At 60.2% G+C, this 115343-nt stretch carries 93 protein-coding genes and 2 pseudogenes (1 of these 95 running past the window's edge); 54 read left to right on the forward strand and 41 right to left on the reverse strand.

What is annotated here, in order from left to right; all coding sequences use genetic code 11:
* Nucleotides 1–351: 351 nt before the first annotated feature.
* The 3 genes from JFT63_RS05860 (at nucleotide 352) to JFT63_RS05850 (ending at nucleotide 4849) form a co-directional block, all read left to right on the forward strand.
* Nucleotides 352–1566, forward strand: a complete 1215-nt coding sequence (locus tag JFT63_RS05860; RefSeq protein WP_057702943.1) for an MFS transporter — start codon at nucleotides 352–354, stop codon at nucleotides 1564–1566.
* Nucleotides 1567–1689: 123 nt separating this feature from the next.
* Complete coding sequence (locus JFT63_RS05855) at nucleotides 1690–2541, forward strand: CAP domain-containing protein (RefSeq protein WP_057702942.1); 852 nt, start codon at nucleotides 1690–1692, stop codon at nucleotides 2539–2541.
* Between the two features lie 103 nt (nucleotides 2542–2644).
* On the forward strand, nucleotides 2645–4849 hold the full coding sequence (locus tag JFT63_RS05850) for a GAF domain-containing hybrid sensor histidine kinase/response regulator (protein ID WP_198843491.1): 2205 nt from the start codon (nucleotides 2645–2647) through the stop codon (nucleotides 4847–4849).
* A 36-nt stretch (nucleotides 4850–4885) separates the two neighbouring features.
* Here the strand turns inward: JFT63_RS05850 and JFT63_RS05845 are convergent.
* The 4 genes and pseudogenes from JFT63_RS05845 to JFT63_RS05830 all read right to left on the reverse strand — a co-directional run.
* Nucleotides 4886–5554: pseudogene (locus JFT63_RS05845) on the reverse strand (GGDEF domain-containing protein); the annotation flags it as partial.
* A 90-nt stretch (nucleotides 5555–5644) separates the two neighbouring features.
* Nucleotides 5645–7882: a 1,4-alpha-glucan branching protein GlgB gene (gene glgB / locus JFT63_RS05840; protein ID WP_057702940.1), complete on the reverse strand. Its 2238-nt coding sequence runs from the start codon at nucleotides 7880–7882 to the stop codon at nucleotides 5645–5647.
* Nucleotides 7879–11226 carry a maltose alpha-D-glucosyltransferase gene (gene treS / locus JFT63_RS05835; RefSeq protein ID WP_057702939.1) on the reverse strand — a complete coding sequence of 1116 codons (3348 nt, stop codon included), beginning with the start codon at nucleotides 11224–11226 and terminating at the stop codon, nucleotides 7879–7881. The genes glgB and treS overlap by 4 nt, the downstream gene beginning before the upstream one ends.
* 148 nt (nucleotides 11227–11374) lie before the next feature.
* On the reverse strand, nucleotides 11375–13369 hold the full coding sequence (locus tag JFT63_RS05830; RefSeq protein WP_198843492.1) for an alpha-1,4-glucan--maltose-1-phosphate maltosyltransferase: 1995 nt from the start codon (nucleotides 13367–13369) through the stop codon (nucleotides 11375–11377).
* A 204-nt stretch (nucleotides 13370–13573) separates the two neighbouring features.
* Between JFT63_RS05830 and JFT63_RS05825 the strand changes: the two genes are divergently transcribed.
* A complete protein-coding gene (locus JFT63_RS05825) occupies nucleotides 13574–13732 on the forward strand; it encodes a hypothetical protein (protein WP_167346936.1) in 159 nt (52 codons plus the stop codon).
* A gap of 187 nt (nucleotides 13733–13919) precedes the next feature.
* Nucleotides 13920–14927, forward strand: coding sequence for a M10 family metallopeptidase C-terminal domain-containing protein (locus JFT63_RS29465; protein ID WP_233102219.1), 1008 nt, complete (start codon nucleotides 13920–13922; stop codon nucleotides 14925–14927).
* Between the two features lie 19 nt (nucleotides 14928–14946).
* On the opposite strand, the gene JFT63_RS05815 is transcribed toward JFT63_RS29465, so the two are convergent.
* On the reverse strand, nucleotides 14947–15438 hold the full coding sequence (locus JFT63_RS05815) for an MgtC/SapB family protein (RefSeq protein ID WP_057702937.1): 492 nt from the start codon (nucleotides 15436–15438) through the stop codon (nucleotides 14947–14949).
* Between the two features lie 118 nt (nucleotides 15439–15556).
* Here JFT63_RS05815 and JFT63_RS05810 point away from each other — a divergent pair, with 118 nt between their 5' ends.
* The 4 genes from JFT63_RS05810 (at nucleotide 15557) to JFT63_RS05795 (ending at nucleotide 19489) form a co-directional block, all read left to right on the forward strand.
* On the forward strand, nucleotides 15557–15796 hold the full coding sequence (locus tag JFT63_RS05810; protein WP_057702936.1) for a DUF3203 family protein: 240 nt from the start codon (nucleotides 15557–15559) through the stop codon (nucleotides 15794–15796).
* Nucleotides 15797–15980: 184 nt separating this feature from the next.
* On the forward strand, nucleotides 15981–17390 hold the full coding sequence (gene ccoG / locus JFT63_RS05805) for a cytochrome c oxidase accessory protein CcoG (RefSeq protein WP_057702935.1): 1410 nt from the start codon (nucleotides 15981–15983) through the stop codon (nucleotides 17388–17390).
* A gap of 155 nt (nucleotides 17391–17545) precedes the next feature.
* Complete coding sequence (gene mapR / locus JFT63_RS05800; protein ID WP_005788562.1) at nucleotides 17546–18955, forward strand: GntR family transcriptional regulator MpaR; 1410 nt, start codon at nucleotides 17546–17548, stop codon at nucleotides 18953–18955.
* Nucleotides 18956–18973: 18 nt separating this feature from the next.
* Nucleotides 18974–19489 carry a hypothetical protein gene (locus tag JFT63_RS05795; protein ID WP_233102220.1) on the forward strand — a complete coding sequence of 172 codons (516 nt, stop codon included), beginning with the start codon at nucleotides 18974–18976 and terminating at the stop codon, nucleotides 19487–19489.
* Nucleotides 19490–19499: 10 nt separating this feature from the next.
* On the opposite strand, the gene JFT63_RS05790 is transcribed toward JFT63_RS05795, so the two are convergent.
* From JFT63_RS05790 to JFT63_RS05755, 8 genes are all read right to left on the reverse strand, one after another.
* On the reverse strand, nucleotides 19500–20246 hold the full coding sequence (locus JFT63_RS05790) for an SDR family oxidoreductase (RefSeq protein ID WP_057702934.1): 747 nt from the start codon (nucleotides 20244–20246) through the stop codon (nucleotides 19500–19502).
* Nucleotides 20247–20300: 54 nt separating this feature from the next.
* Nucleotides 20301–22397 carry a putative bifunctional diguanylate cyclase/phosphodiesterase gene (locus JFT63_RS05785; RefSeq protein ID WP_198843493.1) on the reverse strand — a complete coding sequence of 699 codons (2097 nt, stop codon included), beginning with the start codon at nucleotides 22395–22397 and terminating at the stop codon, nucleotides 20301–20303.
* 364 nt (nucleotides 22398–22761) lie between these two features.
* A complete protein-coding gene (locus JFT63_RS05780; protein ID WP_233102221.1) occupies nucleotides 22762–24303 on the reverse strand; it encodes an efflux transporter outer membrane subunit in 1542 nt (513 codons plus the stop codon).
* Entirely contained in the window at nucleotides 24300–27407 is a 3108-nt protein-coding gene (locus tag JFT63_RS05775) for an efflux RND transporter permease subunit (protein WP_198843494.1), read from the reverse strand. Before JFT63_RS05775 ends, JFT63_RS05780 begins: the two co-directional genes overlap by 4 nt.
* Nucleotides 27404–30505, reverse strand: coding sequence for an MdtB/MuxB family multidrug efflux RND transporter permease subunit (locus JFT63_RS05770; RefSeq protein ID WP_057702931.1), 3102 nt, complete (start codon nucleotides 30503–30505; stop codon nucleotides 27404–27406). Before JFT63_RS05770 ends, JFT63_RS05775 begins: the two co-directional genes overlap by 4 nt.
* Nucleotides 30502–31800 (reverse strand): MdtA/MuxA family multidrug efflux RND transporter periplasmic adaptor subunit, encoded by a 1299-nt coding sequence (locus JFT63_RS05765; protein WP_198843495.1) that lies wholly within the window; start codon nucleotides 31798–31800, stop codon nucleotides 30502–30504. Before JFT63_RS05765 ends, JFT63_RS05770 begins: the two co-directional genes overlap by 4 nt.
* 231 nt (nucleotides 31801–32031) lie before the next feature.
* Complete coding sequence (gene tpx / locus JFT63_RS05760; protein WP_057702929.1) at nucleotides 32032–32532, reverse strand: thiol peroxidase; 501 nt, start codon at nucleotides 32530–32532, stop codon at nucleotides 32032–32034.
* A 245-nt stretch (nucleotides 32533–32777) separates the two neighbouring features.
* Complete coding sequence (locus JFT63_RS05755) at nucleotides 32778–33176, reverse strand: hypothetical protein (protein WP_198707668.1); 399 nt, start codon at nucleotides 33174–33176, stop codon at nucleotides 32778–32780.
* A 239-nt stretch (nucleotides 33177–33415) separates the two neighbouring features.
* On the opposite strand from JFT63_RS05755, the gene JFT63_RS05750 reads away from it, so the two are divergent.
* The 10 genes from JFT63_RS05750 (at nucleotide 33416) to JFT63_RS05705 (ending at nucleotide 44891) form a co-directional block, all read left to right on the forward strand.
* Nucleotides 33416–34705 (forward strand): glycosyltransferase, encoded by a 1290-nt coding sequence (locus JFT63_RS05750; protein WP_198843496.1) that lies wholly within the window; start codon nucleotides 33416–33418, stop codon nucleotides 34703–34705.
* A gap of 72 nt (nucleotides 34706–34777) precedes the next feature.
* The gene (locus JFT63_RS05745; protein WP_198843497.1) at nucleotides 34778–35683 is read left to right on the forward strand and encodes a helix-turn-helix domain-containing protein; all 906 of its coding nucleotides are present in this window, start codon (nucleotides 34778–34780) and stop codon (nucleotides 35681–35683) included.
* A gap of 332 nt (nucleotides 35684–36015) precedes the next feature.
* Nucleotides 36016–36264 carry a DUF6124 family protein gene (locus tag JFT63_RS05740; RefSeq protein ID WP_057702918.1) on the forward strand — a complete coding sequence of 83 codons (249 nt, stop codon included), beginning with the start codon at nucleotides 36016–36018 and terminating at the stop codon, nucleotides 36262–36264.
* 199 nt (nucleotides 36265–36463) lie between these two features.
* Entirely contained in the window at nucleotides 36464–37786 is a 1323-nt protein-coding gene (locus JFT63_RS05735; protein ID WP_057702917.1) for an ABC transporter substrate-binding protein, read from the forward strand.
* A 176-nt stretch (nucleotides 37787–37962) separates the two neighbouring features.
* A complete protein-coding gene (locus tag JFT63_RS05730; RefSeq protein ID WP_057702916.1) occupies nucleotides 37963–38853 on the forward strand; it encodes a carbohydrate ABC transporter permease in 891 nt (296 codons plus the stop codon).
* 10 nt (nucleotides 38854–38863) lie between these two features.
* A complete protein-coding gene (locus tag JFT63_RS05725) occupies nucleotides 38864–39694 on the forward strand; it encodes a carbohydrate ABC transporter permease (RefSeq protein ID WP_005788583.1) in 831 nt (276 codons plus the stop codon).
* A gap of 22 nt (nucleotides 39695–39716) precedes the next feature.
* Nucleotides 39717–40820, forward strand: coding sequence for an ABC transporter ATP-binding protein (locus JFT63_RS05720; RefSeq protein WP_057702915.1), 1104 nt, complete (start codon nucleotides 39717–39719; stop codon nucleotides 40818–40820).
* An 18-nt stretch (nucleotides 40821–40838) separates the two neighbouring features.
* The gene (locus JFT63_RS05715; RefSeq protein ID WP_198843498.1) at nucleotides 40839–42320 is read left to right on the forward strand and encodes a mannitol dehydrogenase family protein; all 1482 of its coding nucleotides are present in this window, start codon (nucleotides 40839–40841) and stop codon (nucleotides 42318–42320) included.
* A gap of 138 nt (nucleotides 42321–42458) precedes the next feature.
* The gene (gene xylB / locus JFT63_RS05710) at nucleotides 42459–43940 is read left to right on the forward strand and encodes a xylulokinase (protein ID WP_198843499.1); all 1482 of its coding nucleotides are present in this window, start codon (nucleotides 42459–42461) and stop codon (nucleotides 43938–43940) included.
* 12 nt (nucleotides 43941–43952) lie between these two features.
* A complete protein-coding gene (locus JFT63_RS05705) occupies nucleotides 43953–44891 on the forward strand; it encodes a carbohydrate kinase family protein (protein ID WP_198843500.1) in 939 nt (312 codons plus the stop codon).
* Nucleotides 44892–45008: 117 nt separating this feature from the next.
* Here the strand turns inward: JFT63_RS05705 and JFT63_RS05700 are convergent, their stop codons facing one another.
* Entirely contained in the window at nucleotides 45009–45278 is a 270-nt protein-coding gene (locus tag JFT63_RS05700; protein ID WP_057702911.1) for a DUF1652 domain-containing protein, read from the reverse strand.
* Between the two features lie 297 nt (nucleotides 45279–45575).
* Between JFT63_RS05700 and JFT63_RS05695 the strand changes: the two genes are divergently transcribed.
* Together JFT63_RS05695 and map are read left to right on the forward strand one after the other, a co-directional pair.
* Nucleotides 45576–45776 carry a ParD-like family protein gene (locus JFT63_RS05695; protein ID WP_198843501.1) on the forward strand — a complete coding sequence of 67 codons (201 nt, stop codon included), beginning with the start codon at nucleotides 45576–45578 and terminating at the stop codon, nucleotides 45774–45776.
* A gap of 16 nt (nucleotides 45777–45792) precedes the next feature.
* The gene (gene map / locus JFT63_RS05690) at nucleotides 45793–46548 is read left to right on the forward strand and encodes a type I methionyl aminopeptidase (RefSeq protein WP_198843502.1); all 756 of its coding nucleotides are present in this window, start codon (nucleotides 45793–45795) and stop codon (nucleotides 46546–46548) included.
* A gap of 56 nt (nucleotides 46549–46604) precedes the next feature.
* Here the strand turns inward: map and sfnG are convergent, their stop codons facing one another.
* Nucleotides 46605–47729: a dimethylsulfone monooxygenase SfnG gene (gene sfnG / locus JFT63_RS05685; RefSeq protein ID WP_198843503.1), complete on the reverse strand. Its 1125-nt coding sequence runs from the start codon at nucleotides 47727–47729 to the stop codon at nucleotides 46605–46607.
* A gap of 199 nt (nucleotides 47730–47928) precedes the next feature.
* On the opposite strand from sfnG, the pseudogene JFT63_RS05680 reads away from it, so the two are divergent.
* Nucleotides 47929–48094: pseudogene (locus JFT63_RS05680) on the forward strand (monooxygenase); the annotation flags it as partial.
* 124 nt (nucleotides 48095–48218) lie between these two features.
* Here JFT63_RS05680 and JFT63_RS05675 read toward each other — a convergent pair.
* Nucleotides 48219–49004, reverse strand: a complete 786-nt coding sequence (locus JFT63_RS05675) for a sulfite exporter TauE/SafE family protein (protein ID WP_198843504.1) — start codon at nucleotides 49002–49004, stop codon at nucleotides 48219–48221.
* Between the two features lie 198 nt (nucleotides 49005–49202).
* On the opposite strand from JFT63_RS05675, the gene JFT63_RS05670 reads away from it, so the two are divergent.
* The 3 genes from JFT63_RS05670 to JFT63_RS05660 all read left to right on the forward strand — a co-directional run bounded on the left by JFT63_RS05670 (nucleotide 49203) and on the right by JFT63_RS05660 (nucleotide 50993).
* Nucleotides 49203–49724: a DUF3455 domain-containing protein gene (locus JFT63_RS05670; RefSeq protein ID WP_057702906.1), complete on the forward strand. Its 522-nt coding sequence runs from the start codon at nucleotides 49203–49205 to the stop codon at nucleotides 49722–49724.
* Between the two features lie 85 nt (nucleotides 49725–49809).
* On the forward strand, nucleotides 49810–50328 hold the full coding sequence (locus tag JFT63_RS05665) for a sigma-70 family RNA polymerase sigma factor (RefSeq protein WP_057702905.1): 519 nt from the start codon (nucleotides 49810–49812) through the stop codon (nucleotides 50326–50328).
* Entirely contained in the window at nucleotides 50325–50993 is a 669-nt protein-coding gene (locus JFT63_RS05660; protein ID WP_198843505.1) for an anti-sigma factor, read from the forward strand. The genes JFT63_RS05665 and JFT63_RS05660 overlap by 4 nt, the downstream gene beginning before the upstream one ends.
* A 1-nt stretch (nucleotide 50994) precedes the next feature.
* On the opposite strand, the gene JFT63_RS05655 is transcribed toward JFT63_RS05660, so the two are convergent.
* Nucleotides 50995–52296 carry an ATP-binding protein gene (locus JFT63_RS05655; RefSeq protein WP_198843506.1) on the reverse strand — a complete coding sequence of 434 codons (1302 nt, stop codon included), beginning with the start codon at nucleotides 52294–52296 and terminating at the stop codon, nucleotides 50995–50997.
* A 3-nt stretch (nucleotides 52297–52299) separates the two neighbouring features.
* The gene (locus tag JFT63_RS05650) at nucleotides 52300–53001 is read right to left on the reverse strand and encodes a response regulator transcription factor (RefSeq protein WP_005788610.1); all 702 of its coding nucleotides are present in this window, start codon (nucleotides 52999–53001) and stop codon (nucleotides 52300–52302) included.
* A 228-nt stretch (nucleotides 53002–53229) separates the two neighbouring features.
* Between JFT63_RS05650 and JFT63_RS05645 the strand changes: the two genes are divergently transcribed.
* From JFT63_RS05645 to JFT63_RS05620, 6 genes are all read left to right on the forward strand, one after another.
* Nucleotides 53230–54372: an efflux RND transporter periplasmic adaptor subunit gene (locus JFT63_RS05645; protein ID WP_057702902.1), complete on the forward strand. Its 1143-nt coding sequence runs from the start codon at nucleotides 53230–53232 to the stop codon at nucleotides 54370–54372.
* A 6-nt stretch (nucleotides 54373–54378) separates the two neighbouring features.
* Nucleotides 54379–57477, forward strand: coding sequence for an efflux RND transporter permease subunit (locus tag JFT63_RS05640; RefSeq protein WP_057702901.1), 3099 nt, complete (start codon nucleotides 54379–54381; stop codon nucleotides 57475–57477).
* 183 nt (nucleotides 57478–57660) lie between these two features.
* The gene (locus JFT63_RS05635; protein ID WP_198843507.1) at nucleotides 57661–58302 is read left to right on the forward strand and encodes a DUF1345 domain-containing protein; all 642 of its coding nucleotides are present in this window, start codon (nucleotides 57661–57663) and stop codon (nucleotides 58300–58302) included.
* Between the two features lie 72 nt (nucleotides 58303–58374).
* Nucleotides 58375–59214 carry an AraC family transcriptional regulator gene (locus JFT63_RS05630; RefSeq protein ID WP_198843508.1) on the forward strand — a complete coding sequence of 280 codons (840 nt, stop codon included), beginning with the start codon at nucleotides 58375–58377 and terminating at the stop codon, nucleotides 59212–59214.
* A 54-nt stretch (nucleotides 59215–59268) separates the two neighbouring features.
* Nucleotides 59269–59868 (forward strand): LysE family translocator, encoded by a 600-nt coding sequence (locus JFT63_RS05625; protein WP_057702898.1) that lies wholly within the window; start codon nucleotides 59269–59271, stop codon nucleotides 59866–59868.
* 281 nt (nucleotides 59869–60149) lie between these two features.
* Nucleotides 60150–60623: a hypothetical protein gene (locus JFT63_RS05620; RefSeq protein WP_057702897.1), complete on the forward strand. Its 474-nt coding sequence runs from the start codon at nucleotides 60150–60152 to the stop codon at nucleotides 60621–60623.
* A gap of 56 nt (nucleotides 60624–60679) precedes the next feature.
* Here JFT63_RS05620 and JFT63_RS05615 read toward each other — a convergent pair whose 3' ends face one another.
* From JFT63_RS05615 to JFT63_RS05605, 3 genes are all read right to left on the reverse strand, one after another.
* The gene (locus JFT63_RS05615) at nucleotides 60680–62947 is read right to left on the reverse strand and encodes an autotransporter outer membrane beta-barrel domain-containing protein (protein WP_057702896.1); all 2268 of its coding nucleotides are present in this window, start codon (nucleotides 62945–62947) and stop codon (nucleotides 60680–60682) included.
* 315 nt (nucleotides 62948–63262) lie between these two features.
* Nucleotides 63263–65341 (reverse strand): hypothetical protein, encoded by a 2079-nt coding sequence (locus tag JFT63_RS05610; protein ID WP_244885959.1) that lies wholly within the window; start codon nucleotides 65339–65341, stop codon nucleotides 63263–63265.
* Between the two features lie 137 nt (nucleotides 65342–65478).
* Nucleotides 65479–66744 carry a hypothetical protein gene (locus JFT63_RS05605; RefSeq protein WP_057702894.1) on the reverse strand — a complete coding sequence of 422 codons (1266 nt, stop codon included), beginning with the start codon at nucleotides 66742–66744 and terminating at the stop codon, nucleotides 65479–65481.
* A 246-nt stretch (nucleotides 66745–66990) separates the two neighbouring features.
* Between JFT63_RS05605 and JFT63_RS05600 the strand changes: the two genes are divergently transcribed.
* The 7 genes from JFT63_RS05600 to JFT63_RS05570 all read left to right on the forward strand — a co-directional run bounded on the left by JFT63_RS05600 (nucleotide 66991) and on the right by JFT63_RS05570 (nucleotide 74309).
* Nucleotides 66991–68037, forward strand: coding sequence for a LacI family DNA-binding transcriptional regulator (locus JFT63_RS05600; RefSeq protein ID WP_332875213.1), 1047 nt, complete (start codon nucleotides 66991–66993; stop codon nucleotides 68035–68037).
* A 121-nt stretch (nucleotides 68038–68158) separates the two neighbouring features.
* Nucleotides 68159–68941 (forward strand): sugar phosphate isomerase/epimerase family protein, encoded by a 783-nt coding sequence (locus tag JFT63_RS05595; protein WP_198843509.1) that lies wholly within the window; start codon nucleotides 68159–68161, stop codon nucleotides 68939–68941.
* Entirely contained in the window at nucleotides 68934–69875 is a 942-nt protein-coding gene (locus JFT63_RS05590) for a sugar kinase (RefSeq protein WP_057702892.1), read from the forward strand. The genes JFT63_RS05595 and JFT63_RS05590 overlap by 8 nt, the downstream gene beginning before the upstream one ends.
* A gap of 45 nt (nucleotides 69876–69920) precedes the next feature.
* Nucleotides 69921–71213 (forward strand): MFS transporter, encoded by a 1293-nt coding sequence (locus JFT63_RS05585; protein ID WP_057022484.1) that lies wholly within the window; start codon nucleotides 69921–69923, stop codon nucleotides 71211–71213.
* Nucleotides 71210–72187: an NAD(P)-dependent oxidoreductase gene (locus JFT63_RS05580; RefSeq protein ID WP_198843510.1), complete on the forward strand. Its 978-nt coding sequence runs from the start codon at nucleotides 71210–71212 to the stop codon at nucleotides 72185–72187. The genes JFT63_RS05585 and JFT63_RS05580 overlap by 4 nt, the downstream gene beginning before the upstream one ends.
* A 217-nt stretch (nucleotides 72188–72404) precedes the next feature.
* Nucleotides 72405–73835, forward strand: a complete 1431-nt coding sequence (locus tag JFT63_RS05575; RefSeq protein ID WP_078821492.1) for a nucleobase:cation symporter-2 family protein — start codon at nucleotides 72405–72407, stop codon at nucleotides 73833–73835.
* Between the two features lie 12 nt (nucleotides 73836–73847).
* A complete protein-coding gene (locus JFT63_RS05570) occupies nucleotides 73848–74309 on the forward strand; it encodes an LEA type 2 family protein (RefSeq protein ID WP_186561477.1) in 462 nt (153 codons plus the stop codon).
* Between the two features lie 151 nt (nucleotides 74310–74460).
* On the opposite strand, the gene JFT63_RS05565 is transcribed toward JFT63_RS05570, so the two are convergent.
* A complete protein-coding gene (locus tag JFT63_RS05565) occupies nucleotides 74461–75387 on the reverse strand; it encodes a carbon-nitrogen hydrolase family protein (protein ID WP_057702888.1) in 927 nt (308 codons plus the stop codon).
* Between the two features lie 90 nt (nucleotides 75388–75477).
* On the opposite strand from JFT63_RS05565, the gene JFT63_RS05560 reads away from it, so the two are divergent.
* Nucleotides 75478–76398 carry a LysR family transcriptional regulator gene (locus JFT63_RS05560; protein WP_198843579.1) on the forward strand — a complete coding sequence of 307 codons (921 nt, stop codon included), beginning with the start codon at nucleotides 75478–75480 and terminating at the stop codon, nucleotides 76396–76398.
* On the opposite strand, the gene JFT63_RS05555 is transcribed toward JFT63_RS05560, so the two are convergent.
* The gene (locus JFT63_RS05555; protein WP_003190904.1) at nucleotides 76370–76624 is read right to left on the reverse strand and encodes a hypothetical protein; all 255 of its coding nucleotides are present in this window, start codon (nucleotides 76622–76624) and stop codon (nucleotides 76370–76372) included. The two genes, JFT63_RS05560 and JFT63_RS05555, sit on opposite strands and share 29 nt — an antisense overlap.
* A gap of 162 nt (nucleotides 76625–76786) precedes the next feature.
* On the opposite strand from JFT63_RS05555, the gene JFT63_RS05550 reads away from it, so the two are divergent.
* Nucleotides 76787–77107: a DUF883 family protein gene (locus JFT63_RS05550; RefSeq protein ID WP_005788644.1), complete on the forward strand. Its 321-nt coding sequence runs from the start codon at nucleotides 76787–76789 to the stop codon at nucleotides 77105–77107.
* 33 nt (nucleotides 77108–77140) lie between these two features.
* On the opposite strand, the gene JFT63_RS05545 is transcribed toward JFT63_RS05550, so the two are convergent.
* On the reverse strand, nucleotides 77141–78178 hold the full coding sequence (locus tag JFT63_RS05545) for an Ldh family oxidoreductase (protein WP_198843511.1): 1038 nt from the start codon (nucleotides 78176–78178) through the stop codon (nucleotides 77141–77143).
* A 168-nt stretch (nucleotides 78179–78346) separates the two neighbouring features.
* Here JFT63_RS05545 and JFT63_RS05540 point away from each other — a divergent pair, with 168 nt between their 5' ends.
* Complete coding sequence (locus JFT63_RS05540) at nucleotides 78347–83485, forward strand: dermonecrotic toxin domain-containing protein (RefSeq protein ID WP_198843512.1); 5139 nt, start codon at nucleotides 78347–78349, stop codon at nucleotides 83483–83485.
* Between the two features lie 20 nt (nucleotides 83486–83505).
* On the opposite strand, the gene JFT63_RS05535 is transcribed toward JFT63_RS05540, so the two are convergent.
* The gene (locus JFT63_RS05535) at nucleotides 83506–83775 is read right to left on the reverse strand and encodes a PepSY domain-containing protein (RefSeq protein ID WP_057702884.1); all 270 of its coding nucleotides are present in this window, start codon (nucleotides 83773–83775) and stop codon (nucleotides 83506–83508) included.
* Nucleotides 83776–83922: 147 nt separating this feature from the next.
* On the opposite strand from JFT63_RS05535, the gene JFT63_RS05530 reads away from it, so the two are divergent.
* Nucleotides 83923–84918, forward strand: a complete 996-nt coding sequence (locus tag JFT63_RS05530) for a FecR family protein (protein WP_198843513.1) — start codon at nucleotides 83923–83925, stop codon at nucleotides 84916–84918.
* A 70-nt stretch (nucleotides 84919–84988) separates the two neighbouring features.
* On the opposite strand, the gene JFT63_RS05525 is transcribed toward JFT63_RS05530, so the two are convergent.
* Nucleotides 84989–85153 carry a hypothetical protein gene (locus JFT63_RS05525; RefSeq protein WP_198707641.1) on the reverse strand — a complete coding sequence of 55 codons (165 nt, stop codon included), beginning with the start codon at nucleotides 85151–85153 and terminating at the stop codon, nucleotides 84989–84991.
* 62 nt (nucleotides 85154–85215) lie between these two features.
* Here JFT63_RS05525 and JFT63_RS05520 point away from each other — a divergent pair, with 62 nt between their 5' ends.
* The 6 genes from JFT63_RS05520 (at nucleotide 85216) to JFT63_RS05495 (ending at nucleotide 89887) form a co-directional block, all read left to right on the forward strand.
* A complete protein-coding gene (locus tag JFT63_RS05520; RefSeq protein WP_198843514.1) occupies nucleotides 85216–85656 on the forward strand; it encodes a hypothetical protein in 441 nt (146 codons plus the stop codon).
* On the forward strand, nucleotides 85656–86204 hold the full coding sequence (locus JFT63_RS05515) for an adhesin (protein ID WP_198843515.1): 549 nt from the start codon (nucleotides 85656–85658) through the stop codon (nucleotides 86202–86204). Before JFT63_RS05520 ends, JFT63_RS05515 begins: the two co-directional genes overlap by 1 nt.
* A gap of 69 nt (nucleotides 86205–86273) precedes the next feature.
* Nucleotides 86274–87008, forward strand: coding sequence for a hypothetical protein (locus JFT63_RS05510; protein WP_057702880.1), 735 nt, complete (start codon nucleotides 86274–86276; stop codon nucleotides 87006–87008).
* Between the two features lie 60 nt (nucleotides 87009–87068).
* The gene (locus tag JFT63_RS05505; RefSeq protein ID WP_057702879.1) at nucleotides 87069–87749 is read left to right on the forward strand and encodes a C39 family peptidase; all 681 of its coding nucleotides are present in this window, start codon (nucleotides 87069–87071) and stop codon (nucleotides 87747–87749) included.
* A gap of 37 nt (nucleotides 87750–87786) precedes the next feature.
* Nucleotides 87787–88530: a hypothetical protein gene (locus JFT63_RS05500; RefSeq protein ID WP_057702878.1), complete on the forward strand. Its 744-nt coding sequence runs from the start codon at nucleotides 87787–87789 to the stop codon at nucleotides 88528–88530.
* Nucleotides 88531–88579: 49 nt separating this feature from the next.
* A complete protein-coding gene (locus JFT63_RS05495; RefSeq protein WP_198707636.1) occupies nucleotides 88580–89887 on the forward strand; it encodes an autotransporter domain-containing protein in 1308 nt (435 codons plus the stop codon).
* Nucleotides 89888–90033: 146 nt separating this feature from the next.
* Here the strand turns inward: JFT63_RS05495 and JFT63_RS05490 are convergent, their stop codons facing one another.
* Entirely contained in the window at nucleotides 90034–91356 is a 1323-nt protein-coding gene (locus tag JFT63_RS05490) for a sigma-54 dependent transcriptional regulator (protein WP_057702876.1), read from the reverse strand.
* 344 nt (nucleotides 91357–91700) lie between these two features.
* On the opposite strand from JFT63_RS05490, the gene JFT63_RS05485 reads away from it, so the two are divergent.
* Nucleotides 91701–91961 carry a hypothetical protein gene (locus tag JFT63_RS05485; protein ID WP_186561491.1) on the forward strand — a complete coding sequence of 87 codons (261 nt, stop codon included), beginning with the start codon at nucleotides 91701–91703 and terminating at the stop codon, nucleotides 91959–91961.
* A gap of 67 nt (nucleotides 91962–92028) precedes the next feature.
* Here the strand turns inward: JFT63_RS05485 and JFT63_RS05480 are convergent, their stop codons facing one another.
* Genes JFT63_RS05480 through gnd form a run of 3 tightly spaced genes read right to left on the reverse strand, consistent with a single transcriptional unit; the run spans nucleotide 92029 to nucleotide 95353 of the window.
* A complete protein-coding gene (locus tag JFT63_RS05480; protein ID WP_198843516.1) occupies nucleotides 92029–92853 on the reverse strand; it encodes an HAD family hydrolase in 825 nt (274 codons plus the stop codon).
* Entirely contained in the window at nucleotides 92850–94373 is a 1524-nt protein-coding gene (gene zwf, locus JFT63_RS05475; protein WP_057702873.1) for a glucose-6-phosphate dehydrogenase, read from the reverse strand. The genes JFT63_RS05480 and zwf overlap by 4 nt, the downstream gene beginning before the upstream one ends.
* Entirely contained in the window at nucleotides 94370–95353 is a 984-nt protein-coding gene (gene gnd / locus JFT63_RS05470) for a phosphogluconate dehydrogenase (NAD(+)-dependent, decarboxylating) (protein ID WP_057702872.1), read from the reverse strand. Before gnd ends, zwf begins: the two co-directional genes overlap by 4 nt.
* 259 nt (nucleotides 95354–95612) lie before the next feature.
* Between gnd and JFT63_RS05465 the strand changes: the two genes are divergently transcribed.
* The 4 genes from JFT63_RS05465 to JFT63_RS05450 all read left to right on the forward strand — a co-directional run bounded on the left by JFT63_RS05465 (nucleotide 95613) and on the right by JFT63_RS05450 (nucleotide 100405).
* Nucleotides 95613–95789, forward strand: a complete 177-nt coding sequence (locus JFT63_RS05465; protein ID WP_157243918.1) for a DUF6026 family protein — start codon at nucleotides 95613–95615, stop codon at nucleotides 95787–95789.
* A gap of 154 nt (nucleotides 95790–95943) precedes the next feature.
* Nucleotides 95944–97686 carry a phosphoethanolamine transferase CptA gene (locus JFT63_RS05460; protein ID WP_198843517.1) on the forward strand — a complete coding sequence of 581 codons (1743 nt, stop codon included), beginning with the start codon at nucleotides 95944–95946 and terminating at the stop codon, nucleotides 97684–97686.
* Between the two features lie 128 nt (nucleotides 97687–97814).
* A complete protein-coding gene (locus tag JFT63_RS05455) occupies nucleotides 97815–100052 on the forward strand; it encodes a TonB-dependent siderophore receptor (RefSeq protein WP_198843518.1) in 2238 nt (745 codons plus the stop codon).
* 140 nt (nucleotides 100053–100192) lie between these two features.
* Nucleotides 100193–100405: a hypothetical protein gene (locus JFT63_RS05450; RefSeq protein ID WP_057702869.1), complete on the forward strand. Its 213-nt coding sequence runs from the start codon at nucleotides 100193–100195 to the stop codon at nucleotides 100403–100405.
* A 100-nt stretch (nucleotides 100406–100505) separates the two neighbouring features.
* Here the strand turns inward: JFT63_RS05450 and JFT63_RS05445 are convergent, their stop codons facing one another.
* The 8 genes from JFT63_RS05445 to JFT63_RS05410 all read right to left on the reverse strand — a co-directional run bounded on the left by JFT63_RS05445 (nucleotide 100506) and on the right by JFT63_RS05410 (nucleotide 109142).
* Nucleotides 100506–100997, reverse strand: a complete 492-nt coding sequence (locus JFT63_RS05445) for a GNAT family N-acetyltransferase (protein ID WP_057702868.1) — start codon at nucleotides 100995–100997, stop codon at nucleotides 100506–100508.
* A 165-nt stretch (nucleotides 100998–101162) separates the two neighbouring features.
* The gene (gene zapE / locus JFT63_RS05440; protein WP_198843519.1) at nucleotides 101163–102269 is read right to left on the reverse strand and encodes a cell division protein ZapE; all 1107 of its coding nucleotides are present in this window, start codon (nucleotides 102267–102269) and stop codon (nucleotides 101163–101165) included.
* A gap of 372 nt (nucleotides 102270–102641) precedes the next feature.
* On the reverse strand, nucleotides 102642–105299 hold the full coding sequence (gene pepN / locus JFT63_RS05435) for an aminopeptidase N (RefSeq protein WP_198843520.1): 2658 nt from the start codon (nucleotides 105297–105299) through the stop codon (nucleotides 102642–102644).
* A gap of 13 nt (nucleotides 105300–105312) precedes the next feature.
* A complete protein-coding gene (locus JFT63_RS05430) occupies nucleotides 105313–106143 on the reverse strand; it encodes a DUF2797 domain-containing protein (protein WP_186561506.1) in 831 nt (276 codons plus the stop codon).
* The gene (locus JFT63_RS05425) at nucleotides 106140–106400 is read right to left on the reverse strand and encodes a YeaC family protein (RefSeq protein ID WP_003190750.1); all 261 of its coding nucleotides are present in this window, start codon (nucleotides 106398–106400) and stop codon (nucleotides 106140–106142) included. Before JFT63_RS05425 ends, JFT63_RS05430 begins: the two co-directional genes overlap by 4 nt.
* A gap of 14 nt (nucleotides 106401–106414) precedes the next feature.
* The gene (locus JFT63_RS05420; RefSeq protein ID WP_057702865.1) at nucleotides 106415–107284 is read right to left on the reverse strand and encodes a rhomboid family intramembrane serine protease; all 870 of its coding nucleotides are present in this window, start codon (nucleotides 107282–107284) and stop codon (nucleotides 106415–106417) included.
* The gene (locus JFT63_RS05415) at nucleotides 107281–108255 is read right to left on the reverse strand and encodes a metallophosphoesterase (RefSeq protein ID WP_442963704.1); all 975 of its coding nucleotides are present in this window, start codon (nucleotides 108253–108255) and stop codon (nucleotides 107281–107283) included. Before JFT63_RS05415 ends, JFT63_RS05420 begins: the two co-directional genes overlap by 4 nt.
* On the reverse strand, nucleotides 108252–109142 hold the full coding sequence (locus JFT63_RS05410) for an NAD(+) kinase (RefSeq protein ID WP_003217892.1): 891 nt from the start codon (nucleotides 109140–109142) through the stop codon (nucleotides 108252–108254). The genes JFT63_RS05415 and JFT63_RS05410 overlap by 4 nt, the downstream gene beginning before the upstream one ends.
* 145 nt (nucleotides 109143–109287) lie before the next feature.
* On the opposite strand from JFT63_RS05410, the gene JFT63_RS05405 reads away from it, so the two are divergent.
* Nucleotides 109288–110235 carry a DUF1853 family protein gene (locus JFT63_RS05405; RefSeq protein ID WP_198843522.1) on the forward strand — a complete coding sequence of 316 codons (948 nt, stop codon included), beginning with the start codon at nucleotides 109288–109290 and terminating at the stop codon, nucleotides 110233–110235.
* 113 nt (nucleotides 110236–110348) lie between these two features.
* On the opposite strand, the gene JFT63_RS05400 is transcribed toward JFT63_RS05405, so the two are convergent.
* The 3 genes in view from JFT63_RS05400 to cobN are tightly spaced (at most 53 nt apart) and all read right to left on the reverse strand, a layout consistent with a single transcriptional unit that may run on beyond the window.
* Nucleotides 110349–110951, reverse strand: a complete 603-nt coding sequence (locus JFT63_RS05400; protein ID WP_186561554.1) for a vWA domain-containing protein — start codon at nucleotides 110949–110951, stop codon at nucleotides 110349–110351.
* Nucleotides 110952–111004: 53 nt separating this feature from the next.
* Entirely contained in the window at nucleotides 111005–112003 is a 999-nt protein-coding gene (locus JFT63_RS05395) for an ATP-binding protein (RefSeq protein WP_186561510.1), read from the reverse strand.
* Nucleotides 112003–115343, reverse strand: the 3' portion of a protein-coding gene (cobN, locus tag JFT63_RS05390; RefSeq protein ID WP_198843523.1) for a cobaltochelatase subunit CobN. 421 nt of this gene lie beyond the right edge of the window; the window shows 3341 of its 3762 coding nt (coding positions 422–3762); the start codon falls outside the window, past its right edge; it ends in the stop codon at nucleotides 112003–112005. Before cobN ends, JFT63_RS05395 begins: the two co-directional genes overlap by 1 nt.

Consider the following 115343-nt stretch of genomic DNA (forward strand, 5'->3'; position numbering starts at 1 on the left):
GCCGCCACGCGCCATCCATGGCGCGGGGCGGCTAAACCGGCATCCCTGCCGGTTTACCCCCCAAATCCCTGTCGAATTCCGGCCAGCGTGGTTTAACGGGGCGCCTAAGATCAAGATCAAAAGCAGATCAAGAGCAAGAGCGGCTCGCTTCGCATCGTGGTTAGCGTCGGCAGTGGCTACAAAAGTTGTGTAAATACCTATGGCCATCGGGGCCCCCTTTCACAGGTCCAGTGGCGACAGTTCATCCACATGAGGCGTTACGTGCAGTTATAACCTGCAACCCATGCGTCTTCCGCCATGTTAGGCCACGCCGTAGATTTGTGACAGTCGCATTCAGTCAAGGAAATGCTCATGTACACCTCCACGCGCGGCAGCCTCATTGCCTTGTCGCTCTCCATGCTGTTGGCCGCGTTGGGCACCAGCATTGCCAATGTCGGCCTGCCCACCTTGGCGCAAGCCTTTGGGGCGTCCTTTCATGCGGTGCAGTGGGTGGTGCTCGCCTACCTGTTGACCATCACTGCGGTGATCGTCAGCGCCGGGCGACTGGGCGACTACCTGGGCCGCCGGCGCCTGCTGCTGGCCGGGTTGCTGCTGTTTGCGCTTGGGTGCGCAGGGTGTGCGGTCTCGCCCTCCCTGCCCTGGCTGGTCGGCGCACGCGTGCTGCAGGGCCTGGGCGCGGCGATCATGATGGCAATGACCCTGGCGATGGTCGGCGACACGGTCAACAAACAAAGCACCGGCCGGGTCATGGGGCTACTCGGCACGATGTCGGCGCTGGGCACCGCCATGGGCCCCAGCGTCGGAGGCGTACTGCTCAGCCTGTGGGGCTGGCAGGCGCTGTTCTTGATCGGTATGCCCCTGGCCGGGTTGGCCGCCGCCCTCGCCTGGCGCTATTTACCGGTGGATGCCAACCGCCGCAGCGGGTCACCCCGCGATGCGTTCTGGACGCCTTTAAGTGATGCGGGGTTGCGCGCAGGCTTGATCATGAGCGCCCTGGTGTCGGCAGTGATCATGGCCACGTTTGTGGTGGGCCCGTTCTATCTGTCCCGTGGCCTGGGCCTGGAGCCTGCCTGGATGGGCCTGGCAATGGCAGTTGGCCCGGGGGTTGCTGCGATTACCGGCCTACCGGCGGGCTACCTCACCGACCGCCTCGGCAGCCAGCGCCTGACTCGCGTGGGGCTGGGTGTGATGCTGTGCGCAGCCCTGTGGCTATCGCAGGTAACCGGCCTTGCTACCTACCTCGCTGCGCTGATTGTGTTGACGGCGGGATACAGCCTGTTCCAGGCGGCCAACAATACCGCGGTGATGAGCAATGTTCCGGCGGCACGCCGCGGCACCGTGTCGGGCCTGCTGAATCTGTCACGCAACCTGGGCCTGATTTTCGGTACCTCGGCGCTCGGTGCGGTATTCGCCAGGAGCAGCCCTGATATCACTCACGCAGCGCCCCACGCGGTCGCTGCCGGCCTGCACATCACCTTTGCCATGGCAGCAGGGATGATCCTGCTGGCCAGCGTGATTGCCTGGAACCGCGCTCGCACGCGCTACCACTCGGAGCAAAAAAACTGACAGGCTAAAATCGTACCGACGCTTGGCCAATTCAAGAACTGAAGAAAAAAGTTCGGATCAACGGGTGCATGCAAGCACCTGGATCGCGCATCATGGGCACTTTCAAGTTCAAGGGTAACGTCCATGCGCGTTCTGTCATTGATGATGGGTCTTACGACGCTGGCCGCCACTACGGTGTTCTGCGCCAGCGCGATGGCGAATGAAGAAAGTCAGTTAGTCCAACAAATCAACCAATACCGCAGCCAGGTGCAACGCTGCGGTGATCAGGGCTCCCAGGAGCTGCCACCGCTGACCAACGACACACGGCTGGTGCTGCCGGCCTCCAATGTCGGCGATTTGCAGCAGTCGCTGGCGCGGGCTGCGTACCCGATGGTCAATGTGCAGGCCATCAGCCTGTCCGGGCCCAAGGATGCCGACGCTGCCATGAAGGCGGTGCGCGAAAGCTTCTGCCGGGTCGTACTGGACCCGCAATTTGTCGACATCGGCGTCAGCAACAGCGGCCAGGATTGGCGCATCGTGCTGGCCCGCCCGCTGCTGACCAGTGGCCTGGGCGACTGGCAGACCGAAGGCAAGCAACTGCTCAACCTGGTCAACGCCGCACGCGCCGAACCCCGCCAATGCGGCACTCAGGCCTTCAGCGCGACCACACCGCTGTCGTGGAACGACACCCTGGCCAGCGCGGCCAACAGCCACACGCGCAACATGGCCAACGGCAACTTCTTCGACCACCTGGACCACGACGGTCGTACACCTGGTGACCGCGCCGAGCTGGCCGGGTATATCGCGAAGAACATCGGCGAAAACATCGCTGCCGGGCTCGACACACCGCGCAAGGTGGTGGACGGTTGGCTGGCCAGCCCTGGCCACTGCGCCAACCTGATGAACCCGCAATTTCGCGAATTGGGCGCGGCCTACGCGATGGACCCCAAGAGCGATGCGGGCATCTATTGGACAGGTGTATTCGGTGCTCAATGACTTGGATACTCGCGCTGAACTGGTTGCGGTCAGACAGGTCTGTTGCTTGGCAACCTGACGTTTCAGGCAACCGTCGAACCGCGGTAGATAAGGTGTTGACCCCATGATGAATTGGCTGCAGGGCAGCAGCGATATGGCCGAGCGGGTCCGCCAGCATGATTGGGCCAGTACGCCCCTCGGGCCGCTGGAGCAATGGCCCGATGTATTGAAGACCACCGTCGCACTGTGCTTCGCTTCCAGATTTCCCCAGGCCATCGTCTGGGGACCTGAGTTGATTACGCTCTACAACGATGCATTCAGGCCGATCCTGGGCAACAAGCCCGAGGCGTTGGGCCGCCCGTTCAGCGAGGTGTGGCAGGAGGCGTGGAGCGAAATCAGCCCCATCGCCAGCGCCGCATTCGCCGGGCATGCCACCTATATTGAAAACTTCCCGCTGGTGATCAAGCGCAATGATGCGCCTGAACAGGCGTACTTCACTTTTTGCTACAGCCCTATCCGCGCCCCCCAAGGCAACGTGGTGGGCATGCTCGATACGGTGACCGAGACCACCTCCACCGTATTCCTCGCCCGCCGTCTGGCGGTGCTGGACGCGATCGGCAGCGCCGTGACCAGTGCCACCGACGCTGAAGCCATCATGAAGTCGACCACCCAGCTGTTGGCGCATCACCTGCAAGTGTCAATTTGCGCCTACGCGGACATGGATGACGACGAAGACGGCTTCACCATCCGTGGCGACTGGGCGGCACAGGGCTCGCCCAGCATCATTGGGCATTACAGCCTGGCGGCGTTTGGCCAAGGCGCCGTGAGCTGTCTGAGCGCCGGTCAGCCCCTGGTGATTTGCAATAACCTCACTGAACTGCCCGCCGATGAAGCGGCAACCTTTCAGGCACTGGGTGTTACAGCCACCATCTGCGTGCCGCTGATCAAGGATGGGCGCCTCACGGCGTTGATGGCCGTGCATGACAAACAGCCGCGTCACTGGTCGTCTTATGATCTGGCTCTGGTCGGTGAAGTCACCGAACGTTCCTGGGCGCACATCGAACGCGTGCGCGCCGATGCCGCCGTACGCGAGGGCCTGGCGGCCTATACCGAACTTAACGCTACGCTGGAGCAGCGCGTGGAAGAACGTACCCTCGCGCTGGCCCAGGCCGAGGCCGCGCTACGCCAGTCACAGAAGCTTGAAGCCATCGGCCAGCTGACCGGCGGCGTCGCCCATGACTTCAACAACCTGCTGACCATCATTCGTTCCTCCGTGGACTTCCTGCGCCAACCGAGCCTGTCGGAAGAGCGTCGCCAGCGCTACATGAGCGCCGTCTCCGACACCGTCGAGCGGGCCAGCAAGCTCACCAGCCAATTGCTCGCCTTTGCCCGTCGCCAGCCGTTGAACCCACAGGTGTTGGATGTCAGCCAGCGGGTACGCAACATCGGCGAGATGCTTGAAAGTGTCACCGGCGCACGTATTCATGTTCAGGTGCAGTTGCCCGATCAGCCGTGCTATGCACGCATTGACCCCAGCCAGCTCGAAACCGCGTTGATCAACATAGCCCTCAACGCTCGCGACGCGATGGACGGCCAGGGCACCCTGACCCTCAAGGTCGCCGCGCAGCAGGCGCTGCCGCGCATCCGTGGGGACGCCGAGTCGCGCCTGCCTTACATCACCATCTCGCTGGCCGACACCGGTACCGGTATTGCTGCCGACACCATCGACCGTATCTTCGAACCGTTCTTCACCACCAAGGCCGTTGGCAAAGGCACCGGGCTGGGCCTGTCGCAAGTCTTCGGCTTTGCCAAACAGTCGGGCGGTAACATCGATGTGGCAAGTACCCTCGGCCAGGGCACTGTGTTCACCTTGTATCTGCCACAAGTGGAAGGCGAAGCCGCCCCGCAGCAGGACGAACAGGAGCAACTTGCACCGCCGCAGGATGCTGCCCAACGGCATGTGCTGATCGTGGAAGACAACCTGGAAGTGGGACGTTTCGCCAGCCAGATCCTCAAGGATCTGGGTTACAAGACCACCTGGGCGACCAACGCCGAACAGGCACTGGCCCTCGCCGGTGGCGACGCGCAAGCCTTCGACGCGATTTTTTCGGACGTGGTCATGCCGGGAATGACCGGCGTTGCGATGGCCAAACTGCTGCGTGAGCGGCGTAAGGACCTGCCGGTGGTACTTGTCTCGGGCTACAGCGAAGAGCTGGCGGACAGTGGTTATGAAGGGTTCGAGTTCGTCGCCAAGCCCTACTCCGCCGAACAGGTCGCCAGGGCGTTGGTAAGGGCGATGTCCAATGATCCCCCCGCCACGGCCATTTGATGGCGGCTTTGAGCCTCAGCGGTGTTGATCATCAAACCCGGCGCGCTCATCGTTTTGGGCCGCGCGGGTTGAAAGGCTGTGTGTGCGCTCCATCTGCCGAGTCAGGCGAAAGGCTTTCTCCAGCGCGTCGGACAATTTACAGGTGGCCCCAACCACAAAAGACGAAAACACCAGCACCGCCAGGGCCACACCCACTTGCATCGGCGCCGGCTGGAACAACAGCCACAGCGTACAGGGCAGCAGCACCAACGCCATTGAACTGAGGGTCATGTAGCGATAGGCCGAGTAGCAGGACACCGCACTGACTGACATCCCTACGGTAAAGAGCATGACCAGCACCTGGGACACGCGATCGTCAACCGGCATCAGTGCCAGCGCCCCGCCGCCCCAGATACCTGCCGACACCATCAGTGTGATCCAGTAACGTCGCTCCCAACGCGCTGGAGTGCGCTCGCTCTCAGGGCAGCCAAACCACTGCACAAACAGGTGCAGACGCACCAGTGACGAGCACCCCAGCAGCACCAGCCATATCAGAATGATCCGGTGATCAAAGCGATCCCAGCACAGCCAGCAAAGCATGGCGGCACCCAGGTAACTGCCGAAGATGGCCGAAAACGACTGGCGAAACAGCTGGTGCAACCGGTCGGTTCGCACCTGCTGCTCGATGACGCGATCCTGATCTTGCCCATGCCCAAGGCTATTCATGCAATGCGCCTGTGTCGAGTACGACGGCAAAGACGCCATTGTGGCACCTTGCCATTAGCGAGAACAACTGCGTCCGGCAATCCAGCGCCCCTACGCTCCCTGCGGGCGCAGAATCAGCACACCCAGCGGCGGCAGGTTCAACGACAGCGACACCGGTTGCCCATGGCGCGGCTCATCCTGGGTGAACACCTCTCCCCCATTGCCAAAGTTGGAACCGGCATAGGTGTCCGCATCGCTGTTGATCACCTCGCTCCAGCGCCCGGCGAACGGCACCCCCACCGCATAGCCTTCACGGGGCACCGGGGTGAAGTTGGCAACCACCAGCACCGGCCGGCCGTCCTTGCTCCAGCGCAGCCAGGCGTAAACACTGTTGATTGCGTCGTCGCCAATCAACCACTGGAAGCCTTGGGGCGCGTCATCCTGTTCATGCAGCGCCGGCTCTTCGCGGTACAGGCGGTTCAAATCGCCCACCAGCTTCTGCACGCCACGGTGCTCGGGATATTGCAGCAGGTACCAGTCCAGTTGCTGGTCGTGGTTCCATTCGCGCCACTGGCCGAATTCGCAGCCCATGAACAACAGCTTCTTGCCCGGATGCATCCACATGAAACTCAAATAGGCGCGCAGGTTGGCAAACTTCTGCCAGCGATCACCGGGCATCTTGTCGATCAGCGAGTGCTTGCCGTGCACCACTTCATCGTGGGAGATCGGCAAAATAAACCGCTCGGACCAGGCGTATACCAGGCCGAAGCTCAGCTCATTGTGGTGATGGGCGCGGTATACCGGGTCTTGCTGAATGTAATGCAGCGAGTCATGCATCCAGCCCATGTTCCACTTGTAGTTGAACCCCAGGCCACCTTGTTGGGTAGGCTGGCTGACTCCCGGCCACGCCGTGGACTCCTCGGCGATCACCAGCGCACCGGGCGCTTCCAGGGCGACCACGTCGTTCAAGTGCCGCAGAAAATCGATCGCCTCCAGGTTCTCGCGCCCGCCATGGCGGTTGGGCACCCACTCGCCGGCCTTGCGCGAATAATCGCGGTACAACATCGAGGCCACCGCATCCACCCGTAGCCCATCCACATGAAAATGCTTGAGCCAGTGCAGGGCCGACGCCAGCATAAAGCCGTGCACTTCCGTGCGGCCCAGGTTGTAGATCAGCGTGTCCCAATCCTGGTGAAAGCCTTCCAGCGGGTTGGCGTACTCGTACAGTGCCGTGCCGTCGAATTGCGCCAGGCCGTGGGTATCGGTGGGGAAATGCGCCGGCACCCAGTCGAGGATCACACCAATATCCGCCTGGTGACAGGCATTGACGAACCAGGCGAAGTCCTCGGGCGATCCAAAGCGCGCACTCGGGGCGAATTGTGACAAGGCCTGATAGCCCCAGGAACCACCGAAGGGGTGCTCCATGATCGGCATCAGCTCGATATGGGTGAATCCCAATTGCTGCACGTAGGGGATCAAGCGCTCGGCCAGTTCACGCCAGCCATACTGGCGGGCCACCTCGCCGACCTCGTCCAGCTCGCACTGCCAGGAGCCTACGTGCAGCTCATAGATCGACAACGGCGCCGTGGCTTTCTGCTTGTCACCCCGGGCTTGCATCCACTCATGGTCTTGCCAGTCCACCTGCAACGGTGCGGCGACCCTGGAGGCCGTGTCGGGCGGCAGTTGGGTTGCCAACGCCACCGGGTCGGCCTTGAGCGGCAGGATCCCATGGGCACCCAGTATTTCGTATTTGTAGGCGGCACCTGGCTGCAAACGCGGGATAAAAATCTCCCACACGCCGGAGGGATGACGCAGGCGCATGGGATGGCGGCGACCGTCCCAGATATTGAAATCGCCCACCACCGAAATCCGCCGCGCATTGGGTGCCCACACCGCAAAGCGCACACCCTGAACGCCATCGACGCTGGTCACCTGGGCCCCCAGGCAATTGCCCAGGTCGCGGTGATTGCCTTCGGCAAACAGGTAAAGGTCCATTTCCCCCAGCAGCAATTGACTGAAACTGTAGGGGTCTTCGGTGATCTGTTCACCGCCGGCCCACTGGATTTTCAGCAGGTACGGCTGACGCGTGCTGAACTGCCCGACAAACAAACCGGGCACCTGGGTTGCGTCAAGGCTGCCTAGAACTTCGTTGCCCTCTCGGCTGAGCACTTGAACGCTCAGCGCTTCCGGCACAAAGGCGCGAATAAACTGGCCGCCCTGCTCGTCATCGTGAGGGCCCAGGATTGAAAAGGGATCCGGGTGTTCGGCGCGCACCAGCGCTTCGACGTCCCTGGACGCCGGCAATGCAGTCAACTTGGGCTGCAGCGGTTCTTTATGTGTAAAACTCATGACGTCTCCCCACCGCGTACAGGTTTCGATATAGGTGTAAGCCCGCTCAGTAAACCGTGCAGCCCTTGCAAGGGCACCGGCAACCAGGTCGGGCGATTTTCCGCTTCGTAGGCCACTTCGTACGCGGCCTTTTCCAGGCTGAACAACGTCAGCGCTGCGTCCTGGCCGTTGGCATCCTGCCAGTCATGCGCCAGTGTAGACGTCGCCGTCTGATAAGCCTGGGTAAATGCCTGGCGGGCTTCACTCAGGTAGCGGTCCGTGACGCGCTTGCGTGCACTGTTGGCTTGCGGCGTCTGATCCACTGCTTGCACATTCAGGGCCATGGCTGCCGCATAATCAAAGGAGCGCAGCACACCGCTCACGTCTTTATAGGGGCTGTGCTTGCCGCGCCGCTCATGCAGCGGTCGCGCCGGTTCCCCTTCAAAGTCGATCAGGTAAGCATCGCCCTTGACCACCAGCACCTGCCCCAGGTGCAAGTCACCATGGACACGAATCCGCAGCCCGCCGAGCGTGGCCTTCGCCAACGCCTGGACATGCCCGGCGATGGCTTTTTTGTTTGCCAGTAACTCACTGACCAACGCCTGGTCAGCGGGGTTCAACTGGCTTTGATGAAGCTTGAGCAATTGCAGGGCTCGTTCAATCTGCGCGCCGACATCCTTGGCCCAGGCCTGAGTATCCTTGGCCGTGGTAACTTCGGGTTTGAAGTCCTTGTCATCCGTTGGCGCACCCAGCACCCCATGCATTTCCCCCAGGCGCTGGCCGAGCGCCGCAGCGAAATCCGCCAGTTCGCCCAGGGCGTTGTAGTGCTGCTCCTGTTCAGAGATGGCCTCGGCCAGCTCGTCCCGGATCGCCCGCTCCAGGTTGTTCTGGGTCCAGGTCCAGGCATCACCCTGGTTGCTCAGGTAGCCCTGGGCAATCATCAACAGGTTGTCCTGCCCCTGCCCGTCGCGGCGGCTCATAAAGCCCAGCAAAGGCGAGATATTCGGGTAACCCGCAGCGGTCAGGTAGGCGCTCATTTCCAGCTCCGGGTGTACCCCGGCGCTGACTTTGCGAATCAGCTTGAGCACCAGGCTTTCGCCCACCACCACCGAACTGTTGGACTGCTCGGCAGACAAGTAACGCACCGGCGATTCATGAGTCAGTTGCAGCCCGGCCAGGTGTTGCGTGGCCTCAAACCGCAGGTCGCCCTCACTGCAATTAAGCACGGTGCCCGCCTGCATGGCCTGGATGACTTCACGAATAAAAGGCTCAAGGCTGAAGGCATCGGTCACCAACCCGACCTGGCGGGTACGGCGCACTCGGGCCAGGGCCAATTGCTGGGGCAAGGCGCTGGTCGCTTGATCTTCGCCCAGAAAGCCCAACGGCAATTGGTAACGGCTGACCTGACCGCCGCTGCTGACCTCGATTTCGCTAAGCAATACCGGGTGCTGCGGGTCGCCAAACCTTACGCCGTAAGCGATGTGCACACTGTCGATGGCCGTGTCTTTGCCGGCAAACCAGCGACGTTTGGGCAACCAGGCCGGCAATGAGGTTTGCTCCAGGCTGGTGCGGCAAGGGTCTTCGAGTAATTCTTCCATGCGTTTTTTCAGTACCAAAGTGGTGAAGTCGGGCATGCTCTGCGCCGGTTCCACATGCCAGCTCGGCATCTGGTTTTCCGTCGCCAGCACAAACCAATAGAAACCATAGGGCGCCAGGGTCAGCAGGAAATTCAGCTGACCAATCGGTGGGAAGGCATTCCCACCGAGCATCTCCACCGGCACCATGCCGGCGAAGGCAGACAGGTCCAGCTCCGCCGCCTGAGCGCTGCGCGATACGTTGGCCACGCACAGGATGATTTCGGTGTGGCCGTCTTCCCCGGTGTATTCACGGGTGTAGGCCAGGATGCGTCGGTTGGTCGGCGAGAGCATTTTCAGGCTGCCACGGCCGAAGGCCTTGGACTGCTTGCGCACCGCGAGCATCCGCCGGGTCCAGTTGAGCAATGAATGCGGGTCCTGGGCCTGGGTCTCGACGTTGACCGATTGATACCCGTATTGCGGGTCCATGATCGGCGGCAGCACCAGACTGGCCGGGTCGGCACGGGAAAAGCCGCCGTTGCGGTCGATGGACCATTGCATCGGCGTACGCACACCGTCACGGTCGCCCAGATAGATGTTGTCACCCATGCCGATCTCGTCGCCGTAATACAGGGTCGGCGTGCCGGGCATCGACAGCAACAGGCTGTTGAGCAACTCGACACGGCGCCGATCGCGCTCCATCAGCGGCGCCAGGCGTCGACGAATACCCAGGTTGATTCGGGCACGGCGGTCTGCGGCATAGTAGTTCCACAGGTAATCACGCTCCCTGTCGGTGACCATTTCCAGGGTCAGCTCATCATGGTTACGCAGGAAAATCGCCCACTGGCAGTTGGCGGGAATCTCCGGGGTCTGGCGCAGAATATCGGTGATAGGAAAGCGATCTTCCTGGGCCAGCGCCATGTACATGCGCGGCATCAGCGGGAAGTGGAAGGCCATATGGCATTCATCGCCGTCATCGCCTTTGCGCTCACCGAAATACAGCTGCGTGTCTTCCGGCCATTGGTTGGCTTCAGCCAGCAACATACGGTCGGGGTAATGGGCATCGATTTCGGCGCGAATCTGCTTGAGGACGTCGTGGGTTTCAGCCAGGTTTTCGTTATTGGTGCCGTCGCGCTCGATCAGGTAGGGGATGGCGTCCAGGCGCAGGCCGTCGATACCCAGGTCCAGCCAATAGCGCATCACCGACAGTACCGCCTTCATGACTTGCGGGTTATCGAAGTTGAGGTCGGGCTGGTGAGAGTAGAAGCGGTGCCAGAAGTACTGGCCGGCGACCGGGTCCCAGGTCCAATTGGATTTTTCGGTATCCAGGAAAATGATGCGCGTACCGTCGTACTTCTGGTCATCGTCCGACCACACGTAAAAATCCCGCGCCGCCGAGCCTGGCTTGGCCTTGCGCGCCCGCTGGAACCAGGGGTGCTGGTCGGAGGTGTGGTTGATCACCAGTTCTGTAATTACCCGCAGCCCGCGTTTATGCGCCTCGGCGATGAAGCGTTTGGCATCGGCCATGGTCCCGTAGTCGCTGTGCACGCCACGGTATTCGGCAATATCGTAGCCGTCATCGCGGCGTGGCGAGGGGTAGAACGGCAGCAGCCAGATGGTGTTCACGCCAAGGTCGGCGATGTAGTCGAGCTTGGCGATCAGCCCGGGGAAGTCACCGATGCCGTCGTTGTTGGAATCGAAGTAGGATTTGACGTGAACCTGGTAAATCACCGCGTCCTTGTACCAGAGCGGGTCTTTGATGAAGGTGGCTGTCTTGGGTTTCTTCGCCATCGGGAACTCCTGAAAACACTAAAGTTCTGCAGACGGAATGCGCTCCAGTGTGGGAGCTGGCTTGCCTGCGATAACGGTCTGTCAGTACCTGAAATGGTGGCTGACAAATCGCTATCGCAGGCAAGCCAGCTCCCACAGGGGATCTCCATCAGCCTGGGGAATGGGTGATGCGCCAGATCCCAAAGGGCATCTGCGGCTCTAGCCGTGTCCATTGGGTCTTGCCGTACCAGGTCCAACGATGGCCGTTCATCAAGTCTTCACCCTGGGTCTGGGCGTCATCCGGCAGGCCCATCTCCCACAGCGGGAGTTCAAAATGGGCTTCCTGAGCGTTATAGGGATCGAGATTGACGGCCACCAGGATGAAGTTACTGCCATCTTCGCTGCGCTTGCCGAAATACAGGATGCTGTCGTTCCAGGCGTTGTAGAGCTTCAGGCCCAGATGGGTATGCAACGCCGGGTTTTGCCGACGAATACGGTTGAGCTGCGCAATCTCGGCAATGATGTTGCCGGGGGCGGTGAAGTCCCGTGGCCGAATCTCGTACTTCTCCGAATCCAGGTATTCCTCTTTGCCCGGCACCGGCGCGGCTTCGCACAGTTCAAAACCCGAATACATGCCCCACAGGCCCGAGCCCATGGTGGCCAACGCTGCACGAATCAGGAAGCCGGGGCGTCCGGACTGGTGCAAAAAGCCTGGGTTGATATCCGGCGTATTGACGAAGAAGTTCGGCCGGTAGCATTCGCGCCACGGCGACTGGTTCAACTGCGTCAGGTACTCGCTCAACTCGGCCTTGGTATTGCGCCAGGTGAAGTAGGTGTAGCTCTGGGAATAGCCGACCTTGCCCAGGCGCGCCATCATCGCCGGTGTAGTAAAGGCTTCCGCCAGAAAGATCACCTCAGGGTATTTGGACCTGACATCACTGATCAGCCATTGCCAGAATGGCAGCGGCTTGGTGTGCGGGTTGTCGACGCGAAAGGTCTTCACGCCCTCTTCCACCCAGCCCACCACAATGTCGCGCAGTTCTGTCCATAAGCCCGGAATCGCATCCGCCGCATAGAAGTCGACGTTGACGATGTCCTGATACTTTTTCGGCGGGTTCTCGGCGTACTTAATCGTGCCGTCGGGGCGCCAGTTGAACCAGCCAGGGTGCTGTTCAAGCCATGGGTGGTCCTGGGAGCACTGGATGGCGAAGTCCAGGGCAATTTCCAGGCCGTGGTCGGCAGCGGCCTTGACCAGGCGACGGAAATCCTCACGGCTGCCCAATTGCGGGTGAATCGCCTCATGCCCGCCCTCCGCGCTGCCGATGGCGTACGGGCTGCCCGGATCATCGGGGCCGGCGGTGAGTGAGTTGTTCTTACCCTTGCGGTGGCTGCGGCCGATTGGGTGGATCGGCGGGAAGTACAGCACGTCAAAACCCATGTCGTGGATCATCGACAAGCGCGAGTGCACGTCGTTGAATGTACCGTGGCGGGCCGGATCATCGGTGATCGAGCGGGGAAACAGCTCATACCAGCTGGCGAACTGCGCCGCCTCACGCTCTACGTCAATCGGGTAGGCGGGGCTGATGCTCAGATACGCGCGATGATCGGCCTGGGTCATCAGGTGTGCACTGTCTTCGTGCAGGAACAACGCCACCTGCTCGGTTTCCAGCAGGCCGGACAGTTCGTGGTGTAACAACATCAAACGGTCGCGCAATTCGTTGTCACTGCGCTCGGCAGCCTGCAACACCAGGCTGCGGCCTTCCTGCAATTCCAGGCTGACGGGCACCCCGGCCTCGTGTTTCTTGCGCAGTTCATAGCAGAAGCTGGCGAAGGTATCGATCCATGCCTCGATGCAGTATTCATGCGGGCCAAGATGGGCGACGGTGAACGCGCCTTCCCAGCCATTGTTACCGACATCGGTCATGACCACGCTGTGCCAGCTTTCATCCTCCAGCGCGCGCCAGCGGATCAGCACCGCCAGTTTGTCGTGCCCATCGGCGAACACTTTACTGGTGACATTGACGCGCTGACCGACAACGGCCTTAACCGCAAACTCACCATGGTCGATCACCGGCATGGTGTTTTCGATAGCAATCCTGGGTAACAACAGCGCCTGCGACAGTGGCAGTACCGAGCCTTCTGGAGCCAGTGTTTCAGCAGTCATCGAGCATCTTCCCCTTACGCCCCGTGGACGCTCTTTGCTTGATCCGAATTCAAGTACGGCGACGCTCTCCCTGAGCAGGGCCGTTTAAAGTCCGAGCCTGGGCGCGCGACAAAAGTTCAGGTGGATATGTCGCCGCCGGGCGGGGAATCAATTGCCTGAGGCAATGGTCCACCCATAGAGCCAAGCACAAAGGAGGCCACACCGATGAATATCCCAATTCCCCCTGCGCCTGAAGATCCGAATATCGACGATCCACCCTTGCCGCCTGCGGAGCCGACGCCGCCGCCCAGGCAGGAACCACCGGAAGATGAGCCACCGCCAGCGCAGGAGCCCCCTGCGACCACGCCGCCGGTCATCGTCTGAGCCACAATGATAGAGGTTCGCTCGGGAGCGGCCAGGCTGTTCATCAACTCGAGCGAGCCACAAAAACTGAACTCTCCTACAGACACTGGAAACAAGCCTGAATGCTCGCCTGAACGCAGGTTTATATATTTACCTCGCACTCAACCCATCTTCCGATGGGAAGTTCTGACCCTATCGCGAGGACACCATGTCGACCATTAACCCTCAACACGCTTTGAGCACGCCGCCATCGCCACCGCAACCCTCCATCGGCGCGCACATTCAGGGCCTGCCAACCTCACAACAGCTGGAGACGCTGCTCAAGGCTGGCCCCAACTGGTCCGCTGCGCCCAAGGCACCAGACCGTTCAGAGCAATCGCCTGACACGCGCGCCAATCAGATCTCCCCAGAACAACACACAGACGCGACCAAACGCGTGAGTGATGCTCGTACACTATTGACCCCGGAAACAATCAACGCACTGCAGAGCAATCCGGACTCTGCCCAATCTCAGGTAATCAAATCCGAACTGGAATGGATTTTTCAGCCCGAAAACAGGCGCGCAGCGTTACGTGGGCCCGACGCTAAAGCGAATCGCCAGAAACTTGAAGAGATGAACGTGCTGCTCGATGAGGGTGCCAAAAACCTGAATTCGGCCAGGCATAAAACAACAGAACAGGTGATGAATAGATTCATCTTCAAGAATATTGAGGCGCTGCTCGGGGCATTCGACAGCGACGCCTCGATCTCTGTTGGCCGTCTCGATCACTCACTCGCAGAGTTAACCAAAATCGAGCAAAACTATTCCAGAATGGATTCGACCTATAAAGCCTTAAGCAATACCTGCAATTCGCTGGCCAAAGACAAACTTGATGCATCGCAAGCCGACACAGTGTCAATGCCATCGGCCAGCGACACTCACAACGACACCTGCGCTACCTATAGCTTCAGCTCTGCCAGTGAATCCACACTCGAATCGCCTCAAGAGGTCCGCAACTTCAAATCGCAAGACAAACTGAACCTGGCCGGCATCCAGAAGCAGTTGAACACCTCACTGCGAACGGTTGAGCGCACGCCAGAATCGAGCGGGGAAATACAGATTCAATATTTGCCCAATAACAATGCCAGCGTGGTCGTCATTGCTGATGCTCCAGGCAAGCCAGCCTTTGTGTTGAAGGTGTTTGGTGAGGTGCGCCAAAGCAATATCGTGACCTGATCGAGAGGTTAGCCGGTTATCACTTTTCCACTAGCTTGACGATTCTCGGCATGATGCTGAATACCATCAGGGCCAGCAATGTACTGAGTACCGCCGTCGATTCACGCCCCATGCCTGCCGCCACCCCGATGGCGGCGGTCATCCACAGCCCGGCAGCCGTGGTCAGGCCCTTTACATGCTGGCCCTCTTCGTCTTCCTTGCCCTTGAGAATAGTGCCGGCGCCCAAAAAGCCGATGCCTGCAATCACCCCCTGAACCACCCGGCTCATGGCGTCTGCCTGGTTACCGGACATCTGCGGCACCAGCACAAACAGCGCCGCGCCCAGCGCCACCAGCATATGGGTGCGCACGCCTGCCGCCTTGCCCTTGTGTTCACGTTCAAAACCCAGAATGCCCCCCAGGATCGCAGCGATCAGCAGGCGCACCGTCACTTGGGTGAGTTGTCGGGCGTCGGCAAGGTCGGCGAATTCGGCTTGCAGGGTTTGCCACACTTGATGCCACCAGGCGTCCATGAATGCGCTCCTTTTATTATGAATAAAGAATAGACCGCACAGACCGCCAGTCAGTTGCCCGGAACCCGTGCGCATGGCGGTCGCCTAACGCTGCACAGTTCACAAAACGGAGATCGTCATGACCGTACGCATCGAAAATCATCTGTGCTACTTCACGCTCGACGACAACGGCCAGGAACAAAGCCTGCCAGCCACCCGGGTGACCATCCTTACCGATCACGACAAAGCCATGTCTTATCTGGAATTGGCGGGTGCGCGTATCTACATCACCGAAGCCGAGGCGGACGCCCTGACGGTTGAAGGCGCAACCGATGGCCGTCAGCATGTGAAGGCCGACGAACCGGGTTCAGTGATTTAATTGATCTGCGTCAGCAGCTGCGATCTATCGCTGCACCCCATTGAGTCTGGGGTGCAGCAGATTGACGCAGACTGAGATGTCCAGCCCATCTGATCCGCTTTTTATCGCCCTACCTGAGTCTGTTATGCAAACAGCCCGTCGCCCATAGTGCATTGGCCTGATGGAGGCTGATGAGCGAACGACCATGAGCGAACGAATCCCAACCGTGGAAACCTTTGAGCCCATACACCCAAAGAAGGTGAAGGCCAAATCCAGTGACAACCTGATCCATACCCGCAGCTTCACCGGCCTGTTCCGCACCTTGCGTGTCAGCGGAGCGGCGTTGCTGTTCCTGGCCTTTTTCGGCACCGTGTGGCTGAACTGGGATGGGCGCCAGGCCGTGCTGTGGGACCTGGCCGAAAGCAAGTTCCACATTTTCGGCGCGACCTTCTGGCCGCAGGACTTTATCCTGCTCTCGGCGCTGCTGATCATCTGTGCTTTCGGGCTGTTTGCGATCACGGTGTTTGCCGGCCGCGTGTGGTGCGGCTATACCTGCCCGCAAAGTTCGTTCACCTGGCTGTTCATGTGGTGTGAAAAGATCACCGAGGGCGAACGCAACCAGCGCATCAAGCTGCAGGCAGCTCCCTGGAGCCTGAACAAACTCGCGCGGCGCTCAGCCAAACATTCGCTGTGGCTGGGTATCAGCGTGCTGACCGGGCTGACCTTTGTCGGTTACTTCACGCCCATCCGCCCGCTCGCCGTCGAACTGCTGACCTGGCAAGCAGGCGGGGTGAGCCTGTTCTGGGTGCTGTTTTTTACCGGCGCTACCTACATCAATGCTGGCTGGTTACGCGAGGCGGTGTGCATGCACATGTGCCCGTATGCGCGGTTCCAGAGTGTCATGTTTGATAAAGACACCCTGACCATTTCCTACAATGCTGCGCGCGGTGAACGCCGTGGCCCGCGCAAACGTGAGGTGCAGCCAGCCGATGTCGGGCTCGGCGATTGCATTGATTGTCAGCTGTGTGTGCAGGTTTGCCCTACCGGTATCGATATCCGCGACGGCCTGCAAATGGAATGTATCGGCTGCGCGGCCTGCATCGATGCCTGCGACTCGATCATGGACAAAATGGGCTATGCCCGTGGTTTGGTGAGCTACACCAGTGAACACCAACTGCAGGGCGGCAAGACTCAGCTGCTCAGGCCACGCCTGATCGGCTACAGTGCCGTGCTGCTGGTCATGATTGCCGCGTTGGTGGTGGCCTTGATTGAACGGCCGATGGTGTCGCTGGATGTCACCAAGGACCGCGGCATGTTTCGCGAAAACAGCCAGGGTTTGATCGAGAACATCTACAGCCTCAAGGTAATCAACAAGACCCAGCAGCGCCAGGAATACCGCCTGGAACTGGTGGAGGCCGAGGGGTTCCAGTTGCAAGGCAAGACCCAGGTCAGCCTCGCGCCCGGGGAAATTGTCGATATACCGGTGTCGGTGGCGTTGCTGGCGGACACACCGGCCAGCAGTTCTCAAACTATCCGTTTTAAAGTCACTGATGTGGATGAACCCTGGGTCTATACCGCAGCTGACAGCCGATTTGTTGCCCCTTTGAATCGCTGATATAGAGATCAAATGCAGGAGCGCGCTTGCTCGCGAAAAACTCACAGGCACCGCGTGCATTCAGGAAACACGCGTTATCGTTGACGTGTTTCGCGAGCAAGCTCGCTCCTACAGTTTTGCCCTGCGTACACATTCAAAAAGCTAATTAGGCCGCCATGAAACGCTACGAAAAATTTGCCGATGACATCGCAGAACTGATCCGCTCCGGCGTCCTTGGCCCAGGTCAGCGGGTGCCGTCGGTGCGCTATGCCAGCCAGACTTACGGCGTCAGCCCGTCTACCGTGTTCCAGGCGTACTACTTGCTGGAACGTCGTGGCCTGATTCGCGCACGGCCGCGCTCCGGCTACTTCGTCAACACCCATGCGCCGAGCCCGTTTTCCGAGCCGGTCGTGAGCGAGCAAGTGCATGAGTCCACCCATGTGGATGTGAGTGAATTGGTGTTTTCGGTACTGGACTCGATCAAAGACCCTAATACCGTGCCCTTCGGCTCGGCCTTCCCCAGCCCGATGCTGTTCCCGTTGCCGCGCCTGGCGCGCTCCCTGGCCAGCGCCAGCCGCGAAATGGACCCGCGCCTGGTGGTCACCGACATGTCGCCGGGTAACCCGCAACTGCGCCGGCAGATTGCCCTGCGCTATATGGTCGGCGGCCTGATGCTGCCCATGGAGGAATTGCTGATCACCAACGGCGCCCTGGAAGCGCTGAACCTGTGCCTGCAAGCGGTGACCGAACCGGGCGACCTGGTCGCCATCGAGGCACCGGCGTTCTACGCCTGCCTGCAAGTGCTGGAGCGCCTGAAACTCAAGGCCGTGGAAATCCCGGTACACCCGCGCGATGGCATTGATCTGAACGCCTTGGCACAAAGCCTTGAGCGCTACCCGATCAAAGCCTGCTGGACCATGACCAGCTTCCAGAACCCCATGGGCGCCACCCTGCCCGAAGCAAAAAAGCAGGCGCTGGTAGAACTGCTACGCAGCCATCAGGTGCCGTTGATCGAAGATGATGTCTACGCCGAGCTGTACTACGGGCAACACGCGCCAAAACCGGCCAAGGCGTTTGATACCGAAGGGCTGGTGATGCATTGCGGCTCTTTTGCCAAGAGCCTGGCACCGGGTTACCGCGTTGGCTGGGTCGCAGCCGGACGCTTTGCGCAGAAGGTCGAGCGCCTGAAACTGATGACCTCGCTGTGCCCCTCGATGCCGGCCCAGGCGGCGATTGCCGACTACCTGCAACACGGCGGCTATGACCGCCACCTGCGCAAATTGCGCTATGCCCTGGAAGAACAGCAAAGCGCCATGCTGGCGGCCATCGCCCGCTACTTCCCGGCCCAGACACGGGTCAGCCAGCCGGCGGGCGGCTACTTCCTGTGGTTGGAATTGCCGGAGCAAACCGACTCGCTGAAGTTGTTCCAGATGGCCCTGGCGCAAGGCATCAGCATCGCACCGGGGCCGATTTTTTCAGCGACCCAACGCTTCAGAAACTGCATACGCTTGAACTATGGCAGCCCCTGGAACGAGGCGTCGGAAAAGGCCATGGAGACGCTGGGGCGGATTGTGCGATCTTTTTAAAGGCGCCCCCCCTCGCCTATGGAACTCGGCGCCATCACGGCACCACCCAGTGAGGTCCAGTTCCACGTTGAGGCCGCCATGCGCATCAGTCCGTTTCATACACCGCACCGCTATCGGCCCGACGAAGGCCGCCCTGAAAATAACTGGCTCGTCGTACCGACTGCAGCCGAAGATCCTCCCGCCGGTGACCATCGTACCGCCCGGCAAATCATCAACGCGAATCCCGCGTTGAAGCATCTGCTCAAACGTCGGGACCGCTACCCAGTGACAGACTTGCTCAAGCGCCGGGTTGGCGACTGGACGTCCGCCAACGCTGTCGCGAGGGCCAGGGCCCATGCGGCCTATAACCTGGCACGGGTGATCAACGTTCTCGACAATGTGAATGATCGCCGCGTCGGCAATAGCGAACCTCACGACGGCAAGATCAACGGCTTCCACAACGCGGGCTATAGCACCCGAAAGAACTCTGAGGCTCGTCTACTTGTAGCATTCGCAGAAAATGGCTACGACACGCTGCAAGACCTTGGCCGTTGAGCTGCAGCTATTAGCGTCCGCCCCCCAGGTCCACGAAAGTGCCAGTGGCGTATGAAGCCTTATCCGACAACAACCAGATAATCGCCTCCGCCACTTCATCCGGGCGCCCGCCACGCGCCATGGGAATACCGGATTCCAGCTTGCTGACCCGATCCGGGTCGCCGCTCAGGGCGTGGAAATCGGTAAAGATATAACCGGGGCGTACCGCGTTGACTCGAATGCCTTCACCCGCCACCTCTTTGGACAAACCCAGGGTGAAGGTATCCAGAGCGCCCTTGGACGCCGCATAGTCCACATACTCACCGGGCGACCCCAGCCGCGCCGCCACCGACGACACGTTGACGATACTGCCGCCCTGCCCGCCATGCCGGGGCGACATGCGTAGCACCGCGTGCTTGGCGCACAGGATCGGGCCCAGCACATTGGTCTTCATGATCTTCAGGATACGAAACTCGGACATCTCGTCGACCCGCGATTTTTGCCCCACGGTACCGGCGTTATTAACCAGCGCCGTGACACGCCCCAATTCGGCATCCACACGATTGAACAGCGCAATCACTTCATCTTCGATGCTGACATCGGCGCGCACCGCGATGGCCTGCGCACCGAGACCGCGCACTTGTTCAAGCACGGCCTGGGCTGCCTTCTCGTCCGACTGATAGTTAATGCAGATGCGATAACCTTCGCGAGCGGCCAGCAAGGCCGTCTCGGCGCCAATCCCGCGGCTGCCCCCGGTGATGATGACGACTTTGTCCATGGCTGCGGTCTCCTGATTCAACCTGACGGTTAGGGTTGGATCCAAGAATACTCGTCACTGACCGCTTTTGTCAGGCGCTGACGCATCCTCGCCACTGCGGATGTTTGCCATGAAACTATCAGCCGGCAATGGATGCCCCAACAGATAGCCTTGCAAAGAATCACACCCCAGGCGGGTGAGGAAGTTTTGCTGCGCATCGGTTTCCACGCCTTCGGCAACGATCCGCAAGTCCAGGGCCTGGCCGAGGGCCACGATGGCCGAGACGATGGCGGCGTCGTCGCTGTCGTGTTCCAGGTCGCGTACAAAGCCGCGGTCGATCTTCAACTCATTGGCCGGCAGGCGCTTGAGGTACATGAGGCTTGAGTAGCCGGTGCCAAAGTCATCGATAGACAGGTCCACACCCATGTCCGATAGTTGCTGCAATACCTTCATGCTCGCGTCGGCATCGCTCATGGCGGTGGTCTCGGTGATCTCCAGCGTGAGGCTGTTGGCGGGTAATTGGTGGCGCTCCAGGGCAGCCGCAACACTGTTGACCAACCCGGCATGGCAGAACTGCAGCGCCGAAAGGTTCACCGCGATGCGCCAGCTCTCATAGCCCTGGGCGTACCACAGGCTCATCTGGCGGCAGGCTTCGTCGAGCACCCATTCGCCGATGGCAATGATCAGCCCGGTTTTCTCCGCCAGCGCAATAAAAGTTGCCGGTAGCAGCAAGCCTTGTTGCGGATGCTGCCAGCGCAACAACGCCTCGGCCCCCACGGCAATACCGCTCACCGCATCGAATTTGGGCTGGTAATACAAACGAAACTCGCCGTGTTCGAGGGCATTGCGCAGGTCCTGCAACAATTGCAGTTGCTTGCGCGCGTTGGTGTTCATTGACGCATCGAAGAAGCTATAGCCGTTCTTGCCCATGCCCTTGGCGTGATACATCGCCGCGTCGGCGTTCATCAACAGTTCCTGGGGGTTGTTGCCGTTGCCCGGGAACATGGCGATACCGATACTGGCGGAGATTTTCAGCTCATGCTCGGCCACCGTGAAAGCGCGGTTGATCAGGCCGACCTGACGCTCGGCCAGGCCCATGGCATCGTCCGGTTGGGTCAACTGCACGAGCAACACGAACTCGTCGCCGCCGATACGGGCCAGGGTGTCCTGGCTGCGCAAGTCTTCGCGCAAACGCAGACCCACCTCGCGCAGCAGTTGGTCGCCCATGTGATGGCCGAAGGCGTCGTTAACCGGTTTGAAGCCATCCAGGTCGATAAACATCAGCGCAAAGCACCCGCCCTGTTCGTACACCGCCTGAATGCCTTGTTGAATGCGATCGGCCAACAGCGTGCGATTGGGCAAGCCGGTAAGCATATCGTGCAGGGCCAGGTGGGTCAGTTCCTGGTTGGCCAGGGTCAAGGAGTCTGCAAGCACGGCGGTACGTGCTTCCAGGCGCGCGTCGAGCAGCGAGGTCAGCAGCGCAATGACGAGCACCGCCAACGAGGTTACCAGCACAAGATTGTCCAGGCCCTTGCCGCTCAAGCCCGTCAGGGCGGCACCGCAGAAACTGTCATCGGCAAACTGCGCCGCGGCCATGCCGGTGTAGTGCATGCCGACGATGGCCACGCCCATCACCACCGCCGCCCCACCCCGCGCCAGGCGCACGTAGGGCGTATTGCGGCGCAGGTTGAAGGCGATCCACAGCGCGGCGCCGGAGGCCACCACTGCGATCAACAACGAAGCGCCGAACAACGTGGGGTCGTAGTCGATACCCGGTGTCATGCGCATCGCCGCCATGCCGGTGTAATGCATACTGGCGATACCGGCGCCCATCACCAGCGCGCCGAACGCCAGTTGCCAGGCCGGCAGGCGTGGCTGGCTGACCAGCCATAAGGCAAAGCCACTGGACAACACGGCGATCAGCAACGACAACGCGGTAATGCCCAGGTCAAACCCCAGGGCAAACGGCAGCCGCAGCGCCAACATGCCGATAAAGTGCATGGACCAGATACCCACGCCCATCGCCCCTGCACCGCCGGCGATCCATAGGTAAACGGCACGCCCCTTGGCGGTAGCGATTCGCCCGGCCATGTCCAACGCGGTGTAGGACGCCAGCATCGCGACGCACAGGGAAATCACGACGAGGGAGGTTGAATAGCTACCGATCAACATGGGGCTTCTCGCAGGCTACAGGGCGTAAAAACCCATGCCGGGTGGTAAAGCGGGCGATTGTAGCGAGAATGAATCTTAGGCAGGTGATTAATTAATCAGTTGGCCATTAGTGAGTTTTTGGCGTCAATCGGATGGCTTCGCCAGGCTGTTTTCAACGACGTCATGGACATCAAAATGTGGCCTGCGCAGATCCCCTGTGGGAGCGGGCTTGCCCGTGAAGGCGGTGTGTCAGTCACCGCAACTACTACTGCACTAACGCTATCGCAGGCAAGCCAGCTCCCACAGGGTACTGTGCTTAACTGACTGGCATTGGGGCAAGCCCACACAGTTGATCTTGCTCCCCCAGGATGCGCGGCGCATCCGGTTACTCCTTTTCAGCCAGAGAGGTCTGGCCGTCCCAGCCACCACCCAACGCCGCAATCAACTGCACACTCGCCACCAACCGCGACTGCAACAAGGTCAATACGGTGCGCTCGTTACTCAAGGCCGTCGCCTGCACAGTCACCACATCCAGGTAAGCGATCAACCCCGCTTTGTACTGGTTCTCGGTCAAGCGCAACGACTCGCGCGCCGACTCCAGTGCTTCATTGCTGACCACAGCCTCGTCCGCCAGGACCTTGAGCTGGACCATGTAGTTTTCCACTTCACGGAACCCATCCAGCACAGTCTGGCGGTACTTGGCCACGGTCTCGTCATAGCTGGCCACGGTGCGGTCGACTTCCGCCGAGCGCTGGCCGCCATCGAACAGGGTCATCGCCAGTTTCGGCCCTACCGACCAGAAGCGGTTAGGCAGGCTGATCCAATCTTCATAAGTGCTGCTGGAATAACCGCCCTGCAGGCTCAGGCTGAGGTCCGGGTAATAAGCTGCCTTGGCCACGCCGATATTGGCGTTGGCGGCAATCACCGAGCGTTCGGCCGAGGCAATATCGGGGCGACGTTCCAGCAACTGGGACGGCAGGCTCACCGGTATCTGCGGCAACGCCGGAATATCATTGCTGACAGCCAGATTGAAGTTGGCCGGGGCTTCGCCGATCAGCACGGCAATGGCGTTTTCCAGCTGGGCGCGTTGCCAGATCAAGTCAATCAGGCTGGCCTGGGTGGTCTTGAGCTGGGTTTGCGCCTGGGCAATGGCATCCTTGCCGGCCACGCCGGCGCGGTACTGGTTTTCGGTCATTTTCAATGAACGCTGGTAGGTATCCAGAGTGGCCTGCAACAGGCGCGTCTGCTCGTCCATGACCCGCAGTTGCAGGTAGCTCTGCACCAGTTCCGACTGCTGACTGAGGCGCATCGCGGCCAGATCCGCCGAACTGGCCTCGGCGCTGGCTTCATTGGCTTCCAGCCCGCGGCGTAACTTGCCCCAGATATCGGCTTCCCAACTCACGCCCAACTGCGCATTGAGGGTGTCGCGAATACCACTGCTGGAGCTGCTGAGGCTGGCGCTGCTGCTGCCGGTGCCCTGGCTGGCGCGGGTTTTGCCAACGCTCAGGTCGACGCTGGGGTAAAACGCCCCGCGGGAGCTGCGCACCAGGGCCTGGGCCTGGCGAAAGCGTGCTTCGGCCTGGGCGACGGTCTGGTTGGAGGTGTTGAGGCGCTCTACCAGCCCATTGAGTTGGCGGTCGCCATACAGCTCCCACCAGGCGCCACGGGCCAGGGAATCGCTGGGGTTGGCCTGGCGCCAGCCCTGGGCCTCCTTGAACTGCACCGGCTCGATGACCTCCGGGCGTTTGTAGTCAGGGCCAATGGCGCAGGCGCTGAGCAACAGGGCCAGGCCCACTGTAGGAGCGAGCTTGCTCGCGAAAGCCGTCAACGATAATGCGTTCATTCTGGATGAGCGCGGCATCTGGGCTTTTTTCGCGAGCAAGCTCGCTCCTACAGGGGTTGCAGGGGCGTTGGTTGAATCGGTCATAGCGCAGTGTCCAGGGCAGCATCGGTACGCACGCCGCGCCAGGCATTGAAGCGGTGGCGCGCGCGGTCGAGATAGAGGTAAACCACCGGGGTGGTGTAAAGGGTCAGGATCTGGCTGAAGACCAGGCCGCCAATGATGGTCAGGCCCAATGGATGACGCATTTCCGCGCCATCGCCGCTGCCGAGCAGCAACGGCAAGGCGCCGAGGATCGCGGCCAGGGTGGTCATCAAAATCGGCCGCAGGCGCAACAGGCAGGCACTGCGGATCGATTCCAGCGGGCTCATGCCATCGTTGCGCTCCAGTTGCAGCGCCAGGTCGATCATCAGGATCGCGTTTTTCTTCACTACGCCGATCAGCAGGAACAAGCCCAGCAACGAAATCAGGCTGAACTCGCCGCCCAGCAGGTAGATCGCCAACAACGCGCCGACACCTGCCGACGGCAGGGTCGAGAGGATGGTCAGCGGGTGAATATAACTCTCATACAAAATGCCCAGCACCAGGTACACCGCCACCAGCGCACCCAGAATCATGAACGGCTGGCCCTTCTGCGTGGCCGCAAAGGCGTCGGCGGTGCCGGCCATCTTGGCGATCACATCTTCTGGCAGGCCGACCTTGGCAATCGCCCGCTCGATGGCGGCGGTGCCCTGCTCTACCGTGACCCCGGGCGCCATGTCGAAGGCGATATTTTCCGAGGCAAACTGGCCTTCATGGCTGACGCGGTCGTCGGCCAGGCTGTTCTCGTAATGGGCAATGGTCGACAACGGCACCCGTGCGCCATCGGCAGTAATCACCTGGACCTGGTTCAGGGTGTTCGGGTCCTGGGCATACTTGGGGTTGACCTCCATCACCACCTGATACTGGTTGAGGCTGTCGTAGATGGTGGAAATCTGCCGCTGGCTGTAGGCGTTGTTGAGCACCGACGTAACCATGTCCATGTCGATGCCCAGGCGCTTGGCCTGATCACGGTCGACGATCAGCGTAACCTGCGCCGCGCCCCTGCCCTCACGAGCATCGATGGCGGTCAGCTCCGGCAACTCACGCATCGCCGCGACCACTTTGGGGTACCACAGCCGCAACGCGGCCAGGTCGCCGCTTTGCAGGATGTAGGAATACTGTGCGCTGGTCTGGTCGCGGCTGCCGCCGAATTGCAGGTCCTGGTCGGCCATCAGGAACAGGCGCCCGCCCGGCACCAGCGGCACGTCCTTGCGCAGGCGCTCGATCACCGCCTGGGCAGAGATCTTGCGCTCGCTGATCGGCTTGAGCCGCACCAGCATCACCGCGTTGTTGGTGCCGCTGTTGCCGCCGATAAAGCCCGCCACGCTGAGCACCGCCGGATCCTTGAGCACCGCCTGGCGGAAGATTTCCATCTTCGGCTGCATCACGCTGAACGACAGGCCATCGTCGCCGCGCACAAACCCGATCAACTGACCGGTGTCCTGCTGGGGCATGAAGGTTTTTGGCACCACCACATACAGCGCGATATTCACGCCCACGGTGATCAACAGGCTGAGCAGGGTCAGACGCCGATGACGCAACACCCAGTCCAGGCTGGTGGCGTAGCCGGCGACCATGCGGTCGTTGATCTTCTGGCTCCAGCGCTGCAAGCCGGTCTGCCTGGACTTGTCATGAGGCTTGAGCCAGCGCGCGCAGAGCATCGGCGTGAGGGTCAGCGAGACGATCAGCGAAACAATGATCGCTGCCGACAAGGTGATGGAAAACTCGCGGAACAGGTTGGTGACGATCCCTCCCATAAACAGAATGGACAGGAACACCGCCACCAGTGACACGTTCATCGACAACAAGGTAAAGCCAACTTCCTCGGCGCCCAGGTACGCAGCCTTCATCGGCGGCACACCTTCGTCAATGTGCCGGGAGATGTTCTCCAGCACCACGATGGCATCGTCCACCACCAGCCCGGTGGCGAGGATCAGCGCCATCAACGAAAAGTTGTTCAGCGAAAACCCGTACAGGTACATCACCGCGAAGGTGCCCACCAGCGATACCGGCACCGCCAGGGTCGGGATCAGCGAAGCGCGGAAATTGCCCAGAAACAGGTACACCACCAGGATCACCAGCCCCACTGCGATCAGCAGGGTCATTTCCGCCTCATGCAGGGTCGCGGCAATTACGGGCGAGCGGTCCATGGCCAGGCTGAGCTTGACGCTGGACGGCAGCACCGCCTGCAACGCCGGCAACTGGGCCTTGATCTGCCTGACCGTCTCGATGATGTTGGCGCCGGACTGGCGGTTGATCACCAGCAGCACCGCCGAATCATTGTTGAAGAAGCCGCTGTTGTAGCGGTCTTCCACACCGTCGGTGATCTTCGCCACATCCCCCAGGCGCAGGGCCGCGCCGTCCTGGTAGCGAATCAACAGCGGCGCGTAGTCCTTGGCTTTTTCCAGCTGGTCGTTGGCTTGAATCTGCCAGTTGCGTTCGCCATCTTCCAGGGAGCCTTTGGGTCGGCGCTGGTTGGCATTGGCGATGGTATTGCGCACATCGTCCAGGGCCACGCCGTACTGGTCCAGAGCCTTGGGCTCCAGCTCGATGCGCACCGCCGGCAGCGAGCTGCCGCCGATCTGCACTTCGCCCACGCCCGGCACCTGGGACAGGCTCTGGGACAGGATGGTCGACGCCAGGTCATACAGCTGCCCCTTCTGCAACACATCGGAGGTCAGCGACAGCACCATGATCGGCGCCTGGGACGGGTTGATCTTCTTGTAGGTCGGCATACTGCGCATACCGCTGGGCAGCAGGTTGCGCGACGCGTTGATGGCCGCTTGCACTTCGCGCGCCGCGCCGTTGATGTCACGGTCGGAATCAAAGGCGAGGATCACCCGCGTCGAGCCCTGGCTCGACGAACTGCTCATGGTGGTGATACCGGCAATCGAGCCGAACGAACGCTCCAGTGGCGTCGCCACGCTGGACGCCATCACCTCGGGGCTGGCGCCGGGCAAGCTGGCAGACACCACGATCACCGGGAAGTCGATCTGCGGCAGCGGCGACACCGGCAGCAGGTTGAAGCTGACGCCGCCGAGCAACATGATCGCCAGGCTCAGCAGCATGGTCGCTACCGGCCGGCGAATGAACGGTCCGGACAGGTTCATGGCTCAACCGGCTCCAGGCGTTGCGGCTCTTTGCGCCAGCGGCGGCCAAGACGGTCGAAATACAAGTAAATCACCGGCGTGGTAAACAGCGTCAACACCTGGCTCACCAGCAAGCCACCGACCATCACCAGGCCCAGCGGTTGGCGCAACTCCGCGCCGGAACCGCTGGCGAGCATCAGCGGCACCGCACCGAACAGGGCCGCCAGGGTGGTCATCAGGATCGGCCGGAAACGCAACAGCGCCGCCTGGTAAATCGCCGTCTGTGGATCCAGCCCCTGATTACGTTCGGCATCGAGGGCGAAGTCGATCATCATGATCGCGTTCTTTTTCACGATACCGATCAGCAGGATAATGCCGATGATCGCGATCATGCCCAGGTCATTGCCACTGAGCAGCAGGGCCAGCAAGGCCCCCACCGCCGCCGACGGCAAGGTCGACAGGATGGTGATCGGGTGGATATAGCTCTCGTAGAGCACGCCCAGCACGATGTACATGGTGACCACCGCCGCCAGGATCAGCAGCAAGGTGCTCGACAACGACGCCTCGAACGCCTGGGCCGCGCCCTGGAACTGGGTCTGCACGCCCACCGGCATACCGATGTCCTTCTGCGTCTGGTTGATCAGCTCAACGCCTTTGCCCAGGGCGACGCCGGGGGCCAGGTTGAACGACATCATCACCGCCGGGAACTGGCCGATATGGGCAATCGCCAACTGCGCCTGGCGCTGCTCGACGTGGGCCAGGCTCGACAGCCGCACCTGGCCGCCGTCGGTGGTCTTCACATGGATCTGGTTGAGCGCGGCCGGGCCGAGGGTTTCGCCGGACTGGGCCTGCAGCACCACGCGGTATTGGCTGGCTTGTGTGTAGATGGTGGAGATCTGGCGCTGGCCGAAGGCGTCATACAACGCGTCGGTAATGGTCGAGACACTCACGCCCAGGCGCGAGGCCGCGTCGCGGTCGATCACCAGGTACACCTGCAAGCCTTTGTCCTGCAAGTCGCTGGCGACATCGGTAAGTTCTGGATGCTGGCTGAGGGCGTGCACCAGCTTGCCGCTCCACAGTGCCAGCAACTCGGCGTCCGGCGACGACATGCTGAACTGATACTGGGTACGGCTGACGCGGTCCTCGATGGTGAGGTCCTGCACCGGCTGCATGAACAGGCGGATGCCCACCAGCTTATCGATGTGCGGTTGCAAGCGGGTGATCACCTCGGCTGCGCTCAAATCGCGCTGGCCGTGGGCCTTGAGGTTGATCAGCAAGCGCCCGCTGTTGAGCGTGGCGTTATCGCCGTCCACACCGATGTAGGACGACAGGCTCTCGACTGCCGGGTCGGCGAGGATGATCTTCGCCAGTTCCTGCTGCCGCTGGCTCATCGCCGCAAAGGAAATCGACTGCGGCGCTTCGGAAATACCCTGGATCACCCCGGTGTCCTGCACCGGGAAAAAGCCCTTGGGCACCACCAGGTACAGCACCACCGTAAGCCCCAGGGTGGCGATGGCCACCAGCAGAGTCAGCGGCTGGTGCTTGAGCACCCACTGCAATTTGCGGCCATAGGCCTGAATCAGCCAATCGATCCAGGCGCCACTGGCCTTGTAGAAACGCCCCTGTTCTTCTTCCTTGGGTTCGCGCTTGAGCAAACGCGCGCACATCATCGGCGTGAGCGTCAGGGACACTACCAGCGAAATCAGGATCGCCACCGCCAGGGTGATGGCGAACTCGCGGAACAGCCGACCAACCACGTCAGCCATGAACAGCAGCGGGATCAATACCGCAATCAGCGACAAGGTCAGGGAAATCAGAGTGAAACCGATCTGCTTGGCGCCCTTGAGCGCCGCCGCCATCGGCGTCTCGCCCTCTTCGATATAGCGGGAAATGTTCTCCAGCATAACGATGGCGTCATCCACCACGAACCCGGTGGCGATGGTCAGGGCCATCAGCGTCAGGTTATTGATGGAGAAGCCCGCCAGGTACATCACGCCAAAGGTGCCCACCAGGGACAGCGGCACGGCGATGGACGGAATGATGGTGGCGCTGACCCGCCGCAGAAACAGGAATGTCACCATCACCACCAGGGCGATGGCAATCAGAAGCTCGTGCTGCACGTCTTTCACCGAGGCGCGGATGGTCTGGGTGCGGTCAGTGAGCACCGTCACGTCGAGGCCGGCCGGCAGGTTGTCGGTGATGCTCGGCAGCAGCGCCTTGATGCGGTCGACCACCTCGATCACGTTGGCGCCCGGTTGGCGCTGGATATTGAGCAGTACCGCCTGGTTTTCGTTGGCCCAGGCCGCGAGGCGCTCGTTTTCGGCACCGTCGACGATCTGCGCCACATCCTTGAGGCGCAGCGGTGCGCCATTGTTGTAGGCCAGGATCAGTTCGGCATATTGCTGGGGCGAAACCAACTGGTCGTTGGCATCGAGCATCGACACGCGGGTGGGGCCGTCGAAGTTGCCCTTGGGCTGGTTGACGTTGGAGGCGGCGATCAGGGCGCGCACGTCCGAGAGGTTCAAGCCATTGGCCGCCAGGGCCTCGGGGTTGACCTTGATACGCACGGCCTGGCGCTGGCCACCGGCAATGCTGACCATGCCGACGCCGCTGATCTGCGCGATTTTCTGCGCCATGCGCGTGTCGACCAGGTCATTGAGCTTGGGCAACAGCATGGTTTTGGAGGTGATCGCGAGGGTCAGCACCGGGGTATCCGCGGGGTTGACCTTGTTGTACACCGGCGGCGCCGGCAAATCCTTGGGCAACAGGTTGGTGGCGGCGTTGATCGCGGCCTGCACCTGCTGCTCGGCGACGTCCATATTGATGTCGAGGTTGAAACGCAGGGTCAGCACCGAGGCACCGCCCGAGCTGGTGGACGCCATCTGCGTCAGCCCCGGCATCTGCCCGAACTGGCGCTCAAGGGGTGCCGTGACCGCGCTGGTCATTACGTCGGGGCTGGCGCCGGGGTACAGGGTCATGACCCGGATGGTCGGGTAGTCCACCTGGGGCAAGGCCGATACCGGCAACAAGCGATACGAGATAATCCCGGCCAATACAATCGCCAGCATACTCAGCGTGGTGGCGACCGGGCGCAGGATAAACAGGCGTGACAGGTTCATGAACCGACCTTTTGCGCCTTGCCGGCGTCAGCGCCGGTCTCCCCTTTTGCCGCGGGCTTGCCTTGCAGGTGTTCGGTCGGCGTGGTCGGCACTTCTTTGCTTTCGTTGACCACTTCGATTTCGCTGCCGTCCTTGAGGCGGTCGGTGCCTTCCAGCACCACGCGGTCGCCTGCGACCAGGCCTTCCTTGACCACGGTGTTCTCACCGTCGGAATCACCCAGCACCAACGGCTGGACCTTGACCTTTTTGTCACCGTCGAGTTTGTAGACAAAGGTGCCGGTATTGCCGAACTGGATCGCCGCCGACGGTGCCAGCACCACGTTATGCAAGGTGTCGGCAAGCAAGTGCACATTGACGAACTGGTTGGGGAACAGCGCCTGGTCCTTGTTATCGAAGCGCGCCTTGAACTTCAGGGTGCCGGTGGTGACGTCGATCTGGTTGTCCAGGCTCTGTAGCACGCCGACCGCCTGTTTTTTCACGTCGCTACGGTCCCAGGCTTCCACGGGCAGTTTGTTGCCGGCGTGGTAACGGGCGAGTACGGTTTCCAGGGTATTTTCCGGCAGGGTGAACGCCACGCTGATCGGTTGAGTCTGAGTGATGACCGCCAGGGCGGTGGTGTCATTGGCGGCGACCAGGTTGCCGACATCGAGCTGGCGCAGACCCACGCGGCCGCTGATCGGTGCGCGGATCCTGGTGAATTCAAGGTTGAGCTTGGCGTCATCCACCGCGCCCTGGTTGGTCTTGACCGTGCCCTGGTACTGCAACACCAGCGCCTCGGCGGTGTCCAGAGTCTGCTTGGCGATACTGTCCTGGGCATACAGGCCGCGATAACGCTCGACATCGACCTGGGCGTTTTTCAGCTGGGCCTGGTTCTGCAACAGCGTGCCCTGGGCCTGGAGCAAGGCGTTCTGGTAGCTGCGCGGGTCGATTTCCGCCAGCAGGTCGCCGGCCTTGACCATCTGCCCTTCTTCAAAGGCAATCTTCACCAGCTCACCGCCCACCCGGCTGCGCACATTAATGGTGTTGAGCGCGGTGACCGTGCCCAGCGCCTTGTAGTACACCGCAAACTCCCCCTGCACCACCGGCGCCACGCGCACCGGCACCGGGCCGGTGGAACCACCGAACCCCGGGCGCGCCATGCCGGTCTTGCCCGTGTGCCCCGCTGGTGCGTCCTTGTGGGCCGCGCCGCCGGGCCAGAATTTCCAGCACAGGCCGGCGATAACCAGCAGCACAAGCAGGCCAAACAGCCAGCGGCGGGAGTTGCGGGAGGAGGATTGCATGGAGTGATCAACCATTGGGGATGAGAGCTTCTTCTTCGGGAGGCTGAAAGATAAGCACTGGGGGGCGTTTAGAAAAGCACCTTTACCGGCTATTTACCTTGGGCTTACAACTTTTAACGTCTGATCTTGGTCCGTCAGCTATTTCGCTAAACCGCTGACGCTCAAATAAAAACGGCCTGGACTAGGCCAGGCCGCAATCATGCATCATACGTGTGACTGCCAAACGACAGTTACGCGCAGAAACAGTTACTTCAACACTGCCAGAGCAGCATCGTAGTTTGGTTCTTCAGCGATTTCCTTGACCAACTCGCTGTGCAGCACGTTGTCGTTTTCATCCAGTACCACCACAGCGCGTGCGGTCAGGCCTTTGAGCGGGCCGTCGGCAATCGCCACACCGTAATCAACGGCGAAATCCGAATCACGGAAGTCCGAGAGGTTTTTCACGTTTTCCAGGCCTTCGGAGCCGCAGAAACGCGCCTGGGCAAATGGCAGGTCGGTGGAGATGCACAGCACCACGGTGTTGGCCACATCGTTGGCCTGGGCATTGAACTTGCGCACGGACGTGGCGCAGGTTGGGGTATCAACGCTTGGGAAGATGTTCAGCACTTTGCGCTTGCCGGCAAAGGTGGCCAGGGTGGCGTTGGACAGGTCGCCGGCGGTCAGGGTGAAGTCTGCGGCTTTGGTGCCGACTTTCGGCAGTTCGCCTTCAACCTGGACCGGGTTGCCTTTAAGGGTGACTTGAGCCATGAACGGAATCCTTATGCTGGGTTTGGTTAAACGAATTCGAGAGGCGGAAGTTAACCACAAACTGCCGACGCTACCTACCGCCAGACACAAATTGTCATGTCCCCACGCATGATCACTACCGACACCTTCTGGAATCGGGCGCGGACACGTGCTTACCCGCCGAAATTGCGCTGATATGGATTCAGTTCGATAGATAGGAAATGCCGGGCACCGCAGGTGCCCGGCAAGACGTTGGCGCTCGCGAGCTAGATGTTTACGGTGTGCGTCGCTATAGCCCGATCATCGATTCCGGACATATCGAAGATAAACTCTGCCCTGAACGTTACCGTGTGAGCCCCGCTGGCAACCGATACTTCCTTGTAATTTGACCAGGTATGCCACTGACCATCCTGCTTACGGTCATCGGGCGAGTCCAAGTCCCAAACCTTGTTATTGCCGACCCTCACCTCATAATTGATATTGGCCTTGCTACGTGAACTATCGCCACTGATCATGTAGGCCTCGGTTGTCAACGTCAGCTTGTTGCCTAGGCGCTGAAAACGGATACGCAAATTTCCGCTATAGCCGGTGACGCCCCTTGTCAATGTAACGTTATGCCAGTCAGCCTCAACGGCGTTTACCTTATTGGTTTGTTCGGCATCCATGGGATGCACCTCCTAAAAACGATTTGATGTTTTTCTGACATCCCTACATCCAGAAAGCTGTACCTAACCTAGCACCCTGCACGAGCCGGGATAACTGTGAAAGTTGACAGGTCACGAGCTCATTTCGAAATTACAAACACCACGTTAATCAGCATTCCTTCGCAAGGCGGGCTGCGACACAAAAGTATGATTTAATCAGCCGCTTTTTAGAGCCCGCCTGCGGGACTAAGGACGCATTCATGAATCAGCCCGCCATCAAAGTCCTGGTCATTGGTTACGTCTGGCCAGAGCCCCGCTCTTCCGCCGCGGGCGGGCATATGATGCAAATCCTTGAGAGTTTTCTTACGCAAGGTTGGGACATTACCTTCAGCAGCCCCGCCACCATCGGCGAACACAAGGCCGACTTGCCGGCACTCGGGATCGCCGAACGCGCCATCGAATTGAACAACAGCAGCTTCGATGACTTTATCCACGAACTGGCCCCGGATATCGTGCTGTTCGACCGTTTCATGATGGAGGAGCAATTTGGCTGGCGCGTGGAACAATGCTGCCCCCACGCGCTGCGGGTACTGGAGACCTCCGACCTGCAAAGCCTGCGCGACGCCCGTCACCAGCGTTTCAAGGCGCATGTAAAAGCCAACCCCGACAGCGACGACTTCAGCGCCCTGTTCGCGCCGGCGCTGGAGGACGAGTTCCAACGCATGGCCGATACCGACCTGGCCAAACGCGAAATCGCCGCGATTTACCGCTGCGACATCAGCCTGATGATCTCCGACGTGGAAATCCGTCTGCTCACCGAACAGTTCAAGGTGCCCGCCGCCCTGCTCCACTGGTGCCCGTTGATGCTGCAACCGCCCATGGCCGCGTTTGCGCCGTTTGAAGACCGCGCGCATTTCCTCAGCATCGGTAACTTCCGCCACGCGCCCAACTGGGATGCGGTGCTGTGGATGAAGCACAGCCTGTGGCCGCTGATTCGCCAACAACTGCCGGGCGCGCAGTTGCACATCTACGGTGCCTACACGCCGCCCAAGGCCACCGCCCTGCACAACCCGCCGCAGGGTTTTCATGTGATGAACTGGGCCGAAGATGCATTGCAAGTCATGACGGCGGCGCGTATTTGCCTGGCACCACTGCGCTTTGGCGCCGGCATCAAGGGCAAGCTGGTGGACGCCATGCTGTGCGGTACACCCAATGTCACCACCCCCATCGGCGCCGAGGCCATGGGCGATGACCAGCCCTGGCCCGGCGAGATCGCACAGGACGCCCCGACCCTGGCCGCCGCTGCCGTGGCCCTTTACCAAAACCGCGAGCGCTGGACCCAGGCTCAGGAACAAGGGCGCCAACTGCTGGCCCGGCGCTATGACCAGGACCTCCACGGGCCCGCCTTGGTGGAATGCCTGGAACGTTGCCGCAACAACCTCACCGCCCATCGCCGGGACAATTTCACTGGCAGCATGCTGCGCCACCACGCGCATAAAAGTACCCAGTACATGTCCCAATGGATCGAGGCCAAAAACCGCACCCTATAAACACTGCTGCTGGCGAGGTCGCGCGCGACGGGGCATTATCCTACGCAGCGACCACAATAAAGCGACGGCAGCATGACCCGAGCAACGCGCATCACCGACCCTTCCTACGAACTGATGGACGATCACAACGGTCTGTCCATCATCTATCGTCAGCATGGCTTCCCCTGCCCGTTGGTGCGCTGGCACTTCCACAAGGAATATGAACTGCACCTGATCGTCGCCAGTTCCGGCAAGGTGTTTATCGGTGACTACATCGGCAACTTCTACCCGGAAAGCCTGTTCCTCACCGGCCCCAACCTGCCCCATAACTGGATCAGCCAGGTGGAAGAAGACGAAGTGGTGCCCAAGCGCGACATGCTGGTGAACTTCACCGATGAACTGTTCGAACATGGCAGCCATATCTTCACCGAGCTCAAACGCCTGGCGCCGTTGCTCGAACGCGCCCAATACGGCATCGAATTTCGCTGCAAAAAAACCATCGCCCAAGCCATGAGCCTCATGCAGAACATCGAGGACGCCGACGGCATAGCGCGCCTGGGGCACTTTTTTATCCTGCTGGAAGTGTTGAGTGCCTGTGAGGACTACCAGTTGCTGTCCGGCGTGACCACCTCGCAGCAAGCCGATGAACACAGCATCGACCGCACCAACCGCGCGGTGGACTACATCTTCGCCCACTACGCACGGGAGCTGCCGCTGGAAGAAGTCGCGGAGTACCTGGGGATGAAGCCGACGTATTTTTCCCGGGTATTCAAGCAGGCCACTGGGCGTACTTTTATTGAATTCGTCAATCGGCTGCGCATCAGCAAGTCGTGCGAGCTGCTGGCCGATGGCAATAAGGCGGTGACGGATGTGTGCTTTGAGTCGGGGTTCAACAATATTTCCAACTTCAATCGGCGGTTTCAGCAGCTTAAGGGGATGACGCCGTCCCACTACCGGCGATTGGCGGTGCAGCGGTTGACTGAGCAGAATTTGGCTTGAGGTTGATCGTTCGGCAGGCGTCAGGAAACAGAAACGTCTTACAAGGTTTTGAGGTTGTCCCTAGGACACTCAATCTCTAGTCTCTGTACACCGCTGCACACTCAGCGGTCGGGCGTCGCGGCCCGTATTTCTCCAGACGCAAAAGCGTCATCGTGTCCTTTCAGTTGGCGCTTTTTTGTCGTCTACTGTGCGGCGCTATGGCGGCTGTGCGCGGGATACCTTCGGGTATGCCGATGTTTCGGAGAGTCGGTCCGCGAACCTGCGTACAGCTGCCACCCCCATCGCGTCGCGGCGATCAATGGCAGCTCCTTTAATATCTCCGGAGTTTCACCATGATCAAACCCACCCCAAATCCCCCAATCGATCCAGCACCCAGCGTGCTATTCACCGTTAAAGACGGCATCTGCATCCAAGACCTACTGGTCAACCTCAGCGAATCACTCGCCTCTGCCCACGCCCTCACCTGCGATTTCGCCTTTGATCTCGACGGCTCGCGGCGCGAAGGCGCCCTGGGTATCGCGCAATTGATCGAGGTGTCTCGATTGTTGGCTGAGCGGGTACTGGCTGATATCGAGCGTTAAATACGGCATCGATCGTCCCCACACTTCACGGGGACGATCATCGAGTGCAAAAAAGTATCAGTGAGCGTGCGCCCAAGGATTTGTCACAACCCCATTTCAAGGCTGTAATCGACGCACACTCTTCCTGACTCGTTGCAGGAAGACACAACAACAATAACCGTCCTTCTGTAGCCCCCTGGGCGCGGAAATGGAGTGCGCGATGAAGTTCACAGCAAAAGCTCTGCTTGCCTGTTCTTGCATGACTGCATGCATGACCCTCAGCGCCGTCAGCCTTGGCGCGCAAACCTTGACCATTGCCACCGTCAACAATAGCGACATGATCCGTATGCAAAAGCTCTCGAAAACCTTCGAGGCCGAGCACCCGGAGATCAAGTTGAACTGGGTGGTGCTCGAAGAAAACGTGCTGCGCCAACGCCTCACCACCGACATCGCCACACAGGGCGGGCAGTTCGACGTGTTGACCATCGGCATGTACGAAGCCGCACTCTGGGGCGCCAAGGGGTGGCTGGAGCCGATGAAGGACTTGCCGGCGTCCTACGACCTTGATGACGTGTTCCCTTCGGTGCGTGATGGTTTGTCGGTCAAGGGCTCGTTGTACGCCCTACCGTTCTACGCCGAAAGCTCGATCACCTATTACCGCACCGACCTGTTCAAGGACGCCGGGCTGACGATGCCAGAGCACCCAACCTGGAGCCAGATCAGCGAATACGCGGCCAAACTCACCGACAAATCCAAAGAGCAATACGGCCTGTGCCTGCGCGGCAAAGCCGGTTGGGGTGAGAACATGGCGCTGATCACCACACTGGCCAACGGCTACGGCGCACGCTGGTTCGATGAGAAGTGGCAGTCAGAATTCAACGGCCCGGAATGGAAAAACGCGCTGAACTTCTACGTCGACAACATGAAGAAATCCGGCCCACCGGGCGCCTCCAGCAACGGTTTCAATGAAAACCTCGCGCTGTTCAACAGTGGCAAATGCGCGATCTGGGTAGACGCCAGCGTGGCCGGTTCGTTTGTTACCGACAAGAGCCAGAGCAAGGTCGCCGAGCAGGTCGGCTTCGCGTTTGCGCCCCACGAGAAGACCGACAAGGGCACGTCGTGGTTGTATTCCTGGAGCCTGGCGATCCCGACCAGCTCCAAGGCCAAGGACGCCGCCAAGGTGTTCACCAGTTGGGCCACCTCCAAGGAATACGGCCAGCTCGTGGCCAAGACCGATGGCATCGCCAACGTGCCGCCGGGTACCCGCCAATCCACCTACAGCGACGAGTACATGCAGGCTGCGCCGTTCGCCAAGGTGACATTGGAATCGCTGAAAGTGGCCGACCCGACCAAGCCGACCGAGAAGCCTGTGCCGTATGTCGGTATCCAGTTGGTGACCATTCCTGAATTCCAGGCGATCGGTACTCAGGTGGGCAAGTTCTTCTCGGGCGCGTTGACCGGTCAGCAGACCGTCGATGCTGCATTGACCGCCGCGCAGACTACAACCGAGCGGGAAATGAAGCGGGCCGGTTACCCCAAATAACCCTGCCACACCACCGCAAATGTAGGCGCTGGGCTTTTGTGGGAGCTGGCTTGCCTGCGAGGCAAACAACTCGGTCTATCAGTAGCACCGAGGCGATGCCATCGCAGGCAAGCCAGCTCCCACAGTGACCGCACTCCGACGCAGATTCTGTAGGCATCTGACTGGTTCTGATCACCATGAATACACCCACCAAAAACCGCCTGGCCAACCCCGGCTGGTTTCTCGTCAGCCCCTCGGTGGCCTTGTTGCTGCTGTGGATGATCGTGCCGCTGGGCATGACCCTGTACTTTTCGCTGATCCGCTACAACCTGCTTTACCCCGGCGAAAACCAATTCGTGGGGCTGGAAAACTTCAGCTACTTCATCACCGATTCGGGTTTCCTGCCCGGCGCCACCAATACCTTGTTGCTGGTGGGCAGCGTGTTGCTGATCAGCGTGGTGTTCGGCGTGTTGATCAGCGCGCTGCTGGAGGCCAGTGAGTTCCTGGGCCGTGGCATCGTGCGGGTGCTGTTGATTTCGCCGTTCTTCATCATGCCTACCGTCGGTGCGTTGATCTGGAAGAACCTGATTTTCCATCCGGTGTCCGGGATCCTCGCCGCGGTGTGGAAGTTCTTCGGCGCCGAACCGGTGGACTGGCTGGCGCATTACCCGCTGCTGTCGATCATCATCATTGTGTCGTGGCAATGGCTGCCCTTCGCGATCCTGCTGCTGATGACCGCCATGCAGTCCCTGGACCAGGAGCAAAAGGAAGCCGCACGTCTGGACGGTGCCGGCGCCATTGCGATTTTCTGGCACCTGACCCTGCCCCACCTGGCCCGCCCGATTGCCGTGGTGGTGATGATCGAAACCATCTTCCTGCTCTCGGTGTTTGCCGAAATCTTCACCACTACCAACGGCGGCCCGGGCTACGCCTCGACCAACCTCGCCTACCTGATCTACAACCAGGCGCTGGTGCAGTTCGATGTGGGCATGGCCTCGGCCGGCGGCTTGATTGCCGTGGTCATCGCCAATATCGCGGCGATCATCCTGGTGCGGATGATCGGCAAAAACCTGACTGACAAGCCTTGAGGGCCGCGCCATGACGCTTCAACAATCCCGTCGCCTGCAAAGCCTGTTGCTCGGCACATTGGCCTGGGCCATCGCGATCCTGATTTTCTTCCCGATCTTCTGGATGGTGCTGACCAGCTTCAAGACCGAAATCGACGCGTTCGCCACGCCGCCGCAGTTCATCTTCACGCCGACGCTGGAGAACTACCTGCACATCAACGAGCGCAGCAACTACTTCGCCTACGCCTGGAACTCGGTGGTGATTTCCTTCAGCGCCACCGCCCTGTGCCTGCTGATCTCGGTGCCGGCCGCCTACTCCATGGCGTTCTACGAAACCCAGCGCACCAAGGGCACGCTGCTGTGGATGCTGTCGACCAAGATGCTGCCGCCGGTGGGCGTGCTGATGCCGATCTACCTGCTGGCCAAGAGCTTCGGCCTGCTGGATACGCGCATTGCGCTGATCATCATCTACACCCTGATCAACCTGCCGATCGTGGTGTGGATGGTGTACACCTACTTCAAGGACATTCCCAAGGACATCCTCGAAGCCGCCCGCCTGGACGGCGCCACCCTGTGGCAGGAAATGGTCCGCGTGCTGCTGCCGATCGCCAAGGGCGGCCTGGCCTCCACCGTGTTGCTGTCGCTGATCCTGTGCTGGAACGAGGCGTTCTGGTCGCTGAACCTGACGTCCTCCAGCGCCGCGCCGCTGACCGCGCTGATCGCCTCCTACTCCAGCCCCGAAGGGTTGTTCTGGGCCAAGTTATCCGCCGTTTCGACCCTGGCCTGCGCGCCGATCCTGATTTTCGGCTGGATCAGCCAGAAGCAGTTGGTACGCGGTTTGTCCTTTGGCGCCGTCAAATAATAATTCGACAAGGAGGCCCATCATGGCCAACCTGAAAATCAAGAATCTGCAAAAAGGCTTCGAAGGTTTCTCGATCATCAAGGGCATCGACCTTGAGGTGAACGACAAGGAATTCGTGGTGTTCGTGGGCCCGTCGGGCTGCGGCAAATCCACCCTGCTGCGCCTGATCGCCGGCCTGGAAGAAGTCACTGAAGGCACCATCGAACTGGATGGCCGCGACATCACCGAAGTAACCCCGGCCAAGCGCGACCTGGCCATGGTGTTCCAGACCTACGCGCTGTACCCGCACATGAGCGTGCGCAAGAACATGTCGTTTGCCCTGGACCTGGCCGGTGTCGACAAGAAGCTGGTCGACAGCAAGGTCAGCGAAGCGGCGCGCATCCTTGAGCTGGGCCCGCTGCTGGAGCGCAAGCCCAAACAACTGTCCGGCGGCCAGCGTCAGCGTGTGGCGATTGGCCGGGCGATTGTGCGCAACCCGAAAATCTTCCTGTTTGACGAACCGCTGTCCAACCTCGACGCAGCGCTGCGCGTGCAGATGCGCCTGGAGCTGGCGCGCCTGCATAAAGAACTGCAAGCCACCATGATTTACGTGACCCACGACCAAGTGGAGGCCATGACCCTGGCCGACAAAGTTGTGGTGCTCAACAGTGGTCGTATCGAACAGGTCGGCTCGCCGCTGGAGCTGTACCACCAGCCGGCCAATCTGTTTGTGGCGGGCTTTCTCGGCACGCCGAAGATGGGCTTCCTCAAGGGCAAGGTCACGCGTGTCGAAGGCCAGGGCTGCGAGGTGCAACTGGACGCCGGCACCCTGATCAGCCTGCCGTTGAGCGGCGCGACCTTGAGCGTCGGCAGCGCGGTGACCCTGGGCATTCGCCCGGAGCATCTGGAAATCGCCGCACCAGGGCAAACCACCCTGACCGTGACCGCCGACGTCGGCGAGCGCTTGGGCAGCGACACCTTCTGCCACGTCATCACCGCCAATGGCGAGCCGCTGACCCTGCGGATTCGCGGCGACATGGCCAGCCAGTACGGCGAGACGCTGCACTTGCACCTGGACCCGGCGCATTGCCATCTGTTCGACACTGACGGCGTAGCGGTGGCTCGCCCACTGCGCGCAGCCGCCTGATCCCGCGAGTATTGCCCGATGAAACTCAATAAGCACAACCTCACCCAACTGGCGCCCCAGGTGAAAATCCCGGCCTATGCGCTTGCCGATACCCGCCAGGGCATCGCCCATATCGGCGTCGGTGGCTTTCACCGCGCACACCAGGCGTATTACACCGACGCGTTGATGAATACCGGCGAGGGCCTGGATTGGAGCATCTGCGGCGTGGGCCTGCGGGCCGAGGACCGCAAGGCCCGCGACGACCTGGCCGGCCAGGATTACCTGTTCACCCTCTACGAATTAGGTGACACCGACGACACCGAGGTGCGCGTCATCGGCGCACTCAGCGATATGCTGCTGGCCGAAGACGGCGCCCAGGCGTTGATCGATAAACTCGCCAGCCCACAGATCCGCATCGTCTCGCTGACCATCACCGAGGGCGGCTACTGCATCGACGACAGCAACGGCGAATTCATGGCCCACCTGCCGCAGATCCAGCATGACCTGGCGCACCCCAAGACGCCTAAAACCGTGTTCGGTTTTATCTGCGCTGCGCTCACCCAGCGCCGCGCCGCCGGCACTGCGGCATTTACCGTGATGTCCTGCGATAACCTGCCGCACAACGGCGCCGTCACCCGCAAGGCACTGCTGGCCTTCGCCGCGCTGCACAACGCCGAGCTGCATGACTGGATCAAAGCCAACGTGAGCTTCCCGAACGCCATGGTCGACCGCATCACGCCGATGACCAGCACTGCCCACCGCCTGCAACTGCATGACGCGCACGGTATCGACGATGCCTGGCCGGTGGTGTGCGAGCCGTTCGTGCAGTGGGTGCTGGAAGACAAATTCGTCAACGGGCGCCCGGCCTGGGAAAAGGTCGGCGTGCAGTTCACCAATGACGTGACGCCTTATGAAGAGATGAAGATCGGCCTGCTTAACGGCAGCCATCTGGCCCTTACCTACCTGGGGTTTCTCAAGGGTTATCGGTTTGTTCACGAGACCATGAACGACCCGCTGTTCGTGGCGTATATGCGTGCGTACATGGACCTGGACGTCACACCGCATCTGGCGCCGGTGCCGGGCATCGACCTGACGGCGTACAAGCAGACGCTGGTGGAGCGCTTTTCCAACCAGGCGATTGCCGACCAGTTGGAACGCGTGTGTTCCGATGGGTCGTCGAAGTTTCCCAAGTTCACCGTGCCGACCATCAATCGCTTGATTACCGATAGCCGTGAAACCGAGCGCGCCGCACTCGTCGTGGCGGCCTGGGCCCTGTATCTCAAGGGCGTGGACGAAAATGGCGAGCGCTACAACATCCCCGACCCACGGGCCGAGTTCTGCCAGGGGCTGGTGAGTGATGACGCGCTGATCAGCCAGCGCTTGCTGGGCGTGGAGGAGATTTTCGGCACGGCTATTCCCAAGTCGGCGGCGTTTGTGGCAGCGTTTGAGCGCTGTTATGCAAGCTTGCGTGACAACGGCGTCACCGAAACCCTGCAACAACTCCTGAACAAACCGGATTAAAAATGTGGGAGGGAGCTTGCTCCCGATAGCGGTAGGTCAGAGAAAGGTATTTGACTGACACTCCCTCATCGGGAGCAAGCCCCCTCCCACACTTGACCGGGTTACCAATCCAAAAATAATACTGCTGAGCACTCCATCATGACCCAGCAAAACCTTTACCTCGGTATCGACTGCGGCACCCAGGGCACCAAGGCCATTGTCCTCGACGCTAACAGCGGCAAAGTACTGGGCCTGGGCGCCGCCGCGCACACACTGATCAGCGGCGCCAACGGCCGGCGCGAGCAACACACTCAGGAATGGCTGGACGCTTTCACCGAAGCCACCCACCGCGCCCTGCAACAGGCCGGAGTCGATGGCCAGGACATCCTCGGTATCGGTGTGTCCGGCCAGCAGCACGGCCTGGTGCTGCTGGACGAACAAGGTGAAGTGCTGCGCCCGGCCAAGTTATGGTGCGACACCGAAACCACCCCGGAGAACGAGCGCCTGCTGCACCACCTGGGCGGTGAAAGCGGCTCTTTGGAACGCCTGGGCGTAGCAATCGCACCGGGGTACACGGTGTCGAAACTGCTCTGGACCCGCGAACAGCACCCGGAGGTGTTTGCGCGCATCGCCCATATTCTGCTGCCCCACGACTACCTCAACTACTGGCTCACCGGCCGCGCCTGCGCTGACTATGGCGATGCCTCCGGCAGCGGTTACTTCGACGTGCGCAGCCGCAGCTGGGACGTGGCGTTACTCCGGCACATCGACCCCAGCGGTCACCTGGAAGCAGCGCTGCCGCAGTTGATCGAAGCCGACCAGGCAGTGGGCACGATCCTGCCGGCCATCGCCGAGCGGCTGGGCATCAACCCCAATGCCGTGGTGTCCAGCGGCGGCGGCGACAATATGATGGGCGCCATCGGCACCGGCAATATCGCCCCCGGCGTGATCACCATGAGCCTGGGCTCATCGGGCACCGTGTACGCATTTGCCGAGCAGCCCAACATCAGCCCGCAGGCGTCGGTAGCGACCTTTTGTTCGTCGAGTGGCGGTTGGCTGCCGCTGATCTGCACCATGAACCTGACCAACGCCACCGGGGCGATTCGCGAGCTGCTCGAACTGGACCTGAATGCCTTCAACGCCCTGGTCGAACAAGCCCCCATCGGCGCCGACGGCGTTTGCATGCTGCCGTTTCTCAATGGCGAGCGCGTGCCCGCCCTGCCCCACGCCACCGGCAGCCTGCACGGCCTGACCATGACCAACCTGACCCGTGCCAACCTGTGCCGTGCGGTAGTCGAAGGTACTACCTTCGGCCTGCGCTATGGCCTTGACCTGCTGCGTCAGACCGGCCTGCAAAGCCAGAGCATCCGCCTGATTGGCGGCGGTTCAAAAAGCCCGGTGTGGCGGCAGATGGTCGCCGATATCATGCACACCGAAGTGGTGTGTACCGAACAGAGTGAAGCCGCGGCCCTCGGTGCGGCGATCCAGGCGGCCTGGTGCCAGAGCGGCGAACCCCTGGCCAGCCTGTGCGACAGATGTGTGAGCATCGACCCGGCCAGCCGCACCTTGCCGGCACCCGAGCGTGTCAGCGCCTATCAACAGGCGTATGAGCGTTATCAACAGCACGTGGCATCCCTTTAAGAGCGAACGACTATGTATCTGGTGTGTGGTGAGGCGCTGTTTGATTTTTTCAGCGAGGAGGATGCCAGCGGGCAGCCCTCCAGGGTCAACTACAAGGCGATTGCCGGGGGCTCGCCGTTCAACGTGGCCGTGGGCCTGCGCCGTCTGGGCGTTGAGTCGGGGCTGTTTGCCGGGTTGTCCACCGATTACCTCGGGCGCCGCTTGCACCAGGTGCTCAAGGCCGAAGGCGTCAGTGAACGTTTTCTGGTGGAGTTCGACGCGCCGACCACCCTGGCGATGGTTGCCGTGGGTGCCAATGGCTCGCCGCAGTACAGCTTCCGTGGCGAAGGCTGCGCCGACCGCCAGTTAGAGTTGACGCACCTGCCGCCCCTGGGTGATGAGGTGCGTGGGCTGCATATCGGTTCGTTCTCGCTGGTGGTGCAACCCATTGGCGACACCTTGCTGAACCTGGTCAAGCGCGAAAGCGGCAAGCGCCTGATCAGCCTGGACCCCAATGTACGTCTCAACCCGCAGCCGGATATTCAACTGTGGCGCACGCGCGTGGCGCAGCTGGTGCAACATGCCGACCTGATCAAGGTCAGCGACGAGGACTTGCACCTGCTCTACCCCGATCAGTCACCCGAAAGTGTGCTGCAAGGCTGGCTGCAGCACCGCTGCCAACTGGTGTTCCTCACCCGCGGCGGCGACGGTGCATCGGTGTTCAGCCGCCAGCATGGCAGTTGGTCTGCCGCTGCGGTCGAAGTGCAAATGGCCGATACCGTCGGCGCCGGCGATACGTTTCAGGCGGCGTTGATTGCCTGGCTGACCGAGCATCAGCTTGATTCAGTGACTGGCCTGCAACAGCTCACGCGCGCGCAAATGGATGACATGCTCGGCTTTGCGATTCGGGCTGCCGCGCTGACCTGTACCAAGACCGGCCCCGACCTGCCCTATCGCCACCAACTGGCGTGAGCCAAATAGTGGTTGCATGAGCGAGCTTGCTCGCGAAAAGTGTTAACGATAACGCGCACATCCTGGAGTAACGCGGTGTCTTTACGCTTTTCGCGAGCAAGCTCGCTCCTACAGTGGTTAGTGATAACCGCGCCCGCCTGCGCGTTGCAGGACCGGGGCGTGGCTGTACTTGAGATCCTCACGCAACCCGGTGATCAGGTTGCAAATCGCTCGACTGCTGTCGAGCTTGTCCGCGTTGATGCCTTTGACTTCCAAATCCACCCGGTCACGGTTGCGGTCATCAAAGATTTTTATGGTCAACGAGGCATCTTCGGCTTTGGTGCATTCGCACCGTTTAGGCAGGAAACTTCCTTCAATAATGCTGCGAAGCTCTAGTTCCGAAAGCATGGCTAACTTCTCCTTTTTTTGAGACTGCCAAGCGGTTGCTCATGTGTCTGGCAGTCGCTGGCAGTTCACGTCTTGCCAACCCTGTAAGACGCTTGTCATCCCCAAGCCTACGCGGCAAATTCGGCTGGCGTTGTAACCATTCTTCATAAGGCGCGTGCTGCGTTATATAACGTATTTGGGCGAGGCGTGATCGTCTTCGAATGGCTTCGATTAAACGTTTAACCCTCTCGCCATGATGTTTACAGCGGACATACAAAACATATACGCTTTGTATATCAACCAGACACAGTGAACCCCATGGGCATCGTCAAGATCACCGACCCACTGCACGAACAGCTACGCCTGGCCAGCGCCGCCATGGACCGCTCGATCAACGCCCAGGCCGAGTTCTGGATCAAGATAGGCCTGCTTGCCGAGCTCAACCCACACCTGCCCTACAACGAGCTGATCAACAAGCTGTTGCTGGACAAGCCCGACCTGATCCGGGGGCGCACCTGATCCGGGGGCGCAGCTGATGATCAAGACCGCCGCGCAACTGGCTGTGATGCGCGAATCCGGGCGCTTGCTGGCTCAGGTATTCGACATGCTCGACGGTTTTGTCGCTGCCGGCCGTTCCACTCTGGAGCTGGACAGCGCCGTCGAAGCCTTCATTCGCAACGACCTCAAGGCTCGCCCGGCCAGCCTCGGGCAGTACGACTACCCTTTCTGCATTAACACGTCGATCAACGAAGTGGTGTGCCATGGCATGCCCAGCGCCAGGCAAATCCTCAAGGACGGCGACATCATCAACATCGACATCACCCTGGAAAAAGGCGGCTTTATTGCCGACTCCAGCAAGATGTACATGATCGGCAACGTGGCGCCCAAGGCCAAGCGCCTGGTGGAAATGACCTTTGAAGCGATGTGGGCCGGCATCCGCCAGGTCAGGCCCGGCGCACGCCTGGGTGATATCGGCCATGCGATCCAGAGCCATGCGCAAGCCAACGGCTACAGCGTGGTGCGCGAGTACTGCGGCCATGGCATCGGGCGGGAGATGCATGAAGAGCCGCAGGTGCTGCACTTCGGCCGCCCCGGCACCGGCCTGGAACTGCGCGAAGGCATGGTGTTTACCGTCGAACCCATGCTTAACCAGGGCAGCGCCAAAGTGCGCAGCCTCAAAGACGGCTGGACCGTGGTAACCAGGGACAACAGCCTGTCGGCGCAGTGGGAGCATACCGTGGCGGTGACGGCAGATGGCTTCGAGGTGTTGACCTTGCAAAATCACCCCTAACCACCGCTATAGCCTGTAGGAGCGAGCTCGCTCGCGAAAAACGCCCAGACCCCGCGCTAAACCAGGCTAGCTACTTTTTCGTTAACGTTTTTCGCGAGCAAGCTCGCTCCTACACCCGCCTCGACCTCCAGCTCGCGCACCAGCGGCAAGACCCGTTTGCCGAAATACTCGACTTCTTCCTGAAAGTGCAGGAAGCCAGCCAGCACCAGGTCCACGCCCACCGCCTTGAGCGCGACGATGCGCTCGGCGATCTGCTGCGGGGTGCCGATCAGGTTGGTCTTGAACCCATCGTTGTATTGCACCAGGTCTTCAAAGCTGGACTTGGCCCAGTTACCCTCACCTTCCGGCGAGGCCTTGCCCGCTTGCCTGGCAGCATCACCGAAGGCGTTGACCGCTTCCGGGTCGGCCTTGTCGATGATCTCCGCCAGCACGGCCCTGGCCTCTTCTTCGGTGTCGCGGGCGATGATAAAAGCATTCACGCCTACTTTCACCGAATGGTGATTGGCGGCGGCCTTGGCACGAATATCATCGACCTGGGCCTTGATACCTTCGGGAGTATTGCCGTTGGTGAAATACCAGTCCGAGACCCGCGCGGCCATGTCCCGCGCCGCCCTTGAGCTGCCGCCCTGGAAGATCTCGGGCTGCCCCAGGGGCTTGGGTTTGAGGGTGTAGTTGTTGAAGCGGTAGAAGTCGCCCTTGAAGGTGAAGTCATCCTGGGTCCAGATACCTTTGAGGCTGCGGATAAATTCTTCGGAACGACGATAGCGCTCATCATGCTCCAGCCAAGGCTCACCAATGGCCTGGAATTCGCCCTTGAACCAGCCGCTGACGATGTTCACCGCGATCCGACCGTTGGTGAGCTGGTCGATGGTCGCCAACTGCTTGGCGGCCAGCGCCGGTTGCCAGGGGCCGGGCAGGATCGCCGCAATCACCTTCAGCGTGGTGGTGGCGGCCAGCAGCGCATGGCTGAATGCCACGGATTCATGCTGGTTTTCGGCGCCGTAACCGGCGGTGAAGCGGATCTGGGTCAGGCCGTATTCAAAGCCGGCAGCTTCGGCCAGTTGCGCCAGTTTGCGGTTGTAATCGATGCCCCAGTGGGTGCGCTGTTCGATCTTGCTGACCACCAGCCCACCGCTGACGTTGGGCACCCAATAGGCAAATTTCACGGCTTGCTGACTCATCGGACGGTACCTCGCACAAAGGGATGTCCTGTGGCTTACGCAGCAAGCGTGCCAGGCCGCGCAAACGCCCTCACCACAAGCGCTGCGCTAAAAAAAGCACCTCGAATCAGTACGACGCTGGTGTCAGGTATCGCAGCGGTTTGTCGATCCACTGTTGCTGGAGCAACACCGAATCGCCCCTGCTCACCGTAAACAGGGGAGCAAAGTCCCGGCGGGCAAGGCGCTGGACCGACATTGGCGCAACGCACGGACGGTCTTTGCACAATCCGCTGATCTACAAGGCGCGCATCGTGGGTGACTGGGTGATCAATGGGACAGAACCACCGTTTGTATGGCAAATCGGCGACGGCCCGGCGAAGGCCTGAAGCCGATCGCGCTCAAACTGTGGGAGGGGGCTTGCTCCCGATAGCGGTGTGTCAGACTTGGAGGTATTGACTGACACTCCCTCATCGGGGGTAAGCCCCCTCCCACATTTGGAGCACATGCGGCTCAGAACGCCAGCTTGTACCCCACCGCCATCAACATGACCGCCAGGCACGGGCGTAACACGCTGTCGGAAATCTTGCCGGTCATATGGCTGCCAAAGTAGATCCCCGGCAACGAGCCCATCAGCAAGAAGCCCAGCAGGTGCCAGTCCATGTTGCCCATGCTGGCATGACCCAGGCCCGCCACCAGGGTCAGGGGCACGGCGTGGGCGATTTCGGTGCCCACCAGGCGGCGCGTGGCCAGGAACGGGTACAGAATAAACAGCGCCACCGTGCCGAGGGCCCCGGCGCCAATGGACGTCAAGGCCACCATGGTGCCGAGCACCGCGCCGGTCACCACGGTCAGGGCGTTCAGGTTGCGCGGGCGCATGTGGTAGTCATCACCGGCATGTCGCTGAGCAAAGGCCAACAGGCTTTTCTTGAACAGGATCGCCAATGCGGTCAGCAACAGCACAAAGCCCAGCGCCTGCTTGATCACCGCATTCATCGCGCTGGGGTCGGTGTGCAGGCTGGCAATGAACCACAGCGTCAAAAGCACCGCAGGCACACTGCCCAAAGTCAGCCAGCCAGTGATGGTCCAGTCGATATTGCGGTTCTTGCTATGCACCAGCACGCCACCGGACTTGGTGATGGCGGCATACAGCAAGTCAGTGCCCACCGCAGTGGCCGGATTGATACCAAACCACAACAAAATCGGCGTCATCAGCGAGCCACCACCGACACCGGTCATGCCCACGATAAAACCAACGATCAGGCCGGCAACCACGAAACCAATATTACCCACATCCATTACAGCTACCTGCAGCCTTATAAATTTCTGGGCGCAGGATAGCGATTTTTCTTATAACCACTTATACCAATATGATCTGACTTTATGCCTTTTCATCGTATGCACTCCAAACTTTATTTTCTAAACGCTGCATCCAATTGATCCGCTCATGGGTAATACCTTCAGTAACCGTGCTGTTCTACCCAATGGAGAATCACCATGAACGCTAAAGCCCTGCTCTGCTTCACCGGTTTGCTTATCGCCAGCCCCGCCACCTTTGCCCAGGCCGGCCTGCCTGACAGTATCAAGGTGCCCCAGGGTCACAAGATTGCGATGGAGACCACAGGCATCGGCGAAATCACCTATGAGTGTCGCGACAAGGCCAATGCTGCAGGCCAGACCGAATGGACCTTTGTCGGCCCCAAGGCCGTGCTGAATGATCGCAGCGGCAAGCAAGTAGGCACCTACTTCGGCCCACCGGCGACCTGGCAGGCCAAGGACGGCTCCAGGATCACCGCCACGCAATTGGCCGTGGCGCCATCGAGCCCGGGCAACCTGCCCTATCAACTGGTCAAGGCTAATCCGGCTGAAGGCCAGGGCGCGATGACTGGCGTGAGCTATATACAGCGGGTTGCACTCAAGGGCGGCGTGGCGCCGAGCAGTGAATGCACCGCCGCCGACAAGGGCAAGCAGGAAAAGGTGAAATACCAGGCCGACTACATTTTCTGGGTATCCAACTGAGCAAACTCGACTACGCTGCCCAAAGGAAATTGCATCCCTCAGTGCAGGCGACGTGCTTGCATGGGGGTTGCCTTGAGGAAGTCATGTGTTTGATTACGAAGCCTGCCTGTCGGCCTGCGCCCGTGGCGATCAACAGGCCCTGCGCCGCTTGTACGAGCAAGACAGCAGCCATTTGCTGGGCGTAGCGCTGCGCATCGTGCGTGACAAGGGGCTGGCCGAGGATGTGGTGCATGACGCATTTATCAAGATCTGGAACGGAGCCGCCGGTTTCGACCTTAGCCGAGGCTCGGCGCGTGGATGGATGTTCAGCATCACTCGGCACCTGGCACTGAATATCGTGCGCAATGCCGGCCGCGAGATTGCCTTGAGCCAAGCGCACGAACCACACGCCGAACCTGCCGAAACCTTTGAGTTCACGGCACGCTCGGGGCAGATCCACACCTGCCTGGCGCACCTTGATCCGGCACGCCGCCGGTGCATCCTGCATGCCTACGTCGACGGCTATTCTCATAGCGAAATCGCGGAGAAACTAGGCACCCCACTGGGGACGATCAAAGCCTGGATCAAACGCAGCCTCGCCGCGCTCCGGGAGTGCATGGCATGAACAACGACGAACTGGCCAGCGAATACGTATTGGGCACGCTGCCCCCTGAGCAACGGGCCGACGTTGAGCAGCGCATCGGACACGACAGCGCGCTGCGCAAGGCGGTGGATGCCTGGGAGCAGCGCCTGTTGCCGCTGACGGCGCTGGCCGAACCGGTGCCTCCCTCCCCGCAATTATGGCGGCGCATACAAAGCACACTCGCGCCACCGCCGGCCTTTGTCTCCTGGTGGAACCTGCTGGCCCTATGGCGTGGCCTGGCCGCCGCTGGGCTGGCGGCAAGCATCGTATTGGCGACGCTGTTGCTGACCCGCCCGCCTGCCGCCAACCCGACCTTTGTGGTGGTACTGGCGGCGCCGCAAGGCCAGTCACCCGGTTGGGTCATCCAGGCCAGCAATGACCAGAAGATCCAGTTGATTCCCTTGGGAGTGGTGCAAGTGCCAGCGGACAAGGCCCTGCAATTCTGGACCAAGGGTGACGGCTGGCAAGCGCCGGTGTCCCTGGGTTTGGTCAAACCGGGGCAGACGCTGTCGATGCACTTGGACAACCTGCCGCCGCTTACGCAAAACCAACTGTTCGAGCTGACACTTGAAGGCCCAGCCGGCTCACCCACTGGCAAGCCGACCGGGCCGATCCAAGCTATCGGCCGCGCGGTCAAGGTGCTGTGATCTACCTCTGAGTCGGCAACCACAGCCGAAACCGCGCTCCGCCCAGCGACGACGCCAGCGCCGTCAAGGTGCCGCCCTGGGCCTCCAGGGCGCGCCGGCTGATCGCCAGGCCCAGGCCAAAGCCGCCGGTGGCGCGGTCGCGGCTGCGGTCCAGGCGGTAGAACGGTTCGAAGATGCGCTCGCGCTGGTCCACCGGTATGCCGATGCCGTCGTCATCCACCCAGATTTCGCAGCCGTTGGGACACACCTTGACCCCCACCTGGATGCGTTTATCGCAGTAGCGCGTCGCATTGCGCAGCAGGTTCTGCAAGGCGCGGGCGGTAAGGCGCGGGTCGAGGCTGAAGCGCTCGACGCTGCAGTCCAGCGCCACGTCGATGACGATCTCGGGGTTTTCCAGCTCGTCGTCGACGCTGCCCAGCACGCTGTCGATAAACTCATCGAGCGCCACCTCGACGCGTTCGGGCAATTGCGCAGGATTTTGCAGGCGGCTGTAGGAGAGCAATTCCAGCACCAGCTCATCCAGCTCGCGAATATGCGCCACCAGGCTTTGCAGGCGCTCGCGGCTGGCGGGGGGCATGTCTTCGGAAAGCGCCAGGGCCAGGCCGAAATCCAGACGCGTGAGCGGTGTGCGCAGTTCATGGGAGACCGCATTAAGCAAGTCGCGCTGTTGATTGAGCAGGTGCTCGATATCGTCGGCCATGGTGTCGAACACTGCGGCCAGGCTGCCGATGCTGGAGCTCGGCAGAAGCCGCGTACGCTCCCCAAGATGGCCCTTGCCCAACAGCGCGGCGGTGCTTTTGAGGCGCTCCAGGTCACGCCAGTGCGGACGCAGCCACACCAACAGGCACGCCAGCAGTGCTGCGCCAACCAACACGTTCATCGACCAGTACAGCAGGTTCATGTCCAACGGGTCCGGCGGGATCGTCAGCTTGACCGCGAACTGCTGATTGATCGGCGAGCTGATTTCTTCCATCCAGCCCCACTCGCCCAGGCGAATCACCGGCTTGCCTTGCTCCAGCAGTTGTTCTTCCTGAGGTGTATAGCGGGCGTCCTGGCGCAGCAACAATTGAACCTTCAAGGGCGCAAAATCGCGGCTCAACTGGTCGGTCACCTGGGACCAATGCTCTACCGGTGCGCGCTGGTACTGCTTGACCATAAGCTTTTGCAGGCCACGGGACTGTTCGATGTTGTAGTTCATGTAGCGGTGTTCGAACAGCTGAATCACCAGCTTGGGAATCAGAAAGATGGCGGCGCTATAGGTAATGATGGTGATCAGGTAGAGGCGAAGCAGCACACGGAACATGATTCAGCATTCCCACTCGGAACGGCTGAACAGATAACCCTTGCCCCACACGGTCTTGATCTTGCGCGCTTCGCCGGCGTGGTCGTCAAATTTGCGCCGCAGTTTGGAAATGGCCACGTCTACCGAGCGGTCGGTGCCGTTGAACTCGATGCCGCGCAGGCGTTGCAGGATCTGGTCGCGGCTGAGCACTTCACCGGCGTGGCGCGCCAGTACGACCAGCAGGTTGTATTCGCCGCTGGACAGTTCCACCGCCTGCTCGCGCCAGGTGACGGTGCGCTCCGACAGGTCGATGCACAGGTTGCCCATGATGATCCGGTCGTTGGCCACCTGGGGTTCAGACAGGCTGCTGCGGCGCAGCAGCGTGCGCACCCGGGCCAGCAGCACGCGCGGCTCGCAGGGTTTGGTTACATAATCGTCGGCGCCCATTTCCAGGCCCAACACCTGGTCGTGGCTGTCGTCGCGGGCAGTCAGCATCAGAATCGGCAGGCCCGCCGAGTCGGCGCGCAACAGGCGGCAGACTTGCAAGCCATCCAGGCCCGGCAGCATCAGGTCGAGGATCACCAGGTCCGGCGGGTTCAGACGTGCACGTTCGCGTACGTGGTCGCCACGGCTGAGCACGCTGACGTGATAGCCATTGCGTTCCAGGTAGCTGGCGATCAGCTCGGAGAGTGCGGCGTCGTCTTCGACCAGAAGGATGTTGGGCATGAAGGTGTTTCCAATGAATACTGTTTGCTGGGTGTACGGGGATCCAATGTGGGAGGGGCTTGCCCCCTCCCACATTGAACCTTCAATAATTGCAGGATTGTGCAAGGATATACGCCCCCTGCCGACTATGGGCTGCACCTTACACTTCTTCACACACGACCTACATAGCTTCACAGCACCACGGCGCAGGTGTCCTTAGGATGCGCCAGTCAATATTGGGATAAGAGCATGTCGAAGAATCTATTTGCGCCGTTTTGCCTGTTGGCCCTCACACTGGCGCTGAGCGCGTGTGGCCAGTCTGCAGACGAGGCGCCACAAATGCCCCTGGCCAAAGTGCGCATCGAAACCCTGCAGGCCAAGCCCCTGTCCATTACCAGCGAACTGAGCGGGCGTATCGCCGCGCCGCGTATTGCCGAAGTGCGCGCGCGGGTCGCCGGTGTGGTCATGCAACGCGTGTTCAAGGAAGGTCACGATGTGAAACAGGGCGATGTGCTGTTCCGTATTGACCCGGCGCCGTTCAAGGCTGACCTGGACAGTGCCCAGGCCAACCTCAGCAAGGCCGAGGCCAATGCATTCCAGGCGCGCCTGCAAGAGCAGCGCTACAGCCAGTTGGTCGAGGGCAACGCCATCAGCGGGCAGGAATACGACAACGCCCGCGCCACACTGCGCCAGACCAACGCAGAGGTTGCCGCGCAAAAGGCTGCGGTCGAGCGCGCCAGGCTGAACCTGGGCTATGCCACCGTGACCGCGCCGATTTCCGGGCGCATCGGTCGCGCCCTGGTAACCGAAGGCGCGCTGGTCGGCCAGAACGAAGCCACGCCGCTGGCAATTATCCAGCAGTTGGACCCGATCCATGCTGACCTCACCCAATCCACCCGTGAGCTGAACGACCTGCGCCGCGCCTTTCGTGCCGGGAGCTTGAAGCAGGTCGGCCAGGACCAGGCCAAGGCCACGCTGATCCAGGACGACGGCAGCCTGTACCCGTTGCCGGGCAAACTGCTGTTCGCCGAGATCAGCGTAGATCCCGGCACCGGGCAGATCATTTTGCGCAGCGAGTTCCCCAACCCGGATCTGGACCTGTTGCCCGGCAGCTTCGTGCGGGTACGCCTGGAACAAGCGGTAGACAAGCAAGGCATCAGCGTGCCGCAACGCGCCATCACCCGTGACAGCGCCGGTATCCCGATGGTGTTGCTGCTGGACGCCGAGCAGACCGTCAGCCAGCAGCCGGTGGAACTGGGTGCGGTGATCGAGGACCGCTGGATCGTCAGCAGTGGCCTCAAGCCCGGCGATCGCATTATCGTCGAGGGTCTGCAACATGCACGGCCCGGCGAAAAAGTTGAAGTGGACGACAGCCCGCTCGTAAAGGAATAACCCGTCATGCCGCAGTTCTTTATTGACCGCCCGATTTTTGCCTGGGTGGTGGCCCTGTTTATCCTGCTGGCCGGCTTCCTGGCCATCCCGCAGTTGCCGGTGGCTCAGTACCCCAACGTCGCGCCACCGAAGGTGGAAATCTACGCGGTGTACCCGGGCGCGTCGGCCCAGACCCTGGACGAAAGCGTGGTCAGCCTGATCGAGCAGGAGCTCAACGGCGCTGATCACCTGCTGTATTTCGAATCCCAAAGCAGCCTGGGTTCGGCGACGATCACCGCGACCTTCCAGCCGGGCACCGACCCGGAAATGGCCCAGGTGGATGTGCAGAACCGCCTCAAGGTCGTTGAGCCGCGCCTGCCCCAGGCTGTCACTCAACAAGGCTTGCAGGTGGAAAAAGTCTCCGCCGGGTTCCTGCTGCTGGTGACCCTGACCTCCAACGACGGCAAGCTCGACGACGTTGCGCTCAGCGATTACCTGGCGCGCAACGTGATGAACGAGCTCAAGCGTCTGGACGGCGTCGGCAAGGCGCAGTTGTACGGCGCCGAGCGGGCCATGCGCATCTGGATCGACCCGCAGAAGCTGATCGGTTTCAACCTGACGCCGGCTGACGTCAACGCCGCGATCAGCGCGCAGAACGCCCAGGTCTCGGCGGGCAGCATCGGGGACTTGCCGGGCACCAATACCCAGGAAATCACCGCGGCGATTCTGGTCAAGGGCCAACTGTCGACGCCGGCGGAATTCGCCGACATCGTGCTCAAGGCCAACCCCGACGGTTCCACCGTGCGCATCGGCGATGTGGCGCGCGTGGAAGTCGGCAGCCAGGAATACCAGTTCTCCACGCGCCTGAACGGCAAGCCCTCCACCGCCGTCAGCGTGCAGCTGTCGCCCGGCGCCAACGCACTGAGCACCGCAACCCTGGTGCGGGCGAAGATGGATGAACTGTCGCGCTACTTCCCGGCCAATGTGGAATACAAGATTCCCTACGACACCTCACCGTTCGTCAAGGTCTCGATCACCAAGGTGGTTTACACCCTGCTGGAAGCCATGGCGCTGGTGTTTGCGGTGATGTTCCTGTTCCTGCAGAACGTGCGCTACACCCTGATCCCCACGCTGGTGGTGCCGATTGCATTGATGGGCACCTTTGCCACCATGCTGTTGCTGGGCTTCTCGATCAACGTGCTGACCATGTTCGGCATGGTATTGGCCATCGGCATCCTGGTGGACGATGCCATTGTGGTGGTGGAAAACGTCGAGCGCATCATGGCCACCGAGGGCCTGTCGCCCAAGGACGCGACCAAGAAAGCCATGGGCCAGATCACCGGCGCCATCATCGGTATTACCCTGGTGCTGGTGGCGGTGTTCCTGCCGATGGCTTTCATGCCGGGCTCGGTGGGTGTGATCTACCAGCAGTTTTCGTTGTCGATGGCCACCTCGATCCTGTTCTCGGCGTTCCTGGCCCTGACCTTGACCCCGGCCCTGTGCGCCACCTTGCTCAAGCCGATTGCCAAGGGCGAACACCACGCCAAGGGCGGGTTCTTCGGCTGGTTCAACCGACGCTTCGAGCAGCTTACCGACCGTTATGAAGGCTGGGTGGCCTATGCCCTCAAGCGCAGCGGCCGCTACCTGCTGATCTACCTGGTATTGCTGGTGGGCATGGGGCTGTTGTTCAGCCGCCTGCCCTCCTCGTTCCTGCCGGTGGAGGACCAGGGTTACACCATCACCGATATCCAGCTGCCACCCGGCGCCAGCAAGAACCGCACGGTGCAGGTGGCCGAACAGATCGAGGCGCACAACGCAGGCGAACCTGGAGTGGGTGATACCACCATGATCATGGGCTTCAGTTTCTCCGGTTCCGGGCAGAACGCGGCGCTGGCGTTTACCACGCTCAAGGACTGGTCTGAACGCGGCAGCGATGACTCGGCGGCGTCGATTGCCGACCGCGCCAACATGGCCTTCAGCGAGCTCAAGGATGCGATTGCCTATGCGATCCTGCCACCGCCGGTGGATGGCCTCGGCACCTCCAGTGGTTTCGAGTTCCGCCTGCAGGACCGTGGCGGCGTTGGTCATGCCGGCTTGATGGCAGCACGTACCGAACTGCTGGACGCCGCGGCAAAAAGCCCGATCCTGGCCAACGTGCGCGAAAGCGCCCTGGCCGAAGCCCCGCAAGTGCAGCTGGAAGTCGACCGCAAGCAGGCCAATGCCCTGGGCGTGTCGTTTGCCGATGTGGGCAATGTGCTGTCTTCCGCGATCGGCTCGGCTTATGTCAACGACTTCCCCAACCAGGGTCGTATGCAGCGGGTGGTGGTGCAGGCCGAAGGCGACCAGCGCAGCCAGGTGGCCGACCTGATGAAGATCAACGTGCGCAACAACGCGGGCAAGATGGTGCCGCTGTCGGCCTTTGTCGAAGCCAAGTGGACCCAGGGCCCGACGCAGTTGACCCGCTACAACGGCTACCCGGCCATCGCCATCAGCGGTGAGGCGGCGCCGGGGCACAGCACGGGCGAAGCCATGGACGAAATCCAGCGCCTGGTCAGCCAGTTGCCTGCCGGGCTGGGCCAGGAATGGACCGGCTTGTCCTTGCAGGAACGCTTGTCCGGCTCCCAGGCGCCGCTGCTGTTGGGCCTGTCATTGCTGATCGTGTTCCTGTGCCTGGCGGCGCTGTATGAGAGCTGGTCGATCCCGACCTCGGTATTGCTGGTGGTGCCACTGGGCGTACTGGGTGCGGTGCTGGCGGTCTCCTTGCGCGGGATGCCCAACGATGTGTTCTTCAAGGTCGGCCTGATCACCATCATCGGCCTGTCGGCGAAAAACGCGATCCTGATCATCGAGTTCGCCAAGGACCTGTATGACCAGGGCGAGGACTTGATCGACGCCACCTTAAAGGCTGCGCGGTTGCGCCTGCGACCGATCATCATGACCTCGCTGGCGTTTATCCTCGGCGTGGTGCCATTGGCAATTGCCACCGGGGCCAGTTCGGCCAGTCAGCAAGCGATTGGTACCGGTGTGATTGGCGGGATGATCACGGCGACATTGGCGGTGGTGTTTGTGCCGGTGTTCTTTGTGGTGGTGATGAAGCTGGTGCGCAAGCGCCATAAGCTAAACTGATCATCGCCGCAGCCAAATGTGGGAGCTGGCTTGCTTGCGATGACGGCGGCACAGGCAACATAAGTGTTACCTGAACCAACGCTATCGCAGGCAAGCCAGTTCCCACAGGGTTATTGATTGCATTCATGATCAGGTACACCCGAATAAGCTATGGTGCTCACACATAGTTCTTTGTGAGCCACCATGCCCTTCCTTGCCCGCACCCACCCTCGCCTCTCATCCGCAGCCGTACTGGGCCTTGCCGTGGGCATTCTGGTACCGGCTGACACCCTCGCCAGCAAAGTCCTGATCGGCTGGAACATCGGCGTCTGGACCTACCTCGTTTTGATGCTATGGCTGACCATTCGCGCCAAGGCCGAGGACGTCAAGCGCATCGCCGAAATCGAAGATGAAAACGCCGGGCTGGTGTTGTTCATGGTGTGCATCGCCGCCATCGCCAGCCTGGCCACCATCACCTTCGAACTGGTGGGCAGCAAGGACCTGGCCGCTTCCGAGCGCCTGCTGCACTACGGTTTCACCGGGCTGACGGTGATCGGCTCCTGGCTGTTGATCGGGGTGATTTTCAGCGTGCACTACGCCAGGCTCTATTACACCTGGCAAGGCAAGGAGCCGGCGCTGCGCTTTGCCGAAGGCTTGCTCACACCCAACTACTGGGACTTCCTGTATTTTTCCTTCACCATCGGCGTGGCGGTGCAAACCTCGGATGTGGGCGTCGCCACCCGTGGCCTGCGCAAGGTGGTGCTGGGGCAGTCGTTGATCGGTTTTCTGTTCAATACGGCGATCCTAGGTTTCTCGATCAACATCGCCGCCGGCTTGTTTGGCTAGACTGCACAAATCTTCTAGACGCCCTCCCCGTTGTCGGCGCCAATTGCACATTACATTCAGCCTCGGTGTTGTATGCGCGCGCACAATTGGATCGACCTGAACCAGGACGCCGACACCGGCATCGAGACCCTGCGCGCGCATTTCGAGGGCCATGCCTACGACCCCCATTGGCATGACAGCTATCTGGTGGGCGTCACCGAACAAGGCATACAGCAATTCAACTGCCGGCGCACGCGGCATGACAGCGTGCCGGGCCAGGTGTTTCTGCTGGAGCCTGGTGAGATCCACGATGGCCATGCGCCTACTGTCGATGGCTTCACTTACCGCATGCTCTACCTCGACCCACATTGGCTGGAACGGGAAATCTGCAGCGTATTCGAGGAAGCGCCCGCTCACCATCAGTTGAGCTTCGCCCGCACCCTGGCCAACGACCCACGCCTGGCCCTGGCCACCAGCCAGGCATTTCACAGCTTGCACCACAGCGAACTGCGGATCGTACGGCAAAGTGCTCTGGACCAATTGCTGGAACGCCTGACCGGCCAGCTCTACTGGCGCATGCGCTACCGCGACGATCCCCGTTTACCGCGGGTGGCCCACAAGGCACGGGACTACCTGCACGCCCACCTGCATCAGGATATAGGCATGAACGAGTTGGCCCTGGCGTGCGGTGTCGATCGCTTTCGCCTCAGCCGCGCCTTCAAGAGCGCCTTCGGCCTGGCGCCCCACGCTTACCTGGTGCAACTTCGGCTCACACGTGCCCGGCGTTTATTGGCCAAGGGCGAGCAGCCGGCAGCGGTGGCGATGGCCCTGGGCTTCGCCGATCAAAGCCATCTGGGCCGCTGGTTTGTGCGCGCCTACGGCCTGACACCCGCCGCCTACCGAAAGCGCTGCTCAAATCTTCCAGACAGTTAACCGCCAGGCTTGTGAAGATCGACTCCATCGATTGGTCCATCGGAGTCACCCACCATGCTGTCCACGTTCGTGCCGTTCATGCTGTTCGCCTTCGTCGCCTGCATTACCCCTGGCCCGACCAATATCCTGGTGCTGAGCAACAGTGCCCGTTACGGTTTCAAGGCCACACTGCCAATTATTCTGGGTGCCTGCGCGGGAGCGGCGGGGATTGTGCTGCTGGTGGGCTGCGGGGTGGGCCAGTCTCTGGTGCAAGTGCCCAGGGTGCAAACCGTGATGCAGTGGGTCGGTGTGGCTTGGCTGAGTTACCTGGCGTGGCGGATTTTCAGCGCACCGCCGCATGTCATGGAGGAGCAAACAACCCATAAGCGACTTGGCCTGCTTGGAGCCGCGAGCTTGCAACTGATCAATCCCAAGTCCTGGATGATGGCACTTGCAGTAGTTAGCGTGTTTGTCGGCGACGGTACTGAGCAACAAAAACAAGTGCTGTACGTGTCTCTGATATTTTTCCTGATTTCACTGCCGTGTTTGAGTACTTGGGCATTGTTGGGTGTGGCATCAGGCCGGGCGCTGGCTTCTGCCGGAGTGATAGTAGGTTTCAATAGATGCATGGGAATAGTACTGCTGGGATCGACCTGGCTTGGCGCCCTCACCTGAACCCGTTCTTTTCTCCGAGAATACTTAGTAAAAAAAGAACTAAAAATAGTGTTTTATACAACCCAAAAATCAATTGCATGGTAGTCAGGCCCTTTGATTCGCGCCACGTTGGCGCACCTACTAGAGCGCGAAACAAACGGTGCTCATTCATGAATTGCGCGATTCGTATACTGTCAGTTATGACAGTTTACAGCGCAGGTCTTCTGCGATCTCATAACTAAGCCATCGCTTGCGGAGCACCCGCTGCTTTCGCCTAACTGGTCACTCATGGAGACACAATCATGTCAGCACACAGTGCAACGTTAACACCTCACCAACAACGGGCCTTGTTTCCAAAATCGAACAGCGCTCAAGGAAGCTTTACAGTTTCCGTCGACTCGAACGCCATCACCATCCAGACGAAGGATATCGTGCACGACACCACAAAGCATATGTATGGCATTACTGGCCGGAACGCTGAAGCAATTAGCGATACCGTGAGAGAAATTTATATACAGTTCGAGGACACCACTGCGGCCGGGACGGTTTTTCATCTGGAGGATAGTGAGTTCACTAACACCAGGGTCTGGTTCAGCGTCGATACAGGCATTAACAAATACGCCGTACGCGTCGTTACAGGCACCCTGGTCATTCAAGAGCTTTCGTCTCAAGGAATTCATATTTCACTTGCTTGCACTGGCAGCACCGAAAGAAACCCTTCGGGAAAATCACACGCTATGGTCATCAATGCAGATCTTCACACCGGAACATGGTGAACAAAACATCAAAAAAAGCCCGTATCCTGCGATACGGGCTTTTGACAATGCATTAGTTACCAAGTGTAGCGAACCCCCACATTCGCCCCCCAAGGTTGCTCAACTCGACCACCGCTGCTGTGCTCGAGGTCGGCATGCAGTTGCAGGTTCTGCGAGAGTTTTACCGCCATACCGGCGCCAAACTCAGCGCGAGAGCCGGACAAGTCGTTGTTGAATACATTGTTATTCACCGAGACTTTATTGTTATTGGCAAACTCATGCACCATCGCCGCTCGCAGATAAGGTTGTACAACACTCCCCGTATCGAGCTGGATGTCACGCCCAACGGTTGCGCCAGCCTTGGCCATGATTGAGCGCGTACGTTCGCCCTTGGCTTCCAGGCCGTTATCCAGGTTGTAATTGGCGCCCTGGATCACCACGGTGGACATTTGCGCGTAAGGCTCGATAAAGAACCCGTCATCCAACTTGATGTTGCGGCCGAATTCGGCCGACAAGCCGCCCCCGGTATTGGTGTACTTGCCCTTGGACGACGTACCGTCACTCAGACCCACCTTGGACTCATTCTGGAACCGGTTGACCTTGGCCACCGCATCGAAATACAGGCCGCTTTCCTCATCCAGCCAAGTCGCATAAGCACCCAGGTAGTAACTCTTCACATTACCGGAGGTGCCGCGCTTGAGGTTCAGGTCAGAGGTGCTGTGGCCGGCCATCACACCCACCAGCCACTGACTGTCGGCCAACGGCGTGTCGGTACCCAAAGTGAAGCCCTGCTGGTTCTGGCTGTAGCCAATCCCGGTGCTATCAGACACTTCGTACTTGTTGCCATAACCACGGATCCACACACCCGCCTGGGCAGGATCGAAACGCAGCTCCCCCATACGCGAACGCAGGGAAGTCGCCTCGCCGTACCACACGGTCGGTGCGGTGTTGAACAGCGCCAATACCGAGCGGGTGCCTGGGCTGATCACGCGGTTGTTCGGGTCGAGAAACCAGTCGGTCCCTTCCTTTTTCAGGCCATAGGAGTAAGCGCCGACGTCAACCACATCGCCCACCAGGGAGAACTGCGCGTCACCGCCACCGGTGTGTACAACGCGGATATCCTCCGGGTTGGTCGGTTCCGCACCGCTGGCCGCGAGCAACAGTTTGTGATCGCCCTTGGCCTCGCCCTCGACGTTCAAGAAGTCCGTAACGCCACGAGCGAAATCGGTGCCCATGACGAAAGTGCCGTTGCCGTCAAGGCTGTCAACGTCCAACTGGTAGAACGCATGAGTCTCACCGAATTTCACCGTACCGCCGGCCAGGCTCAAGGCGCCGACCTGGCTGTCGCCGGTCAACTCCCAATAAGACTGATCGCCTATGGCAAGGCTGGTGACATTCTGCATCTGGCCCGTCAGCCCGGCACGATTTTGCAAGCTTAGATGCGCGGTGCTGCCTTGCTCGACGATAACGTCGCCACGCAAATCGCTGTTATCGACATTCATAGATGCCACGGCACCGCCGTTCACTTCCAGCAATATGCCGTTACCGCCTGTCAGAGTCGAACCGTTGCGCACGTCGATCTCAACGGTCGGAACCCTGCCTGGTCGCCCCTCGACGAGAATAGCGGAGCCTGTGCGGCCTTCTACATGGGAGTTGTCCAGTACCAGCTTGCCAACCTCAGCGTTTTTCAACTGGTTGGTCACCACGACACCATTCTTGCCGCCGATCAGTGTGCTTTGACTCGCGGCAACCAATGCACCGCCATCCAATCGAACACCAAAACTGTCCGCGCCGGTACCTTCCACCCAGGTGTTTTGGTTGAAATGCAGTTCGCTGTTGCCTTGGGCCGTGGCCCCCCCGACAACGCCGAAGATGTTGCTACTCAATACCTTGGCAACCCCTCCTTGAAGGGAGCCTGCACTTTGAAATACTTGCAGTCCGAAGTTGGTATGACTGATCAGGTTGCTGTCGATAATTGTCGCAGTGCTGTCATCCAGGCGCAGGGCTGCCCACGTTGGGTTCCTGGATTCCACATGGGCGCCTGTGAGGCTGACGGTTGAACCCTGGGTAGCGCGAATATCCTCTACGCGGCTGCCTGGATTTATAATCAAAGCCGAATCATTGACGATGATACGTTGCGCTCTGGCGCCATTAAGTGTCAGTTCGGCTTTCCAATCCAACTGCCAATCATTGGCTGACTCACTCGAATCAATTGTTTTGCTCTCACCGATTAAATGGCCGGCTTGGGCTGCTCCTGAAACAGCCGCCAACATACATAAAGTTATCGTTGGTACTTTCATCATAGCGCTCAAAGGCTTGAGCTTAAAGTTGGGCAATACGTGCATGGCTGATCACTCTCTGGGGTAGAGTCTTGGATAACGGCTTGGCTCGTTCCCTCGGAATGGAGCCTTACCTGTGCGACGCAAAGAGTAAGGATCAGACACCCCAAACACTGTAGGATTTATCTTAGATAACACGCTGAATCGACATCGCTGAGACGCGGAAAACTAAAAGGCGCAATTAGGCGCTGCTGGCTTTCTTTACCGCAAGCAAAAAAAATCCGATGCCAATACAGGCATCGGATTGTTTCTTGCGACCCAAGGTCAAGCACGAGGGCTAACGCTTTGATTGAGTCACTTCACTTCCACTACGGCTCAGTGTCAGGGGGTTGGCGGTACCGTGCCATCGCAGTAGGTGTGGGCATTCGACATGCCAACGCGCGTATCCGACGGTATCCCACGCCCGGTTACGCCATTACTCAAAACCGTAGAGTAAGTCGCGACGCAGTTGCCCGTTGGCGCCTGATCCAGATAGCCCTTGTAGTCGATTTCGAATGTGATTCCGTTGTCTTTGTCGTTCTGGGTTATGGTCGGGTGTGTAAGCGTTAATGGAAACGGTCCTGGTGGCCGACCTGCGAGTGTATTGGTAAGGCTCAATTCCAACGTCAGCGGCACACCTAACGCCATCCTGGTATCTCCCGGTACGTAGACTTCACCATACAGAACAGGGGGTGGTCCTGGCGATCGGGTTTTCAGCGAGGCGCAGTTCCAACGATTCCCAGAGTTGCGGCCTACATACTCTGCTGACGCTAACATTGTCGTCACTGCATCCTGTACATCAACCTCAGTGGGCGGGGAAGGATTCTCATTGGTGGTGTCCGGGTCGATAACCAGATAGCTGATGGTCTTGAGGTCATTACCATGACGGGCAACCACGTCCCAGTCGATCTCGAAAGAAAAAGTATCACCACCTTGCTCCGTAGTGATAGGGAATGGCCCAACTCGCTCACCCTCCCACAGGAAGATGATCGACAGCCCCGAATGAGGGGCCACTGCGACTGTCCATAACACAATATCCACGCGCACACTTTGGTCGGCATGCTCTGGCAATAAAACATCCGGCGTTGTCGAGCCGGCCCCAAATACGTGGGCTTCATTAAGGTTGATATTAGGTGTGCCAGGTTCTCCTGGGTTGGTTGGACCACCGACTGACAAATCGAGCCGGATGGTGGTGTCCAAGGAAGGAAACAACGTGCCGTTTCGCGAAATCCGGTACCGGACAGGCACCAATTGCGGCCCGACCGTAAGCTGTGTGTAGGCAGCCTTGAACTGTGCCTGCATACCATCGAATACTTGCGGAAACGTATTGAAAACCGGGCCCAGGCCGCTCCAGGGCTGCGTACCTATTTGCACTTCGAGTCGATCGAGCAATGGAGCATGATTGTTATAGACTCTGACCCATATTTCAGGATCCAGCAGATAATCAGCGATGTCGATCAAGTCATCTGTGCTGCCGCCTTCCGGTGCGGGAGCCAGTGGCAAAAATGGCGCACGTTGTTCGGGGTCATCGATCAGCCTTACTTCACGTTCTTCGATGAATGAGGGGCGACTGACGTTACCCGCCCTGTCGGTAATAGTGTAAAAGGCCCGATACCTCCCACTCAGATCAATTAGAGCACGAGGCAGGAAAAAAGTATTACCGGTCTGCAGCATCGGGATCCCGCCGGGCGGGCTCACGATGTCCTGGTCGCGGGGAAACATCACCGTGCTCCAGTAGACGGTAATGAAGTCACCCGCCTGCCACTGACCCGGCGGCTGAACGAAGGTGTTGTCGGGAATACCGAACTGTATCCCGCCGTTCATCGTCAGATAGGCATCGTCAATAACCGCACCGTCAGGAAGGTTGATGGGGAATACGAGGGCAGTAGGTTGATCACGAAACCCGACATCAGCGTAGGGGGGAATGGTATCGACCGTAAATCGGCCAGGATCGGAAGTATCCCCAGTCCCGCCTGGAAAGCCGCCAAAGTCTCGGTACTGAATGCTTCTGAGTTGAAAAAAACCGTGGCGAAACCCGCCAATCGGTGCAGAAATCGGAATATTAAATTTGACAGGTATTGGAATAGGGGTCGCGCTCAATTGAATCGGCCCCGCTATACGAGTCCAAACAGGTGGAAGTGCCTGAAGGTCTTGTAGCTCAATTTCGAACCAGTCATCGAAATCAGACAAGTCACCTGTCGTACATTCAGCCGTGATGCCGACGGTCGCAAGATTGGCCGGGATCGTACCGGTTGCATCGTCGAGTGCCTCCGCAATCGTGACGGCTGCCGGGTTAGCCGTAGGTGCCGAGGGGATTTTCGGGTTGCTGCTCATTTGAAGATCTCCACTATCGCTTGATATAGGTTCCTTACACACATATTTGTCCGCCAGGTTCACTTCGGCTACCGGGCGAATGACCACGACCCGATTTCCGGCAACAGCTTTTCCCGCCGCCTGAGTTGCGGCACAACCAAAACACTCAGCACTTGCATTCAAACCCGTTCGCAGCGGCCAACCTTGTTAATGGCAGCGCTCACGCCCCCTGACGAAACCGCCCGTCAGGGTTCCGGGACATTGCCGTCAATCCAGCAATAACGGGGTGGCGGCGCGGATGGAACGACGCGATCAAATCGCGCGAACCTGGAAAAAGACCGCCCAATGATGGCGCCGCCTCTGGACACCATGTAGCTAGCTTCCCCCCCCGCAGTGACTCTGAGTGGCCGAATCAAACGCTCGACATCTCTGATCCAGAACGAGTGGCCGCTGGCATCAGCGACGCCGTCCCAGACATGGGTCTGGGTTTCAACAATATTGGGCATCGGGTCTACATCAGGAGCCTGGCGATACCCCTGAAACCGCATCGTGATGAGATCTCCATCTTGAATAGCTGGGAACGGTGGCGAGCCCTGATTGATGCGGATTTCAACGCCCACCCAGATCGGCGGTATACAGGCACACGTCATCCATTTGTTCGGATTGTTTATTGGGTCCGATTCGGTCTGTGGAAACAGCGGCCTGAGGTAAGTCGGGGTGGGGATGGCAACACTCAGACCGGCTCGCGCCACCTCTGAAAATTGCGGATTGAGGTTACCGGCCCGATCTCTCAGACGGTAAAAGCAAAAGATAAACAAGGCGCCCGGGAAACTTCGAAAAATCGTATCGGGGACGTCGACGAATATTTGACCCGTAGCACTGACCTGCGGTGGTGAAATGAAGCTGGGCGCCCCCGTAGGCAGAGCGTCCATTGCCGAGAAGTACAACAGTATTTCGTCACCCTCATCTCGCCCCCGATAACCACCCGGTATTTCCATCGGAACCAACGGGTTGAGGTCCAGATAATCAAGGGTAATCGGATCGACAGGGAAAATTGCGGGCGCGAGTGTTTCACCGACACCTGGGGCGTCGCGGTCGATTCGAAGCGCCGTGAGCTGCGAAGTATCAAAGCTTGGGTTAGACGGCGAATCGACATGTATGCGAAATGACAGATCTACTCTCGCGCTGTTCAGCAGAAATGCTTGAGGAATCGACGCAGGATAGGGAAAGTCATCTGCAGTAAGTGGACCATCCAATCTCAACGGCGGAAACACATCAACGGGGGTAGCGCTATGGTCATCCCATACAAATACGACGAAGTGGGTATCGCCGGCACCCGGCAGAAACGACCATGGCATGGGAAGCTCCACCTCCAGATCGTTGAAATAGTACTGCGCAGGCACCAGTCCATCGGCGAGGGCACGCACAACGGTAGGCCCATCCAGAGCAAGAGTGTCGCCTGAACCAGAAACTGCGGTACTCACTGGACTGTGCTTTTTTTGCCCACTCATGCTGCCACCCCTGGAATGACCGTTTAACTGTTTATGGCTTGTGCAGCGCCGTTCACTTGGGGCCAATTGAACACGCCATATATGGGTTTGGATACTGTCAGAATTAACAGGTAGGCTGACCACTCATCAGTTTTGCGGATGTGGCGCATGGACATACCCCTCAATAAAACTTGACGTAAGTAGCTCGCTGGTGTTTTCTGAAACCGGTTTCAACCCGTTACCCATTCCAATAAGAAAGGCTTTACCGTGACTCCATTTTCCGCCGCCCAGCGTAGCCGCGTGACCATGCTCGACGTTGCCGAGCGCGCTGGCGTGTCCAAGGCCAGCGTCTCGCGCTTCATCGGCGATGACCGCGCCCTGCTCTCAGATGCCATTGCCCTGCGCATCGAACAGGCTATCGACGAACTCGGTTATCGCCCCAACCAGATGGCCCGCGGCCTCAAACGTGGGCGCACGCGCCTGATCGGTATGCTGGTGGCCGATATCCGTAACCCCTATTCCATTGCCGTGATGCACGGTGTCGAAACCGCCTGCCGTCAGCACGGCTACAGCCTGGTGGTGTGCAACACCGACCGCGATGACGAACAGGAGCGCCAGCATCTGGCAGCGCTGCGCTCGTACAACATCGAAGGGCTGATCGTGAATACCCTGGGCCATCACCTCGACCAACTGCTGGAACTGCAACGGGAAATGCCCCTGGTGCTGGTGGACCGCAAGGTCGAGCCGTTGCACAGCGACATGGTGGGTCTGGACAACCCGGCGGCGGTGCGTATGGCGGTAGAGCATCTTGAGCAACAGGGTTATCGCGACGTGCTGCTGGTGAGCGAAGCCACCGATGGCACCAGCTCACGCCTTGAGCGCCTGGAGAGTTTCAAGGCCGAGATTGCCCGGCGCCCAGGCTTGACCGGCGCGGTGGTTGAACTGGATGGCGAACTGCAAGGCCGTCTGCAAAGCTTTTTAGCCAGGCCCGGTCCCAAGGCGCTGTTTTGCGCCAACGGTGTTGCTGCGCTGGCCTGCACACATACGCTCAAGGCGTTGGGCTGCACGCTGTTCGACGATGTCGGCCTGATCGCTCTGGATGACCTGGACTGGTACCCGCTGGTGGGCAACGGCATCACCGCCCTCGCCCAGCCGACGCAAGCAATTGGCGCCAGCGCATTTGACTGTTTGCTCAAACGTCTGCGCGGTGATACCGCTCCCACGCGCACCCTGGATTTTTTACCCGAGCTGATTATCCGTGGCTCCACCGCCCTGTCCCTTTGTAGGAGCGAGCTTGCTCGCGAAAGTCGTTAACGATAACGCGCAGCGTCAGGATTAGCGCGGCGCCCTCGAGCTTTTCGCGAGCAAGCTCGCTCCTACAAGGGTTGTGTGTTTTTTTCAGAAAAAATGAAACCGGTTTCAGAGGTAAACAACAATGCATAAATACCCCGTCTCCATCAGCCTTTCCAGCTACGGCGCAGACCTTGTCCGCCAGCAGGGCCAATTGAGCTTTGTCGCGTTACTCAGCGCCGCCGGTGCCCAGCGCATCGAATGGCGTGAAGAGTTGCTGACCCTCGAACAGCCCGCCGAACTGGCCCAGGCCGCCGCAGAACAGGGCCTGGAATCAGTCTTTTCCTCGCCTTTGGAACTCTGGGTCGCCGGTCGGGCCCAACCCAATCCGGAACTCGCGGCCACCCTGGACCGCGCTCACGCCTTCGGTTCACGTTGGCTGAAAGTCTCCCTCGGATATTTCACCGACACCAACGACCTGGAAAGCCTGCATGCCCTGCTCAACCGCCATTCGGTCAAGCTGTTGGTGGAAAACGACCAGACCCTGCACGGCGGCCGAATCGAGCCGATGCAACGGTTTTTCACCGAAGTCGAACGCCTGGGCTTGCCGGTGAAGATGACCTTCGATATCGGCAACTGGCAGTGGCAAGACCAGTCTGCGCTGACCGCCGCACGCCTGCTGGGCCGGCATGTGGATTACCTGCATTGCAAGGCCGTGGCCCGTCGCGACGACGGCAAGCTGGTGGCCTTGCCGCCTGGCGCTACCGACCTGCATCTGTGGGAACAACTGCTCAAGCATATGACTCAAGGTATTACGCGGGCGGTGGAGTTTCCGTTGCAGGGCGAGGACCTGGTGGAGGTCACTGCACAACAGGTCGCCACCCTCGCCTGCCTTGGCCAACCCCGCGTGGAGAATGCCCATGTCTGAGATCGATATTCTGTCGTTTGGTGAAACCATGGCGATGTTTGTCGCCGAGCAGACCGGCGATCTGGCCCAGGTCGGGCAGTTTCACAAACGCATTGCCGGCGCCGACAGCAATGTCGCCATTGGTTTGTCGCGCCTGGGGTTCAACGTGGCATGGCTGAGCCGAGTGGGTGACGATTCCCTCGGGCGCTTTGTGGTCGACACCCTGGGCAAGGAAGGCATTGATTGCCGCCATGTGGCCGTCGACCCACTGCACCCCACGGGGTTTCAGCTCAAGTCGCGCGAAGAGGCCGGCGCTGATCCCCAGGTCGAGTACTTCCGCAAAGGTTCGGCGGCCAGCCATTTGTCCATTGCCGACATCAGCCCGGCGCTGTTGCAAGCGCGCCATGTGCACGCCACCGGGATTCCACCGGCGTTGTCCGATGCCACCCGTGAACTATCCTTTGAACTGATGAAGCAAATGCGCAACGCCGGGCGCAGCGTGTCATTCGACCCGAACCTGCGCCCTTCGCTCTGGGCCAGCCAGGCGCTGATGATCCGCGAAATCAATGCCCTGGCCGCTCTGGCTGACTGGGTGTTGCCGGGCCTGAGTGAAGGCCGCTTGCTCACCGGTTTCGAAGATCCTGCGGATATCGCTGCGTTTTACCTCGACCAGGGTGCCGAAGCCGTGGCGATCAAACTCGGCCCCGAAGGCGCCTATTACCGCACCCACATGGACCAGGGCTTCGTCGCCGCCGTCAAGGTGGAAAACGTCGTGGACACCGTCGGCGCCGGCGATGGTTTTGCCGTGGGCATGATCAGCGCCCTGCTGGAAAACTCAAGCTTCCCCGAGGCGGTCCAGCGCGCTAACTGGATCGGCAGCCGCGCTGTGCAGAGCCGTGGCGATATGGAGGGTTTGCCGACCCGCGCCGAATTACCCACTCGATCCGTTGCGTAACCCATTACCTGTTGCCACAACTACAACAAGCTCAGGAGCAACCCCATGGAAACCGTGAAACTCGCCACCCGCCGTTGGTGGTACATCATGCCTATCGTGTTTATCACCTACAGCCTGGCCTACCTGGACCGCGCCAACTACGGCTTCGCCGCCGCCTCCGGGATGGCCGAAGACCTGATGATCACGCCGGGCATGTCCTCGCTGCTTGGCGCGCTGTTTTTCCTCGGCTACTTTTTCTTTCAGGTGCCGGGGGCGATCTACGCGCAAAAGCGCAGCGTTAAAAAACTGATTTTCGTCAGCCTGATCCTCTGGGGTGGCCTGGCGACCCTGACCGGCGTGGTGTCCAACGCCTATATGTTGATCGTCATCCGCTTCATGCTCGGGGTGGTCGAAGCCGCGGTGATGCCAGCCATGCTGGTGTACCTGTGTCATTGGTTCACCCGTGCCGAACGCTCGCGGGCCAACACCTTCCTGATCCTCGGCAACCCGGTGACCATGCTGTGGATGTCGGTGGTCTCGGGCTACCTGGTGCAGCATTTCAGCTGGCGCTGGATGTTTATCATCGAGGGCCTGCCGGCGGTGCTGTGGGCGTTTATCTGGTGGAAGCTGGCGGATGAAAAACCCGCCGATGCCAAGTGGCTGAGCGAACAGCACAAAAAAGACCTGGAAACCGCCCTCGCCGCCGAGCAAGTCGGCATCAAGGCGGTGAAGAACTACGCCGAGGCGTTCCGCTCGCCCAAGGTGATCATCCTTGCCCTGCAATTCTTCTGCTGGAGCATTGGCGTGTACGGCTTTGTGCTGTGGCTGCCGTCGATCCTCAAGGCCGGCTTGCAGATGGACATGGTCGAAGCCGGCTGGCTGTCGGCGCTGCCGTACCTGGCGGCGGTGATCGGTATGCTGGTGGTGTCGTGGGGCTCGGACAAACTGCAAAAACGTAAGCGCTTTGTTTGGCCGCCGTTGCTGATTGCGTCCATCGCCTTCTACGCGTCCTACGTGTTGGGCGCCGAACATTTCTGGTGGTCCTACACCCTGCTGGTGATCGCCGGGGCGTGCATGTACGCACCCTATGGCCCGTTCTTCGCCATCGTCCCGGAAATCCTCCCCGCCAACGTCGCCGGTGGCGCCATGGCACTGATCAACAGCATGGGCGCGCTGGGCTCGTTCGGCGGCTCATACCTGGTGGGTTACCTCAACAGCAGCACCGGCTCGCCCGGCGCTTCGTACCTGCTGATGAGCGGTGCGTTGCTGCTGTCGGTAGTGCTGACGATTTTCCTCAAGCCCGGCGCCAGTGACCGCTCGCCGGCGCCAACCCTGGAGTTGAAGGTAAAAACCTCATGAAAAAGTCCGTTGTGTTGTACAAAAAACTGTCCGCGCCGCTGATGGCCCGCCTGCATGAGCAGGCCGAGGTCACGCTGATCGATGCACTGGATGAAACCGGCCTGGCCAAACTGCGCGACGCACTGCCCACCGCCCACGGCCTGCTGGGTGCAAGCCTGCGCCTGGACGCCCGGTTGCTCGACCTGGCACCCAAGCTGGAAGCCGTGGCCAGCGTCTCGGTGGGCGTGGACAACTACGACATCGACTACCTGACCCAGCGCGGCATTCTGCTCAGCAACACCCCGGATGTACTCACCGAAACCACCGCCGACACCGGCTTTGCGCTGATCCTGGCCACCGCCCGGCGCGTGGTCGAACTGGCCGACATGGTGCGTGCCGGCCAGTGGAGCAAGAACATCGGCCCGGCGCATTTCGGCAGCGATGTGCATGGTAAGACCCTGGGCATTATCGGTATGGGCCGCATCGGTGAAGCCTTGGCCCAGCGGGGGCACTTTGGTTTTGGTATGCCGGTGATCTACCACAGCCATTCGCCCAAGCCTGCGGTGGAAGCGCGTTTTGGCGCGCAGTACCGAAGCCTTCAGGACTTGCTCAAAGAGGCGGATTTTGTGTGCCTGACGTTGCCGCTCACCGCAGAAACCGAAAAGCTTATTGGCGCCGAGGAATTCGCGCTGATGGGGCCGGAGACGATCTTCATCAATATCTCACGGGGCAAAGTGGTGGATGAGGCGGCGCTGGTTGAAGCATTGCAGCAGCGCACCATCCGGGCGGCGGGGTTGGATGTGTTCGAGAAAGAACCCCTGGATCACGCCTCGCCGTTGCTGCGCTTGAACAACGTGGTGGCGACTCCGCATATCGGCTCGGCAACTCATGAAACGCGCGAGGCGATGGCCAAGTGTGCAGTGGATAATCTGTTGCAGGCGTTGTCGGGCGAGCGACCGCAAAACCTGGTGAACCCAGGGGCCTGGAAGCAATAAGCCCTAATGCCAGCTTTTGTAGGAGCGAGCTTGCTCGCGAAAAACTCACAGGCACCGCGTTTAATCAGAAAACATGTGCCATCGTTGACGTTTTTCGCGAGCAAGCTCGCTCCTACAGGGTTGGATGTGCAGGTTTTTCATAAATATCCTTTTACCCTTCTGACAGCCGACGCTTTCTGGCATCCTGCGCCTCCATTTTCCGACCCGAGCCATCATTTTGTCTGACGCTCAAGCCCCCCGCCCGCGCTATAAATCCGACCTGATCTACGGCCTGGAAGACCGCCCGCACTTCACCGCCGCGATTTTTGCCGCCTTGCAGCATGTGCTGGCGAGCTTTGTCGGCATCATCACCCCGACCCTGATTGTCGGCGGCGTGTTGGGCCTCGAAAGCGAGGTGCCGTACCTGGTGAGCATGGCGCTGTTCGTCTCGGGGCTCGGCACCTTCGTGCAGGCCCGCACGTTCGGGCCCGTGGGCTCGGGGCTGTTGTGCCTGCAAGGCACCAGCTTTTCGTTTATCAGCGTGATATTGAGCGCCGGGTTCATGGTCAAGGCCCGGGGCGGCGGCACGGATGAAATTCTCTCGACGATTTTTGGCATCTGCTTTTTCGCCGCCTTTATCGAGGTGGTGCTGAGCCAGTTCATCGGCAAACTGCGCAAGCTGATCACCCCGGTGGTGACTGGCACCATCATTACCCTGATGGGCCTGTCACTGATCAAGGTGGCGGTCACCGACATGGCTGGCGGCTATGGCGCGGGTGACCTGGGCGCCGCCAGCAATATGGGTCTGGCGGCGCTGGTGCTGCTGACCATCGTGGTGCTCAACCGCTTCAACAACCCGTTCCTGCGCCTGGGTTCGATCGTGATCGGCCTGACGCTGGGCTTTGTGGTGGCGTGGTTGCTGGGCCGGGTGGATATGGCCGCCCTGCCCCAGGTGCCATTGATCAGCGTGCCGGTGCCGTTCAAGTACGGCTTCTCGTTCGACTGGGTGGCGTTTATCCCGGTGGCCGTGATTTTCCTGATTTCGCCTTTGGAAGCGGCCGGCGACCTGACGGCCAACTCGATGATCTCCCAGCAACCGGTCAAGGGCCCGCTGTATATCAAGCGCATCAAGTCCGGCCTGCTGGCCGATGGCCTCAACTCGGCGATGGCCGCCACCTTCAACAGCCTGCCGATGGTGACGTTCGCCCAGAACAACGGCGTGATCCAACTGACCGGCGTGGCCAGCCGTTACGTGGCGTACTTTATCGCCGGGCTGCTGGTGCTGCTGGGGCTGTTCCCGATGATTGGCGCGGTGCTTCAGCTGATGCCCAAGCCGGTACTCGGCGGCGCGACCCTGATCATGTTCGGTACCGTGGCGGTGGCCGGAATCAAGATCCTCGCCGAAGCCGGCCTGCACCGGCGCAATGTGCTGATCGTGGCGATCTCCCTGGGGATGGGCCTGGGCGTCGCCGCGGTGCCGGAAGTGCTGCGCGACTTGCCCAAGGCGCTGCACAACATCTTCGAATCGCCGATCACTGTGGGCGCGTTCTGTGCAATCCTGCTGAACATTTTCCTGCCCGAAGAGTTCATAGAGCTGGAAGAAGATGAATTCGATCCGGAGTCCTCTACCCTCAAGGTCATGCAAGACCCGGACGTCACGAAACAGTAGGAGCACTTTTAAATGCGCAAGCTCATGGTTCTATCGTTGCTGTTGCTGACCTTGAGCGCTTGCGCGCTGTTCCCCAATCGCGACCCGGTAAATATCAACGTGGTGGGCATCGAGCCGCTGCAAAGCCAGGACCTGGAAGTGCGCTTTGCCGTGAAGCTGCGAGTGCAGAACCCCAATGAAACGGCAATCGACTACAACGGCGTGGCGCTGGACCTGGACGTCAATGGGCGACCGCTGGCGTCCGGGGTAAGTGACCAGGCCGGCAGCATCCCGCGTTTTTCCGAAAAGGTGCTGATGGTGCCTGTCAGCGTTTCGGCGTTCTCGGTGTTGCGCCAGACTCTCGGTCTGAGCCAGACCCAAAGCCTGAACAATCTGCCCTACGTGCTGCGCGGCAAACTGGCGGGCGGGTTATTCGGCACCATGCGCTTTGTCGAGCATGGCACGCTGGATTTGCCCAACACCGCCACCTGGTGATGCGCGAGTGATCTGATCCTGGCAAGCCGTCTGTAGGAGCGAGCTTGCTCGCGAAAAACGTCAACGGTAACGCGTGTTTCCTGAATCAACGCGGCGCCTATGGGTTTTTCGCGAGCAAGCTCGCTCCTACAAAAGCCTGGGTTGGCCCGGTTCAATCAGTGATGTAGCGCACGCCGGGCTTGGCGCGTTCATCCACCGCCAACTCAAAAATATCCGGTCTGGCGTAATGCCCCACCACGTCATAGTCATAGCGTGCCCGCACCAAATCATCGGTATCGATGCGCGCCGTCAACAACCCCGTCTCCCCCAGCAACGGCCCTGCCAGAATGTCGCCCATGGGCCCCACAATTACGCTACCGCCGGCAATCAACGGGCGCTCTGCTGGCCAATTGGCAATCTCCACGCCCAACGCCTCGGGCGATGCCTGAACCTGGCAAGCGCTCACGACGAAACAGCGGCCTTCATGGGCAATATGCCGCATGCTTACCTGCCACATCTCACGCTCGTCCACGGTGGGCGCACACCACACTTGCACGCCCTTGGCATACATGGCCGTGCGCAACAGCGGCATCATGTTTTCCCAGCACACCGCACCGCCAATACGCCCGACAGCCGCGTCGATCACCGGCAAGGTTGAGCCGTCGCCCTTGCCCCAGATCAGCCGTTCAGTGCCGGTCGGCATGAGTTTGCGGTGCCTGGCGACCAAACCGCTCGACGGTTCGAAATACAGCACCGTGCAATACAGCGTGCTGCCACTGCGCTCGATCACGCCGAGCACCAGGCTGGCACCGGTGCGCGCCGACAAACCGGCCAGCGCCTCAGTCTCGACGCCCGGCACGTCGATGGCATTGGCAAAATACCGCGCAAAGGCTTCACGCCCCTCCGGCAGGCGATAGCCCAATTGCGTGCCGAAGCTTTCGCCCTTGGGATAGCCGCCCAGCAACGCCTCAGGCATCACCACCAACTGCGCGCCACTGCGCTGGATTTCATCTTCATAGGCCAGGATCTGCGCCAGGGTTTCAGCTTTGCCGCCAGGCAAGGAGCCGATTTGCAGGGCTGCAACGATCGATACGGGCATTACGCTCACTCCGCTAATAAGGGTTGCCCATTCTCCGGCCAGCCTCGATCATGAATAAAGATCACTTCAGTACTAAATGATATGACCCAGATGAATATCGCCCAGGTTGACCTGAACCTGCTGAAAACCTTCGAAGCCCTGCACGACGAGTCCAGCGCCAGCCGTGCGGCATTGCGCCTGGGCGTTACGCAATCGGCGATCAGCGCCGGCTTGCGGCGTTTGCGCGAACTGTATGGCGACCCGCTGTTCGTACGCACCGGCCGCGGGCTGGCGCCCACCCTGCGGGCCAATCAGTTGAAACCGGTGATCAGCGAGGCGTTGGACCGCTGCCGTCAAAGCCTGGCGATGACCAACCCGGATAACCCGCACTATCAGGGGCGTTCGGTGGTTTTAGGTCTGTCAGACGATTTCGAAATCGCCTACGGCAGGCCACTGATGGACGCCATCGCAGAGCGCCTGCCGAAACTGCGGGTGATCTTTCGCCAAACCCACAGCCAGATCGTTGCAGGCGCCCTGCTCGACCGCAACCTGGACCTGGCCATCACCGCAGGCGGGTTTGCCGAGCGCAGGTTGAGTCGGCAAGTGCTGGGCGAAGGTGACTACTGTTGCCTGGTGGACCCAGGCAGTCTGGTGCCCGGCCAACAAGGGCTGGAACTCGCAGAGTTCATCGCACGCGAGCATGTGCTGGTGTCGTCAGGCGGGTTTATCGGTATTACCGATGAAGGCTTGGCGGCGCAGGGCTTGAGCCGCCAGGTGTGCGCGTCTACCAGCCACTTCGCGGCGCTGCCGTACCTGCTCAAAGGCAGCACGGCGGTGGCGACGATCCCCGGCCACGCGGCCGAGGCGATTGCGCAGATGACCGGCTTGCGTGTGCTGCCCTGCCCGCTGGCACTGCCGCATTACCCGGTGGAGCTGGGCTGGCGAACCCAGGCCCAGCTGGACCCGCTGTTGCTCAAGGTTCGCGAGGCGATTGTGGCGTGCTTTACTTCGCCGCAGCCATCAGCTTGTTGACTTCGCTGCGCACCATGTTGGAAAACTCCGGCGGCGACATGCCGTCAAGTTCGGCACGCACCCACTCGGCCCATTTGCCCTTGCGCTTGGCGCGCTCGCCGAACAAACGGGCGGCTTCGCCCTTGGCTTTGCCCAGGTTGGTTTGCCACAGGTCGTAGAGGCGCGACTTTTCGTCTTCCAGCTCGGCGCGTTCGGCGAGGGTCTTGTTGGCGAGATTGAAGCTCATGTTGAATTACCTGCTGCACAAATGGGTGACATCTTACACTGTAGGCCCAAAGGTCCTGATTCCCATTGTGCCCCAAATGCACGGCTCGCAAAATAACTGCAACTTTTGCCGCTGCCCGATACTCCATTGTTCACTGTCACATTCACTTGCAAGGAGTCACACATGGCCCGCAAAACCGCCGCCCAAGCCGTCGAAGAACAAATCAAGGATCAAGCCTTCAGCGAATTGACCGCGCTGATCGAAGAATCGGACAAACTGCTCAAAAGCAGCGCATCCCTGGTGGGCGAGGAAGGTGAAACCCTGCGCGAGCAGGTCGCCATCAAACTCAAGCAAGCCCTGGATTCGGTGTCCAGTGTCCGTGAGCGCAGCAAGCCTGTGGTGGATGCCACCGAGACCTATATCGGCGGTCACCCATGGCAGACCGTGGCCATTTCCGCAGGCTTTGGCCTGGTGGTGGGTCTGCTGCTGGGTCGTCGTCACTGATCAGCACGGGCTGCGCCCATGGCGCAGCCTGTTTCATCCCGCCGCCAATTCTCGCAGCTGTCGAAGATCCTGCGCCTCAAGCTCTATGCCTGCTTCCTGCGACTTCGCCCGTGTGCGATGGCGCCGATCCCCCGGCAAACGCCGCAACCCTGCCGCATGCATCTGCCGCACCAGTTCCTGGCTGCGCTCGGCGAAGCTTTGCCCGGCGGTCTTGCTCGGATCAATCACTATCAGCAGCTGGCCGGTCCAGGGCGTACGCGCTCCCGGATGCTCGGCCCAATTGAATTCGAACGAAAAATTGCCGCCAGTCAGCGCCGCCGCCAGCAACTCGACCATCATCGACAAGGCCGAACCCTTATGCCCACCGAACGGCAACAGCGCGCCACCTTCCAGAATGGCTTTCGGGTCCTGGGTCGGCTGGCCCAGGCTATCGACGCCCATGCCCGGCGGTAGCCGTTCGCCTTTGCGCGCGGCAATCTGCACGTCGCCGTGGGCGATGGCGCTGGTAGCCAGGTCGAACACAATCGGCGCGCCATCGGCCCGCGGTGCGGCGAACGCGATCGGATTGGTGCCGAACAACGGGCGATCAGCACCATGGGGCACCACGCACGTCATGCTGTTGACCACGCTGAGCGCCACCAGCCCTTGTTCGGCAAAGGGTTCGACATCCGGCCACAAGGCGGCAAAGTGATGGGAGTTGTGGATGGCCAGTAACGCAATACCAGCGCTGCGGGCCTTGCTCACCAGCAACGCACGTGCCGCCTCCAGAGCCGGTTGGGCAAACCCATTGGCGGCGTCGACCCGTACGAAGCCTGACGCAACGTCGGTGACGATTGGCACGGCGGTGCCGTTGACCCAGCCGCTGGCCAGAGTCGACAGGTAACCGGGGATACGAAAAATACCGTGGCTATGAGCGCCATCACGTTCAGCACTGGCGCAGTTATGCGCGAGGATGGCCGCCACTTCTGGCGAGGTCCCGTGCCTGACGAAAATCTGTTGGAGCAACTCCAAAAGCTCAGTGAAGCCGATCAAGGTTGAAGACGTGGCAACTGTCGGGGACTGCGCAGACATTTGAAGCTCCGTTTTTATGATTGGAAGGGGCAACGAATGGACATCCAGACCGTCGATTAAACACCACCCACAGCGCCCGCTGTCAACTTGACGTGACTCAATAGTTACCGCTGCCGGCCCAAGGTCCCTGGCTACCGTGTGTTTCCCTATTCCCGCTGGAGACAGGCGATGACCCGCGTCACCCCGCCGTATTTTTTTGCCGAATTCCTGCTGCCCGTTAATCGCTCCACACTGAGCGAGCGCGAACGCGCCCTGGGGCTCACCGTCAAGGACCTGGAATGGCTGCACGGCGTGTATTACGCCAGCGACGCAGGGCGCCAGGACAGTCGCCTGCAAAGTCCCCCCATGCGTGTCGAAAGGCTCTTGATCAATATGGCAGGGCAAACGGCGATTCCACTCGCGGGGGCGTTTGTGATGAGCCCCAGCCCGGACGGTGCCAAGGCCCTGCTATACACCCCCTATGGCGGTATTGAGGTATTTGACAGCCATGCGTCAATGCTCACCGAGGTCAGCCAGGCGTTGGCCGATGGAGTACAGCGCGAGGAGCTGCTCAGTTTCCTGTCGATTGCACAGCGCAACAGCCTGCCGGCGGGCAGCGTCCTGACGCTGACGACCTCGCCGGTGTTGGGTGCGGTCATGGAAGACCAGGAACAAGCCCTGCAAGCCTGCCAACGGGCCAACGTGCAGGCAGTGCTTGAGCAACTGCAGAAAACCCCGACCCTGTCCGACATGCTCGATACAGTGCTTGGGATCATGGCGCACCCTTATTTCCCGGGCCTGGATCAACGTCAAACGCGGGTAAACTGCTTTATCCAAAGCCCGACAGATACCGACCGACGCTGGGTCGAGTCCCTGCCGCTACGTGAAGCGCTCCTGCAGTTCTATATCAAACATGCGTGGCCTCTGGGGCAAACCCGCGACTTTATCAACCCCAAGCACGTCACCACCCAGTTCAGCCAGCCCCAGCTGGAGCAAGACCGCGAGCATTGGGAAACCCTCATCGAGCAGACCTCCGGCACGCTGTCCAAACTGCTCGACAGCCTGCTGCAGACCTACTGGAACGAAGACATCGACAACGGCACCTCGCGTCTTGAGCTGTTCGCACAGGTGTTGGCTGACAAATTGCGCCTCGACGTGCTGCTCAAACGTCAGATCGACATCCTCAGTGCCGATGAAAGCCATATGCTGCAGGCCCTGTTCCTCAGCGACCAAGGCGCTCGTAGCGCCTACGCCGCCGATCTGAGCGTGGAGAAAGTGCGCATCTATGCGCCCTACCAGCACTATGTTGAGCTGGCCAGTACCCTGATGCTGAACCAGAACCATGCCTACCTTTACACCCAATCACGTGGCTTGCAGGTACTCCAGGACCTGGATGACCTCAAAGACACGTTATTGAGTATGCTCACCGCCGCCGGGCACGAAGATGAACTGCTCAATTTCCTGTCTCTGGATGAGCGTAATATCTTTCTCGGCCTGGACCAGATAAACGTTGCTGCGCGCTCCATCACCGGGCATGTGTTCACCGGCATGATCGAAGACATCGCCGCCAAGCAGATCAGTAATATGAACCATGCCCTGGGCCTCTATCGCAGCAGCGCCGGTCAGGTGGACCTGGAGGCATTGCTCGATTACGCCCTGGACATCCGCACGATGCTCGACAATCGCCTGGCCGACCTGGACACCGATGGGCGCTGGACGACACATCCCGTGAGCAGCGGCAATGGTCGCCCCTCCACCGTTCAGGCCGAGCGCGCCAAGCTGCAGTTGCAAAGCCTGCAAGCTGCCGAGCAAGGGTTGCGTATTGAGCGCATCAAGCATCCGACATTGCGCAGCATGGCCGCCCTGGCCCTGAATACGCAATTGCACACGCGACAACTGGACCTCAAGGCTGATGAGGTCTTTGTCAACACTTACCCCTCCCGCGCCGAGCAGCGCGAGGAGCGCCCGACCGTTTCGTCTCTGAGCATGGTTGAACATTTCATCGAGCGCCTGGGCCAGGAGGGCAATCCACTGCCCGTGACTTCCAGGCTTGGCTTTTACAAACAAATCGCCCCGCGTATCGCCCTGAAGCTCAACAACTTGCCCATCAAAACCTTCAACGACATCATCGAACAGGTGTTGAAGGTATTTGCCGGCCACGAGATGCGTGAGCTGCCGCGCCTGTTCCTGAACAACACTCGCGATAAACACGCACACTCGATGCTGCTGGGCTTGCGCAGCGAGGCTGAACTGCGGCGGCTGATTAAAACGCTGTCGCCCGGCAGCCATGCCATCCTTGATGCGGTCCTGCGCACCGACAGCCTGGTGCGACTGACCCGTCATGGGCTCAACGGGTTTCTGCCGGATGCTTATTCGCTATCGTTGCAGCGGGGCACGTCCGATGCGCTGCTGCCGTTGGCCAACCTGTTTGTTCTGACCGAGCGTGGCGGCCTTGACCCCAGGCATTCGGGCCAGGCGATCCTGTGGACGCCCCGGCGTAGTCATGAGGTGTTCCCATCGATTTCAGCCCTGCGCGAATCACTCGTCCAGCGCCTGGCGCATCCGATCAAACGACTGACGCTGCTGGAGAATCTACGATTGTCCCAACGCGTGCCCCATCAGGAGTATCGCCTCGGCCCGCTGCAACGCATTGACGATAACCTGCTGGACAATCGCCTGACGAGCTACGGCGAAAACGTCATGGACGCCGTGGATCATTTGCTGGAGATGGACCTGCCGGCGCGCGCCGTACAGGACCGCCTGGATGCGATCCTGGAGACCCCTGCGCCCACCAATCTGGCACGGGCCAGCGCGCTGGCCGAGGCGATGATCACTCAACAGGCCCTGCCGGTGTGGCTGGCAATGGCGCCTTCCGAGGAGCAGATCTACCATGCCGAACTGCTTGAGCAATACCACAACAGCGCGCCGGATGAAGAAGACTACCTGCATGGCATCCCGACCATTCGCGAACATACGTTTTCCGAGTTGCTGAGACTGCTTCAAGCGCGCTTTCCCAAGCAGGCCATCAGCCCCGATGACGTGTTGATTCCGACGCATCAGGCGCTCGATATCCATGAATACAACTTGACCGATTTTGCCTTGCGCCACTGGCCGGACTTGAACAGCCAGATTATCCGTCCGCGCTCGCGCACCGCCACACCGTTACCCGACAGCCTGGATGCCAGCGCGGTGATTCAGATGGTCCGCCAGTTGGACTTGCAATCGGCCTACCAGAAGCGGCTCCACGCCGAACTGGGCACCGACACAGAGGCCGCAGCCAAGCGCCGACGTCTGTTCTGCCAGCAATTGCCTTGGCAGGTGTTGCATTACGCCCATGAGCAACACCTGCAAGAACGCCTGTCGACCCAGGGCCTGAGTTTGGTCCAGCAGGCGTTCGATATGCCTGACGCCCTGGCACGTGCGGCGCTGGCAGGCGCGTCGACACTGATTCGGCCCGTGGAACTGGTGGCGACCGCCGGCGCCACTGCCGCCAAGGTACTGGGTATGTACCTGATCAACGCGCAAGATAAAGAGGACGGGACTGTGGTGCTATATGCGCCCTACAGTGAACAGCATGTGCTCAAGCAATACGACAGCGAGCAAGCGCTGCTGGATGAGCTGGAAAGACCCGGAGCCCTGCAGGACTGGGTCATTGCGCACCTGGAAGATCCGCATCAGGCCGTTTACCGCAACCTGCTGCAAAACAACCGACATCGCCCCTCGGAGATTCGCCTTGCCTCATCAGCGATAACCGGCAACCTGCTGCACTACCTGTTCAGTGAAAACACGCTGATCCTGCTCAGAATGCTCGCCTGCCAATTCGAAGAGGGCGCCAAGTTGCTCTGGGACAAAGCGGTCGGCCTGTTCGGCACGGGCATTCCGACAGCGGTGCAATTCATGGCGGGCAAGCTTGCCTATCCGCTGGTGGTCTGGCGCTGCTACACGCTGATCAAGCGCTCGATGGAAGCGCTGCAGCTGCACCAGTGGAAGGCCGCGATGAAGGTTTTCATTCTGGCCGTGGCGCAAATGGCCGCCTTGTACAGCGAACTTGATGGCAGCGAACCCCCGCCGCCCGATGAGGCGGATATCGTCGACTGGCCGGAGGGCAAACTGCCCACGGCCATAATCCCGGCGCTACGCGACGTCACCGCGCCTTCGCGTACGCGGTTGCAGCCTTTCGAGGGCAATGACATTGCGCTGAAGGATCTTGAGTTGGACACCGCCACCCATGTCTACAAGGATAAAAAACGCGGCAAAGATTATGTACCGCTTGCCGGCAAGGTGTACTCGATAAAGAAAACCAGCGAGCAGTGGCGACTGGAAAACGACGACACGCCGGGGCCCTACATCGGCCGTAACTCAGAGGGCAATTGGGTGTTGGACCTGAGCGTGCACCAACCGCGCTTCGGCCAGACCTGGACGCGCCAGAAAACGCAGCGCGCCGAACGACACGAAATCAACATTGAAGCGCGAGGCATAAGGGCGATTGCAGCACTGGCCAGCTGGAAAGCCCAAGCCATTGACGAAGCGTTGAATGTAGCGATTTACTACGCCGTCACCTGCAAGCGCAACATTGAGTACTTTGCCAAGCTGCTCACCCCTGATAGCCGCGTGGGCCTGTTTTTATGCGACTTGTTCGGCACCAGCAATATGAACCCGGGCCAGGTGCAGAAAATCGAGAATATCCTCGATGGGATACTCGATGAACTCAGCGACCCCAGCTTGATCGGCCCTGACTCGATGCGCTTTATCAGCGGGCGCAGCCTCACCGATGCCAACAACGAATACGCCATGATTTTGGTCGGTGACAGCGAACGAAAAGTGTATTTATTCGAACGTTTCTTCGATCCCGACCTGACTGACTACATCGACAGGCTGAGCACTCCCTTCGACATGTACGCGCACGCCAGGGCCTCTACGCTGATTCATGAGCTCACGCACCTGCGCTTCAAGACCGAAGACATCGCCTACCTGCGGAGCATGGAGCCGTTTCGCGACTTGATTGACACGGCCAAGCCTGGTGCTCAGGCGGTGAGGACCCGTCAGGATGATTTGCAAACGACTGCATTGTCCACTCTGACGCCGGACAGGATGCTGTTCAAGACGTGGGATGATGTAGCGAAGACCTGGCAGGATTACGGCTTTTTCAAGACCACCCATTACCTGAAGCGTAAAGTCCTGGATGTTACCGGCGCCAGTGATCTGGCTGAGGCCAGACAAATTTTCATGAGCAATACCGACAAACGCATTGATGTGATTTTATCCAATGCCGATTCAGTCACTTACTTAATAACGCATCTGGGGCGCCTGCTGGATGAGGGGGCCTGAGCAGGCCCCCCGCACGTGAATCAATCTTTCTGGTCACGCAGGACATTGCCCGAGGCGCCATCGATCCTGGCTTCATACACTACGCCATCGGATTTACGGCCTTTGACTTCCCAGTAGCCGTCGTTATCGGCTTCGGCGGCGTAGACCTCAACATAACCAGCCTTGGTCTTCGCTACTTCAATGGCTTTTTCGATGGTAATCCAGCCTGCACCCGGCTTGTCTGCCAACGCAGCGCCGGCGCTCAACAACGCGGTGCTTGCACACAGGGCGGCTAAGGTTTTCTTCAACATTTTCGTACTCCTTGGTGGATGACAGTGTGTTTCCTGATTTTTTAGGTGCGTTTAAACAAGAATAAGTTCCAATTGATATGCAATCGCCATGATGCTGTTCTCGTCGTAGGGCTCCAGGGGTAGAATGCGGGAAATCAGGATGAGTAAATGAGCGAAAAGCCCCTTTCAGAAGCCGAATACGACGCCATCACCGACGCCGCTGCGCATTGGTGTATGCGTGTGCACGCCAGCGACTGCACGACGGCCGAACGTCAGGCTTTCGAACAGTGGCACGATGCCCATCCGTTGCACGCTTTCGAATACGCCGCGATGCTCGAAATCTGGGACGTGGCCGATCATTTGCCCCGCAGCGCGCCTGCCTCGGTTGTAGTGCCGCTCAAGCCTCGCAAACGCTGGCGCTCTTATGCGATTGCAGCATCCATCTGCCTTGGCGCTCTACCGCTGGCCGCCTTCACCGGTTGGGAAGCCGGTTGGTTGCCAAGCTCATATGAGCGGTTTGACGCCACCAACGGGCTGCGCAAAGTCACGCTCGGCGACGGCAGCGAAGTGGAGCTGAACCTGGGCACCGAGCTGGTCTACAGCCGCTACAAGGATCGGCGCCAGGTGAAGTTGAACAAGGGCGAAGCGTTTTTCAACGTCACCCACGACAGCGAGCACCCGTTTATCGTGCAGGCTGGCGAAGGTAAGATTCGGGTCACGGGCACCCAGTTCAATGTCTGGAAGTACGAGGACCAAGTGCGGGTGATGTTGCTGGAAGGCTCGGTGCAGATCACCAGCGACGCGGTGCATGGCGGCGTGCCGCTGACCCCGGGGATGCAGGCCAGTTACCACCGCGGCGACGCCACCCCGCAAGTCGCCGCGATCAAACCCAATGACCCTGCGCTTGCCTGGCGTACAGGCAAGCTGGTGCTCGACAACCTGGCGTTGGCCGATGCGTTGCCGCTGATCAACCGATACCTGAACAAACCGGTGATGCTGGCGGACGCCGGCACCGGGAGCATTCGCATTGGTGGCATCTACAACCTCAGCGAGGTCAACAACCTCATACCTTCCCTGCCCAAGGTCCTGCCGGTCTACCTGACCCGCAACCAGGATGGCAATCCCGTACTCAACGCCATCCCCGGCAAAAAGCCCCGGGGCTGAGGCGCGCTTCTAACTTTCGTGTCCACTTTTGAAACACCTCGGTGCGCTGAATCGCCCAGCGGCTGCGGATTCATGCGTCTGTCATGAACACTGTTTCATCGCTGAAACAGTTGACGAGTGTGGCCCGGCATATCGCGCCGACCGGCGACTGTTTCACGCCTGAAACACCGCCATCGGTGATGCGCGCGGAAAAATCCCAACCTCCTGAATTTTCAACATAAACAAAAAGCGGCACGGGTTCTGCTCTTTCCCTGATAACGCTGTTTAGGGTCAGCGTTCAGAACAAGGAATGCCGCCGTGATCACACTCACACACGCCTCGATAAACGTATTGCTGATCAGCTGCGTGCTCAGCGCCAGCATCAGCCATGCAGGCGATGGCGTTATCGTGACAGGGCGAACCGTACAGGGTCACATGTACGGACGCACTTCCCTCCCCGATCCATACCCCGCCACTGCCAACGCCAACCCCAGCAAAGAGATCATGAGTGCCACCTCCGGCGAACTCAGTGATCTGGACATCGGCGGCATTCGCAGCGGTTCGGGCCTTGCTCGCTCCATCCAACCCAGCAGCAACCTGTCTGGCCTGAACGCTACGCAAAACAGCCTGTCGACCCAGGGCGCCGGTGCAGCCGCCGGCCATGGCGCGGGCAGCAGCATGGCTGGGCAGATCAATGGTTCGATCCAGCGCGGTATGGCGCCCTTGAACAATCTGGGCAACATGCTGGGGGGCAAGTAATGAAGCGCCTTCTGTTGATGATCGCCCTGCTGGGCAGCGCCTCGGCCATGGCCGACAACGCCGCCGTGATCAACAACAGCGGCCAACAGTATGACGGCGTCCTGTCGATCAACCAGGCGGCAGGCAACCAGCAACAGATGTCCAACAGCCGCGCCATCGCCCTCGATGGTCAGGCCACCAACGTGAATATCCAGCGGCTCGACGGCAAGGTCGACCCGTCCTTGAATGCCAAGGTGGCGATTCAGGGGGCTTCATTTATCAATGGCAACGGTGTGCTGGGCGTTAACCAGTCGGCCGGTGCCAATAACCAATCGATCAACGCGGTGCGGATCAGCCTCAACCCTGGCCCGCAAAGCATCGATGACAGCGTCCTGTTGCAACAGAACACGACGCAGTTGACCGACTCAGGGCTCACCTCCACCACTGGCAGCCGCCAGGTCGCGACCAGCGACCAGGCCTTCACCGGCAGCCGAGGAGTGATTCAGGTGAACCAGAGTGCCGGGGTGGGGAACCGAGTGGCTAACACCCTGGGCATCACTATCAAGTAACCGCTTGGTAGACGTTAGTTAGACCGTACCAACACTTAACCCAACTAATTAGAAGCAAGGAGAAACACCATGAAACCTCAAATGGCGCTCAAACCAATGGTTTTCGCTCTCGCCGCGCTCATGGCTGCTGCCGCTCAAGCGGGTGGCTGGCATCCAACCCCACAACCTACCGGTACTGTGGCCGCTGTGGTCACTGACGTACAAAAAAGCGAACACAACAAATTCGACGACACCAACACCGATAACAATGCATCAGCCAAAAATTCGATAAATAGCAACAACGGTAATGTCGGGGTCAACGCACAATCAGGTTCCGGCAACCAGGCTGACAACGCCGGCGCCATCTCCAGCGCCAAAGGCGACTTCGCCACCGTGTTTGCCGTAATCGATGTAGACCAAGGCAGCTCGCATAACAACTTCGTCAATAAAGGCACGCAAAACAACGCCTCTCTAGAGGGCTCCATCACCGGCAACTCCGGCAACGTGGGTTACAACGGCCAGGCCGGCCAGGGCAACCAGGGTAAAAACAACCTGGCCATCACCACCGCTGACGGCAAGAACATCGCAGCGGCTTCCAATACCGAGCAGAACTCGCTCAACAACAGCTACCTGAACACGGCCGCCAGCAGCCATGGTTATGGCAAGCCTCAGTACGTGTCCAACAACGCAAGCCTCGAAAACTCGATTAACCGCAACTCCGGCAACATAGGCGCCAACCTGCAATCCGGTGCGGGCAACCAGGGCAGCAACAGCCTGTCGATCGGCCAGGGTTGCAGCGTCTGCGCCAGCGGCGTGCGCTTCTGATTCAACGGGGCCTTGGCGACAAGGCCCTTTTTATTCCAGTGTCCAACAGGTCATTCGATCATGCGTCTCGCGACCCTCACCCTCTTGATGTTGCTCACCGGCACGACGTGGGCAGGCACCATGGCAATTTCCGCCATGCCCGGCGGTGCGGTGATTTTCAAGAAGGTCGAGAGCATCCGTGAGCGCCGGTTCGCCAACCTGGTGGAACAGAAAACCGATTTCAGCTGTGGTGCCGCGGCACTCGCCACCATCCTGCGCCAGGCCTATTGGCTGGACGTCGACGAAGACCACATCATCAAAGGGATGCTGGTCACTGCCGACCAGGACCTGGTGCGTACCCAGGGCTTTTCCATGCTGGACATGAAGCGCTACCTCGAAAGCATCGGTATGCGTGCCCGCGGCTACAAGATCGCCCCCGATACCCTGGTGACGGTAAAGATTCCCGTGGTGGTGCTGCTGGAAATTCGTGGCTACAAGCACTTTGTGGTGCTGCAGCGGGCCGACAAGGACTGGGTGTATATCGGCGACCCTGTGCTGGGGCACAAGCGCTATTCCCGTGACGACTTCGTCAAAGGCTGGAATGGCATTGTGTTTGCCGTGCTGGGCGAAGGTTACGACAAGACCAACGTCTTGCTCGACCCTCCCACACCGCTGACCGCCAAGAACCAGTTGAACGAGTTCCGGCCCGTGGGCGATGCCGAGTTGATGGATTTCGGTTTTATCCAGAGCGACTTCTTCTAGAAGCGCAATAAGGGGCAGGACGCCCCAGGAGCAGCAGATGAACACTTTCCGTTGGCTGACGGTCTTGTGTCTGGCAGCCGCTATGCCCGCCTATGCTTCATCGGCTTTCAAACCGATCGAACTCAAGGATGCAGAGATGGCCGAGTTGCGCGGCCGCTACGTCATGCCGGGGCGGATCATCAGCTTCGGCATTGTCATGAGCAGCACCTGGACCAACGCTGTCGGTGACCGCATTACCGGCGCGGCCAACATGCAAATCGACAAAACCACTGTTACCCCGCAGTTCTATGTGCAAACCACCGGTTCGACGGGTAACGGCAGCCTGCCAAACACCGGCACCGGTAACGTGGTCGGTGGCGCCGGGCTCAGCAGCGGCCAGGGTGTGACCCAAAGTGTGCGCACCGCAGGCGATAGCAACACCGCCTACAACGATGTGGGCATCAACATCGAGAATGGCGTCGCCCCCGCCAGTAACCTGCAAACGGGGCAAGTGCTGGTCGCCGGCGGCACCGTGACCGGTGACAGTGCGGCGGGCCGCGTCAGCGTTTCGGCCAACAATGGCGGCGTGCAGATGGCGATCCAGGCCAACCATAACCAGGGCAATAGCCTGCAACAGATCGGCGGCGGCAACGTGCTGCAGGGTACGGTGCTGACCGGCAACAGCAACCTTGTCAGAAACATTACACAACTCAACGTCGTGATGAACAATACCGGCTTGAACAACGGCGCGTTGAACTGCAATTTGGATCAACTCAAAGGCCTACGCACGCTCGGTTATTGAACTACGCTGACCCTCGACACTTTCGCATTAGAAAAGGACGGCTTATTTCATGCATCGATCGTTATCGCTACGTGCGGTGGTTTGTTTGAGTACGCTCTTGCCCGCATCCGTGCTGTATGCCGCGCCAGACGCCGATATCGAAACCCTGAAAAAGGAACTTCTGGAACTCAAGCAACGCTACGACGTGCAACAAAAAGCCTTGGCCGTGCTGGAGCAACGCGTGCGCCAGGTAGAAGATCAACCGGTAGCGCCCGCCCCCAGACGCCTGGCCAAATCACCTGCCGACTTCAAACAAGGTGCTAACGCTGTCGCCGCCACGGGCACGGGTGCCGCCGCAGCGTCGGGTGGTGCAGGCGGTGGCGGCAGCTCTTACGGCCAATCCCTCAAGGACGACTCGGCCCCTGCGCAAAGTGTGAGCAACCTGTACAACGAGGCCAGCGGCTTTTTCGGCAACGGCAAGTTCAGCGTGGAAACCGGCATCACCTATGCCCGTTACGATGCACGTCAATTGACGCTGAATGGCTTCCTGGCGCTGGACTCGATCTTCCTGGGCAATATCAACCTGGACAGGATCAAGTCCGACAGTTGGACCCTGGACCTTACCGGGCGCTACAACGTAGACAACCGCTGGCAGTTCGATCTGAACGTACCCGTGGTATACCGCGACTCGACCTACCAGTCCGGCGGCGCCGGCAACGATGCCACCGCCACCTCCGAAGGCTCAGTGACTCGCGACCCGACCATCGGCGATGTCAACTTTGGCGTGGCCTACAAGTTCCTCGACGAAACCTCGACTTTGCCGGATGCGGTGGTATCGGTGCGCGTCAAGGCGCCGACGGGCAAGGAGCCTTTTGGCATCAAACTGGTCCAGCAAACGAACAACGACAACCTCTACGTGCCCGAAAGCCTGCCCACGGGCAACGGGGTTTGGTCGGTCACACCGGGCATTTCCCTGGTCAAAACCTTCGACCCGGCCGTGCTGTTCGGTTCGTTGTCATACACCCACAACTTTGAAGACTCCTTCGATGACATCAGCAGTCAAGTCAATCAGAAGGTAGGAGGCAAGGTACGCCTGGGCGACAGCTTCCAGTTTGGTGTCGGTGTGGCGTTCGCCTTGAACGAGAAGATGAGCATGTCGTTCTCGGTTTCCGATCTGGTGCAGCGCAAAAGCAAGCTCAAGCCGGACGGCGGCGACTGGCAATCGGTGGTGTCCAGCGATGCCAACGCCGGTTATTTCAACGTGGGTATGACGATCGCAGCCTCGGATAACCTGACCATCGTGCCGAACCTGGCGATTGGGATGACGGATGACGCACCGGACTTTACGTTCAGCCTGAAATTCCCGTACTACTTCTGATCGAGAGGCGAACGCTTAAAAATGTAGGAGCGAGCTTGCTCGCGAAAAACTCATAGGCGCCGCGTTCATTCAGGAAACACGCGTTATCGTTGGCGTTTTTCGCGAGCAAGCTCGCTCCTACGGAGAGCCTTGGTCCACTATCCGCCCTAGCGAATCTGGTGCTTGTGCAGCAGCCGGTAGAACGTCGGCCGGGAAATCCCCAGCACACGGGCGGCAACACTGAAATTGTCACTGTGCCGGTTGAGCACATCGCACAGCGCCTGGCGTTCGGCTCGGTGCTTGTAATCTTCCAGTGTCGCCATTGGCGGCGAAAGTGCCTGCTGGCCTTGCAGGCCAAGGTCCACGGCTTCGATCTGGCGCCCTTCGGCCAATACCAGGCCACGACGCACACGGTTGGCCAGTTCGCGCACGTTGCCCGGCCACGGGTGTTGCCCCATCGCCACCAGCGCCTCTTCGCTGAAGCTGCGCGGACGTCGGCCGGTTTCCTGACTGTAGAAACGCGAAAAGTGATTGGCCAGCATCGCCACGTCACCATGACGCTCGCGCAATGGGGCCGTGACTACTTGCAGGACATTGAGGCGGTAATACAGGTCCTCGCGAAAGGCGCCCTTCTCCACCGCGGCTTCAAGATCCACATGGGTGGCCGCCAGCACGCGCACATCCACCGAGATGGGTTGGCTGCCGCCGACGCGCTCGATATGTTTTTCCTGAAGAAAGCGCAACAAATTGGCTTGCAGCTCCATAGGCAAATCGCCGATTTCATCCAGAAACAACGTGCCACCGTGGGCTGCCTCGATGCGTCCGACCTTGCGCTGATGCGCACCGGTAAAGGCGCCCTTTTCATGGCCGAACAATTCCGATTGGATCAGATGTTCCGGGATCGCCCCACAGTTAATCGCCACAAACGGCTTGGCGTGGCGCTGGGATTGTCGATGAAGGGTCTTGGCGACCAGCTCTTTGCCCGTGCCGCTGTCGCCACGGATCAGTACCGGCGACTCGGTGGGCGCCAACTTCGACAACAATTTGCGCAGTTCGCGAATCGGGCGGCTATCACCCAACAACTCATGGGGCTCACCTACCGGCACGACACCTTTGCCCCGCAGACGCGCCATGCCAAACGCGCGCCCCATGGTCACCTGGACCCGAGCCACATCGAACGGCAAGGTGTGAAAATCGAAGAACCATTCGCAGACAAAATCTGCGACATTCTGCAAACGCAGTACTTCAGGACTGAGCACGGCGATCCATTCGGTACCGCTGCGGCCAATCAGCTCCTTGACCGCCTCTGGGCGTTCCAGGTGACAGGGCTGCAAACGCAGCAGGCCCACGTCGCAAGAGCGATCCCCCACCGCCTGCAAGGCACAGCTGTCTACTTCCCAGCCTGCCGTGCGCAGCCCAGGCAACAGCCTGTGGCAGTCATCACAGGGGTCGACTACCAGCAAGCGGCGTTGAACAGGTGTATCAACCATGACGATTCCTTGGCGCCAATGTTATTAAAGTTATTTAGAAACAACGATTTGCGGCGCTTGCAGCTAACCCTAGCAAGATCTTGACGCTCGCCTTGTACTATTTCGCTATAAGTGTGGGCAAAAAGCCATGTCGGTGCCGTCGCGAGCGAAAAGTTGCCCGTCACTGAAACTTTCATTCAGCTTTCAAAACAGCCGCTTACATGACGTTAGTCAGGGAAAGTTAAAATTTCTTGCTCTAGCATGTGACCCGCACCCCACCATCGTGCATCAGTACAAGTAACCCACCGCACGGTCAGCCCAACCGCCGGTACTCACTTGAATGGGCATACAGAGAGAAGACCCAAATGAACGCTCCGCTGCGCATCAACGAAGCTCTTTTGATTGCAGACCGTGCCTTCCAACCCTTTCAGTGCGTGGCCTGGCACGATGGCGTTGGCGCTCTCAGCCTGAGCGTCATCGACCGTACCAACACCCGTATCGGCAGCAAACAGCTGTCCTCGACTGCCTATACCGACCCGGCCCAACTTGAAGACTTGTTGTTGCAGGCCCGCGCCGAGCTCGATAAAGAGGGCCACCAGTTACAGTCCTGGGTAATGCCGAAGTAATTCAATGCGGCAACTTCCAGCCCACGCCAAACATCGGCTGGAAGTTGTGCAATAACACTTCAAGTACTTAGCGTCGCGCGAGAATAAACCGCTCGAACGCCTCGGCAGCGCCGTCTTCGACGTTGCTGCCGGTCACCACATTGGCCTGGCGCTTGACGGTTTCTTCGGCCTGGCCCATGGCAATCGACAATCCAGCCACGTGAAACATCGCCGGATCGTTGCCACCGTCGCCAATGGCGGCAGTCTGGTCCAACGGCACGCCAAGGTGCTCGGCCAGGGTTTTCAAGGCTTCGCCTTTGTTAGCCAGCATTGCGGTTACGTCCAGATACACAGGCTGCGAACGCGATACCTGAGCCAAACCTTGCACCTTGGGCTGCAACCGCGCTTCCAGCTCCACCAGCAACTGCGTGTTGTTACTGGCCGCGACAATCTTGTCGACCCGGTCCAGGTAGGGCTCGAAACTCTCCACCACCACCGGCCCATAGCCCAAGCCATCGGCTTCGCGCTGCACCATTGGCCCTGGCGGGTCACGACGCAGCCAATCGCCGTCGGCAAACACCCACACTTCTATGTCCGGCTCGGCAGAAAACAACGCCAGGGTGACCAGAGCTGCTTCTGCCGGCAAATGGTGAGCAACCAGAATGCTGCCATCCGGGTTGACCAAGGTACCGCCATTAAAGCCCGCCACCGGCACATCGATGCCAAAGGTTTCGATCAGGTGCAGCATGGCCTTGGGCGGACGCCCGCTGGCCAGGCTGAACAACACTCCGGCTTCACGCATCGCACGGATCGCGTCGGCGGTACGCTGGCTGAGGCTGTGGTCGGGGTGCAACAGCGTCCCGTCTACATCACTGAGGACAAAGCGGATGGGATGAATCGTTGCGTCACTCATCCGAGGCTATGCCAGGCACGGCCATCACGGGCCAGCAAAGCATCGGCCGCCGCCGGGCCATCTTCACCGGCCTTGTAGGCCTGGATACCGTCGTCTTGCTTCCACGCATCCAGGAACGGCTGCACTGCACGCCAACCGTTCTCGATGTTGTCGGCACGCTGGAACAAGGTCTGGTCGCCGGTCATGCAGTCGTAGATCAGGGTTTCGTAACCCGTCGAGGGCTGCATTTCGAAGAAGTCCTTGTAGTCAAAGCCCAATTCGATATTGGCCATCTCCAGGGTCGGCCCCGGCTTCTTGGCCAAAAGGTCGAACCACATGCCTTCGTTCGGCTGGATCTGGATCTTAAGGTAAGTTGGCTTGAGCTCATCGACTTCGGTATCGCGAAATTGCGCATAAGGCGCCTGCTTGAAGCAGATCACGATCTCGGTGTCACGGATGCTCATGCGCTTGCCGGTACGCAGGTAAAACGGCACACCGACCCAACGCCAGTTATCAATCATCACTTTGAGCGCGACGAACGTCTCAGTGCTGCTGTCCGGCGCGACGTTGGCTTCTTCGCGATAGCCGGGTAATGGCTTGCCGGCGATTTCTCCGGCGGTGTATTGGCCGCGCACGGAGTTGGCCCGCGCATCTTCCAGCGACCAGGGGCGGATGGCACCGACCACTTTGGCCTTCTCACCCCGCACCGCGTCGGCACCAAAGGCTGCCGGCGGTTCCATGGCGACCATCGCCAGCAACTGGAATAGGTGGTTGGGCACCATGTCCCGCAGTGTGCCGGTCTTCTCGAAGAAGTTGCCCCGGGTTTCAACGCCGACGGTTTCAGCGGCAGTGATTTGCACGTGATCGATGTAGTGGTTGTTCCAGAACGCTTCGAACAGCACGTTGGAGAAACGGCTGACCAGGATGTTCTGCACCGTCTCCTTGCCCAGATAATGGTCGATGCGATAGATCTGCTTCTCGCTCATCACCTTGAGCAGGCACGCGTTCAGCGCTTCGGCGGTGGCCAGATCGGAGCCGAACGGCTTTTCGATAACCACGCGCCGAAAACCATCGTCCGTTTCATTCAGCAAGCCGGCACTGCCCAGGCGCTGCACCACTTCACTGAAGAAGCGCGGTGCAGTGGCGAGGTAGAACACCGCGTTGTCGGTGCCGCTATCGGCGATCTTCTGCGCGATATCCGCGTAGGTGCCGTCGTCGAGGAAATCGCCCTCGACGTAGCTGATGCCCTTGGCCAACTGCGCCCACAAGGCGGGGTCCAGGGCATGTTCGGCATTGCCCCGGACTTTGCCGGCGGCTTCGGTGCGAATGAAATCCTCAAGCTTCTTGGCGAAGTCTGCGTCGCTGATGGCGTTGTGATCAACGCCGACAATGCGCAGGCCTTCGCCCAGCAGCCCGTCGCGGCTAAGGTTGTATAGCGCCGGCATGAGCAGGCGCTTGACCAGGTCGCCATGGGCGCCAAACAGAAACAACGTGGTAGGTGGAGCAGGTTCGGCCTTGGGTTTCTTGCCGTTGGCGGTCATTTTTTGGAAGTCTCCACATGGCCGCCAAAGCCGAAGCGCATGGCAGACAGCATTTTGTCGCCGTAGGTGCTTTGCTGGCGGGAGCGGAAACGCGCAAACAGCGAAGTCGACAGCACCGGTACCGGCACCGCTTGCTCCATGGCCGCCTCGATGGTCCAACGGCCTTCGCCGCTGTCGGCCACGGAGCCCGAGTAACCGTCGAGTTTCGGGTCGGTGGCCAGGGCGTCGGCGGTCAGGTCCAGCAGCCAGGACGACACCACGCTGCCACGGCGCCAGACTTCGGCGATGTCGCCAACGTTGAGGTCAAAGCGCTGGTCTTGCGGCAGGTTTTCCGAGTTCTTGGTCTTGAGGATGTCAAAACCTTCGGCAAACGCCTGCATCATCCCGTACTCGATGCCGTTGTGGATCATCTTGACGAAGTGCCCCGAACCCGCTGGGCCGGCGTGAATGTAGCCCTGCTCGGCACGTGGGTCGGCAGAAGCCGAACGGTCCTTGGTGCGCGGGATATTGCCAAGGCCAGGGGCCAGGCTTTTGAAGATCGGGTCGAGGCGATTCACGGTCTCGGTGTCGCCACCGATCATCATGCAATAGCCACGCTCCAGGCCCCAGACGCCGCCCGAGGTGCCCACGTCCACATAGTGCAGGCCCTTTTCAGCCAGGGCCTTGCCGCGACGCACGTCGTCCTTGTAGTTGGTGTTGCCGCCGTCGATGATCACATCGCCGTCTTCCAGCAGTTCGCTCAGTGCGTTGATGGTGTCTTCGGTGGGCGCGCCCGCCGGCAACATTACCCAGACAGCACGGGGCTTTTGCAAGCCGGCCACCAGCGCTTTCAAGTCGGCAACGCCGGTGGCGCCCTCCTCGCTCAAGGCTTTGACGAAGGCTTCGTTACGGTCGTATACAACGGTGGTATGCCCATTGAGCATCAGGCGCCGCGCAATGTTACCGCCCATGCGGCCTAGTCCGATAATCCCCAGTTGCATGTGCTGATGCTCCTAACTACTAAAAAATGTGTGACATAGTTTATAGCGCAATGAGGCTAATGAGGGTTAGTCCAGAGCAGATCCGTGTAGTTTCATGACAAAAAAGTTGCCATCGTTTCACCATCACCGCCCGAAAAGTCACACGACCGCCAAAAATAAAAAAGTTCCCTTGCTGCAAAAAAGAATTCAAACTTGCTTCCGACTGTTGTCCAAACCCTGTTTGGGCAACGCGATCTACCGGCTATTTGCGAGGTAAGCAATGAGCACAGCACAGATGACCCGCCCGCCACAGACTCTCTACGTCAGCATCCGCCGCGATGAATTGCGCCAGTTGAAGGACGAGCGCGATCAGTTGCAACAGGAAGTCCTGCGTCTGCGTTCACACCTCCAGGCCCAACTCGAGCTGCCATCCCAGGCCAAGCCGGCGCTCTGCTGACTGCGTCTGGTCAGTTTGTAAGGCAACACCTACAGAAAACTCACAAAGTTTTCACACGCTTATCCCGATACTCCCGCCCGCGATGCCGCTCACGTTCTGAGCGGCCCGATGTCGCGCGACTCTGCGCGACGATCATTGACTGATGGGGCGCTGGATGGCGATGTTCAAACGCAGCACGACGACTGCGAAAGGCTTTGATTGGGCCGGCCTTGGTTGGCTATTCCTGTTTTTCTGGTACTTCTCCGGTATTACCCAACTGCTTATCCAACTGACCGGCACTTCCGGGTTCAGTGGTTTCCGCCAGGCATTCTTCATGAGTGCGCTGTGGCTGGCGCCGATGTTGCTGTTCCCGCGCAAGACACGGCTGCTAGCCGCCTTGATCGGCGTGGTGTTGTGGGCCTGTTCCATGGCCAGCCTGGGTTACTTCTTCATTTATCAGCAAGAGTTCTCCCAGAGCGTGATTTTCATCATGTTCGAGTCGAACATCTCTGAAGCAGGCGAATACGCAACCCAATATTTTGCCTGGTGGATCGTGCTGGCGTTCATTGCCCACACCGCCTTCGCCATCTTCCTCTGGACGCGCCTGCGCCCGGTGTACCTGCCGCGCGGCCAGTCGATTGTGGCGGCCATCGCCATTGTTCTGGCCGTGGTGGGCTACCCGCTGGTCAAGCAGATCGCTACCAGCGAAACCATGGAGTCGGCCATCGATCGCTTCGAAACTCGTATCGAGCCTGCCGTGCCTTGGCAGATGATCGTCGCCTATCGCCGCTACACCGAACAGCTGGACAATATGCAGGGCATGCTCAACAGCGCCAGCCAGATCCCGCCGTTGAAGAACCTCAAGGACAGCATGGCCGGCCAGCCGTCCACGCTGGTGCTGGTGATCGGCGAGTCCACCAACCGCCAGCGCATGAGCCTGTACGGTTATCCGCGCAACACCACGCCGGAACTGGACAAGCTGCGCGACCAACTGGCCGTGTTCGATAACGTCATCACCCCGCGCCCCTACACCATTGAAGCGCTGCAACAGGTGCTGACCTTCGCCGACGAAGAGAACCCCGATCTGTACCTCAAGACGCCGTCGATTGTCAGCGTGATGAAACAGGCCGGGTACAAGACCTTCTGGATCACCAACCAGCAGACCATGACCAAGCGCAACACCATGCTCACGACCTTTTCCGAACAGGCCGACGAGCAGGTGTACCTGAACAACAACCGCAACCAGAACGCCCGCCAGTACGACGGTGATGTGCTTGCGCCGTTTTCCAAGGCCCTGGCCGACACCGCCGAGCGCAAGTTCATCGTGGTGCACCTGCTGGGCACTCACATGAGCTACCAGTACCGTTACCCGCCGACGTTCGACAAGTTCACCGACCGTCAAGGCGTGCCGGCCGGTGTCAGCGACGCACAGTTGCCCACTTACAACAGCTATGACAACGCGGTGCTGTACAACGACTTCGTGGTCTCCAGCCTGATCAAGGACTACGCCAAGACCGATCCCAACGGCTTTTTGCTGTACCTCTCGGACCACGGCGAAGACGTGTTCGACTCCGCCGGCCACGACACCCTGGGTCGGAACGAAGGCAAGCCGACTGCGCCGATGTACACCATCCCGTTCATGGCCTACGCCTCACCGAAATGGCGCGAAAGCCACGACTGGAGCTTCGCCGGCGACCTGCAACGGCCTTACAGCAGTTCGCAGTTGATCCACACTTGGGCCGACATGGCAGGCTTGAGTTTTGATGAACTGGACCCCAGCAAGAGCCTGGTCAGCGACAGTTTCAAGCCTCGCCCCCTGCTGATCGGCAACCCTTACGACACCAAGCAGAAGGCGCTGATCGACTTCAGCCTGATCAAGCCGAAGAAGGCCGACGGCGCCGAAGTGGTGGCCAAGTAATCAGGTGCTTCGCAACACAAAGATAACAATCATTCTCGTTAAAACCTAAAGTTCACCAACTCCTTTCGTCTTTGAATCATGCCCTCCCACCCCCGGGAGGGCTTGAAGATGACAAGGAGTCTGCCGCTATGTTCGCGCCTTTTACCCGATCCATCACCGTTACCTTCGGGCTCTTCAGCCTTGTGCTGAGCCCGAATCTACTGGCTGAAACCGTCCCCGAAAAAGCCTCCATCAAAGCTCTGGAACTGGGCGCGACCACTATCAGCGCAGACAGCCTGGGTGCCACCACCGAGCACACAGGTGCCTACACCACCGGCTCAATGAGTACCGCCACTCGCCTGAACCTCTCTGTCAAAGAGACCCCGCAATCGATCTCGGTGATCACACGCCAGCAGATGGATGACTTCAACCTCAATACCTTGACCGAAGTGCTGCGCCAGACCACCGGCATCAACGTTCAGCATAACGACTCGGACCGTGTCTATTACTCCTCCCGCGGCTACGGCATCAACAACTTCCAGGTTGATGGAATGCTCAACACATTCGGCTACATGAAGTCCGATGCCGACACCATCATCTACGACCGTATCGAAGTGGTACGCGGCGCCACGGGCCTGACCACTGGCGCGGGGGACCCATCGGCGACCGTCAACATGGTGCGCAAGCGCCCTACCGCCCAATGGCAGGCACAGACGGGCGTGAGTGGTGCCAGCCATGACAACTACTACAGCTACATCGATGTGGGCGGTCCGCTGGCGTTCGACGGTAAGTTGCGCGGACGCAGCGTACTGGCCTACCGTGACAGCCGATCCTTTCGCGATAACTATGGGCTGCAGCGTGCAGTCGGCTACGGCATTCTCGAAGGCGACCTTTCAGACGATACAGCGCTGGCGGTAGGTTTTGATTACCAGGACAAGCAGGTACAGGGCACCTCCTGGGGCACGGTTCCCTACTGGAACAGCCAGGGCGACAAGGCCAGGCTACCTCGCTCTACCAATATGGCGGCGCACTGGAGCTCCTGGCCGCTGACTGACAAGACCACCTTCGCCACCCTTGACCATCGGCTCGGCGGCGACTGGCACGTGAAGGCCGCCTATACCCATCGCCAGAGTGACACCGATGGCAAGGTTTACTACGGCGGCGCCGGTTTTCCCAACGCAGACCGCAGCGGCATGACGGCCTGGGCCAGCCATATGCGCGGTACGTCGCGAATGGAAGCCATCGACGTCAACCTGGCCGGCAGCTACACCTTGCTGGGCCGCGAACACGCATTGATGATGGGCTATGGCGAGGCCGCCCAACGGGATGTATCGCCCTTCATGCGCAGCGACCTGCCTGCCAGCTACTACCCCATAGAGGATTGGAAGTACATGGGCGGCATCGGCAAGTTCGCCGACACGGTCACTGACCTCAAGGGTGAACACAGCAAGAAACAGCAGAAAGCCGGCTACCTCGCTACTCGCCTGAGCCTTACGGAACGCTTGCACGCGGTGCTGGGCAGCCGCTACGGCAGTTGGGAGCTGGAAAACGCCACGCCCGAATACAACGACAATGATCAACTGACGGCTGCCGGCAAAACACACCAGACCCACAACGACATGTGGACGCCCTACGCAGGGTTGCTCTATGACATCACCCCGCAGTACACCGTCTACGCGAGCTACACCGATATCTTCAAGCCGCAAGACAGGCGTGACGTCAACAAGAAATACCTGGAACCGGTGGTAGGCAGCAATTATGAGGTGGGGCTCAAGGGTAGCCTACTCAATGAACGCCTGAACCTGGCGGCCGCTTATTTCTGGAGCACCCAGGACAACGTTGCAGAGCGCGATGACTCGGTCCCTCCCAACCCCGTCACTGGCGAGGAGTACTACAAGTCTGGCGGCAAGGGTAACAAGGTCAACGGCTTCGAATTGGAAGCCGCTGGCGAAATACGGCCGGACTGGAACCTGACCGCCGGTTACACCTACACACACTCGCTCAATGGTTCAGACAAACGCACCAATACCGGCCAGCCCTTAAATCTGTTGAAGGTCTCCAGCGCCTATCGCCTGCCGGGTGCATGGCGCAACCTCACCGTTGGTGGCGCAGTGAACTGGCAAAGCGAAATCCACGATTTCGGCAACCGGCCCACAGGAGCACGCAATAGCGAAGGTCGGCCGATAACCACTCGGGCGAAGATCACACAGCAGGGTTACACCGTGGTCAACCTGATGTCACGCTACCAGTTCGACCAACAGGTTAGCGCCTCGGTTAACGTTAACAATCTATTTGATAAAAAATATTACGAACGTGTCGGATTCTATAATGGCGTGTACTGGGGTGACCCGCGATCTATCACGCTTGCATTGGACTGGAAACTTTAGCCCCCCAGCGAAGTTAACAAAACTGTTAACTTCGCAGTGCCTACCCGTTAATTCCCACTTAACAAGATAGCGCCATAGTCGCTCCATGATTCTGATCAAGGACCGGCCAGACACTGATCACTCTTAATGGGAATACCGCGATGAAACTCTCGACGTTGATGCTTGCCAGCCTGATGACACTGACCTCCGCCGCTGCCTTTGCAGAGGGCGGTTCAGAGCGTTCGAAGGAGTTCTACGATAACTTCAGCTTCATTCAACAGCAAACCCACGGCGAGGCAGAGCAACGAACGGCCTCTGCCGACGGAAAGACGTTGAAGGTCGACACGGCAAGCCAGGAACAACCGAACAGTTGATTTAATGCTTAGTTAATCCGTAACACCCTGTGCCATCCCGCTCCGTTGGCAAAGGTTTATTGGGCGCCATTGAATGGCGCCTTTTTTTGCCAACTATTTATTACAAGAGTTTGCTCCAGAACAACATACGGCCATGCTTCGGATCAAATACCGAATCATCGAAACCAAACTTGCGGTACGCCGATTGCGCCACAGCATTACCCTCCAACACTTCCAGAGTGATCTTGCAGCAGCCGCGCTGACGGGCGATTTCCTCGACTTTGTGCAGCATTTTCTGGCTCAAGCCCAAACCACGAAACCGATCCATCACCGCCACATCGTGGACGTTGACCAGCGGGCGGCAAGCAAACGTCGAGAAACCCTCGAAACAATTGACCAACCCAGCCGGTTCGCCACCAACGAACGCCAACACGCTGAACGCGTGGGGGCGCTTGGCCAGTTCGGCCGGCAGTTGCTGCAACAGATCGGCTGACAAGGCGTGGCCACCGCCCATCGGGTCTTGCGCATAATGGTTGAGCAGCAAGCCGATGGCGTTGGCGTGCACCTCGTTGGTATAGCTGGCTTGCAGCACCAGAATGTCTGGGGTGTCCATTTCCTTCCTCGATAACGACAACCAGGGATTCGTTCCCCTTTGAGAGCCTCGATTGTAAGCGTGGAGTCGGCAGTAGATGAAGGAGATTAACTACAAATATCTGACGGAAATTGCGAAGCTTGCTTGCGTCTAATCGCGCCAAAAGCCCTGAAGTGGCGATTTTTCCTAGACCGCAAAGCGCTGTAGTTGCATCTCCTGCAAGCGGCTCAGGGTGCGACGGAAAGGAAACGCCAGGTAGCCTTCGGTGTACAGGCATTCCAGGGGCACCCGGGCTTCGATATAAAGTGGCACCTTGCGGTCGTAGCATTCGTCCACCAGCGCGATAAAGCGCCGCACGCTGTCATCATGCACCGACAGCTGCGGCAATTGGCGGTCTCCGGCCATCACACGCTCGGCAGCGTCCTCGGTGCCACGGGCAATCCGCCCCGGGCGCTGTTGGGCGCTGAGGTTTGGAACCTCGCCCAACAGGATGGCCCGGAAGCGATCGCACAGCAGCATGAAGTCCATCGCGGACAGGGGCTGCTCGCACAGATCGGCATAACGGCACCAGAGCACCGCGTCACTGGCCTGCACTGCCACAATGGAGCGGTAACCCACGCTTACCGCGCCGCTGCTCACGCCTTGGCCTTGGCTTAATTGCTTGAACACGCAAGCCAGTGCATTGGGTTGATCCACCCAATAGCGTTGCTTACCCACACCCGGATGCAGGCGATGATCTTCACCACCGTCCACCGCTACCACTTGCATATGGCGCTGGAGCGCGTGGATGCCCGGCAGAAAACGCTCGCGATTGAAGCCATCGGCATACAGCTGATCAGGCGGCTGGTTAGAGGTGCATACCATCACCATGCCCTGCTCGAACATCACCTGGAACAACCGCCCGAGGATGATCGCGTCGCCGATGTCATTGACAAACAGTTCATCGAAGCACAACACGCGCACGTCCCGGCTCAGTTCCTGAGCCAATGCTCGCAAAGGATCCTGAGTTCCGGTGAGCTGGAACAGGCGCTGATGCACCCACGCCATGAAGTGATGAAAATGCTGGCGCCGTGAAGGTACTGGCAGGCTGTGATGGAATTGATCCATCAGCCAGGTCTTCCCACGTCCCACCGGCCCCCACAGGTAAACCCCGGCAATTGGCGAGCGCCCCTGATGCAAAGCCTCGTGGCACGCTTGCAAGGCCTGCACCGCCTGAAGCTGGGCGTCGTCAGGGACGAAGCCTTGCTGGGCGATGGCATACTGATAGGCAATGAGGGGCGAGTCGAAGGTCATGCCGAATGCTCTGCGAACTGATATGGGAAGGGGCTTACCAGGCAGTTAAGGCTCTGTAGGAGCGAGCTTGCTCGCGAAGAATTCACAGGCGCCGCGTTCATTCAGGAAGCACGCTTTATCGTTGACGTTTTTCGCGAGCAAGCTCGCTCCTACAGAGGGCAATGTACGCTTAGCTGATTGGCATTAGGGCTCGCCCCCGATGAACACAGGTATCTACACAACTTCGTAGCAGCCGACCGTAACCACGATGCGAGCGAGCCGCTCTTGATCTGCTCTTGATCCGAGGCGCCCCGTCAAACCACGCGGCCCGTAATCCATGGCGGATTACGGGCACACCGAGCCTAAGCGAGGTGCCACATCAGATAGAAAGCCTTACGCCAGGCTCTTGCTGACCACTTCATAAACATCGCTGGACAGCTCACCACACGCCCGAATGCGCTCCAGCTGCGCCTTCATCAGTGCCTGACGCGCGCTGTCATACTTGCGCCAGCGCGTCAGCGGCGCCAATTGACGCGAAGCGATTTGCGGATTCAAGGTGTTGAGCTCGATCACCAAATCAGCCAGGAAGCGATAACCCGAGCCATCCGCCGCATGGAAGTTGACCAGGTTCTGGCCCGCAAATGCACCGATCAACGCGCGCACCTTGTTCGGGTTCTTGATGGTGAATGCCGGGTGTTGCATCAGCGCCTTGACCCGCGCCAGCCCGCCCGGCAACGTGCTGCCGGCCTGGACACTGAACCACTGGTCCATGACCAACGGGTTGTCCTTGAAGTTCTCGGCAAACACCGCCAGCGCCTGGGCTTTTTCCGCTTCGAACGGCGAGTTCACCAGCACTGCCAGGGCCGTCAGGCGTTCGGTCATGTTATCGCTGGTGTCGAACTGATCCAGGGTAGCCGCCAGCACTTCTGGCTTGCCGCTGAGCATCAGGTACGACAACGCAATGTTCTGCAGGGCGCGGCGGGCAAAGTGCTCGGCCTCTGCCACGTACGGCGTTTGCTTGGACAGCTCACGGTTGGCCTGGTAGCGCAGCCACAAGCCTTCGAACAGGTTTTCGGCCAGCTGCTTGCGAGCATATTCACGGGCCGCGTGGATGGCATCCACATCCGCCACTTCGCTGATTTCCGTCAGGTAGGCTTCACTTGGCAGCGAGAGCATTTCCGCGACCATGGCCTGGTCGAGGCTTTCGTCGCTCAATACCGTGCGCAACGCGTCGATCAGGCGCTGATCCAGCTTCAGCGGTTGGCCTGCCTGATACTGACCGATCAGTTCCTGCAACACCTGCACCGACAACTGCTGGCCGGCATCCCAGCGATTGAAGCCGTCGCTGTCGTGCTGCATCAGGAACATCAGTTGATCACGGGTGTACGCGAAACTGAGTTTCACCGGCGCCGAGAATCCACGCAGCAGCGAAGGCAATGGTTTTTCAGCGACATCGACGAAGGTGAACGTCTGCTCGGCTTCAGTCACCGAGATCACTCGTGAGGTGCCCACAGCAGTAGCCTCACCGGCCAGGCGCAACGCGATAGCGGCGCCCTTCCCGTCCAGCAAGCCCAGCGACACCGGAATCACGAACGGCAGTTTTTCGACCTTGTCCGGCGTTGGCGGGCAGCTCTGACGGAAAGTCAGGCTGTAGGTCCCGGCCGCTGCATCGTAGGACTCGCTCACCGCCAGGCGCGGCGTACCCGCCTGGCTGTACCAACGCTTGAATTGGCTGAGGTCGGCGCCATTGGCGTCTTCCATGGCCTTGATGAAGTCGTCGCAGGTCACGGCCTGGCCGTCATGGCGTTCAAAGTACAGGTCGCTGCCTTTGCGGAAGCCTTCGGCACCGAGCAAGGTGTGGATCATGCCGACTACTTCCGAACCCTTTTCGTACACGGTCAGGGTGTAGAAGTTGGAGATCTCGATAAAGCTGTCCGGGCGCACTGCGTGGGCCATAGGGCCAGCGTCTTCGGCGAACTGATGCGTACGCAGGTACGCCACGTCCTGAATGCGCTTGACCGTGGCCGAGTTCATGTCGGCGGAGAAGCCCGAGTCACGGAACACGGTGAAGCCTTCCTTGAGCGACAGCTGAAACCAGTCGCGGCAGGTCACGCGGTTGCCCGACCAGTTGTGGAAGTATTCGTGGGCGACGATGGCTTCGACGCGCTGGTGGGCGGCATCGGTAGCGGTTTCGGCGCGGGCCAGCACGGCGCTGGAGTTGAAGATATTAAGGCCCTTGTTCTCCATGGCCCCCATGTTGAAGTCGTTGACCGCCACGATCATGAAAATGTCGAGGTCGTACTCGCGGCCGTAGGTTTCTTCGTCCCAGCGCATGGATTTCTTCAGGCTGGTCATGGCGTGCTGGCACTTGTCGATGTTTTCCGGCTCGACGTAGATGCGCAACGCGACTTCGCGATTGGTCATGGTGGTGAAGCTGTCTTCGACGCACCACAGGTCACCGGCCACCAGCGCAAACAGGTATGCAGGTTTCTTGAACGGGTCTTCCCAGGTCGCCCAGTGCCGGCCGTCTTCGCCAGGGCCGCTGGCAATCGGGTTGCCGTTGGACAGCAGCACCGGGTAGCTGTGCTGCTCGGCGATCACCGTGGTGGTGAACACGCTCATCACATCCGGGCGGTCGAGGTAGTAAGTGATCTTGCGAAAGCCCTCGGCCTCGCACTGGGTGCAGAACATGCCGCTGGATTTGTACAAACCTTCCAGGGCAGTGTTGGTTTCCGGGTGGATCTTGACGGTGGTGTCGAGGGTGAAGGTCTCACTCTTTGGCTGCACGGTCAGGTGGCTGTCGGTCAACTGGTAGTCAGCGTCCGTCAACGGCTGGTCGGCCAGGTTGACACTCAACAGCTCAAGTTGCTGGCCATCGAGCACCAATGGCGGCAAACCGGCGCCGCGCTCGGGGTTGCGGCGCATCACCAGCTGCGCGTGGACCAGGCTGTGGTCCTCGAACAACTCGAAGGTCAGGTGCGTCTCGTCGATCAGGTAGTCCGGCGCCTGATAGTCCTTAAGGTAAATCATCTTCGGTTGTTCGGTGCGCATGCTTGGGATCCTTCTACTGATGCACGGCGAGCTGGTAGGCCGTGTATTTACGAATGTTGATAACGCCGGTATCGAAGATCAGGTATTGGCCCTTGATCCCCAGCAGCGTGCCTTCGGCAATCGGATTCTTGTCCAGGTTGAAGCTGACGATCTTGGTCGGATACTGCTCGACCGGGTAGCGGATTTCAATCGGCTCGATGTCGGCAATGGTTTGGATGGCTTGCAGGCCAAAGCGTTCCTGCAAACCCAGCAAGCCCTCGGCGCAGGAGGCGAACAGTTCATCGCGCACCTGCTTGAGGTCCACCGCTTGCGCATCGCCCTTGAGCAAGGCGCGCCAGTTGGTCTTGTCGGCCACCTGGCTGCGGAACAGGTCTTCGACGAAGCCGGACTGCTGGCGCGTCGAGACCCGCATGATCGGCAATGCCTGGCTGGCGCCCTGGTCCAGCCAACGGGTGGGCAGCTGGGTAGCGCGAGTAATGCCGACCTTGATCCCCGACGAGTTGGCCAGGTACACCACATGGTCGGTCATGCAGAATTTTTCGCCCCAGCCTGGATCACGGCAGGTACCGGCATCGTAATGGCAACGCTCGGGGCTCATGATGCACAAGTCGCACTGGGCCAGCTTGGTCATGCACGGGTAGCAATACCCCTGGCTGAAGCTGGTCTTGGTCTTGCGCCCGCAATGGCTGCAATGAATAGCGCCCAGGTACTCCAGGCGCACATGGGTGCCGATCATCGGATTGACCGGCACCTCGACATCGCCCAGGCGAAAGGCGTATTGAACGGTCGGCTCACCGAGTTGCGCCGACATTTTGCTGACTGCACCGCGACCAATTTCAATCAATGGATCGCATCCGACTTGAACAGGATATTCGGTACTGGCGCGGATTTGGACGCGCACTCCTGCGGGCCCATATAGCCGGTACGCTGCTCCTCGGGCAGGTTCTGGATCTCCCAGGCGATCATCGCTTGCAGGGACAATTCGCGCTGCTCGGCGGTGAGCTTGCGACCATCGGACCATTTGCCGATTTCCACGGCGAGCTTGAGGCTCTCGTAGATATCCGGAGTGATGTTTTCGATCATTTCAGCAAAAGAGGACATTCGGCTCTTCCTTATCAAATAGACGATTTGCGACGGTTGTACAGCCCGCCGAGCAAACCGGTGAGGCAACCGATAACCAGGCCGCCGACATGGGCTGCGTTGGCGATTTGGCCGAAGCCGATCATCGAGACCAGCCCCGAAAGGCACAGCAGCAGCCACACCAGCATCATCACCAGCACCCCACGGGGCAGGCGATAGGCCGGGTTGGGCGACAACAGTTGAAAGATCCAGCAATGCCCGAGCAGGCCATACAGCACACCGGACAAGCCGCCAAACAGGCCGGGGCCGCCATAAGCGTATTGCGCGTAGTTGGAGACCAGGCTGAACAACAGGGTCAGGCCCAGCAGGTTGATGCCGCCTTGGCGCGCTTCAATGCGCCGCCCCAGCTCCCAGTACCACATGCCGTTCATGGCCAGATGCAGGATGCCAAAGTGGATCAGCATCGGCGTCACCAGACGCCACCACTGCCCTGAAGCGAGCGTGTCGGCCAGCGGCGTGAACTGGATGTACTCGCCCAGCACCCGGAACGGCAAGAACGTCAGCCAGGCCATGGTTTGCAGGTTTTCGCCGAGCAACGTCACGGCAGCGACGATGAGGCTGGCCAGCAATACCAGCGCGGTGACCGGGCTATGGCGCACTTGCTGGACAAAGCCTGGCCGAGCAACCGGTGCCTGTTCGGGAATATCCAGTTGCTGGTCCGGGTCACCGGCGGGGAAGCGCTGATACAACACACGCACGTCGTCACTGATGGTCTCGGGCACCCACAGCACTTGTTCACCGGCCTCTTCACTGACGCGATGGGGCACTTGCATGCGTTGCAGCAATTTGACGAAACCACCCAGGTCAACGCTCAGGGGCAAGCGCAATACAGCTACGGTACTCATGGAATGGCCTCTGGTCGCTCAACGTCGACCCATACGAATTTACGCGGATCCAGTTGGGTTTCCTGGTCCAGTCGATACGCCACCAGCTTGCCGTACAACACTGCGCTGTAATCCAGGCAGGCCAGGTTCGGGCGGATCGGTACCGGTTTACCACTGCGCCAGTAGTGGCCGACAAACAACAGCGGCTCGTCGACGCCGTAGCGCAGCAGGGAATTCTTCTCAGTGGACGATAACGGCGTACGCGCCACCGGCTCCGGCAAGGCGTCGGGCTGGAACACGATGTCACCGTAAGTCTTGGGGTCATCTTCCCAGAACTTGGTGCGGAAGAATGACCGCGTCAGGCCGTCGCCACCGGTCAGGGTGAGGCCGTCGGGCAAGCGCATATCGGTACCGCGCAACAGCCGATCAAAGGCATTGCAGGCGAAACTGCCCGGTACGGCGGCGGCTTGCAGAAAGTGTTGGTCAATGCAGCCATCCGGGAAGGTGGCGCGCAACGGCTGGATAAAGCCTTCATCCCAGCACGCGTGCACCACGCGAAAACGCCCGGCGTCGACAAACAGCGGCATGTCATAGAACCAGCCGAGGAAGTCGTGCCAATCGTTCGGGTGGTGCTCGAACTGGGTCAGGGTCTCGTGGATCAACCGCGCATGACGTGGGTTGTGCTCGCGCACAAACTGCCTGCCGCTGCCGGGGGGTGCCGGTGTGGTCCAGCCCAGCGCATTGAACTCATGGTTGCCCATGATGCACAGCGCCTGCCCGGCCACGGTCATGTCGTGGACGATATGCAGCGCCTCACGGATGCGTGGGCCACGGTCGATGATATCGCCCAGGAACACCGCCATGCGCGACGGATGGCGCCAGGTGCCGCCCTGCTTGTGGTAACCCAATTGGTCGAGCAAGTGCTCAAGGGTATGAGCGCAACCGTGCACGTCACCAATCAGGTCGTAGCTACGCGCGGGATCGAGCATCAGTCGCCTCCACCCCCCAAGCGGCTGCCCCAGCCCAACTTGGTACGGCACACTTCGTAGTAGTTGTGATCCAGCGGGTGGATCAAGCGCAACTTCTGTGCCTTCTTGCTCACGGTGATGGTGTCACCGGGGGCGCAGGTGAAATGGTTCTGCCCGTCGCAGGAGACTTGCGGGTAGATTTGCATGTCTTTGGACACCACGATTTTCAGCTCACTGTTGCCATCGACCACAATCGGCCGACTGGACAACATATGGGGATACATCGGCACGATCACAATGGCATCAAGCTTGGGATGCATGATCGGGCCGCCGGCCGACAGCGCGTAGGCGGTAGAACCGGTGGGCGTGGCGACGATCAGGCCGTCAGCCTTCTGGCTGCACACGAACTGGCCGTCGATATACAGTTCGAACTCAATCATCCGCGTGGATTTGCCCGGGTGCAGCACCACATCGTTGAGGGCATCGCCCTGGCCGATCGCCTCGCCGTGGCGGCGCACTTCGGCCTGCAACAGGAAGCGGTTCTCCACCAGGTAATGGCCGTCGAGCACCTTGGCCACTTCGACTTCCAGCTCATCGGGGCGGATATCCGTCAGAAAGCCCAGGCTGCCACGGTTGATGCCCAGCACCGGCACGTTATGCCGAGCCAGCGCCCGGGCGGCGCCGAGCAGGCTGCCATCGCCGCCGACCACGATGACCATATCGCACACCTCGCCGAGCATCTTGCGCGACGAGGTCTGCAGGCCATGGCCCGGGAGGATTTCGGCGATGGTGTCTTCGAGGATCACATGCAGGTGGCGCTCGAGCAGAAACTTCTTCAGCCGGCGGACGGTGTCCAACACCTGGGTACTGCCCAGGCGACCGATAATGCCGATATTGCGAAATTGCTCCATGGGGCTCCTGCGGGATTTGGGGTGCGGCAAAAAAGAACGATTATGGGCGAAAGGCCGCCTCAGGCAAAATCCTTTGTCGCCGCGGGGCCTTGATGACAATGGTTCTCAGACACCTTCAACCGGCTGAAAAGGCTATGCTCGGACCATGACTGTGTTCTCCGACTTGCACAACTTGCCCCGCCAATTGCGCCACCCCGAGGTGCGCGACCTGGCGTGGGTGATCCTTGCCCCGCCGATGCTGGCGCAAACGCCGTGGCCGCAACGCCACCCGCTGGCCGGCAGTGACTGGGTGCAAGCGCCGCACCGGCTTGAGCAGTGGCTGCGCGGGCTTGATCAAGACAGCAGCGCCTTGCAGCAATGGCTGAGCCTGGCGCGCACACGGCGCCTGGGCCTTTATTACGAGCGCCTGTGGCAGTTTGCCGTGCAGCACGCGCCGGGTGTGGAATTGCTGGCCGCCAACCTGCCGATCCGCCGCGCCGGGCATACCCTGGGCGAACTGGACATGCTGCTGCGCGACCGCGATGGCGTGCACCACCTGGAACTGGCGATCAAACTCTATCTTGGCCCACAGAACGGCAATGGCCAGGACGCCGCGCAATGGCTGGGGCCTGGCTGTCATGACCGGCTGGATCGCAAGCTGGCGCATCTGGCCGAGCATCAGCTGCCGATTTCTGCACGGGCCGAGAGCCGCGACGCCCTGGCGGCGCTGGATATCCAGGCGTTCGATGCGCATTTGTGGCTGGGCGGGTATCTGCTCTATCCCTGGCCGGGCACGGCGCAAGCCCCGCTCGGCGTCCACCCGCAGCATCTGCGTGGATGCTGGTTGCATCAGCGCGACTGGCCGGACTTTGTCAGCACCCGCCCAGAGGGCCGCTGGCAACCCCTGCCCCGCCACTCCTGGTTGGCACCTGCGCATTACACGGCCGATGAAGTGTGGAGTGAGGTGCAGATGCAAGGTTGGCTGGCAGACCTGGACCCACTGGCCCCAGCGCAGTTGCTGGTGCGCATGGTGCCGAACGGTGAGGAGTGGGAAGAAGCGGAGCGGTTGTTTCTGGTGGCGGATCTTTGGCCGAATGTGCCGGGGACAGGCTGATAGGTGTGGGGGGGGTTGAGGGCCTCATCGCAGGCAAGCCAGCTCCCACAGTTTGACCGCGCCGCCGATTCCATGTGGGAGCTGGCTTGCCTGCGATGGCGATAGCCCAGGTGCTACAGCTTATCGATGTGCTGATACTCCAACTGCAACCCCACCGCCAATTCCTCAGCCCGCCCCAACCTGATCGGCCCACGCTCGATGTCAATCAACATGCCTGGGCACTCCAATCGCGGCAGCGCGCCCATCGCCTTTAGCCGCCCATCGGTCACCACCAGTAACTTCTGTTGCTCGGCGGGATAGCGCTTGCGTCGCGCCGCCAACCAATGCCCCGCCTCGGTCAGCGCAGCCAGCAACGGCGTCCCGCCGCCCGCTCCCAAATGCTCCAACCAATCGGACAAGCCTTTCGCCGCCTTCAAACCTTGCACCTGCCACTTCGGCGATGCCCCGCTGGCCGTCAACAACGCCATGCGCGCCCGTTGGCGATAAGCATCGTCAAACAACTGGGCCAACAAACCCTTGGCATCGGTCAACGCCCGATGGCGCCGGGTGGACGCCGAGGCATCGACGATTACCAACCACAGTTCAGGCGCCGAACGGCTACGCAGGTGGAACAGCAGGTCATCACGGCATTGCGGCCGTCCAACGAGCAACGTACCCGGCCAATTGATCCTGCCTTTCTGTGCGCTGCGTGCACTGCCCTGCCTGCCGTTATCCAGTCGCCCCACCTGGGGCCGGGCATCCGTCCCCGCGTCAGGTCGGGGGCGGATGCCTAGGGCTTTTTTGGCCAGGTCGGCACATCGCGACGGGCGCCCGTGGGCAAGGCCGGTGCGGGCATATCACCCCATTGGCCTTGGCCGGGTGAGCTTTCAGACGGTTTCGACGACTGCCCTTGATTCGGCGGTGCGGCCGGGGGCGTTTGCTGCTGACGCCGATGGCGCAAGGCAAACTCGGCCACCGCTTCAATATCTTCCTCGGCAATGGCCGACGCACCACGCCAGGCCGCATGGGCGCGGGCGCCTCGCAGCCAGACCAGGTCGGCGCGCATACCGTCCACGCCTGCCTCAAAGCAGCGTTCGGTAATCTGCGCCAACGCGTGATCGTCCAGGTCGATGCTGTCGAGTCGCGCCCGCGCCTGCGTGCAGCGTTCGCGCAACTCGGCTTGCGGCGCGGCCCACTGCGCGCAGAAAGCCGCCGGGTCACTGTCGAAATCCAGGCGACGCCGGATGATCTGCCCGCGCTCGGCGGGCAGAGTCTGCCCGCTCAGCGCCACATTGAAACCAAAGCGGTCGAGCAACTGCGGGCGCAACTCGCCCTCCTCCGGGTTCATGGTGCCGATCAGCACAAAGCGCGCCGAATGCCGATGGGAAATGCCGTCGCGCTCGATCAGGTTGGTGCCGCTGGCGGCCACGTCCAGCAGCAGGTCCACCAAATGGTCGGCCAGCAAGTTGACTTCATCCACATACAGCACGCCGCCGTCAGCCTTGGCCAACACGCCGGGGGAAAATTGCGCACGGCCTTCGCCCAGCGCGGCATCCAGGTCCAGGGTGCCGACCAGGCGTTCCTCGGTCGCGCCCAGCGGCAGGGTCACGAACTGCCCGCTGGCGAGCAGGTCCGCCAACCCACGGGCCAGGGTCGACTTGGCCATGCCCCGCGGGCCTTCGATCAGCACGCCGCCGATACGGGGGTCGATGGCGGTCAGGCACAGTGCCAGTTTCAGGTCGTCAGCACCGACCACGGCAGACAACGGAAAATGGGGAATATCAGTCATCAGCTGTCTTCTTCTATATCCAGCAAGAGGTTTTCCAGTGCTTCGCGATACGCCCCCGGCGCCTGCCACATGCCCCGCTGCTGGGCTTCAAGCATACGTTCGGTCATGTCGCGCAGGGCATCGGGATTGTGCTGCTGCACAAAGGCCCGGGTGTCGGGGTCCAGCAGGTAGGCGTCTGCGAGCAGTGCATATTGATAATCGTCGATCAGCGTGGTGGTGGCGTCGAAAGCGAACAGGTTGTCCACGGTCGCAGCCATTTCAAACGCGCCTTTGTAGCCGTGGCGTTTCACACCTTCGATCCACTTGGGGTTAGCGGCGCGGGCGCGGATCACCCGGTTCAGCTCTTCCTTCAAGGTACGGATTTTGGGCAGGTCCGGCTGGCTGTGGTCGCCATGGTAACTGGCGGCCTTGTCGCCGCTCAGGGTTTCCACGGCGGCGAGCATACCGCCCTGGAATTGGTAGTAGTCGTTGGAATCGAGCAAGTCATGCTCGCGGTTGTCCTGATTCTGCAACACCGCCTGCACCTGGCTCAGGCGCTGGGCAAACTGCTCGCGGGCGGCGGTGCCTTCGTCAGCGCCCCCGTAGGCATACCCGCCCCAGTTCAGGTAAACCTCGGCCAAATCCTCGCGGCTCTGCCACAAACGCCCGTCAACCGCGCCCTGCACACCGGCGCCATAAGCGCCCGGCTTGGCGCCGAAGATACGCCAGCCAGCCTGTTTGGCCGCGGCCTCTGCGTCCAGGCCCGACTCAAGCAACGCTTGGCGCTCACTGCGCACCTTGGCGGCCAGTGGGTTCATATCGTCCGGTTCGTCCAGCGCCGCCACCGCCTGCACCGCCGCATCGAACAGGCGGATCAGGTTGGCGAAGGCATCCCGGAAAAAGCCGGACACGCGCAGCGTCACGTCGACACGCGGGCGGTCCAGCAAGCTGATCGGCAGGATTTCAAAATCATCCACCCGCTGGCTGCCGGTGGCCCACACCGGGCGCACGCCCATCAACGCCATGGCCTGGGCGATATCGTCACCGCCGGTGCGCATGGTGGCCGTGCCCCATACCGAGAGGCCGAGTTGGCGCAAATGGTCGCCGTGATCCTGCAGGTGGCGCTCCAGAATCAAATTCGCCGACTGGAAACCGATGCGCCAGGCCGTGGTGGTTGGCAGGTTACGCACGTCCACGGTGAAGAAGTTACGCCCGGTCGGCAGCACATCCAGGCGCCCGCGACTGGGCGCACCGCTGGGCCCTGCCGGGACGAAGCGCCCACTCAAGGCATCCAGCAGGCCACGCATTTCTGCCGGGCCACAGGCGTCCAGGCGTGGCGCCACCACGATGCGCAGGCTTTCGATGACCGACTTGACGTCTTCCCAGCCGGGCTCTTCCAACTGCTCGATGGGGCCTTCCAGTGCCTGCTCGATCAACCGCGCCGCATAGAGCTCCAGGCGTTCACGGGTATCGCCGGCGGTGCGCCACAGCTGCCCGTCAATTTTTTGCAGCACCAACGGGCGCCGTCCCGTCCACGGCTCGGCCAAGGCGCAATCGAGCGGATCAAAACCCAGTTCGAACGCCTTGGCCAACACCCGCAACAGGCTCGATTGCGGGCCACGTCCATCGCCACGGGGAATGCGCAACAGGGCCAGCAAGGTGTCGATGCGCAAACGGCCTTCGGGCGACTCGCCAAAAATATGCAGACCGTCGCGAATCTGCGACTCCTTCAAGTCACACAGATAGGTATCCAGGCGCGGCAACCACACCGCCGCATCCGCATCACCGCTCAGTTCAAGCTCCTGGTCGATACGGGTTTCACGCACCAGCTTGAGAATGTCTTTTTGCAGCTCAAGGGCGCGGCGCGGGTCGAGCAATTGCGCCTCGTAGTACTCGTCGGCCAACAGTTCCAGATCACGCAAGGGGCCGTAAGTCTCGGCGCGAGTCAGGGGCGGCATCAGATGGTCGATGATGACTGCCTGGGTGCGTCGCTTGGCCTGGGCGCCCTCGCCTGGGTCGTTAACGATAAACGGATAGATATTCGGCAGCGGCCCGAGCAACGCATCCGGCCAGCAGTTTTCCGACAGGCCTACGCCTTTGCCCGGCAACCACTCCAGGTTGCCGTGCTTGCCCACGTGAATCACGCCGTGGGCGGCATAGGTGTGGCGCAGCCAGAAGTAAAACGCCAGGTAGCCGTGGGGCGGCACCAGGTCCGGGTCGTGGTACACCGCGCTGGCGTCCACCTGGTAACCCCGCGCCGGCTGGATGCCGACGAACGTCAGCCCCAGGCGCAGGCCGGCGATCATCAGGCGGCCATCGCGAAACATCGGATCGTTTTGCGGCGCGCCCCAGCGTTCCAGCACGGCCTGGCGATTGGCCGCTGGCAGGCGCTCGAACATCGCCAGGTACTCATCCAGACCCAGGCTTTGATGGCATGGGCGCAGGTCGAGGCTGTCGAGGTCGTTGGTGACGCCGCCGAGCAGTTCATGGATCAGCGCGGTGCCGCTGTCGGGAAGCACATCCGCCACCGGATAACCTTCGGCTTGCAAGGCGCGCAAGATATTCAGCGCCGCCGCCGGGGTGTCCAGGCCCACGCCATTACCGATGCGTCCATCGCGGGTCGGGTAGTTGGCGAGGATCAACGCGATACGTTTTTGCGCATTCGGCACACGGGCCAATTCAACCCAGCGCCGCGCCAACTGTGCAACAAAGTCCATGCGTTCGGGGGCTGCGCGATAGCACACCACGTCCGACTGGCTGCGCTCGCTGCGCCAGGCCAGGTCCTTGAAGCTGATCGGCCGGCTGATGATGCGCCCGTCCAGTTCGGGCAAGGCGATATGCATCGCCAGGTCGCGTGGGCCGAGCCCCTGTTCGCTGGCCTGCCAGCCAGGCTGGTTGTCCTGGGCGCAAATAGCCTGGATCACCGGGATATTGCGCCGGAATGGGCGCAGGTGCGGTGCTTCGGGACTCGATTGGGCAAAGCCGGTGGTGTTCAGGATCACCGCCGCCTGTACTTCATCGAGCCAGTCTTCAACCACTGCCAGGCAACCGGGCTCCTTCAGGCTGGCCACCGCGATAGGCAGGGGGTTAAGGCCCGCGACCTGCAAACGCTGGCAGAACACGTCGATGAAACCGGTGTTGGCGGCCTGCAAATGGGAGCGGTAAAACAGCACCGCTGCCACCGGCCATTGCGCATTCCACTGCGCCCGCCAATCATCAAGATCGGCATTGGCAGTTTGCGGATGATAGATCGCGGTACGCGGCAACGCCTGCGGCTCGTTCCAAGGGTAATCGCGCCCCAGATAATCACTGGCCAGGCAGCGATAAAAATCCAGGGCATTACCCAGCCCGCCCTGGCGCA

It is taken from the genome of Pseudomonas sp. MF7453, from assembly GCF_016405455.1.
Taxonomy (GTDB): domain Bacteria; phylum Pseudomonadota; class Gammaproteobacteria; order Pseudomonadales; family Pseudomonadaceae; genus Aquipseudomonas; species Aquipseudomonas paralactis.

Coding starts and splice junctions, on each gene's coding strand:
- JFT63_RS05455 (WP_198843518.1), top strand. CDS start 97,815: ATGTTCGCGCCTTTTACCCGATCCATCACCGTTACCTTCGGGCTCTTC.
- JFT63_RS05460 (WP_198843517.1), top strand. CDS start 95,944: ATGGCGATGTTCAAACGCAGCACGACGACTGCGAAAGGCTTTGATTGG.
- JFT63_RS05490 (WP_057702876.1), bottom strand. CDS start 91,356: ATGGTTGATACACCTGTTCAACGCCGCTTGCTGGTAGTCGACCCCTGT.
- JFT63_RS05510 (WP_057702880.1), top strand. CDS start 86,274: ATGAAACCTCAAATGGCGCTCAAACCAATGGTTTTCGCTCTCGCCGCG.
- JFT63_RS05535 (WP_057702884.1), bottom strand. CDS start 83,775: ATGTTGAAGAAAACCTTAGCCGCCCTGTGTGCAAGCACCGCGTTGTTG.
- JFT63_RS05745 (WP_198843497.1), top strand. CDS start 34,778: ATGACCCGAGCAACGCGCATCACCGACCCTTCCTACGAACTGATGGAC.
- JFT63_RS05860 (WP_057702943.1), top strand. CDS start 352: ATGTACACCTCCACGCGCGGCAGCCTCATTGCCTTGTCGCTCTCCATG.
- JFT63_RS05620 (WP_057702897.1), top strand. CDS start 60,150: ATGTCAGCACACAGTGCAACGTTAACACCTCACCAACAACGGGCCTTG.
- JFT63_RS05445 (WP_057702868.1), bottom strand. CDS start 100,997: ATGGACACCCCAGACATTCTGGTGCTGCAAGCCAGCTATACCAACGAG.
- JFT63_RS05555 (WP_003190904.1), bottom strand. CDS start 76,624: ATGAGCTTCAATCTCGCCAACAAGACCCTCGCCGAACGCGCCGAGCTG.
- JFT63_RS05640 (WP_057702901.1), top strand. CDS start 54,379: ATGCCGCAGTTCTTTATTGACCGCCCGATTTTTGCCTGGGTGGTGGCC.
- JFT63_RS05720 (WP_057702915.1), top strand. CDS start 39,717: ATGGCCAACCTGAAAATCAAGAATCTGCAAAAAGGCTTCGAAGGTTTC.
- JFT63_RS05485 (WP_186561491.1), top strand. CDS start 91,701: ATGAACGCTCCGCTGCGCATCAACGAAGCTCTTTTGATTGCAGACCGT.
- JFT63_RS05730 (WP_057702916.1), top strand. CDS start 37,963: ATGAATACACCCACCAAAAACCGCCTGGCCAACCCCGGCTGGTTTCTC.
- JFT63_RS05790 (WP_057702934.1), bottom strand. CDS start 20,246: ATGGACAAAGTCGTCATCATCACCGGGGGCAGCCGCGGGATTGGCGCC.
- JFT63_RS05785 (WP_198843493.1), bottom strand. CDS start 22,397: ATGTTGATCGGTAGCTATTCAACCTCCCTCGTCGTGATTTCCCTGTGC.
- JFT63_RS05450 (WP_057702869.1), top strand. CDS start 100,193: ATGAAACTCTCGACGTTGATGCTTGCCAGCCTGATGACACTGACCTCC.
- treS (WP_057702939.1), bottom strand. CDS start 11,226: ATGGCGAAGAAACCCAAGACAGCCACCTTCATCAAAGACCCGCTCTGG.
- tpx (WP_057702929.1), bottom strand. CDS start 32,532: ATGGCTCAAGTCACCCTTAAAGGCAACCCGGTCCAGGTTGAAGGCGAA.
- JFT63_RS05590 (WP_057702892.1), top strand. CDS start 68,934: ATGTCTGAGATCGATATTCTGTCGTTTGGTGAAACCATGGCGATGTTT.
- JFT63_RS05655 (WP_198843506.1), bottom strand. CDS start 52,296: ATGTTCCGTGTGCTGCTTCGCCTCTACCTGATCACCATCATTACCTAT.
- JFT63_RS05850 (WP_198843491.1), top strand. CDS start 2,645: ATGATGAATTGGCTGCAGGGCAGCAGCGATATGGCCGAGCGGGTCCGC.
- JFT63_RS05545 (WP_198843511.1), bottom strand. CDS start 78,178: ATGTCTGCGCAGTCCCCGACAGTTGCCACGTCTTCAACCTTGATCGGC.
- JFT63_RS05420 (WP_057702865.1), bottom strand. CDS start 107,284: ATGAGTACCGTAGCTGTATTGCGCTTGCCCCTGAGCGTTGACCTGGGT.
- JFT63_RS05580 (WP_198843510.1), top strand. CDS start 71,210: ATGAAAAAGTCCGTTGTGTTGTACAAAAAACTGTCCGCGCCGCTGATG.
- JFT63_RS05565 (WP_057702888.1), bottom strand. CDS start 75,387: ATGCCCGTATCGATCGTTGCAGCCCTGCAAATCGGCTCCTTGCCTGGC.
- JFT63_RS05810 (WP_057702936.1), top strand. CDS start 15,557: ATGACCGTACGCATCGAAAATCATCTGTGCTACTTCACGCTCGACGAC.
- JFT63_RS05715 (WP_198843498.1), top strand. CDS start 40,839: ATGAAACTCAATAAGCACAACCTCACCCAACTGGCGCCCCAGGTGAAA.
- JFT63_RS05625 (WP_057702898.1), top strand. CDS start 59,269: ATGCTGTCCACGTTCGTGCCGTTCATGCTGTTCGCCTTCGTCGCCTGC.
- JFT63_RS05540 (WP_198843512.1), top strand. CDS start 78,347: ATGACCCGCGTCACCCCGCCGTATTTTTTTGCCGAATTCCTGCTGCCC.
- ccoG (WP_057702935.1), top strand. CDS start 15,981: ATGAGCGAACGAATCCCAACCGTGGAAACCTTTGAGCCCATACACCCA.
- JFT63_RS05725 (WP_005788583.1), top strand. CDS start 38,864: ATGACGCTTCAACAATCCCGTCGCCTGCAAAGCCTGTTGCTCGGCACA.
- JFT63_RS05660 (WP_198843505.1), top strand. CDS start 50,325: ATGAACAACGACGAACTGGCCAGCGAATACGTATTGGGCACGCTGCCC.
- JFT63_RS05465 (WP_157243918.1), top strand. CDS start 95,613: ATGAGCACAGCACAGATGACCCGCCCGCCACAGACTCTCTACGTCAGC.
- JFT63_RS29465 (WP_233102219.1), top strand. CDS start 13,920: ATGTCGACCATTAACCCTCAACACGCTTTGAGCACGCCGCCATCGCCA.
- JFT63_RS05495 (WP_198707636.1), top strand. CDS start 88,580: ATGCATCGATCGTTATCGCTACGTGCGGTGGTTTGTTTGAGTACGCTC.
- JFT63_RS05405 (WP_198843522.1), top strand. CDS start 109,288: ATGACTGTGTTCTCCGACTTGCACAACTTGCCCCGCCAATTGCGCCAC.
- gnd (WP_057702872.1), bottom strand. CDS start 95,353: ATGCAACTGGGGATTATCGGACTAGGCCGCATGGGCGGTAACATTGCG.
- JFT63_RS05705 (WP_198843500.1), top strand. CDS start 43,953: ATGTATCTGGTGTGTGGTGAGGCGCTGTTTGATTTTTTCAGCGAGGAG.
- JFT63_RS05630 (WP_198843508.1), top strand. CDS start 58,375: ATGCGCGCGCACAATTGGATCGACCTGAACCAGGACGCCGACACCGGC.
- JFT63_RS05550 (WP_005788644.1), top strand. CDS start 76,787: ATGGCCCGCAAAACCGCCGCCCAAGCCGTCGAAGAACAAATCAAGGAT.
- JFT63_RS05855 (WP_057702942.1), top strand. CDS start 1,690: ATGCGCGTTCTGTCATTGATGATGGGTCTTACGACGCTGGCCGCCACT.
- zwf (WP_057702873.1), bottom strand. CDS start 94,373: ATGACCGCCAACGGCAAGAAACCCAAGGCCGAACCTGCTCCACCTACC.
- JFT63_RS05770 (WP_057702931.1), bottom strand. CDS start 30,505: ATGAACCTGTCACGCCTGTTTATCCTGCGCCCGGTCGCCACCACGCTG.
- JFT63_RS05830 (WP_198843492.1), bottom strand. CDS start 13,369: ATGACTGCTGAAACACTGGCTCCAGAAGGCTCGGTACTGCCACTGTCG.
- JFT63_RS05615 (WP_057702896.1), bottom strand. CDS start 62,947: ATGCACGTATTGCCCAACTTTAAGCTCAAGCCTTTGAGCGCTATGATG.
- JFT63_RS05795 (WP_233102220.1), top strand. CDS start 18,974: ATGGAACTCGGCGCCATCACGGCACCACCCAGTGAGGTCCAGTTCCAC.
- JFT63_RS05695 (WP_198843501.1), top strand. CDS start 45,576: ATGGGCATCGTCAAGATCACCGACCCACTGCACGAACAGCTACGCCTG.
- JFT63_RS05605 (WP_057702894.1), bottom strand. CDS start 66,744: ATGAGTGGGCAAAAAAAGCACAGTCCAGTGAGTACCGCAGTTTCTGGT.
- JFT63_RS05505 (WP_057702879.1), top strand. CDS start 87,069: ATGCGTCTCGCGACCCTCACCCTCTTGATGTTGCTCACCGGCACGACG.
- glgB (WP_057702940.1), bottom strand. CDS start 7,882: ATGAGTTTTACACATAAAGAACCGCTGCAGCCCAAGTTGACTGCATTG.
- JFT63_RS05825 (WP_167346936.1), top strand. CDS start 13,574: ATGAATATCCCAATTCCCCCTGCGCCTGAAGATCCGAATATCGACGAT.
- JFT63_RS05780 (WP_233102221.1), bottom strand. CDS start 24,303: ATGACCGATTCAACCAACGCCCCTGCAACCCCTGTAGGAGCGAGCTTG.
- JFT63_RS05750 (WP_198843496.1), top strand. CDS start 33,416: ATGAATCAGCCCGCCATCAAAGTCCTGGTCATTGGTTACGTCTGGCCA.
- JFT63_RS05395 (WP_186561510.1), bottom strand. CDS start 112,003: ATGACTGATATTCCCCATTTTCCGTTGTCTGCCGTGGTCGGTGCTGAC.
- JFT63_RS05775 (WP_198843494.1), bottom strand. CDS start 27,407: ATGAACCTGTCCGGACCGTTCATTCGCCGGCCGGTAGCGACCATGCTG.
- JFT63_RS05815 (WP_057702937.1), bottom strand. CDS start 15,438: ATGGACGCCTGGTGGCATCAAGTGTGGCAAACCCTGCAAGCCGAATTC.
- JFT63_RS05645 (WP_057702902.1), top strand. CDS start 53,230: ATGTCGAAGAATCTATTTGCGCCGTTTTGCCTGTTGGCCCTCACACTG.
- JFT63_RS05635 (WP_198843507.1), top strand. CDS start 57,661: ATGCCCTTCCTTGCCCGCACCCACCCTCGCCTCTCATCCGCAGCCGTA.
- map (WP_198843502.1), top strand. CDS start 45,793: ATGATCAAGACCGCCGCGCAACTGGCTGTGATGCGCGAATCCGGGCGC.
- JFT63_RS05740 (WP_057702918.1), top strand. CDS start 36,016: ATGATCAAACCCACCCCAAATCCCCCAATCGATCCAGCACCCAGCGTG.
- xylB (WP_198843499.1), top strand. CDS start 42,459: ATGACCCAGCAAAACCTTTACCTCGGTATCGACTGCGGCACCCAGGGC.
- JFT63_RS05585 (WP_057022484.1), top strand. CDS start 69,921: ATGGAAACCGTGAAACTCGCCACCCGCCGTTGGTGGTACATCATGCCT.
- JFT63_RS05515 (WP_198843515.1), top strand. CDS start 85,656: ATGAAGCGCCTTCTGTTGATGATCGCCCTGCTGGGCAGCGCCTCGGCC.
- JFT63_RS05670 (WP_057702906.1), top strand. CDS start 49,203: ATGAACGCTAAAGCCCTGCTCTGCTTCACCGGTTTGCTTATCGCCAGC.
- JFT63_RS05410 (WP_003217892.1), bottom strand. CDS start 109,142: ATGGAGCAATTTCGCAATATCGGCATTATCGGTCGCCTGGGCAGTACC.
- JFT63_RS05500 (WP_057702878.1), top strand. CDS start 87,787: ATGAACACTTTCCGTTGGCTGACGGTCTTGTGTCTGGCAGCCGCTATG.
- JFT63_RS05560 (WP_198843579.1), top strand. CDS start 75,478: ATGAATATCGCCCAGGTTGACCTGAACCTGCTGAAAACCTTCGAAGCC.
- JFT63_RS05425 (WP_003190750.1), bottom strand. CDS start 106,400: ATGTCCTCTTTTGCTGAAATGATCGAAAACATCACTCCGGATATCTAC.
- JFT63_RS05765 (WP_198843495.1), bottom strand. CDS start 31,800: ATGGTTGATCACTCCATGCAATCCTCCTCCCGCAACTCCCGCCGCTGG.
- JFT63_RS05570 (WP_186561477.1), top strand. CDS start 73,848: ATGCGCAAGCTCATGGTTCTATCGTTGCTGTTGCTGACCTTGAGCGCT.
- JFT63_RS05595 (WP_198843509.1), top strand. CDS start 68,159: ATGCATAAATACCCCGTCTCCATCAGCCTTTCCAGCTACGGCGCAGAC.
- JFT63_RS05700 (WP_057702911.1), bottom strand. CDS start 45,278: ATGCTTTCGGAACTAGAGCTTCGCAGCATTATTGAAGGAAGTTTCCTG.
- pepN (WP_198843520.1), bottom strand. CDS start 105,299: ATGCGCACCGAACAACCGAAGATGATTTACCTTAAGGACTATCAGGCG.
- JFT63_RS05735 (WP_057702917.1), top strand. CDS start 36,464: ATGAAGTTCACAGCAAAAGCTCTGCTTGCCTGTTCTTGCATGACTGCA.
- JFT63_RS05755 (WP_198707668.1), bottom strand. CDS start 33,176: ATGGATGCCGAACAAACCAATAAGGTAAACGCCGTTGAGGCTGACTGG.
- zapE (WP_198843519.1), bottom strand. CDS start 102,269: ATGACCTTCGACTCGCCCCTCATTGCCTATCAGTATGCCATCGCCCAG.
- sfnG (WP_198843503.1), bottom strand. CDS start 47,729: ATGAGTCAGCAAGCCGTGAAATTTGCCTATTGGGTGCCCAACGTCAGC.
- JFT63_RS05480 (WP_198843516.1), bottom strand. CDS start 92,853: ATGAGTGACGCAACGATTCATCCCATCCGCTTTGTCCTCAGTGATGTA.
- mapR (WP_005788562.1), top strand. CDS start 17,546: ATGAAACGCTACGAAAAATTTGCCGATGACATCGCAGAACTGATCCGC.
- JFT63_RS05650 (WP_005788610.1), bottom strand. CDS start 53,001: ATGCCCAACATCCTTCTGGTCGAAGACGACGCCGCACTCTCCGAGCTG.
- JFT63_RS05530 (WP_198843513.1), top strand. CDS start 83,923: ATGAGCGAAAAGCCCCTTTCAGAAGCCGAATACGACGCCATCACCGAC.
- JFT63_RS05675 (WP_198843504.1), bottom strand. CDS start 49,004: ATGGATGTGGGTAATATTGGTTTCGTGGTTGCCGGCCTGATCGTTGGT.